Genomic DNA, 107,974 nt, shown 5'->3' with positions numbered 1-107,974 from the left:
GGGCGGCATCCGCCGGCCGCTGAGGCGGCTAGCCGACGACAGTCGGGATCGCCTGCAGCGTGCGCTGCAGGTACTCGACGATCGTGGTGAGCATCCAGGGCCCGGCGATCGCGAGGACCGCGACCGCGGCGATCAGCTTGGGCACGAAGCTCAGCGTCGATTCGTTGATCTGCGTGGCCGCCTGGAAGATGCTGATCAGCAGGCCGACCACCAGGATGGTCAGCAGCATCGGCGCACTGACCATCAGCAGCAGGACCAGGCCCTGCTGGCCGAAGGTGAAGACTTGTTGGGAATCCATGGCGGGCGATCAGGTGGCAAAGGAGGCGGCGAGCGAGCCGAGCAACAGGTTCCAGCCGTCGGCCAGAACGAACAGCATCAGCTTGAAGGGCAGCGCCACCAGCACAGGGCTGAGCATCATCATGCCCAGGCTCATCAGCACGCTGGCGACGATCATGTCGATGATCAGGAAGGGAATGAAGATCAGGAAGCCGATCTGGAACGCGCTCTTGAGCTCGCTGGTCACGAAGGCCGGCACCAGCACGCGGAACGGCGCGTCCTCGCCCTTCACCGCGGGGTCGAGCTTGGCGAGCCGGGCGAACAGCATCAGGTCGCTCTGGCGCGTCTGCTTGAGCATGAAGGAACGCATCGGCGCCTCGCCGCGGGCCAGTGCCTCGTCGAAGGCGATCTGGTTGGCCGCGAAGGGCTTGTAGGCGTCGCTGTAGACCTTGTCGATCGTCGGGCCCATGACGAACAGGGTGAGGAACAGCGACAGGCCGATCAGCACCTGGTTGGGCGGCACCGACTGCGTGCCCAGCGCCTGGCGCAGCAGGCTCAGCACGATGACGATGCGGGTGAAGCCCGTCATCATCAGCAGCACGGCTGGCAGGAAGCTGAGCGCGGTGAAGAACAGCAGCGTCTGCACCGGCACCGAGTAGCTGGTGCCGCCGGCGCCCTGGCCGATGATCAAGGGCAAGTTCGCGTTGCCGCCGGCCGCCTGCGCTAAAGCCGCTGCAGGAAGCGCCGACAACACCGATACGGCGGCGATCAGTACGGCGCGCTTGTGGCGCGTCAAGAAAGAAGCCGCACCGATGCCCGCGAGCAGACGCCGCGGATCCGGCTCCGCCGGTCCGCCAGCGTCGCCCCCTCGAGGGGGAGCGGCGACGCCGCAACGGGGGTGGCCGTCATTTCCTCGCATCGCGAACCTTCTTCAGCAAAGCGGCGAACGGCGCCTCGGGGGCAGCAGCATTCGCGGCCATGTCAGCCTGCGGCGACAAGGTGTGCAGCGCGGTGATGGACTGCGGCGTGACGCCCAGCACCAGCCAGCGGCGTTCCTCGCCCTGTCCGACCTCGACGGTCACGATGCGCTGGTGCGGCCCGAGCGCCATGCTGCCGACAGTGCGCGTCAGCGCGTTCGCGTTGCTCATCGCCGCGCCGTAGGGCGTGCGCTTGAGCAGCCACAGCGCCAGCGGGATGGCCGCCACGATGACGACGAACCACAACAGGCCGAAGCCCAGGGAACCGGACATGATGTCTCGTGCTTCCGGACTGCGCGATCAGCCGCCGCGGCTCAGGCGGCGCATGCGCTCGCTGGGCGTCACGATATCGGTGAGGCGGATGCCGAACTTGTCGTTCACCACCACCACCTCGCCCTGGGCGATCAGGTAGCCGTTGACCAGCACGTCCATCGGCTCGCCGGCCAGCGCGTCGAGCTCGACCACCGAGCCCTGCGCCAGTTGCAGGATGTGCTTGATCGGAATGCGGGTGCGGCCCAGCTCCACGGTGAGCTGCACCGGGATGTCCAGGATCATGTTGATGTCGTTGCCCGCACCGCCGCCGGGGGTCGGCGCGAAGTTGGCGAACGACGCCGGCGCCACCTGCTCGGCCGCCGTGACGACCTCGTGGCCGGGCGACTGCTGCTCGAGCGCGGCCGCCCATTCGGCGGCCATCGCGTCTTGTTCGTCGTTCGGTGCGGCGTCAGCCATGGTGTTCTCCCAGCCAGGACGGGCCCTGGTTCGTCAGCAGTTGATCGATCTTGATGGCGTACTTGCCGTTGCTCGTGCCGTAGTGGCAGTCGAACACGGGCACGCCGTCCACCTTGGCCTGCACCACCTGGTCCAGGTCGAGCTCGATGAAATCACCCGGTTTCAGCGCGAGCAGCTGCTCGACCGTGGCCGGCGCCTGCGCCAGCTCGGCCACCAGGTCGACCTCGGCGGCCTGGATCTGCTGTGTCAGCAGCTTGACCCAGCGGCGGTCGGGTTCGTTGGCGTCGCCCTGCACGGTGGAGTACAGCGTGTCGCGGATCGGCTCCAGCGTGGCGTACGGAATGCAGAAATGAATGGTGCCGCTGGTGTCGCCGATCTCGACGGTGAACGAAGTGGTCACGACGATCTCGCTCGGCGCGGCGATGGTCGCGAACTGCGGCTGCATCTCCGAGCGCTGGTACTCCAGCTCGACCGGGTAGACGCCGGCCCAGGCCTTCTTGTACTCGGATGAGATCACCTCGACCAGGCGCGAGATCACGCGCAGCTCGGTGGGAGAGAAATCACGCCCCTCGATGCGCGTGTGGAACTTGCCGGCTCCGCCGAACAGCGCGTCGATCACCGCGAACACCAGCGTCGGATCGCAGACGATCAGCCCGCTGCCGCGCAGCGGCCGCACCGACATGATGTTGAAGTTGGTCGGCACCACGATCTCGCGCAGGAAGGCGCTGTACTTCTGGACCTTGATCGTGCCGACCGCCACCTCCGGCGTGCGCCGGATGAAGTTGAACAGGCCGATGCGGATGTTGCGGGAGAAGCGCTCGTTGATGATCTCCATCGTGGGCATGCGCCCACGCACGATGCGCTCCTGGCTCGCCAGGTTGTAGTCGCGCACGCCACCCTGCTCGACCTCCTCGGTCTCGAGCTTCTGGCTCTCGCCGGTGATGCCCTGCAACAGCGCATCGACCTCGTCCTGCGACAGGATCTGCTGATTCATGGTGCCCCTCGTCCGACGAGTACGTCGGTCGGTCCCCCGAGGGGACGCGGGCCGGCTTGGGAGCGGCCCGGCGCGCGGCCCGCAGGCGCGGCGCCACGCAAGCGGACGCCGCGGATCCGGCTTGGCCGGTCCGCCAGCGTCGCCCCCCCGGGGGGGAGCGGCGAAGCCGCAACGGGGGGGTGCGTCATTGGATGATGAAGCTGGAGAAGTGCACGTGCTCGACCGGGTTGTGCACGGCCGGGGCCTTCTTGCGCTTCTTCTTCGCGGGCTTCTCTTCGGCGTCGGCGGTCGCCTCGTCGTGCACCGGCGCATCGTCGACCTCGATCTCGATGCCCAGCGGCCGGACCGACTCGCGCATGATCTCGGTCGCCAGCTTTTCCTTGCCGGCACGTTCGAGCAGTTCGGCCGAGGTCTTGTGCGACAGGATCATCAGCACGCCGTTGCGGATGGCCGGCATGTAGAGCTTGAGTTCCTCGGCCACCTTGGGATCGTCGACCTGCAGGGTGACGCCGATCTGCGCGAAGCGCTCCTGGTCGCGATCGGCCAGGTTCACGACGAAGGCCTCGAGCGGCAGGAAGTTGGGCGGTGCCTTGTGGTCCTTCTTGCCGGTGTCGTGCGCCACGTCCTCGGCATCGTCGCCTTCCTCGGCGGCAGCGGCGGCCTCGGCGGCCCTCTTCTTCAAAAGGTAGACCGCGGCGCCACCACCGGCCGCCACGAGCAGCACGACGACCGCCAGGATCATGACGAGCTTCTTCGGCAGGCCTTTCTTGGCCTTCTTCGGCACTTCGACGGCATCGGCCGCGGCTGCAGACATCGGGAACTCCTTGCCATGAACGCGCACGGAGCAGACGCCACCGCACGCAGGGTATGGAAAGGATTATTCGAGCCGGCCCACGCGGCGAAGCCGCGATAAGGGGGGCGAAACAGGCGCTTACCGGTGCCGCCAACCAGCGGCGCAGCAGGCGCCGGCCGGACTAGGCGTAGAGGTCGAGCAGGCCGCGGGCCGCTCGCGGGCTCGCGCTCGCCGCGCCGTCGGCAGCGCCGATGGCGATCGTTTCGCTCCGTCCGCCGGCACGGCGCTCGCCGTCGGCCGCACCCTCGCGACCTCCGGAGCGCTGCTCGAACACCCCGCCGCCGCTGAGGGTCAGGCCCGCACCGTTCAGGGCCGCCGCCAACGCCGGCAGGCTGGTCTCCAGCGCCTGGCGCGTGCCGGCGTTGGAGGCGGTGAAATCGATCTGCGCCTGGGCGCCGTCGATCACGATCTGCACCGCGATCGGTCCCATGTCGGCCGGATTGAGTTGCAGCTCCGCTTCGTGAACGCCGTCACGCGCCAGCGTCGTGAGCTGGGTGGCCAGAGCCTGCGAAAAATCGGGCGAATTCACCGGTGTCGCCACGCTCAGAGGCAGTGAACCGCCGGGCAGGCTCGAAGTGGTTGCGGCCGGCGACGCCAGGCCGCCGAGGGGCGATGTCGGCAGCAGTTCGCCGACGCGCCCCCGGTCGGATGCCTCTGCGCCGCGGCGGAGTTCGGCTGCCATCGGCGCCGCCGGCAAAGGCTCCCGCGACGCGGCGAGGGCCGGGTCGCCATTGGCCGGTTGCAGAAGCGCGTCGGCCGCCACGGCCTTCGCGCTGGCACGCGCTTCGGCCTGTGCTTCGGCATGTGCGGTGTGCAGCGCCCGCGTGACGGCGGGCTCGGCAGTGCTGGCAGCCGACTCTCCCGCGACGGCGGTGGATGGGTCGGTGCCAGCGCGCTGGCGGGCGGCGCCGGCTGCGCCCGCGCCGCCCGTGGCGGATTCGCGCGGATCGACCGTGACGCGGCTCGCGCCGGTCGTTTTCACAGTCTCGGTCGCAGCTTCGGCATCGGTCGGCAAGGACGTCGAGCTGCCCGTTTCACGCGGTGGCGGTGCGGCGCCCCAGCGGGCCAGCCAGTCGAGCATCGCCTTCGGATCAGGGGCCGCTGGCGCCTGTGCGGTGACCGCTGCGTCGGCCGCGCCGGCGACGGGCTCATCTTTGGCCATCTCCGTGGTCGGATCGGTCACGGTGACTTCGGCCTCAACGGCGGTCGTCACCGCGTCCGGCGCATCGTCGGCGGGCTTGCCCGGAGCCTTGGACGCGGGCGGCGCCACGCCGTCCTTGGCCGCCGCGCGCTTTGCGGCGGACGTGTCCTTCTCGATCGGCTTCGCCTCGTCGGCGGCGGCGCGGCCCCGTGGCTCCGGCCGGCGTGCGGCCTCGGCGCGAGGCGCGGGCGGGTTCGCCTTCGAAGGAGCGGGGGCCGGAGGCGCGGCGAAGGCGTTGTTGCCGTTCTGCCCATGGCTCGCGGCGAGACGCTGCTGCTCCCCGAGCAGGCCGGCGAACGGTGAGGTCGCGTTGCTGCTGCGGTCGGCCCCCGATTCGGCGCCGAACGGGGTCGCAGGGCCGGTGGCGGCGCGTTGCTGGACGGACAGGTTCATGCTCATGTCGGGAAGGTGCTGCGGCGCGTGTGCGCGATCAGACGGCGCCCAGCGTGGCGCCGGGGGCGGTGCCCGCCAGCCGCAGCCACGCGGCGCGCGAGGCCAGCTCGTCGGTCGCCTTCTGGTCGCTGCGGTCCTGGGTGCGCACGGCCTCGGCGATGCGCCGCTCGATCAGCTTGCGCACCGAAGCCACACGCAGTTCGGCGTTCAGCAGAGCGGCCTTGGCCGTGTCGCCGCGCTCGACGGCCTGCGCGAGCAGCCGCTGCTGCTGTGACACCGCCTCGTCCAGCCGGACCATGAAGCCCTGGTAGCACTGCAGCAGCTCGATCGCGCCGGCGCGCTGGAACTGCGTGCCGAAGCGTTGCGCGTACTCCTGACGGTACTCGGCCAGCTGCGTGGCCTGGGCCTGGGCCGCCGCCACGGCGTTCAGCGCATTGCGGTGGACGCCCAGCGCGGCATCGCGCGCGACCGTGGTCTGTTCGAGCAGGGTGTTCAGGGGCTGGAGGGCGCTCATGGATTCTTTCCGGGGAGAACGGTCGGTCGGGTCGCTCGGTAATCAGATGCCGGTCAGCTGGCGCAACTGGCGCACGCTGTCGGTCAGCCGGGAGGCGTCGTGCATGTCCTGCTGCAGCAGCGCGCGCATCGCGTCGTGCTGCTTGACCGCGAGGTCGAGTTCGGCGTCGTGGCCGGGTGCGTAGGCGCCCAGCGCGATCAGGTCGCGCGCCTTCTGGTATCGCGACCACAGCTGGCGCAGGCGGCGCGCCGCCTGCAGGTGCTCGGGCCGGGCCACGTTGTGCATTACGCGCGAGGCCGAGCGTTCGATGTCGATCGCCGGGTAGTGGCCGCTCTCGGCCAGGTCGCGCGACAGCACGATGTGGCCGTCGAGGATGGCGCGCGCCGCATCGGCGATCGGGTCCTGCTGGTCGTCGCCTTCGCTGAGCACCGTGTAGAAGGCGGTGATCGAGCCGCAGCCGTTGAGGCCGTTGCCGCTGCGTTCGACGAGCTGCGGCAGCTTCGCGAAGCAGCTCGGCGGATAGCCCTTGGTGGCCGGCGGTTCGCCGATCGCCAGCGCGATCTCGCGTTGCGCCATCGCATAGCGGGTCAGGCTGTCCATCAGCAGCAGCACGTGCTGGCCGCGATCGCGGAAGTGTTCGGCGATCGCGGTGGCGTAGGCGGCCCCCTGCATGCGCGTCAGCGGCGGCGAGTCGGCCGGGGCCGCCACGACGATCGAGCGCTTCAGGCCCTCCTCGCCGAGGATGTCCTCGATGAATTCCTTGACCTCGCGACCGCGCTCGCCGATCAGGCCGACGACGATGACATCGGCCGCGGTGTACTTGGCCATCATGCCCAGCAGCACCGACTTGCCGACGCCGGAGCCGGCGAACAGCCCGATGCGCTGGCCGCGGCCGACGGTGAGCATGGCATTGATCGCGCGCACGCCGGTGTCCAGGGGCTCGCGCACCGGATCGCGCTCCATCGCGTTGATCGGGCGGCGCACCAGTGGTTCGTTGCGCACGGCGCTGATCGGGCCGAGCCGGTCGAGCGGCATGCCCAGCGGGTCGATCACGCGGCCCAGCAGGCCGTCGCCGATCGGCAGGTGCCGGGTGCGGTCTTCGCTGCGACGCCACGGGTGATGCGCCTCGCCGAGCACCGGCGCCAGGCTCGGCGTCGAGCGCGGCACCACCCGCGCGCCGCTGGCCAGGCCATGCAACTCGCCGGTGGGCATCAGGTAGGCGCGGTCGGCCGCGAAGCCGACCACCTCGGCCAGCACCGGCGGCTGGCCTTCCATGCGCACCTCGCAGACCGACCCGACCGGCACGCGGATGCCGGCGGCCTCGAGCACCAGCCCGGCCACGCGCACCAGCGTGCCCTGCGCCTCCAGCGGCACCGGGCCGATGGCATGCGCCTTCAGATCGTCCATGTAGCGTTGCCAGGACGCCGGCAGCGCGGCGAGCGGCGCCGCGGGGCGCTCGGTCGCCGGCGTGGCGGCGGGCAGCCAGCCTTCGGTCGGCGCGTTCATGCGCCCGCTCCGTTCTCGTCGGCCACCGGGGCGGCGGCTTCTTCGGCCGACGGCGCCACCTCGTAGGCGGCGCGCTGTCCCATGCCGTCCATCGCGCGGCGCCAGCGCGCCTCGACGCTGGCGTCGATGATGCCGACCTCGCTGTCGACCACGCAGCCGCCGCGTGCCAGCGCCGGATCGGGCACCAGCCGGGCGCCACGCGCGGCCAGCGCCTCGCCGGCGTGCAGGCTCAACAACGCGAGGTCCTCGGGATGCACGTGCACCGCCACCTGCCTCGCCGAGGCCAGCGTCGCGACCAGCGCCTCCTGGGCCACGGCTGCCACCAGCTCGGGCCGCGTCGCCAGTTCGCTGCGCAGCACCTGGCGCGCCAGCGCGACCGCCACGTCCGCGAGCTGCGCGGCCAGGCCCTGTTCGAGCTGCTGGAGCTGGCCGCGGAAGGCCTGCGCCACGGCGGTGACCTGGCCGGTCACCTGCTGGGCGTAGCTCTGCTTGAAGCCTTCGAGTGCCGTCAGGCCATCGCGGTAGCCGTCCTGGTAGCCGCTCTGGCGGGCGGCCTGCAATTGCACCGCCACCAGCTCGGGCGTCAGCGGCGCGGCGGGCGCCGGAGCCGCCGGGTTCTGCGGCGTGGTGCCGAAGCTGCTGGGCCGCCAGGCGGCGAAGCTGCGCACTTCCTCGCGCGGGATGAAGCGCGCATAGGCGTTCGGCGAGCCATCGGCCGCCGGACCGTCGGTCGCACGGCTGCGGCTGCCGGGATCGCGCGGCGCCGGGCTGGCGCCGAGCTTGCGTTCAAAGGAACTGGTCATCGCCACCGCCACCCAGCACGATCTGGCCTTCGTCGGCCAAGCGGCGCACGATCTTCAGCATTTCCTTCTGCTCGGCCTCGACCTCGGAGACGCGCACCGGACCGCGCGATTCGAGGTCCTCGCGCAGCGTCTCGGCCGCACGCGTCGACATGTTCGCGAGGATGCGATCGCGCAGCTCGGGCGGCGCGCCCTTGAGCGCCACCACCAGCGATTCGGTCTGCACTTCCTTCAGCAGCGCCTGGATGCCGCGGTCGTCGATCTTCTGCAGATCGTCGAACGTGAACATGTTGTCCATGATCTTCTGCGCGAGGTCGCTGTCGGCCTCGCGGATGTAGTCGAGCACAGAGGTCTCGATGGCCGAACCCATCATGTTGATGATCTCGGCTGCCGGCTTGACGCCGCCCATCATCGACTTCTTCATGCGCTCGCCGCCGGCGAGCACCTTGCCCATCACCTCGTTCAGGTCCTTCAGCGCGCTGGGCTGGATGCCGTCGAGCGTGGCCACGCGCACCATCACCTCGTTGCGCTGGCGCTCGGTGAACTCCTTCAGCACCTCGGCCGCCTGGTCGAACTCCAGGTGCACCAGGATCGCCGCGACGATCTGCGGGTGCTCGTTGCGCAGCAGTTCGGCCACCGAGTTCGGGTCCATCCACTTCAGGCTCTCGATGCCGGAGACATCACCGCCCTGCAGGATGCGGTCGATCAGCAGGTTGGCCTTGTCGTCGCCCAGCGCCTTGCGCAGAACGGCCTTCACGTACTCGTCGGTGTCGCTCACCAGCATGCTGGTGTCGGCCGCGTCGCCGGTGAAGCGCTCGAGGACCTGCTCGAAGCGCTCGCGCGGCACGCTCTTCATCTTGGCGATGGTCTCGCCGAGGCGCTGCACTTCCTTCGGAGCGAGGTGCTTGAAGACCTCGGCGGCCTCCTCCTCGCCGATCGACATCAGCAGGATGGCCGCATCTTCCAGTCCTTGGGCATCCATGGTCATGACCTCCACCACGTCGCGTCAGGCGCGCCTGCCCCGCGAGGGAGCTCTCGCCGGCTCATGCCGCCTCCTTGGCGGACCAGCCGCGCACGATGTTGGCCATGGCCGCCGGGTTTTCCTTGGCGAGCGCACGGGCCTGGTTCAGCCGCATGTCCACCACCGGCGCCTCGAGCGCGGGCAGTGCCGCGGCGGTCGTCGGCGACGGCAGCGCCTGCACGTCGTCGACCACGGCGTCGAGCTGGCGCTGCGGCTTGGCCGGCTGGGCCGCCTTCAGCGCCGGCCGCACCGCACCGAACACGATGATCATCGCCAGCAGCGTCAGCGCGGCCGGCACGGCCAGCGTGCGCAGCAGATCCTGGGTGTCGGGCTGCTTCCACAGAGGCAGCGCTTCCTCGACCGGCGGCTTCTCGACCTTGAAGGGGGCGTTGATCAGCTTCACCGAGTCGCCGCGGTCGGCGTTGAAGCCGATGGTCTCCTTGACCAGCGCGGTGAGCTTCTCCATCTCCTCGGCCGAGATCGGCGTGGTGCTGGTCTTGCCCTTGGCGTCGGTGACCGAGCGGTGGTTCAGCACCACCGCCGCGTTCAGCCGCTTGATGGTGCCGGTGGCATTGCGCGTGACGCGCACGGTCTTGTCGACCTCGTAGTTGGTGGTGGCCTCGCGCCGGCTGTTGCCGCCGCCGCTGGCGCCGCCCGCCTGCGCGGTCTGCAGCGGCTGTGCGCTGCCGTTGACCGGCGCGGTGGCCGGCACCGGCGGCTGGTTGCTGGTGGCGCCGGGCACGCCGGACGGTTGGGCGCTGCCGCCGCCGCTGGCCTCGCTGACCTGGTGGCTGCGCAGCGTGGCCGCGGCCGGCTTGCCGTCGGCACCCAGGCCCTGGTTCGGCGCATAGGCCTCGGAGGTGGATTCAGTCTGCGAGAAGTCGACCTCGGCGGTCACCTGGGCGCGCAGGTTGTCGCGGCCGAGCACCGGCTCGAGGATGTCGAACACGCGCTTGGTGTAGTTGCCTTCGATCTGGCCCACATACTGAAGTTGCTGGGCATCGAGGCCGCCGGCCGAGTGGGCATCGCCGGCGCCGGAGATCAGCGCGCCGGTGGCGTCGAGCACGGTCACGGCCTTCGGGTCCATCTCCGGGACGCTGGAGGACACGAGGTGAACGATGCCGGCGATCTGCGTGCGGTCGAGCGTGCGGCCGGGGTGCAGCGTCAGCAGCACCGAGGCGCTGGGCTTCTGCTGCTCGCGGAAGAAGCCGTTCTGGTTGGGCAGCGCGAGGTGCACGCGGGCGCTCTGCACTGCAGCCAGCGCACCGATCGAGCGGGTCAGCTCGCCTTCGAGGCCGCGCTGGAAGGTCAGGCGCTCCTGGAACTGCGTCTGGCCGAACTTGGCGTTGTCCATCAGCTCGAAGCCGACGATCGAACCCTTGGGCAGGCCGGCCGAGGCCAGCTTCAGGCGCACGTCGTGCACCTTGTCGGCCGGCACCAGGATCGCGGCGCCGCCGTCGGCGTGCTTGTAGGGCACGTTCATCGTCGACAGCTGGGCCAGGATCGCGCCACCGTCCTTGTCGGACAGGCCGGCGTACAGCACCTTGTAGTTGCCCTGCGACGACCACATCGACATCGCGAAAGCGATGCCCACCAGCGCGGCCAGGCCGATGCCGAGCGTCAACTTGCGGCCGGCGGGCAGCGCAGCGAGGCGCGAGCCGAAGCCGTCGGCGTTGGCCGGCGTGAGCGGCAGGGAATTCACGGGGGCAAGTGCGGTGTCCATCGGCAGGGGTCGGGCGTCGCGGCGTGTCCGTGTCGGATCGTGGGTCGAAGCGCGACGGGACCATTCCCATCGGCGCCTCGGCATTGTTTCGTTACCCTTGAGCCGGAAAAGCGGCGAACAGGCCGGCCAAATCCCGCCAGTTCCCACCATTGCGCCGCGGGCCCTTGGCTACGATCCTTCCCCATGGACGTGAAGCTCAAGCCCTTCGACTTTGCCCAAGCCGCTGCCCGCGCCGGGATGCCGCAGGTGGCCGAGCGCGTGCGCCTGGCGACGCAGTCGCAGGGCGTGGAGCCGGCGAGCTTCCAGACCAGCTTCAGCGCCGCGCTGAAGTCGGTGAGTTCCGCGCAGAACCAGGCCACCGAGCTGCAGAAGCAGGTTCAGCTGGGCAACTCGTCGGTCTCGCTGGAGGAAACGATGGTCGCGATGCAGAAGGCCCAGATCGGATTCCAGGCGACGCTGCAGGTGCGCAACAAGCTGGTGCAGGCCTACACCGACATCATGAACATGGCCATGTGAGGCCCGTGACGGGCCGCCCGACGTGGTCGGTCAGCCGCCGGCACGCTTGACGGTGTGACCGCGGGCCTGGAACCACTCGATCACGCGTTCGCAGTGATCGCCCTGAATCTCGATCACACCGTCCTTCACGGTGCCGCCGGACCCGCAGGCGGCCTTCAGCTGCTTGCCGAGCTGGGCCAGCGCGGCCGGCTCCGACCCCAGCCCCCTGATCACCGTGACGCCCTTGCCGTTGCGGCCCTTCGTTTCGCGCGAGACGCGCACGATGCCGTCGCTTGCCGGCACGGCGCCGGCGCTACGACACGCGCACTGCGTGACCGCCTGGCGGCAGGCCGGGCAGGTCCGGCCGAGCTCGGTCGAGTAGACCAGGCCACCGTCGGCCGGTCGGCTCTTCATGCCGATCGTTCCGGCATGACGCTGGATCGATCCATCGGCTAGAGGATGCGGTTCAGCGCGTCATCGAGCTGACGGACCGTGCGCTCGATGTGGTGCAGCTTGTCGAGACCGAACAGGCCGATGCGGAAGGTTCGGAAGTCGGCCCCCTCGTCGCACTGCAAGGGCACGCCGGCGGCCACCTGCAGGCCCAACCCTAGGAACTTCTGCCCCGACTGGATGGCTGGATCCTCGGTGTAGCTGACCACCACGCAAGGCGCCTGGAAGCCTTCGGCCGCCACGCTGCGCAGGCCCTTGCGCACCAGCAGTGCGCGAACCTGCTCGCCCAGTTGCTGCTGTTCCGCGCGCACGTTGTCGAAGCCATAGGCCTCTGTCTCGCGCATCACGTCGCGCAGGCGGGCCAGGGAGTCGGTCGGCATCGTGGCGTGGTAGGCGTAGCCACCGGCCTCATAGGCCTCCATGATCTGCAGCCACTTGCGCAGGTCGCAGGCGAAGCTGGTGCTCTGCGTGCCATCGATGCGCTCGCGAGCCAGATCGCTCATCGCGATCAGCGCACAGCAGGGCGAACCGCTCCAGCCCTTCTGCGGCGCGCTGACCAGCACGTCGACGCCGGTGGCCTGCATGTCGATCCACAAGGTGCCGGACGCGATGCAGTCCAGCACGAACAGACCACCGACCTCGTGCACCGCATCGGCCACGGCGCGCAGGTAGGCATCGGGCAGGATCATTCCGGCCGAGGTCTCGACGTGCGGCGCGAACACGACCGCGGGACGTTCCGCACGGATCGTGGCCACCACCTCGTCGATGGGCGCGGGCGCCAAGGGCGCCTGCGCGCCCGGCCCGGTGCGGCGCGCCTTCAACACCGTCGAGTCGGAAGCGATGCGGCCCATGTCGAGAATCTGCGTCCACCGGTAGCTGAACCAGCCATTGCGGATGACCAGAACCTTGCGGTCGGTGGCGAACTGCCGAGCCACCGCCTCCATGCCGAAGGTGCCGCTACCGGGCACGATGACGGCCGACTTCGCGTTGTAGACGCGCTTGAGCGTGGCCGAGATGTCGCGCATGACCCCCTGGAAACTCTGGGACATGTGGTTGAGGGCACGGTCGGTGTAGACCACCGAATACTCGAGCAGACCGTCCGGGTCCACGTTCGGCAACAAGCCAGGCATCGATCACTCCACTGAGAAAACTGTCTCTGTTGTAGGGGCTGCGGCTGTCATGCGGGCCACGGGCGCCACACGAAAACCTGCCGTCGGCGCTGAGCGCTGCCGAGGGCCATGCCGGGAGAGGCATGCCGCCCACTGTGTACCAGAACATCGCCGCAGCACGCTGAGGTCAACCCGAATGAGCCGACCCCCGTTTCAAACCGCCGCGCTGCGTTGACTGGCCCGCCAACCTCCGCATTGTCTCCTCGGCCGAGAAACCGCGCACGGCGCGGCCCAACCGATCGGGCCTCGCATCAGGTGCGGCCGGCGCCCGGAAAGTACTTGCGGATCAGCACGGGCGTGAACTCGAAGGGCTCCGCGGTGAAGGTGGCCGTGAAGCACGACCGCTGCGTGCCGCCGTCGACCGGCAGCACGCTCACGTACACCCACTCTCCCGGCCCTTTGTCCCACAGCATGATCTGCACCGATGCGAACGCACGGCGGTCGAGTACCTTGTAGAGCGACAAGGCGGCGCCCTCAAATCGCTCGCGGTCCGCCGAATCCAGCAACGCACGCTGATCGGCCCGGGCAAAAACCAGCGGCGGACTGCCCTCGACGCAACTGGCCATGACGAGGGCCCCTCCGTCGCGGGCCTCTCCCGCGCTAGGTTCAGCCGCTGCGATATGCAGCGCCGGTTGCCCGGCCAGCGCCGTCGCCGCCAGCAGGCCGCCCAGCGTCGAAACGCAGACCTTCTTGCCCATCGCGCATCCTCCACCAGCGGGTCGCCCCATCGATCGATCTTCTGCCGCAGCAGCGGAGAAGGCAATGAGGGGTCGCGCTAGCAGCGCCGCGAGACAGGGCCGTTCGACGTGATGTGCGCGGTCGAGGCCGATGGACGCATCAGGCGATGGCGCCTTGTTACCTCACTCCACCGTCACGCTCTTCGCGAGGTTGCGTGGCTTGTCGACATCGGTGCCACGCGCGCAGGCCGTGTGATAGGCCAGCAGCTGCAGCGGCACCACGTGCAGCAGCGGCGACAAGGCGCCATAGTGCTCGGGCATGCGGATCACGTGCACGCCTTCGCTGCTTTCGATCCGCGTGTCGGCATCGGCGAACACGAACAGTTCGCCGCCGCGTGCGCGCACTTCCTGCAGGTTGCTCTTGAGCTTCTCGAGCAGCGCGTCGTGCGGCGCCACGGTGACGACCGGCATCGCACTGGTCACCAGCGCCAGCGGCCCGTGCTTCAACTCGCCGGCCGGGTAGGCCTCGGCGTGGATGTAGCTGATCTCCTTGAGCTTGAGCGCGCCTTCCAGCGCCACCGGGTAATGCAACCCGCGGCCCAGGAAGAGCGCGTTCTCCTTGCGGGCGAACTCCTCGGCCCAGGCCATGACCTGGGGCTCGAGCGCCAGCACGGCCTGCAGCGCCACCGGCAGGTGGCGCAGCGCCTTCAGGTGCCCGGCCTCGGCGTCCTCGTCCAGCCGCCCACGGGTCTTGGCCAGCATCAGCGTGAGCAGGAACAGGCCCGCCAGCTGCGTGGTGAAGGCCTTGGTGGAGGCCACGCCGATCTCGACACCCGCCCGGGTGATGTAGGCCAGCGAGCACTCGCGCACCATCGCGCTGGTGGCGACATTGCACACGGTGAGCGTGTGCTTCATTCCCAGCGAGCGGGCATGCTTCAGCGCGGCCAGCGTGTCGGCGGTCTCGCCGCTCTGCGTGATGGTGACGACGAGTGTCTTGGGGTTCGGCACGCTGTCGCGATAGCGGTACTCGCTGGCCACTTCCACCTGCGTGGGAATCTGCGCGATCGATTCCAGCCAGTACTTGGCGGTGCAGCCGGCGTAGTAGCTGGTGCCGCAGGCCAGGATCAGCACCGAGTCGATCTCCTTGAACACGCGGTGCGCGCCGTCGCCGAACAGCTCCGGCACGATGCCCTGCACGCCTTCGAGCGTGTCGGCGATGGCGCGCGGCTGCTCGAAGATCTCCTTCTGCATGTAGTGGCGGTAGGGCCCGAGCTCGGCCGCACCGGTGTGCGCATGCACGGTGCGCACCTCGCGCTGCACGCGCTCGTGGCGGCCGGTCGCCGGGTTGCGCGCCACGATCCAGTGCTTGCCGAGCTGGAGGTCGACCACGTCGCCCTCATCCAAGTAGACGATCTGGTCGGTCACGCCGGCGAGCGCCATCGCGTCCGATGCGAGGAAGCTCTCACCCTGCCCCACGCCCAGGATCAGCGGCGAACCTTCTCGCGCACCCACCACGCGGTGCGGTTCGTCGCGGCAGAACACAGCGATCGCGTAGGCGCCCTTGAGTCGCTGCGTGGCCTGCTGCACGGCCTCGAACAGATCGCCTTCGTACAGCGAATCGATCAGGTGAGCGATGACCTCGGTGTCGGTCTGGCTCGCGAAGACATAGCCGCGCCCCTGCAGTTCGGCGCGCAGGTCATCGTGGTTCTCGATGATGCCGTTGTGCACGAGCGCGATGCGCGCCGGACGCGCGGCATCGGCGCCCGGGCCGCTGGAGAAATGCGGGTGCGCGTTGTGCACCGCCGGCGCGCCGTGCGTGGCCCATCGCGTGTGGGCGATGCCGGTCGTTCCCTGCACCGCGTCGGCGCCTACCTGCACGTCGAGTTCCGCAACGCGCGACGTGCTGCGGCTGCGGCGCAGCGCGCCGTCCTGATGCACCGCGACCCCGCAGGAGTCGTAACCCCGGTACTCGAGCCTCTTCAAACCCTCGACGAGGATGGGGACGATGTTGCGAGCGCTGACCGCGCCGACGATGCCGCACATGAGATGGCCTTGTTGAGCTATGGATGGAGCATCCTAGGGACCGTAGCAACAAATATGCTTTCTAAATTAAGAATAAAACGGCATAAAAATCTCAAAACTTTCTACAATGAAAAATTCATTCTGATTTTAGTTTTTTATGAACTATTTATTTCGTGAATAAGATCACGCTGGATCCCCTCGACCTCAAGTTGCTCGCGCAATTGCAGCGCGATGCCTCGCTGTCGAATCAAGCCTTGGCGGCCGAAGTCCACGTGGCCACGGCCACCACGCACCGCCGCGTCCGGCGCTTCCATGCGCTGGGCTTGATCGAGCGCGTGGCCGCCCAGCTATCGCCGCAACGCCTGGCCGATTCCGGCCTGCCGCAACTGCATGCGTTGCTCGAGGTCACGCTCGACGTGCAGACCAGCGAAAGCCTGGACGCGTTCGAGGCCCGCGCCGTGGCCGATGCCAGTGTCCAGCAGTGCTGGCGGGTCTCGCCGGGGCCTGACTTCATGCTGGTGGTGGGCATGCGCGACATGGAGGCCTACCAGGCCTTCACCGCGCGGCTGCTGACGGCCGACGCCAACGTGCGCAACGTGCGCGCCTTCTTCAGCATCAAGCGCGCGAAGTTCAGCAGCGAACTGCCGCTGCCGGCACGGTGAACTGCGCAGGCCGGCGAGAGCTGCCACAGCCGCTCGTCAATTCGGCGCGGAAGCCGACCCTTGCGCCGCGGACAGCGACTTGTGCAGCGCGGCCGGCGAGGTCAACCCGCTCAGCACGTCGTCGTGCGGCAACAGCATTACCACCAAGCCGCCGAGCCCGAGCCCCAAGGCCACCACGCCGACAGCACCGACCACCAGTCGCTGGGCGCCGGTGAGGTAGGTGAGCCAGGCCTCGCCGAACGACAAGCCGCCCTCACGCATGCCGGATGCCAGCAACTGCAACCGCACCCGCAGCCCGGGGGCGGGCTGGTCCTCGGGATCCCGGTAGCCCAGGCGGGTCTCCTCGCGCCGGATCCACTGGTCGTGGGCGGCACGCCTTTCGGGGTCGAGCAACACGTCCTGGGCCTTGTTCAAGGCCGTCAGTACGAGCTCGTGGCGGACGCTGCCGTGGTGGCGATCGGGGTGGTACTTCTGCACCAGCGCCTTGTAGGCGGCACGGATCACTTCGGGTGGCGCGTCCGGCGCCACCTTCAGGCGGCCGTAGTAATGGGGGATCTTGGGACGTCGCATCGGTTTCCGATGCTACCGGCGCGGTGTCACGTCAGGTCGTGCAGAGTTGGCGCGTCTGCAACCGGAACGCTCTCTTCCGCCGCGTTGTTGCAACTGTGCCGCGGGCCCGTGCCCCGGGCCCACGCAAGGCGGCCCGCCCGCTCGGCCCGCCGTTACCGGCGTAACAACTGCTAGCGTTTTTTCGTCGGCCGTCGCCAGCCCGCGATCACGGTCTGCCGCGCCCTCGCCACGCCCAGTTGCCCGGCCGGCACGTCCTTGTTGATCGTGCTGCCGCCACCGATGGTGGCACCTGCACCCAGCGTGACCGGTGCGACGAGCACGCAGTTGCTGCCCACATGCACGTCGTCGCCGATCACGGTGCGATGCTTGTTCGCGCCGTCGTAGTTGGCGGTGATGCTGCCGGCACCGTAGTTCACACGCTCGCCGACCGTCGCATCGCCCAGGTAGGCCAGGTGGTTGGCCTTGGCACCGCGCGCGAGCGTGGAGTTCTTGACCTCGACGAAGTTCCCGATATGCACCTCGGCCCCCAGTTCGGCGCCGGGACGCAGGCGCGCGAACGGCCCGACCAGCGCGCCGGCGCCGACCTCGGCGCCGTCGATATGCGTGAACGGGTGGATCACCGCGCCTGCGGCGATGCGTGCGTCGCGGATCACGCAGTTCGCCCCGACGTGCACCCTGTCGCCGAGTTCGACACGGCCTTCGAAGACGCAGTTGACGTCGATCTCGACCTCGCCGCCGCAGACCAACGTGCCGCGCAGGTCGAAGCGTGCCGGGTCGGTCAGGCGCACACCGGCCTCGAGCAGCGCCTCGGCCTGCTTGCGCTGCAGACGGCGCTCGAGCTCGGCCAGTTGGAGCGGGCTGTTGACGCCCAGGACCTCGGTCTCGCTGGCGGGCTGCGCGGCGACCACCGCCACGCCGTCGGCAACGGCCATCGCGACCACGTCGGTGAGGTAGTACTCGCGCTGGGCGTTGTCGTTGGACAGACGCGCCAGCCAGAGCTTCAGCAGCGCGGTGGGCGCCGCCATCATGCCGGTGTAGACCTCGCGGATGGCGCGCTGCGCCGCGCTGGCGTCCTTGTGCTCGACGATGCCGAGCAGCTTCTCGCCCCGCCCGTCGCCGTCACGAAGGATGCGGCCGTAACCGGTCGGATCGGCCAGATCGATGGTCAGTAGCGCGAGCTGCGTGCCGCCGCAGGCATCGACCAGCGCGCGCGCCGTCGACGCGTCGATCAGTGGCGTGTCACCGTTGAGGATCAAGGTCGTGCCGGCATCGTCGAGCAGCGGTACCGCCTGTTGCACGGCATGCCCGGTGCCAAGCTGCGGCTCCTGCCGCACGAAGGCGAGCGGCGCCTCGGGAAAGGCCGAGCGCATGGCCGCCTCCACCTCCTCGGCGCCATGACCCGTGATCGTGATGAGTCTTTGCGCTCCCAGACCGGCGGCCGTGGCCAGCACGTGCTGCAATAGGGCTCGCCCGGCCAGGGTGTGCAGCACCTTGGGCCGACTCGACTTCATGCGGGTGCCCTTGCCGGCGGCCATGATCACGATGTCCAGCATGCTGATGGTCAGGTGGTTGAGGAGTTGGAGAATTATCGCGGCCTGCCTGCTGTTGGCACTGGCCGGCTGCAGCGCGCTGCGGTTGGCTTACACGCAGGCGGGGGAATTCGCGTACTGGTGGCTCGACGGCTACGTGGATTTCGACGGCGACCAGACCTTGCGCACCCGCGAGGCGATCACCCGGTGGTTTGCCTGGCATCGCAGGGCCGAGCTGCCGGACTACGTGTCGCTGCTCGATCGCGCGGCGGCCGAAGCCGGCCAGGATGCCACGCCGGCCCAGGCCTGCCGCTGGTTCGAGGAGGTGCGCCAGCGCATCGACCGCGCGGTCGACCACGCCCTGCCCGACGCCGCAGCGATTGCCGCGAGCTTCAGCCGCGAACAGTTGAACCGCCTCGAGCGCAAGCAGGCGAAGAACAACGCCGAGTTCCGCGACGACTTCCTGCAGCCCGACCCGGCCGAGCGACGTGAAGAAGCGGCGGACCGCGTGGTCGAGCGGGCCGAACAGCTGTATGGCCAGCTCGACCGCTCGCAACGCGAGCGCATCGCGCAGGCCATGAGCGCGTCGCCGTTCGAGCCTGAGCGCTGGCTGGCCGAGCGCCAGCGGCGGCAACGCCACCTGCTGCTGACCTTGCGGCAAGTGCAGGCCGGCGTGCTGTCGCGCCCCTCGGCCACCGAGGCGCTACGGAATCACTGGCAGGAGGTCAAGCGCTCGCCCGACGAGGCCTATCGGCGCTACCAGCAGCGCCTCGAGACGGCGAACTGCGAACTGCTTTCGAAGATCCACAACGACACCACTCCCGAGCAGCGCCAGGAGGCCCAGCGCAAGCTCAGGGGCTGGGCCGCCGATCTGCGGCGTCTCGCGACGCCCGCCTGACCGACGCGACCGCTCCTCAGCGCGGCGACGTGGGCAGTGCCACCGTCACCGTCCGCGGCGTCAACGCCGGCAGCGGGAAGTCCTTCATCGCCGCCTCGAACATGGCCGGCAGCAGCGCCTCCGACGTCCAGCGGCTCGAATAGGCGGCGCGCGTTTCGTAGACGATCTGCTGGCTGCGCCGGTCACGGATCAGGATGCCGACCTCGCGCTGGTAATCCGGGAAGTCGTAGTAGTCATAGCCGAAACCCGGCGCATAGCCGAAGCCGGGCCCATAGAAGAACGGCCGGCGCCCGCCGTAGAACCACCAGTCGCTGCGCCAGGCCCAATGGCTCATGTAGGGGTCGCGGCGTGACACCTCGAACACCCGGGCTCCGACCTGGATGAGTACGTCGGCCTGCTCGAGCGGGACGCGGGTGAAGCCGGCCGCCTCGAGTGCAGGCAGGGCGCCTGCCTCGATGCGGTCCTGCTCGGCGGCGTTGGCCTGCTGCGACGGCAGGCGCTCGATCGCGTAACTGCCCGGCTTGCGATCGGCCGGCCAACTGCCCTGGCTGGACACGTCGACGGCCACGCTGTTGAGGCTGGCGCATCCCGCGACGAGCAGGGCCGCAGCGCATACGAGCAGCGACGCCATGGCGGATCGGGTTCGATGCATGCGGCCTCCTTGCTCGGTTTCAGTTCTGCCCATGCCAGCGGATCGGGACTTCCGCCTCGATGACCGACGCAGCGCCGAGCGGCGCACAGACTTCGTCGTCATCGAAGGCCTTGTCGCCCCGATCGTCGGCCCTTCCGGTAGCTTGGAGCGAGGTGAAGGGGTAGAGGTTCCGGTCCTGCAGGTGAGAAGGCACCACGTTGGCCAGCGCGCTGGCCATGTTGTCGAGCCGGCCGGGGTGCTGGCGCTCCCAGTCGCGCAGCATCTGCGCGATCTGCTTGCGCTGCAGGTTCTCCTGGCTGCCGCACAGCGTGCAGGGAATGATGGGGAACTGGCGGTGCGCGGCCCAGGCCTCCAGGTCATGCTCGGGCACATAGGCCAGCGGGCGGATCACGACGTGCCGGCCGTCGTCGCTGACCAGCTTGGGTGGCATGCCCTTGAGCTTGGCGCCGAAGAACATGTTGAGAAACAGCGTCTGCAGCATGTCGTCACGGTGGTGGCCCAACGCGATCTTGGTCGCGCCCAGCTCGCCGGCCACGCGGTACAGGATGCCGCGCCGCAGGCGCGAGCACAGGCTGCACATTGTCTTGCCCTCGGGCACGACCCGCTTGACGATGGAGTAGGTGTCCTGGTTCTCGATGTGGAAAGGCACGCCGCGGCTCGCCAGATACTCGGGCAGCACGTGCTCGGGAAAGCCGGGCTGCTTCTGGTCGAGGTTGACCGCGACGAGCGAGAAGTCGATCGGCGCGCGCTGCTGCAGGTTCAGCAGGATGTCGAGCAGCGTGTAGCTGTCCTTGCCGCCCGACACGCAGACCATGAGCTTGTCGCCCGGCTCGATCATGTTGAAGTCGCCGATGGCCTGGCCGACCAGCCGGTGCAGGCGCTTGCTGAGTTTGTTGGCCTCGAAAGCGGGCTTGCCGGCCTGGCGTTGCGTGACGCCGGGCTCGATGACGACGGCACTCATGCGTCGCTCTCCTTGATGTGGAACACCTCCACGCCGACCGCGGCGCAGTCATCGTAGACGTCGGGTTTCTCGGTCGACACGCGCACCGCGCGCACCTGGGGATGGGCCAGCATGCGCGCGGCGATCTCGTCGCACAGCGTTTCCTGCAGCCCGATGTGGCCCTGAGCCACGCGCTCGGCGATGGCGTGGCGGATGAAGTCGTAGTCGACCACCTCGTCGAGCCGATCCGCGCGCGGCGTGCTGGCCGCCAGCGGCACGTACAGATCGACGTCGATCAGCAGCCGCTGCGGGCCCAGGCGCTCGAAGTCGTGCACGCCGATGCGCACCGGCAGCGCGTAGGACTTCAGGAACACGCGCCGGCACGCAGCCAACCGGGGATGCAGGGGCCAGTGTGGCACCTCAAGCCCCCTCGCGCGCCAGGAACAGCACGTCGCGCGGCTGCGCGGCCAGATGCTGCCCGCCGTCCACCAGCAGCGTGGTACCGGTGATGGCCGGCGACTCGATCAGGAAACGCACCGCACGCGCCACGTCCTCGGGCGTCGACGAGCGGCGCAGCGGCGTCATCGCGTGCGCGCGCACGAACTCCGCGCTGTCCATCGGGCCCGACGGCAGCGTGACACCGGGCGCGACACCGACCACGCGCAGCGTGGGCGCGAAGGCCTGCGCCTGCAGCGTCGTCGCCGCCTCCAGTGCGGCCTTCGACAGCGTGTACGAAAAATGGTCCGGGTTCGGGTTCCACAGCTTCTGGTCGAGCAGGTTGACAACGCAGCCACGCCGCGCACCCCCGCTCAGCCGCTGGTACAGCGCGGCCGCCAACAGCACCGGAGCGGCGGTGTTGACCTGCCAGTGCTCGGCCATCGACGCGTAGCTGCAGTCGCTCGCGCCGTCGTATTCGAAGCGCGAGGCGTTGTTCACCACCGCGTCGATGCGCCCCATGCGCTCGGCCACGGCAGGCAGCAGCGCGCGGCAGGCCGCCTCGTCCGCCAGGTCGGCCACGAACGCATCGGCGCGCGCCCCCGCTGCGCGGGCCGCCTGCAGCGTGTCGATCGACTCGTCGCTGGCCCGGTGGCTGTGCACCGCCACGTCGAAGCCGTGCGCGGCCAGTTCGAGCGCGATGGCGCGGCCGACGCGCCGCGCGGCACCGGTGACGAGCACCACGGGACGGGAATCGACGCTCATGTCGTGCGAGACAATGGGAAGGTGGAATCGAGCCCTGTCAGTGTAGCCAGCCCCCCTTCGCCGAGCCTGCAAGAGGCCTTGAAGGCGCGGATCGCGGCGGAGATCGGGCGCGCCGGCGGCTGGCTCGGCTTCGAGCGCTACATGGAGCTCGCGCTGTATGCGCCCGGCCTGGGCTATTACGTGCGCGGCGATCGCCAGTTCGGTCTGATGCCGGACTCCGGCAGTGATTTCGTCACCGCACCCGAGCTGAGCCCCTTGTTCGGCCGTGCCCTGGCGCGCCAGCTGGGCCAGGCGCTGGACGCCACCGGAACGAGCGAAGTGTGGGAGTTCGGCGCCGGCTCGGGAGCACTGGCCGTGCAACTGCTGGAGGCTCTGGGCGACCGGATCGACCGCTACGTCATCGTCGACCTGTCGGGAGCGCTGCGCGATCGTCAGCGGACCACGATCGCCGCGCGCGTGCCGCCGCAGCACGCCGCGAAAGCGGTGTGGCTGGATCGTCTGCCGGAGCGGATCGACGGCGTGCTGGTCGGCAACGAGGTGCTCGACGCGATGCCGGTGGCCCTGCTGCACTTCGATGGCAGCCGATGGCTGGAGCGCGGTGTGGCGCTCTCCGATGGACGCTTCGTCTATGCCGACCGGCCGACCCCGCTGCGGCCACCGCTGGCGACCGACCGCGTGCCGGGCACCACCACCGAACTGCAGCGCCAGGGAGAGGCCTTCATCCGCACGCTGGCGGCCACCCTCGGGCGCGGCGCGGCGTTTTTCATCGACTACGGCTTCCCCGAGGCCGAGTTCCATCATCCGCAGCGCATCGGCGGCACGCTGATGTGCCACCGCGCGCACCTAGCCGACGGCGACCCGCTGAGCGACGTGGGCGACAAGGACATCACCGCCCACGTCGATTTCACCGGCATCGCGCTGGCAGGGCAGGACGCCGGGCTCGCCGTGCTGGGCTACACCACCCAGGCGCGCTTCCTGATGAACTGCGGCCTGCTCGACGACCTGCGGAGTGCCGACCTGCGCGCCATCGCCGCGGCGCAGAAGCTGCTGACCGAGCACGAGATGGGCGAGCTGTTCAAGGTGATCGGCTTCGCGGCCGGGGAGCCCTTCGACGCGATCGGCTTCGCCCAGGGCGATCGCAGCCACATGCTCTGAGACCCGGACCCCACCATGCTGCGCTGGCTGCTCGTCGTCGTCATCACATTGGTCGTCTTCAACGGCCTGCGGCCCTGGCTCGAGAAGTTCGGTCTCGGCCGGCTGCCCGGTGATCTGAACTTCCGTCTCGGCGGCCGCGACTGGTCTCTGCCGATCGCAACCACGCTGCTGCTGAGCTTCCTGGCTATGGCCATCGGGCAGTTGATCTGACCGGTGCTCTGCACTTCAGCGCGTGATCGTCCACACCTGCGCGCAGCCGCGACATCGCACCGCGACCGCATCGGCCTCGGGCTGTTGTGGCCCGGCGACCACGTCGAAGCGAGCATAGGCGCCGCATTGCGGGCAGACGGCCTGGTTCGCGGTGGTTTCCGCGTGCAGCAACAAGAACAGATAGCGGCGCAAGGCCCACAGTCCGATCGCCGCCGACAGCAACACCGCGATGCCGGTCACCACCTGGTCGCCCAGCGGCGCACGGCGGTCATAGACCTCGAAGCCCCCCAGCAGGCCGACCATGCACAGGAATGTCAGCACCAGGTGCGCGTGGCTGGAGATCAGCTCCCGCTCGTACCACCTGCGGAAGCCGTGCTTGCGGATCCCGTCCGCCAGGTCCGATCGCCACCATCCCATGGGTCACCTCGGTCGATGCAGCCTTGGCACCGTGAACCGATGCTGGCACAAGCACCGTGCTGCCCCCAAGAACCGCGTGGCATTCGCAAGCCCCTTGAAGGCTCGCTATAATGCGCGGCTTTGGCGCTTTAGCTCAGTCGGTTAGAGCGACGGAATCATAATCCGCAGGTCCGGGGTTCGAATCCCTGAAGCGCCACCAAGACTCCCGAGCCCCGCCCCGTGCGGGGCTTCTCGTTTCCGGCGTGGCCTTGGCCGCACCCGCATCTGCGGGGCCCGCGAGCGCGGGATACAGCGTGGCTGGGTGCGGGCAGACACTGCGTGCATGCGCCACGACACACAAGCCTTCAATTGGGACCGCGAGCGGGCCGACGATCGGCCGAGCGAATTCAAGACTTCCACGTCCTATTCGCTGCTGCATGGCGACGATGACGATACGCGTCGCCAACACCGTGCCCCGCCATCGCGTCACCACAGGCGCGGATCGTTCAACGCTTGGCGTGTTCTGACCGTGGTGCTGTTCGCCGGCGCGGTCACCGTCTACCTGTTTGCCACTCATGTCCGCGGCTGAGCAGCTCGACCTCCCCCCTTCGGGGCGGACGCCAGTGGGGGATGGTTCGTTGCCGGCGAATCACCGATGCTTCGATTCAACATTGGCGAACATCGCCGAGAAGGAGCTCTGGATGAACCTGCAAGAACGTGAGGTCGGCGATTTCCGCATCTACGCCGGCGCCCTGGACGCAGCCCGCGGCGGCTACACGGCCGCAGTCGAGGTGCATCGAGTGCGCGGTGCCGACCAGCCGCCCGAGGTGGTGTTCAGCAGCGACCGGGTCTCCGGGGGCCACCGCTTCGAGGCGCCGGCCGCGGCGCTGCGGCACGCGCTCGACATCGGTCACCAGGCGATCCGGCTGCGCGAGGCCGTGGCCTCCTGAGCATCCGCCGTCAAGGCCCCAGAGCAAACGCTCCGGGTCACAAAGAGCCCGAAGCCCTGACCAGGTAGCTGGTTGCCGCGGCCTTGGCGCGCTTGTCGGCCGCCACCATGGCGCGCTCGGTCTGCTCGACGATTTCCTTTGCCGTGGCGGCATCGTGGACGAACAGGTTGCGCTTCGCCGAAGCGCGCATCTGCGTGGTGGACTTGCTCATCGCCTCGAGTTCGATCTCGATGCTGCGGTCCGCAGAGTTACCCTTGATCAGTTCGCCGCTATCGGTCTTGGCGATGCCTTCGACGGTGACGCCCATCTTGTTCAGGGCCGCCAGCGATGCCGCCTTCACCTGCGCGGCGCTGGCCGTGAACGTGCGGTAGCTCGTGCCGCTCGCCGTGTGCGAGACGCCGGCCGAGGCCCCGACGCCGAGCGCGGTGATGGCCAGCGCGCCGCAGCCGGACAGTGACGCCCCGATCGCCGCCAAGGCCAGCGAGCGCGCCCAAGACGCCAGGATCTGACCAGGGTTCGATGACATTCCGCGCTCCGGCACTTGAGAACCGAAGGGGCAAGGCAACTTCCGCGCCATGGAGCGGCGTGCGGTCGAGGCCGTTCGCCCACCCCGGCAACGGCTGGCGTTCGTGACGGATCTGGCAACCGCGGCGACGCGTGGCAGTACGTTTTCAAACAAGTCCGACAGGCTCCGCGGGTCACTACAATTTCAAGCTTCCCTCCTTCTGCAGCCACTGGATCCACACCATGTACCGCTGTGCCCTGCTCGTGTTCGCCCTGAGTGCCCCGTTCGCCGCGTCTGCGCAGGTGCAGCGCAACTTCCCGTACAACGCGCTGCGCGGCGAGATCACGATGGTGAATCCCCCCGACGTGCTGCTCAACGGCAAGGCAGCTCGGCTCGCGCCCGGTGCCAGGCTGCGCGACACCAACAATCTCGTGCAGGTGTCCGGGGCGCTGATCGGCCAGCGCTTCATGGCGCACTACACCGTCGACACGCTGGGCCTGGTCAAGGACGTGTGGGTGCTGCGCGCCGAAGAGAAAACCGGCCTCTGGCCGAAGACCGCCGACGAGGCCGCGCGCTGGTCCTTCGACCCGGCCGCGCAGGCCTGGGCCAAGCCATGAGCGCCGCCGGCACCGGCAAGAAGGTCTTCATCAAGACCTTCGGTTGCCAGATGAACGAGTACGACTCCGACAAGATGGCCGACGTGCTGCGCGCGGCCGAAGGCTACGAACCAACGACCGACGTGGAGCAGGCCGACCTGATCCTGTTCAACACCTGCTCGGTGCGCGAGAAGGCGCAGGAGAAGGTGTTCAGCGACCTGGGCCGCGTGAAGCACCTGAAGGCCAAGGGCGTGAAGATCGGCGTGGGCGGCTGCGTCGCCAGCCAGGAAGGCGCGGCACTGATCGAGCGCGCGCCCTACGTCGACGTGGTGTTCGGTCCGCAGACGCTGCATCGCCTGCCGGAGATGCTGGCGCGTCGCGATGCGCTGCAGCGCCCGCAGGTCGACATCAGCTTCCCCGAGATCGAGAAGTTCGACCACCTGCCGCCGGCGCGCGTCGACGGCCCGACCGCCTTCGTCTCGATCATGGAAGGTTGCTCCAAGTACTGCAGCTATTGCGTCGTGCCCTACACGCGCGGCGAGGAAGTGTCGCGCCCGTTCGACGACGTGCTCACCGAAGTGGCCGGCCTGGCCGACCAGGGCGTGAAGGAAGTGACGCTGTTGGGCCAGAACGTCAACGGCTACCGCGGCCGCATGGGCGACACGGCCGAGATCGCCGATTTCGCGCTGCTGCTGGAGTACGTGGCCGATATCCCCGGCATCGCCCGCATCCGCTACACCACCAGCCACCCGAACGAATTCTCGCAGCGGCTGATCGACGTGTACGCCCGCGTGCCGCAGCTCGTGAACCACCTGCACCTGCCGGTGCAGCATGGCAGCGACCGCATCCTGAGCGCGATGAAGCGCGGCTACACGACACTGGAATACAAGTCTTCGATCCGCAAGCTGCGCGCGATCCGGCCCGACATCAGCCTGTCGACCGACTTCATCGTCGGCTTCCCCGGCGAGACCGATGATGACCACGCGCGCACGATGAAGCTGATCGAGGACGTGAGGTTCGATCACAGCTTCAGCTTCATCTACAGCGCCCGCCCAGGCACGCCGGCCTCGGCGCTGCACGACGACACGCCGCGCGAACTCAAGCTGGCCCGCTTGCAGCAGGTGCAGGAAGCGATCGAGGCCAACGGCCGGCGCATCGGAGCGAGCCGCGTCGGCACCGTGCAGCGCATCCTGGTCGAGGGGCCGTCGCGGCGGCCGGAGCTCAATGCCGGCCACGAGCTGATGGGCCGCACCGAGTGCAATCGCATCGTCAATTTCGCCGGTCCGGCCCGCCTGACCGGCCAGTTGATCGACGTGACGATCACCGAGGCCTATCCGCATTCGCTGCGCGGCGAGGTACTGCTGCGGGAGCACAGCCCGCAGCCGGCTTGACGGCCGCCTCGCAACTGCTCAGGCGGCCGGCCCCAGCACCGCAAAGAAATGGCAGGCGCTGCCGGCCAGCACGAACAGGTGCCAGACGAAGTGCCCGAAGCGCAGGCGCGAGTCGAGCATAAAGAAGACGACGCCCACCAGATAGGCCAGACCGCCGGCCAGCAGCCAGGCCAGCACGCCCAGCGGCATGTCGCGCAACACCGGGCCGGCGGCAAACACCGCGAGCCAGCCCATCGCCACGTAGAGCGCGGTCGAGAGCAGCGGATTCGCCAGCCGCCGGGTGATCTTGAGCAAAGCGCCGATGACGGCCAGCGCCCACACCAACCCCAGCAGCGCCCAACCCGGCCCATCGGGCAGCCGGCCCAGTGCGACCGGTGTGTAGCTGCCGGCGATGAAGAGGTAGATCGCCACGTGGTCCAGCGTGTTGCACCAGCGCTTGGCCCGCCCGGGCGGCAGCGCGTGGTACAGCGCGGACGCGAAGTACACCAGGATCATCGTCGCCGAGAACACGCTGACACCGACCAGCTTCACCAGGCTGCCGTGCCGCGCGGCGAACTCGACGACCACCGGCAAGGACGCCAGCGCGAGCAGCAGACCGAGGCCATGGCTGACCGCGTTGGCCAGCTCCTCGGTAGCAGTCTGTGGGCGCTCGGGCAGGACCATGGCGCACGCTCCGGCTTCTTCGCATCGCTACGGTGTGATGCGATGCCTCGATTGTGCGAAGCGCCGTGCGCAGCGGCGCGGCCCACCCCCGTGAAACGGGCAGCTCAGACAGGGGGCCGGGCGCTGGCCGCGAGCAGCGCGGCGCACAGTTGGTCCACGTCGTCCGACGTGTGCGCGGCCGACAGCGAGATGCGCAGGCGGGCGGTGCCATCGGGCACCGTCGGCGGGCGGATCGCCGGCACCCAGATGCCCTGGGCATCGAGCGCTGCCATCACCTGCAACGCCGTGCCGTTGTCGCCCAGCAGCAGCGGCTGGATGGCGCTTTGCGAGGCGGGCGCCGGCCACGGCAACGCGGCCAGTCCGGACACGAGACGCGTGTGCAGCTGCAGCAACCGTTCGCGCCGCCAGCCTTCCGCTTCGATGACCTGCAGGCTGGCCCGCAGCGCCTCGGCGATCATCGGCGGTGCCCCGGTGGCGAAGAAGAAGGTGCGTGCCTTCTGCACCAGCCACTCGATCACGGCGGGCGCGCCGGCGATGAAGGCCCCCGCAACGCCGGCGGCCTTGCCCAGCGTGGCCATGTAGATCAGCCGCGACGACATCGCGTCGGTCGGCACACCCCAGTGCGACAAGCTTCCGCGCCCGCCGTCGCCAAGCACGCCGAAACCGTGCGCGTCGTCGACGTAGAGCCAGGCGTCATGGCGTTCGCACAGGGCCAGCATCTCGGGCAGCGGCGCCAGGTCGCCGTCCATGCTGAACACCGCGTCGGCCACGACGAGCCGCCGCCGCGCTCCGCGCGCCGCGATCAGCGCCCGCTCCAGCGCCGCCAGGTCGTTGTGCGGGTAGACCGTGAGGTCGGCCCGCGACAGGCGAGCCCCGTCGATCAGGCAGGCGTGGTTCAGGGCGTCGGAGATCAGCGCATCGCCGCGCTCCACCAGCGCCGGGATCGCACCGGCATTGGCCGCGTAGCCCGCATAGAAATACAGCGCCCGCGGCAGACCGACGAAACGCGCCAGCTCCTGCTCCAGCGCCTCGTGCGACGGGCTGTGCCCGCAGATCAGCGGTGAAGCCGTCGCACCGACGCCGTAGCGCGCCGCGCCCTGCCGTGCGGCCTCGATCAGTGCCGGGTGCTGCGACAGCCCGAGGTAGTCGTTGCCGGCGAAGGCGAGGCGTGGCTGCCCGTCGGCCTGCACCATCGCACCGTCGAGCGCCGAGACCACGCGGCGGTGGCGGCGCAGTTGCTGGGCGTCGAGTGCAGCGACCGCCGGCCCGAAAACGTCGTGGATGTCAGGCGGCATCGAGAACAGGCTCAGGGGGAAGTTGCAGCACCAGCGTGCCCGGGTCGGCATCGGGCTGCCAGGGCCAGTCGGCCAACAGGGGCGCATCGAGCTGACGGCGCAGGTAGTCGACGTTGGCGTCCTGCTCCGGCATGGCCGGGTCGAGCCGGCTGACGATCCAGCCGGCCAGCGGCAGGCCGCGCTGCCGGATCGCATCGCGCGTCAGCAGCGCGTGGTTCAGGCAGCCCAGGCGCAAGCCGACGACGAGGATCACCGGCAGGCCGAGCGCGGTAGCGAGGTCGGCACCGGTGAGCGTATCGGACAAGGGCACGAGAAACCCCCCCGCGCCTTCGACGACCACCGCATCCGCCTGCAGGGCCAAGGCGCGGTAGGCCGCGGCCAGCGGCTCGATCTCGATCGTCCGGCCAGCGCGCCGCGCAGCGAGGTGCGGCGACATCGCGTCGTGGAGACGCACCGGGTTGTCCAGCGCGGCCGGCACGCGCGCTGTGCTGGCCGCACGCAACGCCCGCACATCCTCGTTCTCGCGCTCGCCGCCGTCGGGCGCCGGCTCGGTGCCTGCCGCGACCGGCTTCATGCCGACGCAGCGCGCATGCCGCGTGCGCAATGCCAGCAGCAGTGCGACGCTCGCGCGGGTCTTGCCGACGCCCGTGTCGGTACCAGTCACGAACCAGCCGCGCGCAGCGAACGTCGTCGGCGCCGTCATGCCAGCGAGACCTCGAGCGCGCGCAACGCACCGCCTGCCAGTTGCTCCAGCGCCTCGTCGTCCAGCACGTAGGGCGGCATGAAGTACAGCGTGTTGCCGATCGGCCGCAGCAGCAGGCCCTGTTCACGCGCTGCGAGGTGGTAGGCGCTGGAGAAGCCCGCCACGCCGCCATCGTCGATGTCCCAGGCCCACAGCATGCCGAGCTGGCGCACCGCGCGAACGCGCGGGTGGGCGCTCAGCGGCTCGCACAGCGCGGTCAGCCGCGCGACGGTGCGGCGGTTGTGGGCCAGCACTGGCTCGCCGTCGATCGGCTGCTCGAACAGATCGAGCACGGTCAGCGCCGCGCGGCAGGCCAAAGGATTGCCGGTGTAGGAGTGCGAATGCAGGAAACCGCGCGAGGCCAGGTCATCGTAGAAAGCCTCGTAGACCGCGTCGGTGGTCAGCACCGCCGACAGCGGCAGCGTGCCGCCGGTCAAGCCCTTGGAAAGGCAGATGAAATCGGGCCGGACGTCTGCCTGCTGGTGCGCGAACAGCGTACCGGTGCGGCCGAAGCCGACCGCGATCTCGTCGCAGATCAGGTGGACCTGGTAACGGTCGCACAGCGCGCGCGCCAGCCGCAGGTATTCGGGGTCGTGCATGCCGAAGCCGGCGGCGCACTGCACCAGCGGCTCGACGATCAGCGCCGCGGTGCGGTCGTGGTGTCGATCGAAGTAGTCCTCGAGCGCAGCCGCGCAACGCCTGGCGTGGGCTACGGCGTCCTCGCCCGGTGCCGCATGGCGCGTATCGGGCGACGGCACGGTGGCGCTCAGGCGCACCAGCGGCGCATAGGCCTCGCGGAACAGCGCAATGTCGGTCACCGACAGCGCACCCACCGTCTCACCGTGATAGCCGCCGGCCAGTCCGACGAACTCGCACTTCTGCGGCCGACCGCGGTTGCGCCAGCTGTGGGCGCTCATCTTCAGCGCGATCTCGGTCGCCGAGGCGCCGTCGCTGGCGTAGAAGGCATGGCCCAGGCCGGTCAGCACAGCGAGGCGCTCCGAGAGCTCGACCACGGGCTCGTGCGTCAGGCCGGCGAGCATCACATGGTCGAGCGTCGCCAGTTGCTCGGCCAGCGCGGCCCGCAGCTGCGGATGGCCATGGCCGAACAGGTTGACCCACCATGAACTGACCGCGTCGAGGTAGCGCCGCCCATCGGTGTCGAACAGCCATGGTCCCTGGGCGCGCGCGATCGCCAGCAGCGGCTCGCGCTCGTGGCGCTTCATCTGCGTGCAAGGGTGCCAGACCGCGCGCCGGCTGCGCTCGGCCAGGGTGTCGGGTCTGCGCGTCATCTCCGGCAGTCCGCAGGCACCGGCCGGAAGACACAGCGGTCCCCGCTGCTCTGCCGCCCGACGCTGACGCTGGCAATCGCCGGCACCGTGGGCAGGAGCCGCTCGTGGATGAAGCGGCACAGGTTCTCCAGGGTCGGCAACCCCAGGCCCGGCACCTCGTCGAGAAAGTGGTGGTCGAGTTGCTCGCGCACCGCGGCGATGGCGGAACGCAGCAGCGCCAGATCGACCACCATACCGGTGGCCGGATCGGCCTCGCCACGCACGGTGACCTCCGCCGTGTAGGTGTGGCCGTGGACACGCCGGCTGCCGTCGGCCTCGTTGCGTTCGACCTGGCGACGCAGCGTGTGCGCCGACTCGAAATAGAAGGACTGGCTGAGTTCGAACATGAGGTCATCCGTTCAGCGGATGCCGAGAAGTTTGTGGGTTTGCAGGCTGAGCTGCCAGCGCGGATGCGCGAGACACCAGCGCACGGCCCAATCGGTGTTGACGGCCAGATCGGGGCCGTCCATCGGCTGAACGCGGCGCTGCGCGAAGTCGAGCCCGTCGAGTTCACCGAGATCAATGCCGTCCTGCGGCACCACCACCTTCAGTTCCTGGCCCGAGCGCTGCAGCAGCGGCGCGCCGGCCTTCGGGCTGACGCAGAGCCAGTCGATTCCCGGCGGCGCCGGCACGCTGCCGTTGGTCTCGACGGCGATCTCGAAGCCCTGCGCGTGCAGCGCATCGATCAAGGACGCATCGACCTGCAGCAGCGGTTCGCCGCCCGTCAGCACGACGAAGCGACGGCCCGCGTCGTCCGAAGGCCAGTGAGCCGCCACGTGTGTTGCCAGCGATTCGGCGATGGTGAACTTGCCGCCGCCGGTGCCGTCGGTACCGACGAACTCGGTATCGCAGAAGCGGCAGACGGCATCGGCCCGATCCGCCTCGCGCCCGCTCCACAGGTTGCAGCCGGCGAAGCGGCAGAACACCGCCGGGCGACCGGCATGGCTGCCTTCGCCCTGCAGGGTGTAGAAGACTTCCTTGACCGCGTAAGTCATCGGGTGCGCCTCAATGCCGGCCCCAGCCGGCCCAGCCCAGCGCGGCGGCGCAGGCCAGCACCATGGCGCCGTAGGTCAGCATCGCGCCGTCGCGGCCCGTCAGCAGCAATCCGCCGACCAGGGCCACCGTGGCGGCTGCGCTGGCCCAGCCGGCCAGGCGCCGCAACGGCACGGCTTTCAGGGCGTGGAACCAGACCAGCTTCGCCAGGCCCGCGGCCAAGCCCCCCAGGAGCACGGCCGGCAGAATGAAGTTGAGCAGATGGGTCAGGGCGTCGAGCGCGGTCATGGGGTGAGCGGGCGGCGTCAGAGCCGGGGCCGCGGGCCGTTGCAGCCGGCGCCGACGGGCGCCTGGACTGCTGGTAAGTACGGCAGTTGAAGTCCACATCAATTTTATAATCACGCCATGTCAGTGTTTGCCCTGGGCTTAAACCACACGACCGCGCCTGTGGATTTGCGCGGTCGTTTTGCGTTCACGCTCGAACAACTGGCCCCCACGTTGCAAGGTTTTCGCGAGCGCCTGACCTCGGCGCAACGCCCCGGAACGCCCGAAGCCGCCATCCTCTCGACCTGCAACCGCACCGAGCTGTATTGCGCCGCCGAGCCGCAACTGGTACGGCCAGCGCTCGAATGGCTGGCCGGGGTGGGCGGTGTCGGCGCCGACACGCTGAGCCACCACGCCTACATGCTGGAGGGGGGCGAGGCTGCTCGCCACGCCTTCCGTGTGGCCAGCGGGCTGGACTCGATGGTGCTGGGCGAACCTCAGATCCTGGGCCAGATGAAGCAGGCCGTGCGCGAGGCCGATGCCGCCGGCACGCTGGGCAGCACGCTGCACCAGCTGTTCCAGCGCAGCTTCGCGGTGGCCAAGGAAGTGCGCACGGCAACCGAGATCGGCGCCCATTCCATCAGCATGGCGGCAGCGGCCGTGCGACTGGCGGCGCAGTTGTTCGAGGACCTGCGCGAGATCCGCGTGCTGTTCGTCGGCGCCGGTGAGATGATCGAGCTGGCCGCCACCCATTTCTCCGCCCGGGCCCCGGCCCGAATGGCGGTGGCCAATCGCACATTGGAACGCGGCGAGCGGCTGGCGGCGCGCTTCGGGGCCGAGTCGATCCGGCTGTCGGATCTGCCGCAGCGCCTCCACGAGTTCGACGCCGTGGTCTCCTGCACCGCCAGTTCGCTGCCGCTGATCGGCCTGGGCGCCGTCGAGCGGGCGCTGAAGGCGCGGCGACACCGTCCGATCTTCATGGTCGACCTGGCGGTGCCGCGCGACATCGAGCCCGAGGTGGCACGGCTCGACGATGTCTATCTCTATACCGTCGACGACCTGTCGGCCATCGTCCAGAGCGGCGGCGAGAAGCGCCTGGCCGCGGTGGCGCAGGCCGAGGCCATCATCGAGACCGGCGTGCAGAGCTTCGTGCACTGGCTGGGTCAGCGGGGCACGGTGCCGCTGATCCAGGCGCTGAACGCGCAGGCCGACAGCTGGCGCGAGAACGAGCTGGTGCGCGCGCGCAAGCTGCTGGCGCGCGGCGAAAGCGTCGACGCCGTGCTCGAAGCGCTGTCACGCGGGCTCACCCAGAAGATGCTGCACGGCACGCTGGCCGAACTGCACGCCTCGGACCCGACCCAGCGTGCCCAGCTCGCCACGACGGTCTCGCGCCTGTTCCTGCGCGGCGCGATCCCGCCCGACGCGGTGCGGCCCGGCGGGCCCCGCGAAGACGATCATCTCGACGGGGTGCTCTAGCCCGCCGGCTCCTGCCGGCCTCCGGTAGCCGCATCGGCTGCCGGCCTGGCGTTCCCTTGCCCACCGATGAAACCCGCCCTGCGCCAGCAACTCGACCGTTACGTCCGACGTCTCGCCGAGCTCGATTCGCTGCTCGCCGATCCCGCGGTGATGCGTGACGCGGGCGGATTCCGGACGCTGAGCCGCGAGCACGTCGAGGTGTCGGGCATCGTCGAGCGACAGCGGCGCCACGCCCAGCGCGAGCGCGACCTCTCCGCCGCTGCCGAGATGGCCTCCGACCCGGAGCTGGCCGACATGGCCGCGGAAGAAGCCGCGAGCGCGCAGGCCGAGCTCGATCGCCTGGCAGCCGAGCTGCAGCGCCTGCTGCTGCCGCGCGACCCGGACGATGCGCGCCCCGCGTTCCTGGAGATCCGCGCCGGCACCGGCGGCGATGAATCGGCCTTGTTCGCCGGCGACCTGCTGCGCATGTACACCCGTTACGCCGAGCGCCAGGGCTGGCGTGTCGAGGTGATGTCGGCGAGCGACAGCGAGCTGGGCGGCTACAAGGAAGTCGTCGCGCGCATCGAGGGCGACGGGGTGTTCGGTCACCTGAAGTACGAATCCGGCGGCCACCGCGTGCAGCGCGTACCGGCCACCGAGACGCAGGGCCGCATCCACACCAGCGCCTGCACCGTCGCCGTGCTGGCCGAGCCCGACGAAGCGCAGGAGGTGACACTGAATCCGGCCGACCTGCGCATCGACACCTACCGCGCCAGCGGGGCCGGCGGGCAGCACGTCAACAAGACCGACTCGGCCGTGCGCATCACCCACCTACCGACCGGGCTGGTGGCCGAATGCCAGGACGACCGTTCCCAGCACCGCAACAAAGCCAAGGCCATGGCGGTACTGGCCGCCCGCCTGCGCGACAAGGACCGGCTGGAGCGGCAAGCCAGGGAAGCAGCCACCCGCAAGAGCCTGATCGGCAGCGGCGACCGCAGCGACCGCATCCGCACCTACAACTTCCCGCAAGGGCGGCTCACCGACCACCGCATCAACCTGACGCTTTACCAGCTCGGCGCGATCATGGACGGCGACCTCGAACCGGTCGTGAAGGCGCTGGTGGCGGCGCGCGAGGCCGAGTTGCTGGCCGAGCTGGAGATCGGCTGACGATGAGCCGCCCGGCTCCGCCCCCAGGCAGCGTCGCCGCCGCGCTGCAGTCGGCCCGCGAGAGCGGCATCGACCGCCTCGACGCGCAGTGCCTGCTCGGTGCCGTGCTCGCCCGCCCGCGCAGCTGGCTGCTCGCGCACGAGGACGAGACCCTCGATCCCGCTGCAGGCCGACGTTACGGCGCCCTGCTCGCACGCTGCGCTGCCGGCGAGCCCTTGGCCTATGTGCTGGGCGAGAAGGAGTTCTTCGGCCTGAGGCTGGAGGTGACGCCCGATGTCCTGATCCCCCGCGCCGACACCGAGACCCTGGTGGAATGGGCGCTCGAGCTGCTGCCCGGCGACGTCGAGACCGCCGTGGCCGACCTCGGCACGGGCAGCGGCGCGATCGCGCTGGCACTGGCCGCCCAGCGCCCCGCGGCCCGGGTGACCGCCGTGGATGCGAGCCCGGCCGCCCTGGCCGTTGCGAAGCGAAACGCTCGCCAGCTCGGCCTGGCGGTCGAATGGCGGCTCAGCGACTGGTTCTCGGCCCTCGAAGGACGACGGTTCCCGCTGATCGTCAGCAATCCGCCCTATGTGGCCGAAGGCGATGCGCATCTCTCTGCGCTGAGCCATGAACCGCAGCGTGCGCTCACATCCGGCCAAGACGGCCTCGCAGCGATCCGTCACATCGTCGCATGCGCCACGGACTTCCTGACGGCGGGCGCCTGGCTGCTGATCGAGCACGGCTTCGATCAGGCCGGCGAGGTCCAGCGCTTGATGGAAGCGGCGGGGTACGAGCGCATCGCCACCCGCCGCGATCTCGGCGGCCAGCCACGCTGCACGGGCGGACGCCTCAGCTGACGCTCCCGAGGCCAGCCCGGGGCTCCTGTTCAGCGGTTCGTGCGAAACATCGCACCGTCGCAACGCGCCCTGTTGCGATCCGGCGACCGCTGTCCCACAAAGCGTCGCTGCGGCGTAGGATCGATTTCCGGAAGGCCCGAACGCAACGCGCGAGGCCCTCCCGGTCTGCCCGAGGAGCTCGCCATGAATGTGTGCCGCACCTTGTTCCGCCCGACGCTGCCGCTGGTCTTCGCGATGGCTGCCAGCCTCGCGCCCGCCTCGGGCAGCGCCCAAACCGCCTCATCTTCCACGTCCAACGCCAACGGCCTGGGTCTGCGCAGCAGCGACACCGCATGGCCCCGCTGGCAGGGCCGGCTGGGCCTGACCCGCGGCAGCCCGGCGGCACTCGCCGGTGGGCGCTACGACCCCGGTCTGGACACCATCAACGCCTATGGTGCGGATCGTCCGCAGCAGAGTCTGAGCCTGTTCGGCGACTATTACTTTCTTCAGCAGGGCATCGCCGGCGCCGGCTACAGCGGCGGACTGCGGGCGACCGGTGGGCTGATCTACGGGCCGCGCGGGGCCGCCTGGTCCGCGCTACCGGCGGGTCTGTCGGCACTGGGCGGCAGCTTCAGCACGCTGCAGCGCAATTTCAGCCTGGCCAACCCGGCGCTGGGCGCGGACGACGGCAACAGCTCGGTGCCTTATGTAGGCGTGGGTTACACCGGGCTGCAGTCCCTGCGTGCCACTGGCGGTGGTTGGGGCTTCAGCGCCGACGTCGGCCTGGTGGCGCTGCAACCGCGCTCGGCCGTGCGTTTCGGTCAGCAGGGCCTGAGCGACAGCCTGCGCGACCTGCAACTGAGTCCGTTGCTGCAGTTGGGTGTCTCGTACTCGTTCTGACCTCGGGTGGGGATTTGCCACCGCGGCGGCCGACGCTGGCCGGCTTTGCCGTATAACCGCGGCTGTTCCCGAATTCTTGCCGCGAGCCACCATGACCCAGATTACCACCTCCGACGTTCAGCAGCGCATCGACCAACTGGTCAAGTCCCACCGCGTGGTGCTGTTCATGAAGGGCAGCGCGCAGTTCCCGATGTGCGGCTTCTCGGGTCGCGCCGTGCAGATCCTCAAGGCCTGCGGCGTGACCGATCTGGCCACGGTGAACGTGCTCGAGGACGACGGCATCCGCCAGGGCATCAAGGACTACGCCAACTGGCCCACGATCCCGCAGCTGTATGTGAACGGCGAGTTCGTCGGCGGCTCGGACATCATGGCCGAGATGTTTCAGTCCGGTGAACTGCAGCCGCTGTTGAGCACTCCGGCCTGAGGCCTCGCTCCGCACGGCTGCCGTCCTGGCCGCCGTCGTCCTGCCTCGCGGGGCGACCCTTCACTTGAAGGCACAGCACATGACCCGACGCCTCGTGGTCGGCATCACCGGAGCGACCGGCGCGGTCTACGGCACGCGCTTGTTGGCACGCGCTCGCGCGCTGGGCGCCGAAACGCACCTCGTCGTGACGCCGGCCGGCGTGCTGAACGTTCATCACGAACTCGGCCTGGACCGGCAAGCGCTGGAAGCGCTGGCCGATCACGCTCACGCACCCGGCGACATCGGCGCCTGCATCGCCAGCGGCAGCTTCGCGACCGCGGCCATGGTCATCGCGCCGTGTTCGATGAAGTCCCTGGCCGCCATTGCGCATGGCTTCGGCGACAACCTGCTGACGCGCGCCGCCGATGTGACGCTGAAGGAGCGCCGCCGTCTGCTGTTGCTGGTGCGCGAGACGCCGTTCAACCTGGCGCACCTGCGCAACATGACTGCGGTGACCGAGATGGGTGGCATCGTGTTTCCACCGTTGCCGGCCTTCTATCACCGGCCGGCGAGCATCGACGAGATGGTCGACGACACGGTGGAGCGCGTTCTCGGTCTGCTGGGATTGGACGCCGCAGCACCCAAGGCCTGGTCGGGTCTCTGAGGTTCGGAGCCGCTCAGCCGAGCTTGTATTCCCAGCGCCTGCGCGCAGCGAACACCGCGTTCGGATACTCGGGTCGGCCGCGACTGCCGTTGTAGCGGCCCAGGGCGAGGTACAGGTCACCGCGCTCGCGGTCGAGGTAGTGCCGCAGGATCACGCAGCCGAAGCGCAGGTTGGTCTGCAGATGGAACAGACGGCCGACGTCGCCGTCGCCGATAGTCCGCATCCAGAACGGCATCACCTGCATGTAGCCGCGCGCGCCGGCCACCGACACCGCGTACTTGCGAAAACCGCTCTCCACTTCCACCAGCCCCATCACCAGCCCGGGGTCCAGGCCGGCTCGCCGGCTCTCGTACCAAAGGGTTTCAAGGAACTCGACGCGTGTCAGGTGCTCGGCCTTGCGCTTCTGCAGGCGCTGGCTCATCGCTCCGAGCCAACGCAGGTAGGCGAGGCGTTCTTCGGTGCTGGCGAAGCTCGGGCGCGGTGGTGCACCCCGCGAAACCGCCGCGGACAGCGCGGTCCGCACCGCGTCGGCCAGCGGCTCCTCGATCTGCGATCCGGCAAGGGCCGGCGCAGGCGGCAGGCCTGCGGCCAGGCCCAGGCCGGCGAACAGGACGAGCCGGCGGTTGCCCTGCATCAGTCGCGCAAGCGCGCACGCAACTGCGCGACCACCTCGGCCAGTGCCAGCTTGCCGGCCTCGGCCTCCTGCCGGCCCTGCAACTCGACCTGCCCTTCCTTCAGCCCGCGGTCCGAGATCACCACGCGTTGCGGAATACCGATCAGTTCCCAGTCGGCGAACATCGCACCTGGGCGCTCGCCCCGGTCGTCGAGCATCACGTCCAGGCCGAGCGCCTGCAGTTCGTCGTGCAGTGCATCGGCGGCCTGCCGGACCTCGGCCGAGCGGTCGTAGCCGATCGGACAGATGACCACCTCGAACGGCGCGATCGCATCGGGCCACACGATGCCGCGCGCGTCGTGGCGCTGCTCGATTGCCGCGCCGAGGATGCGCGTGACGCCGATGCCGTAGCAGCCCATCTCCATCAGCCGCGGCTTGCCGGTCTCGTCGAGGTAGGTGGCGTTCATCGCGGCGCTGTACTTGGTGCCGAGGTAGAACACGTGGCCGACCTCGATGCCGCGCTGGATCGCCAACACGCCCTTGCCGTCCGGCGAGGGATCACCCTCGACGGCATTGCGGATGTCGGCCACGAGGTTGGGCTCGGGCAGGTCGCGGCCCCAGTTGACGCCGGTGTAGTGGAAGTCGGCGTCGTTGGCGCCGCAGACGAAGTCGCCCATGTGCGCCACCGTCCGGTCGGCGATCACGCGCACCGGCTGCTTCAGGCCGATCGGCCCCAGGTAGCCCGGCTTGCAGCCGAAGTGCGCGTCGATCTCGCCGACGGTCGCGAAGCGGAAGCCCGCGCTCAGACCCGGCAGCTTGCCGGCCTTGACCTCGTTGAGCTCATGATCGCCCCGCACCAGCAGCAGCCAGACGGTGGTCTTCACGATGTCGCCGCCGTCGTTGCGATCGTCGGTCGCCAGCACCAGCGACTTCACGGTCTGCGTCAGCGGCAAGCCCAGCAAGGTGGCCACGTCGGCACAGGTGGCCTTGCCGGGCGTCGGCGTCTTGGCGAGCGGCTGGGTCGGTGCCGGCCGCTGCGCGGCGAGCGGCAGGCACTCGGCCAACTCGATGTTGGCTGCGTAGTCGCTGGTCGGACAGTAGACGATCGCGTCCTCGCCGGTTTCGGCGATGACCTGGAACTCGTGCGAGCGGTCGCCGCCGATCGCGCCAGTGTCGGCCGACACCGCGCGGTAACTGAGGCCGAAGCGGTCGAAGATGCGGCCATAGGCGGCGTACATCGCGTCGTAGCTCCTGCCGGCCGCGGCCTCGTCGCGGTCGAAGGAGTAGGCGTCCTTCATGGTGAACTCGCGCCCCCGCATCACACCGAAGCGCGGCCGGCGTTCGTCGCGGAACTTGGTCTGAATGTGATAGAAATTCTTCGGTAGCTGGCGGTAGCTGCGCAGTTCCTGCCGCGCGATGTCGGTGACGACCTCCTCGCTGGTCGGCTGGATGATGAAGTCGCGGTCGTGGCGGTCCTTCACGCGCATGAGCTCCGGACCCATCTTCTCGAAGCGCCCGGTCTCCTGCCACAGCTCGGCCGGTTGCACCACGGGCATCAGCAGCTCGACGGCGCCGGCCCGGTTCATCTCCTCGCGGATGATCGCCTCGACCTTGCGGATCACCCGCAACCCCATCGGCATGTAGCTGTAGATGCCGGCGCCGAGCCGCTTGATCATGCCGGCGCGCATCATCAGCTTGTGGCTCGTGACCTCGGCGTCGGCGGGCGCTTCTTTCAGGGTGGAGACGAAGAACTGGGAGGCTTTCATGGCGTCGGCCGGGGCATGCGAAAGAGAGGCTGCGGGAGCGATGCGGCCGGACCGGCCCCGCACCCTGGGGCGGGGCGGGCTTGCATCGCGGAGGCCCGGTGCAATAATGAATTCAAGACTGAATTCGAGGTTTCATTATGCTCGACCGTGAAGGCTTCAGGCCCAACGTCGGCATCGTTCTGCTCAACCAGCGGAACCAGGTGTTCTGGGGCAAGCGCATACGCACCCACTCCTGGCAGTTTCCGCAAGGCGGCATCAAGTACGGTGAGACGCCCGAGCAGGCGATGTACCGTGAGCTGCACGAAGAAGTGGGCTTGCAGCCCGAGCATGTGCGCATCCTGGCGCGCACGCGCGATTGGCTGCGCTATGAGGTGCCCGACCATTACATCCGCCGCGAGGCCCGCGGCCATTACCGCGGCCAGAAGCAGATCTGGTTCCTGTTGCAGCTGACCGGCCGCGACAACGACATGAACCTGCGCGCCTGCGACCACCCGGAGTTCGACGCCTGGCGCTGGAACGAGTACTGGGTGCCACTCGAGGTGGTGATCGACTTCAAGCGCGACGTCTACCAGATGGCGCTGACCGAACTGGCTCGTTTCCTGCCGCGCGCCAACCACCACAACCGCTATCTGCGCTCGGGCATGCGGGCGCACCGGCGTGAGGACGAGGAGCGCCCCAACGGCGAAGCGCGGGTGGAGACAACCGACGACGGAACGACGCCCGAAGGGCCGCGCTGAGGCTCCGCGCGGCGTCAGCGGTGTCGGCGGTTGAGCAGGCTCAGCCCCACAGCCACCGCCACGAGCGCCACCAGCAATTCGACGCCCACCGGCTCCTCCAGCAGGCCAGCGGCAAAGGCCGCGCCGAACACCGGCGTGAGGAACACGAAGGCCTGCACCTTGGTCGCCGGATAACGAGTGAGCAACCCGAACCACAGCAGGTAACTGGCGAAGGTGACGATCACCGCTTGATAGAACAGCGAGCCGATGGCCAGCGCGCTCCAGGCGGCCGGCCAGGGCGTGCCGCTCACCCAGGCAGCCGCAGGCGACAGCAGCGCCGAAACAAGCAGTTGGTAAGCCAGCGTCTTCTCGGGCGCAGCATGCCGCAGCGAACTGAAGCGGATGATCACCGTGGTCAGGCCCCACAAGGCCGCGGCTACGAGGATCAGCGCATCACCCAGCCAGGGCCAGCCGCTCGCCCGAGGCGCAGGTTCGGCAAACGCGAAGGCCACCCCACCGAAGGCAATGGCCAGGCCGAGCGCCTGCACGGGCCGCAGCCGCTCGGCCGGCACCAGCCACGCGAGCACCAGGGCAACAACGAACGGCGAGGTGTTGATGAACACGACCGACCGGGCGGCGGTCGTGTACTGCAAGCCGACGAAGATGCACCCGAATTCGATGGCGAACAGCAGGCCTGCGAGCAGGCCGGGCCACAGCGTGCCGTCACGCCAGTGCCAGGGAATGCCGCGCCAGCGCATCCAGGCGAGGACCAGCACCAGGGCGACCACGCTGCGAACGGACAGCTGGATCAGCGACCCGACCTCGGGCAGCGCCGCCTTGATGGCGACTTGGTTCAATCCCCAAAGCGCGCAGCAGCAGACCAGCGCCAGGGCCGCCGGCGCATCGATGCGCGCGGCGCGGGGTTCGCGCTCCGTCGTCACGCGGAGCGGCCCGCACCGCGTCGGGAACACCGAATGCGGGGTTTGCGAGGACAGCCTGAGTGCAGAAGCAAGAGATCTCGTCAGGCCAGCACGAGATTCGTGCGGTGGATCATCTCGGCCTCGTTGCTGTAGCCCAGCAAGCCCTCGATCTGCGACGACGGCTTGCGCGCGATCAGCCGCGCCTCGCTGCTCGCGTAGTTGGCCAGGCCCCGCGCGATTTCGGCACCGGCCTGGCTGCGCACCGCGATCACGTCGCCCCGCACGAACTCGCCCTGCACTTCGACCATGCCGATCGGCAGCAGGCTCTTGCCCTCGTCGCGCAGCTTGGCAACGGCGCCGTCGTCGATGACGACCGCGCCGCGCAACTGCAGGTGGTCGGCCATCCACTGCTTGCGCGCCGCCAGCTTGGCGGTGCGCGCGACGAGCAGCGTGCCGATCGCCTCGCCGTCAGCGAGTCGCAGCAGCACGTCGGGCTCACGGCCCCAGGCGATGACGGTCGAGGCCCCGCTGCTGGCGGCACGCTTGGCGGCCAGCACCTTGGTGATCATGCCGCCACGCCCCAGGCTGGAGCCTGCACCACCCGCCATCTGCTCGAGTTCCGGCGTTCCGGCGACAGCCTCACCGATGAACCGGGCCTGCGGGTCCTTGCGCGGATCGGCGGAATACAGGCCGGGCTGATCGGTCAGGATCACCAGCGCATCGGCGTCGACGAGGTTGGCGACCAGGGCTCCAAGCGTGTCGTTGTCGCCGAACTTGATCTCGTCGTTGACGACCGTGTCGTTCTCGTTGATGACCGGGATCACTTTCAGCGACAACAGGGTCAGCAGGGTCGAGCGCGCGTTCAGGTAGCGCTCGCGGTCCGCGAGGTCGGCGTGCGTCAGCAGCACCTGCGCGCTGCCGATGCCATGCTCCGAGAGCTTGCTCTCGTACATCTGAGCCAGCCCCATCTGCCCGACGGCGGCAGCGGCCTGCAACTCATGAATCTCTTTCGGTCGCGCGCTCCAGCCCAGTCGCTTCATGCCTTCGGCGATCGCGCCGCTGGACACCATCAGCACCTCGCGGCCCTGCCCGGCCAGCGACGCGAGCTGGCGGCACCAGTTACCGATCGCGGCGGCATCGACACCCCTCCCCTCGTTGGTCACGAGGCTGGAGCCGACCTTGACGACGATGCGCCTGGCACTACGCAGCACTTCAGGCATGCGGCCTCTTGTCTCTAAGTCAGGTGAGCGCGCGCCTCAGCGGAAGCGCGGGTCATCCGCCTGCGGGGCAAAGCGGGGCCCGTCGTCATTGTCGTCGGGCTCAGGCTCGGCGAAGCGCACGTCGGGATCGACATAGTGGGTCTGGTAGCTGGCCACGTGCTGGTAGATCGCCTGCACCAGCGTCTCGCAGCCCTCGCGCGTCAGCGCCGAGATCTCGAAGACCGGACCTTTCCATTTGAAGCGCTTGACGAAATCCTTCACGCGCGCGGCACGCTCCTCGGCCGGCACGACGTCGAGCTTGTTGAGCACCAGCCAGCGCGGCTTGTCGTACAGCGCCGGGTCGTACTTCTTCAACTCGGCGACGATCGCCTTCGCCTGTGCGACCGGATCGGTGTCGTCGAACGGCGCCATGTCGATCATGTGCAGCAGCAGCCGGGTGCGCTGCAGGTGTCGCAGGAAGCGGTGGCCCAGCCCGGCGCCCTCGGCCGCGCCCTCGATCAGCCCAGGCACGTCGGCGACGACGAAGCTCTGCTCCGGTCCGACGCGCACGACGCCGAGATTGGGGTGCAGCGTCGTGAAGGGATAGTCGGCGATCTTCGGCCGAGCGTTCGAGATCGCGCTGATCAGCGTGGACTTGCCAGCGTTCGGCATGCCCAGCAGGCCCACGTCGGCCAGCACGCGCAGCTCGAGCTTGAGCTTCTTCTGCTCGCCCGGCCAGCCCGGCGTCTTCTGGCGGGGAGCACGGTTGGTGCTGGTCTTGTAGTGCAGGTTGCCGAAGCCACCGTCACCGCCCTTGGCGATCAGGATCCGCTCGCCCGGCTCCAGGAGCTCGGCGACCGGCGCGCCGGTTTCGGCGTCGCTGATGATGGTGCCCACCGGCATGCGCATCACGATGTCTTCGGCCGCGGCGCCGAACTGATCGGAACCGCGGCCGTGCTCGCCGTGGCGGGCCTCGTGTCGCCGCGCGAAACGGAAATCGATCAGCGTGTTGAGGTTCCTGTCGGCCACCGCGTAGACGCTGCCGCCACGCCCGCCGTCGCCACCGTTCGGACCGCCGAAGGGGATGAACTTCTCGCGCCGAAAGCTCACGCAGCCGTTCCCGCCGTTGCCGGCGATCACGTCGATGTAGGCCTCGTCAACGAATTTCATGGGGAATGCCTGTTGCTCGAACGAGCGCCGGTGGGATGTTATCTGGAGCTCTGCAACGAAAAAGCCCCGGCGGGCCGGGGCTTCGTCGCGGCGCCAAACACGCCGTCAAACGGGATCGATCGCCACCGTGCGGCGATTGCGTTCGCCCTTGACGGCGAAGCTCACCTTGCCGTCGACGAGAGCGAACAAGGTGTGATCCTTGCCGATGCCCACGTTGCTGCCCGCGTGGAATTGCGTGCCACGCTGACGAACAATGATCGAGCCGGCCTGCACGGCCTGGCCGCCGAAAGCCTTGACGCCGAGCATCTTCGGCTGCGAATCGCGGCCGTTCCGGGTGGAACCGCCGCCTTTTTTCTGTGCCATTTCCTAGCTCCTTCTCGGTTGCCGTGTCAGCCATTCACCGTGCTGATTTCCAGCTCGGTGAAATTCTGGCGGTGACCCTGCCGCTTTTGATAATGCTTGCGGCGGCGCATCTTGAAGATGCGCACCTTGTCGTGCCTGCCGTGCGCCACGACTGTGGCCTTGACAGTCGCGCCGGCAACCAAGGGAGTGCCAACTTTGAGGTCCGCGCCGCTTCCGACGGCGAGCACCTGGTCGATCACGATCTCTTGGCCAACGTCCGCAGCAATCTGTTCTACTTTGATCTTTTCGCCGGCAGCAACCTTGTATTGCTTGCCACCGGTTTTTATGAGCGCGTACATATCAGCCCTTTCACTCGAATGACCCGTCTGGATGCCTGCCGGCCCCCAAGCGGCCCCTGCAAAATGCGCAGAGCCTTGAATTGTAGCATCGCCGCGGCGGTCGGCATGCGCCGCGCACCGTGGGCGCTCTGAGCCGCGGATCGCACGCGATCCCCCTCCCTATAATCGAAATGCTCGAAATTCCTCGAGCTCCTCCTCCTTCAGCGTGACTGCCGTCTCGAACGTCTCCGGGTCGACCCTTTCCTTCGCAGACCTGGTCGCCGCCGACATGGGCGAGGTCGATGCGTTGATCCGGCGCCGACTGGCTTCGGATGTGGCGCTGATCAATCAGATCTCGCACTACATCATCAGCGCCGGCGGCAAGCGGTTGAGGCCGATGCTGGTGCTGTTGTTTGCGCAGGCACTCGGCTTCCGGGGGCCGGAGCGCTTCGAACTGGCAGCAACGGTCGAGTTCATCCACACCGCGACCTTGCTGCACGACGACGTCGTCGATGAATCCGCGCTGCGGCGCGGCCGCGACACGGCCAATGCGCGTTTCGGTAACGCAGCCAGCGTGTTGGTCGGGGACTTCCTTTATTCGCGAGCCTTCCAGATGATGGTCTCGGTGAATCGCATGAAGGTTCTGGAAGTGCTGGCCGACGCCACGAACGTGATCGCCGAAGGCGAGGTCCTGCAGTTGATGAACATGCACGACCCCGACCTGGCCATCGATGACTATCTCCGGGTGATCCGGTTCAAGACGGCCAAGTTGTTCGAGGCCAGCGCCCGACTCGGCGCCTTGCTGGCCGACGCTTCCCCCGATGTCGAAACGGCTTGTGCCGACTACGGACGGGCGTTGGGCACCGCGTTCCAACTGGTCGACGATCTGCTGGACTATGAAGGCGCAACGTCGGCCCTTGGCAAGAACATCGGTGACGATCTGCGGGAAGGCAAACCGACGCTGCCCTTGCTGGTGGCCATGACGCGAGGGACACCAGCGCAGCGTGACGTGGTGCGCGCCGCTATCGTGCAGGGGGAAGTGCAGCGGCTCCCGGAGATCATCGAGATTGTCCGATCCACCGGCGCGCTGGAAGCCACCAGGGAAGTAGCGCGCGCCGAAGTCGCACGGGCCTGCGCGGCCTTGTCGGTCTTGCCGGCCTCGCAGTACCGCGAAGCTCTGCTACACTTATGTGCTCAGTCCACGGAGCGATCCTCGTGATCCGTTGACTGTAGTCGTCAGCATCGGTCTGACCCAATCGGGGTGTAGCTTAGCCTGGTAGAGCGCTACGTTCGGGACGTAGAGGCCGGAGGTTCGAATCCTCTCACCCCGACCACCATCGTCTCCACGATTTGCGGACTTTGTCGTGGCGTCTGCACGGCATCGCGTGGTGGATGCTCACATCCGCGGACTTCGATCGTTTACAGGGCCGCGCGAATCGGCGATCATGATCTGGTTGCAGCCCAGACTTCGCCGATTGCCCTGTGGATACCCTTGCCGATGCCCCGCAGAGTTCGCTGTCCGGCGTCGCTCGCGTGCTCGTGCACGCGGGCAAACTCAACGTTAAGACCGCCGAAGATCTCGTCCGTAGCGCCAAGGAGCAGAAGCGCAGCTTCATCTCGGCGGTTCTGAGCGCCGGCGCCGTCAACCCTTCGGATCTTGCCCACACGCTGTCCAGCGTGCTGGCGATGCCCTTGCTCGATCTCGCAGCGGTCGATCCGCAGCGCCTGCCGCGCAATGTCATCGATGCCAAGCTGGCCACCCAGTATCAAGTGCTCGTGCTGGGCAAGCGCGGCAACCGCCTCTTCATCGCCGGGGCCGACCCCACCGACCAGGAAGCCGCCGAGCGCATCAAGTTCGCCACGCAGCTGACGCCCGAGTGGGTGATCGTCGAGCACGACAAGCTGTCTCGGCTCGTCGACGCCGCTACAACGACGGCCAGCGAGTCCCTCGAGTCGCTGGTCGCCGGTGATTTCGAGTTCGATGTCACCGAAGAAGATGCCAGCGCGGCCGAAACCGCCGACGTCACCACCGACGTCGAGGACGCTCCGGTCGTTCGCTTCCTGCAGAAAATGCTGATCGATGCGATCAACGCGCGAGCCTCCGATCTGCACTTCGAGCCGTTCGAATACAACTACCGGGTCCGCTTCCGCGTCGATGGCGAGCTGCGCGAGATCACGCAACCGCCGATCGCCATCAAGGACAAGCTCGCCTCGCGCATCAAGGTGATCTCCCGGCTCGACATTGCCGAGAAGCGCGTGCCGCAGGACGGCCGCATGAAGCTCAAGTTCGGCAGCAAGGCGATCGACTTCCGGGTCAGCACCCTGCCCACGCTGTTCGGCGAAAAGATCGTGATCCGTATCCTCGACCCGTCGAGCGCCAAGCTAGGTATCGAGGCGCTCGGCTACGAGAAGATCGAGAAGGACCGCTTGCTGGAAGCCATCAAGCGGCCCTATGGCATGGTGCTGGTCACCGGCCCGACCGGCTCCGGCAAGACGGTGTCGCTGTACACCTGCCTGAACATCCTGAACCAGCCCGGCGTCAATATCTCCACCGTCGAGGATCCGGCCGAAATCAACCTGCCGGGCGTCAACCAGGTCAATGTCAACGACAAGGCGGGGCTGAACTTCTCGGTCGCCCTGAAGGCGTTCCTGCGGCAGGATCCAGACGTCATCATGGTCGGCGAAATTCGTGACCTCGACACGGCGGACATCGCTATCAAGGCTGCGCAGACCGGCCACATGGTGATGAGCACGCTGCACACCAATGACGCGCCGACGACGCTGACCCGCCTGATGAACATGGGCGTCGCACCGTTCAACATCGCCTCCAGCGTGATCCTGATCACGGCGCAACGGCTGGCGCGCAAACTCTGCGAGAACTGCAAGGCGCAGGCCGATTACCCTCGCGAAGCGTTGCTTCGTGCCGGCTTCGCTGAAGCGGATCTGGACGGCAGTTGGAAGCCCTATCGTGCCGTCGGCTGCTCCAGTTGCAGCAACGGTTATCGGGGACGCGTCGGCATCTACCAGGTCATGCCGATCAGTGAAGAAATCCAGCGCATCATCCTCACACAGGGCAATGCGGTCGACATCGCGAAGCAGGCGCAACGCGAGGGCGTGCGCGACTTGCGTCAGTCGGGCCTGATCAAGGTGCGAGTGGGCGTGACCACCCTGGAAGAAGTCATCTCGGTCACCAACGAGTAAGCCCAACGGGCGGCAGGGAGAGTCGGAGACACCATGGCCACAGCAGCAACGGCTTCGGCGAGAGACATCAAGGAATTCGTCTTCGAGTGGGAAGGCAAGGACAAGAACGGCAAGGTCGTGCGCGGCGAGATGCGCGCCGGCGGTGAGTCGGTTGTCAGCGCGTCCCTGCGTCGCCAGGGCATCCTCGTCAACAAGGTGAAGAAGCGCCGCATGAGCGGCGGCAAGTCCATCAAGCCGAAGGACATTGCGATCTTTACCCGCCAGATCGCCACGATGATGCGCGCCGGCGTCCCGTTGTTGCAATCCTTCGACATCGTAGCGCGCGGCAGCACGAACGCACGCGTGACCAAGCTGCTGACCGACATCCGCTCCGACATCGAGACGGGCACCAGTCTGTCGTCGGCCTTCCGCAAGCACCCGCTGCATTTCGACGCGCTCTACTGCAACCTGGTCGAGGCGGGTGAAGCCGCTGGCATCCTGGAAACGCTGCTCGAGCGGCTGGCGATGTACCAGGAGAAGACCCTCGAGATCAAGCGCAAGATCAAGTCGGCGCTGATCTATCCGGTCGCGGTGCTGGTGGTGGCCTTCGTGGTGGTCGCGGTCATCATGATCTTCGTGATCCCGGCCTTCAAGGAGGTCTTCACCTCCTTCGGAGCCGACCTCCCAGCCCCGACGCTGTTCGTGATGGCCGTATCGGAGATCTTCGTCAGTTACTGGTGGCTGATCTTCGGCGTCATCATTGGCGGCACCTATTTCTTCTTCGAGTCGTGGAAGCGATCCGAGAAGATGCAGAAGACCATGGACCGGCTGCTACTGAAAGTGCCGGTGTTCGGCGACTTGGTCTACAAGTCGGCCGTCGCGCGCTGGACGCGCACGCTCGCCACGATGTTCGCAGCCGGCGTGCCGCTGGTCGAGGCGCTCGACTCGGTCGGCGGTGCGGCAGGCAATGCCGTGTTCGCCGAAGCGACAGAGCAGATCCAGAAGGACGTTTCCACGGGTACCGCACTGACAACGTCCATGCAGACCACCGGCATCTTCCCCGTGATGGTGCTGCAGATGGCCGCCATCGGCGAGGAATCCGGTGCGCTCGATCACATGCTCTCCAAGGCCGCCGAGTTCTACGAGGCCGAGGTCGACGAGGCTGTCAAGGGCCTGTCGAGCCTGCTCGAGCCGATCATCATCGTCGTGTTGGGTACGATCATCGGCGGCATCGTGGTGTCGATGTACCTGCCCATCTTCAAGCTCGGCCAAGTGGTCTGAGCACGCCCGGAGGCATGTCGTCCGACCTGCAGGGCGCGTTGCTGTCGCCCTGGACGCTGGGACTGCTCGGGCTGTGCATCGGTAGCTTTCTCAACGTCGTCATTCACCGCCTGCCCCAGATGATGGAGCGGGCCTGGCGGCTCGAAAGCGCCGACCTGCTCGGAGTCGCTGCACCGGAGTCGCCCGCGCTCACACTGGCGAAGCCTGCCTCGCGCTGCCCGCACTGCGGCCACCGCATCCGCTGGTTCGAGAATGTCCCGGTGCTGAGCTGGCTGCTGTTGCGCGGACGCTGTTCGGCCTGCAAGACGCCGATCTCTCCGCGCTATCCGTTCGTCGAGATCGCGACTGGGCTGTTGTTCGCGTTGCTGGCCTGGCGCTTCGGTGCGCAGCCGACGGTGCTGGCCTGGTGCACCTTCGTCGCCGTCCTGCTGGCACTGTCCGGCATCGACTGGGACACGACCCTCCTGCCCGACAGCCTCACTTTGCCGCTGCTCTGGGCCGGGCTGGTGGTTGCCGGACTCGGCTGGACGCTGCCACTCTCGACGGCCCTCTGGGGCGCGGTGTTCGGCTACCTGTCGCTGTGGTCGGTGTACTGGCTGTTCAAGCTCACCACGGGCAAGGAGGGCATGGGCGCGGGCGACTTCAAGCTGCTGGCGGCTCTCGGCGCATGGCTCGGGTGGCAGATGCTGCTCCCCATCGTGCTCGGGGCGTCCTTGATCGGTGCCGTCGTCGGCATCGCCATGAAGTTGGGCGGCGCTCTGCACGAAGGGCGCTACGTGCCCTTCGGCCCCTTCCTGGCCGGTGCCGGACTGGTCGTTCTGTACGCAGGCTCCGAGCGTGTGATGGGCTGGCTCGGCTGGGCCTGAGGCTCGATGGGAAGCGACCGCACCGGCTTGCGCATCGGCCTCACCGGGGGCATCGGCAGCGGCAAGAGCACGGTGGCCGCGCTGCTCGTCGGACGAGGAGCCGTGCTGGTCGATACCGATGCGATCGCACGCGCACTCACCGCGCCGGGCGGAGCCGCAGTTTCGGCACTGCTCGCGCAGTTCGGTCCTGACTGTATCGACAGCGAGGATGGCGGTCTCGCCCGTGCCTGGATGAGAAACAAGGCGTTCTCCGATCCTGCCGTGCGCCTTCAGCTCGAAGCCATCCTCCACCCCTTGATCCGCGACGAGACGGAGAAGCTCGCGTCCGCCGCATCCGCTGCGGCCTGCGTCGTGTTCGACGTTCCGCTGTTGGTCGAGTCGGGTCGCTGGCGAGATCGCGTCGATCGGGTGCTGGCGGTCGATTGCCCCGAGGAGATCCAGATCGACCGTGTCGTACGACGCTCCCAATGGACCCCTGACGAAGTGCGGCGCGTGATGGCGCACCAGGCTCCGCGGCGCCTCCGTCGCGCCGCCGCCGACGCCGTGATCGACAACCGGCGAGACACGGTCGATGCGCTGCAGGCGGCCGTCGATGCGCTGTGGAGGCACTGGATCGACGAACGCTGAGACCTGGCGCCCGCTCGGCGCGAACCCTGTGGAACAATCAACCGCGTTGCAGCGCGCAGGTGGCCCGCCTTGATCCTCTACGAGTACCCTTTGAACGAGAGCATCCGCACGATGCTTCGCCTCGAACACCTGTTCGAGCGGCTCACGGTGCTGGCCGACCGCGACGCGGCGATCGACCATCACTTCGCCATCGCGACGATCTTCGAGATCATGGACGTCGCGTCCCGGGCCGACCTGAAGAGCGATCTGCTCAAGGACCTGGAGCGCCACAAGACGCAGCTTGCCCAGTACCGCGGCAATCCGTCCATCTCCGAGGCCGCACTCGACCAGGTCATCCTGCGCATCGACGAGGCCTTTGCGTCGCTGAACCATCTGCCTGGCAAGGCCGGTCATGCGCTGACCACGAACGAGTGGTTGATGGGGATCCGCAGCCGCATCAGCATCCCTGGAGGCACCTGCGAGTTCGATCTGCCGGGCTATTACGCATGGCAGCACGAGAGCGTGGCCCACCGCAAGGCCGACCTGCAGCGCTGGATGGCGACGCTGCTGCCGCTCGCCGACGCCTTGAAGGTGCTGATGGCCCTGCTTCGCGAATCGGGCAGCCCGCACATGGTGGTCGCCGCCACCGGCCAGTTCCAGCAGAGCCTGCCGCCCGGGCGCAGCTTCAGCCTGATGCGGGTGCGTCTGGAAGAATCGGCCGGTCTGGTGCCGGAGATCAGCGGCCACCGGCTGATGGCGTCGATCCGGCTCATGCGGCAAGATGGAGAAGGCCGCTTGCGGCCCAGCGGCGATGACGTGAGCTTCGAGCTCACGCTGTGCTGACGAGCGCACTCCTGCGTCGATGACCGGCAGCGACATCCCGCCACGCACCGTGCGCTGCCCGGGCTGCGGCCAGTTCAGCGCCTATGCGTCGACCAATCCCTACCGGCCGTTCTGCAGCGAGCGCTGCAAGAACGGCGATCTGGGCGCCTGGGCCAACGAACGCTACCGCGTCGAGGCCTCGCCGCCCGTGGAAGGCGACGATGCCGAGCACTGACACGCCAAACCGTAGGGCTGTGCGTTAGGCCGTGTGGGTGCTGCCCAAGAAATCCCGCTCCTGGGCCAGCCAGTTCAGCACCGGCACTGTCCCTGGCAGAACCGGGCGCACCTCGACCGGCAGTTCTTGCCACCGCGCTGACTGCCGCTCGCGCATCTCCAGTTCGCCACTCCACGCATGCACCTTGCAGAAGTGCAGCCGGACGCGGGCATGCGGGTAGTCGATCAGTTCCGTCTTCCAGGGTTGCGCGTCGGCGATGCAGATGCCCAGTTCTTCCTGCAACTCGCGGCGCAGCGCCTGCACGACCGTTTCACCGGCCTCCAGCTTGCCCCCCGGAAATTCCCAGTAGCCGGCATACACCTTGCCATCGGGCCGGGATGTCATCAGGAAACGCCCGTGCGCATCGAACAGGACTCCGACCGCCACATCGACCGGCGTGCGCTCGCTCACTCCGGCACCCCGTCGCGCTGACGGCCACGCCCTGCATAGTCGCGCGCGAACTGCCAGGCGACCCGACCCGAACGCGAGCCCCGCTCGAGCGCCCAGACCAGCGCTTCCGGCCGCGCCGCAGCGATGTGGGCCTTGTCGGCGCCGAAGGCGCTCAGCCACTGCGCGACGATCGCCAGGTATTCGTCCTGGCTGAACGGATAGAAACTGATCCACAGCCCGAAGCGCTCGGACAGCGAAATCTTCTCCTCCACCACCTCGCCGGGATGCACCTCGCCATCCTCGGTGTGCTGGTAACTGAGGTTCTCCTTCATGTACTCCGGCAGCAGGTGGCGGCGGTTGGATGTCGCCACGATCAGCACGTTGTCGCTCGACTGCGCCACCGAGCCATCGAGGATGGACTTCAGCGCCTTGTAGCCCGGCTCGCCCTCGTCGAAGCTGAGATCGTCGCAGAACACCAGGAAGCGCTCGCTGCGTTCGGCCACTAGGTCGACGATGTCGGGCAGGTCGATCAGATCGGCCTTGTCGATCTCGATCAACCGCAGTCCGCGCGGCGCGAACTCGTTCAGGCAGGCCTTCACCAGCGAGGACTTGCCGGTCCCGCGCGCGCCGGTCAGCAGCACGTTATTGGCCGGTCGGCCGTCGACGAACTGCTCGCTGTTGCGCACCAACCGTTCTTTCTGGGGTTCGACCTCCTTCAGGTCGGCCAGCCGGATCGGCGCCACGTGACGCACCGGCCCCAGCCAACCGCCACCCAGCAAGGAAGCGCCACGCCGGCGGTAACGGAAAGCGATCGAAGCCGACCAATCCGGCGCCAGCACCGGCCGGGCGCCGGGACCCGGCAACAGGGCGTCGAGCCGCGATAGCAGGCGCTCGGCCTGCTGCATCAAGGAGAGAAACTCGGGATTCATGGCCGCCGAGTGTAGGGGCGCCAAAGCCCCTCGCAGGGGCGGCCGGATCAAGCGGCGAGTTGCCGCAGTGCCGCGTCGAGGTGTTCGGTCGGCAGGCGCTTGAAGCCCGAGCGCGCATAGCGCTGCAGGCGGCCCAGCACGAAGCTGACGAGGACCGACGCCTGCGCCTGCGCATCGACGGTCGGCGTCTGCGAACCGCCGGCCTCGGCCAGCGTGCGCAGGCTCTGCCGCACCTGCGACTCGAAGCGATCGAAGAACTGGTTCATGCGCGCCGTCAGGCGCTCGTTCTCGAACACCAGGGCGTCGCCGGCCATCACGCGCGACATGCCGGGGTTCTTCTCACCGAACTGCAACAGCACGGTGAGCATCTTGTGCACCTGATCGCGCGGCTCGGTGTCGCGCTCGACGATCTGGTTGACCAGCGTGAACACGCTGCTCTCGATGAAATCGATCAGGCCCTCGAACATCTGCGCCTTGCTGGCGAAGTGCCGATACAAGGCCGCTTCGCTGACGTCGAGCTTGGCCGCCAGCGCCGCCGTCGTGATGCGCTCGGCACCGGGCTGTTCCAGCATGGACGCCAGCGTCTGGAGGATCTGGATGCGGCGCTCGCCCGGCTTGGGCCGCTTGCGCACGGGCGCTGCGGCGGCGACCCCCTCGGTGGGCGTGTCGTCGGCGGCATCCAGCGGCTCAGGGATCGGCGTATCGGACATGCGCGCAGGCGGAGAGGAAGTGGGTGGCTAGCGTCGAGAGCGAGCGAATTCTTGCATACACGTAAGCGGGCTTTCGACGCAAGCGCGCACCTACTTCGGGTCCATGAGCATTGCGCCACACATATCGCTGCATCCAGACGGTCCGCAGGCCGACGGCGCGCGCCGCGCGCTGGTGGGCCAGCGTGTCCTCGACCAGCACGCACTGCGCCGGCCGCAATTTCAGCCGCGCCAGTACCACGCGGAACATGCGGGCATCGGGCTTGGGCCGCAGATGGCCGAACAGGCGCATGCCCTCGATGCTGACGATGCCTTCGAAGCAATCCGCCAGATCAAGCGCCGTCAGCACGCGCTTGGCGTAGCTGGCCGGCGCATTGGTCAGCACGAACTTGCGGCCCGGCAAGGCCCGCAGCGCTGCGCGGTCACGGGCGTTGCCGCGCAGCCGTTGCTCCAGGCCCGGCAGGCGGTGGGTGTGTTCAAGAAAGTGCGCGGCGCGAATGCCGTGATGCCGTTCCAGCCCCAGCAGCGTGGCGCCGTAGCGGCGCCAGTAGTCGAGCCTCAGGAAATCGGCCTGCGCCACATCGACCCGCAGCGCCTGCGCGATGTAGTCATTCATCGCCTCGTCGAGCAGGCCGAAGGCCGCGTGCGAGGCGTCGTGCAGCGTGTTGTCGAGGTCGAACAGCCAGACGACCGGACGGCCGGCGGCAGCCACCGCTCAGTGCGACCGGATCATCGTGCCGTAGGCCTGGTCGCTCAGGATCTCGAGCAGCATCGCGTGCGGCACCCGGCCGTCGATGATGTGCACCGCGTTGACGCCGCTCTTCGCCGCATCCAGTGCGCCGGCGATCTTCGGCAGCATGCCGCCGCTGATCGTGCCGTCGGCGAACAGTTCGTCGATCTCGCGCGCCGACAGGTTGGTGAGCAGCTTGCCGGCCTTGTCGAGCACCCCCGGCGTGTTGGTCAGCAGCATCAGCTTCTCGGCTTGCAGCACGGTGGCGAGCTTGCTCGCCACCATGTCGGCGTTGATGTTGTAGCTCTCGTTGTGCTCGCCGAAGCCGATGGGGCTGACGACCGGAATGAACTGGTCGTCCTGCAGCGCCTTGACGACCGCCGGGTCGATGGCGGTGATCTCGCCGACCTGGCCGACGTCGTGCTCGATGCTGGGGTCGTCCTTGTCGATCATCTTCAGCTTGCGCGCCCGGATCATGCCGCCGTCGCGGCCGGTGAGCCCGACCGCCTTGCCGCCCACCGCGTTGATCAGGCCGACGATGTCCTGCTGCACCTCGCCGCCGAGCACCCACTCGACGACCTCCATCGTCTCCTCGTCGGTCACGCGCATGCCCTGGATGAAGGTGCCCTTCTTGCCCAGGCGCGACAAGGCCTCGTCGATCTGCGGCCCGCCGCCGTGCACGACCACCGGGTTCATGCCCACCAGCTTGAGCAGCACGATGTCCTCGGCGAAGTCTTGCTGCAGCGCCGGATCGGTCATCGCGTTGCCGCCGTACTTGATGACCAGCGTCTTGCCATGGAACTTGCGGATGTAGGGCAACGCCTGCGCGAGGATCTCCGCCTTGTCGCGCGGCGCGATGTTCAGCAGGTCGGACGAGGGGGCGGGAACGGGTTGGGCCATGACGGGGTCTCCAAACTCAGGGTCTGTCGCAGGGCATTCTAGGGTTCGCCCTAGTCTGGCGCCTGCACCGGACCGTGCGCCGCGGAACTTTTCGCGGCGGCCCCGGCTCAGTCTGGCGCATACTTTTGTCCTCATGCGCCGCGCCACCTGGATCCTCTGCCTGATGCTGGCCCTGCTGCCCTTACGCAGTTGGGCGGTGGCGTCCATGGGCCTGCCGCAGATCCCCGAGGCGCCCGCCGTCGCCCTCTCCGCAGACCACGCCACCGCGTCCGAAGCGGCGCTGCCGCCCTGCCATCAGAGCGATGCGGACGGCGGCGCGCCGTCGAGCTGCCAGTCCTGCGACTGGTGCCACGCAGCGATCGGCATCGTGCCGCGCTGCGAATCGGTCGCGGTCGCCCTGCCGGCCGAAGCGCCGATCCCCGCACTCGCACGCGACACCGGCCAGCCCGCGATCGGCGGGCTCGACCGTCCCCCCCGAAACGTCCTCGCCTGACGCGGCCCGACGGGCGCGTGCCTCGGCACGCACTCGCGAGCGCCGCCGTCTCGATCCCGGCCGGGCCCGCCCGCCGGGCCCTCGAACGTGGTCCTGCGAGGACGCTCCATGCTTCTGCTTCGATCGCACTGCTGGCTGCCGCTTGCCCTGCTGTCCTGTTCCCTGGCCGCCGTGGCCGACGAACGCCCCGACCCGCTGAACGCCAGCGCGGCCGTCCCGACCTTCGCCCCTCCATCGGCCTTCACCGACTACCGCCGCCACGGCGACACGACGCTGCGGCCCTGGAAGGACGCGAACGACGCGGTCGGCCGCATCGGGGGCTGGCGCGCCTATGCGCGCGAGGCGCAGCAGGCCTCGCGGCCGGCAAACGCCGCGCCGGCCACCCCTGCAGCGAGTGAAACGACCGGGGCCCCGTCGGCGCCGCACGGTGCTCCTCATCACCGTCACTGAGGAGCGTGCGATGACGACACCCCGACACGCTCGCGCTGCGGCGGCCCGCCGCCTGCCGCTCGTGCTGGCGAGCCTCACGCTGGCCGGCTGCGCCTCGTTCAGCCCGGATGGCGGCTTCGGCGCCGTCGAGCAGGTGGCCCAGGAACGCCTCGGCAAGGATGCCCTCTGGGCTCGGACCACCGAGGACCAGAACCGCATCGATGCCCGCGTGGCCGAATTGCTCGCGCGGCCGCTGACAGTCGACGACGCGGTGCAGGTCGCGCTGCTCAACAACAAGGGGCTCCAGGCCCGGTTCTTCGAACTGGGCATCGGCGAGGCCGAGCTGGTGCAGGCCAGCCGGCTGCCGAACCCGGGCTTCAGCTTCGGCCGCCTCAAGCGCGGCGACGAGATCGAACTCGAGCGCGGCTACCACCTCAACCTCGCGCGGCTGCTGGCGATGCCGCTCGTGCGCCAGATCGAGGAACGGCGCTTCGCGCAGACCCGCGGCGCCGTCGCGGTGCAGCTGCTGTCGCTGGCGTCCGAAGCCCGCAAGGCCTACTTCACCGCGGTGGCCGCCGAGGACACGGTGCGCTACCGGCGCCAGGTGCAGCAGGCGACCGAGGCCGGCGCCGAGCTGGCCCGGCGCATGGCCGAAGTCGGCAACTTCAACAAGCTGCAGCGCATGCGCGAGCAGGGCTTCTACGCCGACGCGACGCTGAGCCTGGCCCGGGCCGAGCACGCCGCGCTGGCCTCGCGCGAGAGGCTGACGCGGCTGATGGGCCTGTGGGGGATGCAGACGCGCTTCCAGTTGCCCGAGCGGCTGCCCGACCTGCCCGAGGCACCGCAGGATCAGCCCGACATCGAGCGCGCCGCGCTGGCTCAGCGCCTCGACGTCCAGGGTGCGAAGCTGGCGGCGGAGCAGACCGCGAAGAACCTCGGGCTCACGAAGACGACGCGCTTCGTCAACGTGCTGGAGCTGGGCTGGGTCCACAACAGTTCGAACGAGGAACCGACGCAGACGGGTTGGGAGCTGGGGCTGGAGCTGCCGCTGTTCGACTGGGGCGGAGCGCGCGTCGCGCGCGCCGAGGCGGTCTACATGCAGGCGCTGAACCGCGCCGCCGAGACGGCGGTCAACGCCCGCTCGGAAGTGCGCGAGGCCTATGGAGCTTATCGCTCGGCCTGGGACATCGCGCGTCACCACCGCGACGAGATCGTGCCGCTGCGCCGGCGCATCGCCGAAGAGAACGTGCTGCGCTACAACGGCATGCTGATCGGCGTGTTCGAGCTGCTCGCGGATGCGCGCTCGCAGATCGCCGGCGTCAACGGCTACATCGAGTCGCTGCGCGACTTCTGGCTGGCCCAGGCCGATCTCGAGATGGCACTGATCGGCAAGCCCGGACTCTCGAGCGGCGGCATGGCGCTCGGCACCGGCACGGCGGCCGGCAGTGCCGACGCCGGCGTCGGTGGCCACTGAAGCCCAACAAGGACACACCCATGGTTTCCCGACGCAACTTCCTCGGCCGTGCCGGCGCGGTCACCGCGGCCGTCAGCGCCGCCGCCGTCAGCAAGGTCGCGATGGCCGCGCTGCCCGAACCGGTGATGCAGGCCTCGCCCGACACGATGCCGCCGCTGGTGCCCGGGAGCGGCCATCCCTACAACCCGGTCGTCACCTTGAATGGCTGGACGCTGCCCTGGCGCATGAACAACGGCGTCAAGGAGTTCCACCTGGTCGCCGAACCGGTGGTGCGCGAGATGGCCCCCGGCTTCACGGCCCACCTCTGGGGCTACAACGGCCAGAGCCCGGGGCCGACGATCGAGGTGGTGGAAGACGACCGCGTGCGCATCTTCGTCACCAACAAGCTGCCCGAGCACACCACCGTCCACTGGCACGGTCAGCGGCTGCCCAACGGCATGGACGGCATCGGCGGCCTGACGCAGCCCGCCATCCAGCCCGGCAAGACCTTCGTCTACGAGTTCGTCGCGCGCCGGCCCGGCACCTTCATGTACCACCCGCATGCCGACGAGATGGTGCAGATGGCGATGGGCATGATGGGCTTCTGGATCACGCACCCGAAACAGAAGCACCCACTGATCGACGCGGTCGACCGCGACTTCGTGTTCCTGCTCAATGCCTACGACATCGATCCCGGCGCCTACACGCCGAAGATCATGACCATGCTCGACTTCAACCTGTGGAGCTGGAACAGCCGCATCTTCCCGGGCATCGATACGCTGAACGTCCGGAAGAACGACAAGGTGCGCATCCGCATCGGCAACCTGACGATGACCAACCACCCGATCCACCTGCACGGCCACGAGTTCATGGTCACCGGCACCGACGGCGGGCCGACGCCGAAGGGCACGCGCTGGCCCGAGGTCACCACCGACGTCGCGGTGGGCCAGATGCGCCAGATCGAGTTCCTGGCCGACGAGGAGGGCGACTGGGCCTTCCACTGCCACAAGAGCCACCACACGATGAATGCCATGGGCCATGGCGTGCCGACCATGATCGGTGTCGACCACCGAGACGTGGTCTCGAAGATCACGCAGCTCGTGCCCGACTACATGGTGATGGGCGAACGCGGCATGGCCGACATGGCCGAGATGCCGATGCCGCTGCCCGACAACACCGCGCCGATGATGAGCGGCGCCGGCCCGTTCGGCTCGGTCGAGATGGGCGGCATGTTCACCGTGCTGAAGGTGCGCCGGGATCAGAAGCCGGGCGACTACAAGGACCCGGGCTGGTTCAAGCACCCGGCCGGGACGATGGCCTACGAGTGGACCGGCGCACTGGCCGAGCCGGCGCGCTTCAAGGCCGAGGGCACCAGTGCGATGCCCGCGAAGAACATGCCGGCGGCCGACATCGAGGTCCAAGTGCGCAAGCCGGCGCTTGGCGGTGGCGGCCACGCCGGCCATTGAGTGCGACATCCGGCCCGATCGCAACCCCTGACGAGGACCTCCATGCTGAACATCGAGACCCTGCTGTTGGCGGCGCTGGTCGCCACCTCCGGCATCGCCCGGGCCCATGGCGATGCCGAGCCTGCGAAGAAGCCCACCGTCGCCAAGAAGGAACAGAAGGACTGGGGCATCGCCGGTGACGCCAAGGCCGCCAGGCGGACGGTCGAAGTGACGATGCTGGACAGCATGCGCTTCAGCCCCGAGCGGCTCGACGTGAAGCAGGGCGAGACGGTCCGTTTCGTCGTCCGCAACGACGGCAAGGTGATGCACGAGTTCGTGATCGGCACCCGGGCCGAGAACGACGCGCACGCCGCGCTGATGATGAAGTTCCCGGGCATGGAGCACGACGAGCCCTACATGGCGCACGTCGGTCCGGGGCAGACGGGCGAGATCGTCTGGACCTTCAACCGCCGCGGCGAGTTCGACTTCGCCTGCTTGATCGCCGGGCACTACCAGGCCGGCATGGTCGGCAGGATCGTCGTGGCCGCCGCACGCAGAACCAAGGAGTGATGAGCATGAAGCACCGACACCAAGCCGATCGCCGCCGGGCCTTGACGGCCCTCGCCTCGCTCTTCGCGATCCCCGCGCTGACCGCTGCGGCCGCCGCCGGCAAGCCGCTCGTCGACGTCTGGAAAAGCCCCACCTGCGGCTGTTGCAAGGACTGGATCCGGCATCTCGAAGCCCACGGCTTCATGGTGCGTTCCCACGACGACGGCAACACGGATGCGAGGGCCCGGCTGGGCATGCCGCTGCGCTACGGCTCCTGCCACACGGCGAGCGTGGGCGGCTATGCGATCGAGGGCCATGTGCCGGCGCGCGAGGTGTGGCGGCTGCTGAAGGAGCGACCGCAGGCCATCGGGCTGGCCGTGCCGGCGATGCCGATCGGCTCGCCCGGCATGGACGGGCCGGAGTACGGTGGCCGCCAAGACCCCTACGAGGTGCTGCTGGTACAGCGCGACGGCCGCTCGACCGTCTACCAGGCCTACCCCTGAACGAAAACATCGACACGGAGCTGCCCGATGAAAAACCATTTGAGCGCCTTGCTGCTCGCCGCCACCACGACGCTGGCGAGCGCCCAGCCCCTGATCGACGGCGAGGTGCGCAAGGTCGATGCCGCGCAGAAGAAGATCACGCTCAAGCACGGCGAGATCAGGCACCTCGACATGCCGCCGATGAGCATGGCGTTCCAGATCAAGGACCCGGCGTTGCTGGCCAAGGTGAAGGCAGGCGACAAGGTGCGATTCAGCGCCGACAAGATCGACGGCGTCTACACCGTCACGGCGATCGAGATCGCGAAATGAGATCGACAACGACCCGGGTCTGCCTCGCCACCGTCGCGCTGCTGGTGTTCGGCGGCAGCGCGCGGGCGGGTCCGATGGGCTTCGACGGCAGCCAGATGGCGATGGGCGACTTCGGCCCGAACTGGCGCGAGGCCTGGGTCAACCATGCCTATGCGCCGCGCGACGCGGTCGGCGTCGGCGGCCTGTCGATGCGCTCGGACGACGGGCGCAAGACGCGCGATGTCGCCGAGATCACCTACACGCGCCTGATGTCCCGGTGGAACCTGCCGCACGCCCAGGCCAACGCCTGGCTCGTGGTCGGCGCCGGCGGCATCCGCGGCAACGACTACGCGGGCACGCGCACGCTGCTGGCGCCGGGGATCCAGCTCGACTACGAGACCACGCGCATCTATGTCGCCGCCTTCGGGCGCCTGTACCGCGCCGACGGCCTCCGCCACGACTACGCCGCTGTGCGCGCCGGCTTCTCCTTCTACGAGGCCGCGTACGAGGAGACCCAGCCCTGGCTCATCGTCGAGGCGCGGCACATGCGCGGGCTGTCCGAGCGCGTCGAGATCACGCCGATGCTCCGGTTGATCGACAAGGGCTATTTCGTCGAGGCGGGCCTGAACACCGAGAAGCAGGCCCGCTTCAATTTCATGTACATCTTCTGACCCGAAGGGACCCCCTGATGAGAACCCCGCTGATCCTGGCCACCGCAGGCCTCCTGTTCATGGCCTCCGCGCAGGCCGTCACCACCACCAAGATCACCGTCAACGGCATGGTCTGCGCCTTCTGTGCGCAGGGCATCGAGAAGAAACTGAGCGCCCTGCCGCAGACCCGCGCGGTCTATGTCGATCTCGGCGAGAAGATCGTCGCGGTCGAAGCCCGGGAAGGGCAGACGATCGACGTCGACAAGGTGCGCGCCGAGATCAAGGACGCCGGCTACGACGTGGTCAAGGTCGAGGCGATCGAGCAGTCGGTCGAGTCGCTGCGCGCCGCCGCAGCGAAGGCGAAGAAGAAGTGACGCCCCCCGCCGCGGCGCCCGCCGGCCCCGACGGGCGCACGGACCTGCGCGTGGGCGCCTGGGGCGCTCTCGCCGCGCTGCTGGCCAGCAGCGGCACGCTCGTGTGCTGCGCTCTGCCGGCCCTGCTGGTGACTCTGGGCGCCGGCGCGGTGCTGTCGTCGCTGGTCGCCGCAGTACCGCAGTTGGTCTGGCTGAGCGAGCACAAGGCGCTGGTGTTCAGCTTCGCCGCGCTGATGCTGGGCGTTGCCGGCGCGCTGCAATGGCGGCAGCGCCACGCGCCCTGCCCCATCGATCCATCGCTGCGCGATGCCTGCCTGCGCACCCGCCGCGCCTCCCGCCGCGTGTATGCCGTATCGGTCGCGCTGTTTGCCGTGGGGGCGTGGTTCGCCTTCGTGCAACCGCTGCTGTCGGCCGGCTAAGCTAGCGTCCATGCACGCGCACGACCTCAGCCCCTGGCAGCACCGTCACGACTTCGCCGCCGACCGCGGGGCCGCCGAGCGGCGCACCCACTGGGTGATCGGCATCACGCTCGTCATGATGGTCGCCGAGATCGCGGCCGGCTGGTGGTGGCACTCGATGGCGCTGCTGGCCGACGGCTGGCACATGGGCACGCACGCCGCCGCCATCGGCGTGGCGGCGCTGAGCTATGCGCTGGCGCGTCGCTGGGCCGGCGATGCCCGCTTCTCGCTCGGGCCGTGGAAGGTGGAGGTGCTGGGGGCCTACACCAGCGCGGTGCTGCTGGGCGTGGTGGCGATCGGCATCGCGGTCGAGTCCGGCCTGCGCCTGTGGGCGCCGGAACCGGTGTCCTACGACGAATCGCTGGTCGTCGCCGCCATCGGGCTGGCCGTCAATGCCGTGTGCGCGAAGCTGCTGCATGGTGGCCACGACCACGCGCACGGCCCGGGGCACGCCGGTCACGACCATGGCCACCACGAACACCACGCACATCACGCACACGCCGCCGAACACACCGGACACGACCATGCCCAAACCGCCGCCGACGGCAAGGACCTGAACCTGCGCGCCGCCTACCTGCACGTGCTGGCCGATGCCGCCACCTCGGTGCTGGCGATCGGTGCGTTGCTGGCCGGCAAGTTCGCCGGCTGGGTGTGGGTCGACCCGGCAGTCGGCCTGCTGGGCGCGGCGCTGATCGCGGTCTGGTCGTTCGGCCTGCTGCGGCAGACGTCGACCATCCTGCTCGACCGCGAGATGGACCATCCGCTCGCGCAGCAGGTGCGCGAACGGCTCGAATCCGACGGCGACGCGCGCGTGGCCGACCTGCACCTGTGGCGCGTCGGCGATGCGCAGTTCGCCTGCCAGGCCACGCTGGTGGCCGACGCGCCGCTCGCCGCCGACCACTACCGCGACCGGCTGGACGGGCTGGCCGGCCTGGCGCATGTGTCGATCGAGATCAATCGCTGCCGCGGTGCATCGCCTCCTGTCGCGCACGGCCACAGCCACGGTCCCGGCAACCACGCCCACTGAAGTCCGCGCCGGCCGCTGCAGGCCGAGCGGCAGGTTCGTCGCGCGTCAGAAATGGATGCCGCGCATCATCTGCTGCAGCGCCACCGCCTCGGCCGACAGCTGCGGCTTCGCGCCCTTCTCGCCCTTGGCCGCCTCGCTGTCGGGGAACATGCGGAAGCTGGTGTTCATGACGATCTGCGCCACGCGCGGCGCCAGCGCGTGCAGCACCTGACCGGCGGTGCCCAGGCGGGTGGCGATGCGCACCGGCTTGTAGACGCAGGCCTGCGCGATCATGTCGGCCGCCTCCTCGGGCGCCAGCGTCGGGACGTTGTTGTAGATCTTGGTCGGCGCGATCATCGGCGTGCGCACCAGCGGCATGTTGATGGTCGTGAAGCTGATGCCGGTGTCGGCGTACTCGCTGGACGCGCAGCGCGTCCACGCGTCCAGCGCGGCCTTGCTCGCCACATAGGCCGAGAAGCGCGGGGCGTTGGTCAGCACGCCGATCGAGCTGATGTTCACGATGTGGCCCTTCTTCTTGGCCACCATGGCCGGCAGCACGCCCATCGTCACCCGCAGGCAGCCGAAGTAGTTGAGCTGCATCGTGCGCTCGAAGTCGTGGAAGCGCTCGTAGCTGTTCTCGATCGCCCGGCGGATCGAACGGCCGGCGTTGTTGATCAGGAAGTCGACGCCGCCGTGCTCGGCGTGCAGCGCCTCCAAGAAGGCTTTGCACCCGGCCTCGTCGGCGATGTCGACCGAGTAGCTGTGCACCCTGGCCTCCTTGCCGGCGAAGGCCTTGATCTCCTTCACCGCCTCGTCGAGCTTGTCGGCGTCGCGGGCGCAGATCACCGTCACCGCGCCGGCCTCGGCGAACTTGCAGGCCGCGGCCAGGCCGATGCCCGAGCTGCCGCCGGTGACCAGCACGACCTTGCCGCCGACGGCGCCCTTGAGCGAGCGGTCGATGAACAGGTCGGGATCGAGATGGCGTTCCCAGTAGTCCCACAGCCGCCAGGCGTAGTCCTTCAGGTTCGGGCAGGCGATGCCGCTGCCCTTCAGCGCCGCCTGCGTGTCGCGGCAGTCGAAGCGGGTCGGGTAGTTGACGAAGGTCAGCATGTCCTCGGGCAGGCCCAGATCCTTCATCACGGCGTTGCGGATGCGGCGCACCGGTGCCAGCGCCATCAGCCCCTTCTTCACGCTCTTGGGAATGAAGCCCAGCAGCGCCGCGTTGACGAACAGGTTCATCTTCGGCGCATGGGCGGCCTTGCCGAAGATGTCGAGCACGTCGCCGACGCGGTAGCCGACCGGGTCGACCAGGTGGAAGCACTGGCGGTCGAGTTCGAGCTTCGCGTGGCTGATGTGGTCGAGCGCCGCGACGACGAAGTCCACCGGCACGATGTTCACGCGCCCGCCTTCCAACCCCACCGCCGGCATCCAGGGCGGCAGCAGCTGGCGCATGCGCTGGATCAGCTTGAAGAAATAGTAGGGGCCGTCGATCTTGTCCATCTCACCGGTGGTGGAGTCGCCGACCACCATCGCCGGGCGGAACACGGTCCACGGCAGCTTGCATTCCTTGCGCACGATCTTCTCGGACTCGTGCTTGGTCATGAAGTACGGATGGTCCAGGCCCTCGGCCTCGTCGAACATGTCCTCGCGGAACACGCCCTCGTACAACCCGGCCGCCGCGATCGACGAGACGTGGTGGAAGTGCCCGGCCTGGATCGCCTGCGCGAACTCCACCGCGCTGCGCGTGCCCTCGATATTGACCTGCACCTGCGAGGCCTCGTCGGCTCCCAGGTCGTAGACGGCGGCGAGGTGGTAGACGGCATCGATGCGGCCCTTCAGCGCCTTCAGTGCATCGGCGGCGACGCCCAGCTTCTTCACCGTCAGGTCGCCGTAGACCGGCACCGCGCGAGCCTTGCCGGCGCCGCTGAGGCCCCAGTAGGCCAGCAGCTCGGGCAGCTTCCCCTCGCTCTCGGGCCGCAGCAGGAAGTGCACGGTCGAGCCGCGCCGATCGAGCAGCTTCCTGACCAGCCGCTTGCCGATGAAGCCGGTGGCCCCAGTGACGAAATACTGCATGCCATCCTCCTTGACGTTGCTGCCGCGGGTGCCCGCACATTCTTGTCCACGGGGGCCGGCGCGCAGCGGCTCCGCGGCGTGCGTTGCGCTCGGGACTTTCCCGGGGCACTCACGTGCCCCGGGGCGCCATCTCATTGCGGCGAGTCGCTCGCCTTTAGGCTGCGACTTCTAGCTTGCGCTTCTATAGTGGTCCGAGCGGCAGCTTCGCGGTGGAGCGCCGCGCCGGATCCACAAGGAAGACAAGCATGGTCAAGAAGCTGCAGAAACTCGCCGACAAGCAGGGTGCCGCCACGGGCACGCCGTCGGTGGCGCAACTGTTCGACAACCAGTTCGCGAGCTCGGTCAAGGACTCGGCCCAGCAGATCTGGCAGGCCGGCCTCGGCGCATTCGCGAAGGCGCAGGGCGAAGGCGGCAAGGTGTTCGAGTCGCTCGTGAAGGAGGGCGTCTCGATCCAGCGCAAGACCCAGGCGGCCGCGGAAGAGAAACTGGGTGAAGTGAGCAGCAAGATGACGAAGCTGTCCGACGACGTGCAGGCGCGCGCCGGCCAGCAATGGGACAAGCTCGAATCGATCTTCGAGGAACGCGTCGCGAAGGCCCTGGGCAAGCTCGGCGTGCCGTCGAGCAAGGACATCGACGCGCTGATCCACCGCATCGACGCCCTGAGCGCCAACGTGGCCCGCCTGTCCAAGGCCCCGGCAGCCCGAAAGACAGCCCCGGCCAAGACGGCCGCGGCCCCGCGCAAGACCACCGCCAAGACCGCGTCAGCTAAGCGCGCCGTGGCAGCACCGCGCAAGCGCAAGGCCTGAGCGCAACCCGCCAATCCGCGTGACGCCGCCGCCGATGCGATTCACCACCGCCCTCGGTGTTCCGGTCCTGGCGGTCAGCGCGCTGCTCGCACCGGCCGCAAGCTCGGCCGCACCGCTTCCCGACAGCGACGAGGCAGCGGTCTATGCGGCCGCCGGCCTGCAGGCCCGTGGCAGCGACTACTACCGCGAGGCCTGTGCCACGGCGCTGAAGCCGCAGACCGAGCGGCTGGACATCAACCGGGACGGCCGCGACGAAATGCTGCTGTTCGTGGCGTCCTCGACCTGCTTCGGCCCCGCACGCGGCGGCAACGTCGCGCTGTTCATGCGGGACGCCCGCGGCGCGTGGATCGATCTCTTCGGCTTCCTGCCCGGCGTCGAGGTGCTGCCGACCGGCGGTGAGCACCTCGGCTACGCCGACCTGGGCGTCGCCAACCCGGGTGGCTGCATGGCGGTCTATCACTGGAACGGCAGCACCTACACCCACGCCGCCAACCGTGCCATCGAGCCCGGCGGCTGCCAGTTCCGATGAAAACGCGCATCGGTCTCGCGCTGGCCGGCGGCGGACCGCTGGGTGCGATCTACGAGATCGGCGCGCTGTGCGCGCTTGAGGAGTCGATCGACGGCCTGCGCTTCACGCAGTGCCACGGTTACGTCGGCGTCTCGGCCGGCGGCTTCGTGGCGGCCGGCCTGGCCAACGGCATCGGTCCGCGCGAGCTGTGCCGCTCCTTCATCGAGAACGAGGGGCCGCCCGAGGACGTTTTCGACCCCACGCTGCTGATGCGGCCGGCCTGGGGCGAGTTCGCAAGACGCCTCGCGCGGGCACCGGGCCTCGCGACCGGCGCCGCGCTGGACTACGCGCTGGGTTTCGCCACCCGCAGCCAGGTGCTCGACCAGCTCGGCCGCGCCGTGCCGACCGGCCTGTTCTCCAACCGCACGGTCCACGAGCACCTGAGCCGCGTCTTCGCCGTTCCGGGCCGCAGCAACGACTTCCGCACGCTGGCGCGCCGACTGGTGCTGGTGGCCGTCGATCTCGACAGCGGCGACGCCCGGCCCTTCGGCCTGCCGGGCCACGACCACGTGCCGATCTCGCTCGCGGTGCAGGCCAGTGCCGCCCTGCCCGGCCTGTTCCCGCCGGTCGAGATCGACGGACGCTGCTACGTCGACGGCGCACTGCGCAAGACGCTGCATGCCTCGGTGCTGCTCGACGAGGGGCTGGACCTGCTGATCTGCCTGAACCCGCTGGTGCCTTACGACAGCCACGACGACGCCCGCGGACCGACGGGCGACGGCGCGGCGCCGGTGTCGCGGCTGGTCGACGGCGGCTTGCCGCAGGTGCTGAGCCAGACCTTCCGCACCCTGATCCGCTCGCGCATGGAGCTCGGCCTGCGCCAGTACGACCAGAGCCACCCCGACACCGACGTCCTGCTGTTCGAGCCCGACGCGCGGGACGCCAAGGTGTTCTTCACCAACCCGTTCAGCTACTCGCAGCGCCGCCGCATGGCCGAGCACGCCTACCAGGCCACGCGGGCGCAGCTGCGAGCGCGCCGCGCCGCGCTCGGCCCGCGGCTGGCGCGTCACGGGCTGGGCTGGACCGCCGCGCTCGACGACCCGCGGCGCACGCTGCTCGACACTCGCCCGGCGCCGACGGGCCGCGCCAACACGGCGCTGCGCCGGCTCGAGACGACGCTGGACGCACTGGACGCCGCCCTCGCGGCCTGACACGCGGCACGGCGTTCAGCGCGTGCCGTGCAGGCTCTGGCGCAGCGCACCGAAGCGGCGCCGGTACTGCGCTGGCGTCAGGCCGACCTTGCGACGGAACAGTCGGCCGAAGAAGCTGGCGTCCTGGTAGCCCACCTCCACGGCGATCGCCTCGACCGGCGCGTTGCCGGCCTCGAGCATCTGCTTGGCCTCCTCGAGACGCAGCGTGTGCACGTACTCCAGCGGGCTCATGCCGGTGGCGCGCGTGAAGCGGCGCTTGAAGCTGCGCTCGGGCAGCCCCGACTGCTCGACCATCTGGCTCACCGGCGACTCGCGCGCATAGTGCTCGGCGGCCCACTGCTGGCAGCGCGCGATCGCCCGATCCTCGTTGGCCAGGCCGCCCCGCGTCAGCGAGGCGTAGGCCAGTGGCGAGGTGGTGTTCATGTCGAGCAGGTTGATGCGCGCCACCTGCATGGCCTCCTCGGGCGAGGCGAAGCGCGCGATCAGCGCCAGCACAAGCATGTGCCAGGCCACGCCGCTGCCGGCCATCAGGATGCGCTGACTCTCGCCGGCCATCACCAGGCCGCGCTCCGGATGCCAGCGCGTGCGCGGGTGCCGCGCGCTGAGGGCGTCGCAGTAGGCCCAGTGGGAGGTGGCGTCCAAGCCGTCGAGCAAGCCGGTGTGTGCCAGCAGCACGGCCCCGGAGCAGGCCGAGGCGATGGTCGCGCCCGCGCCGTAGGCGTCACGCACCCAGGCCGCCTCGGCGTCGAAGCGGTCGCCGAGCGGTTCGTCGGGCGCCACCATCACGTCGGTGATGCAGACCACGTCGGGCCGCGGACAGCCGGCGAAGCTCGCGTCCGGCGTGATCGTCACGCCGTTGGCGCCCCGCAGCGGGCCGCCGTCACGGCTGACCACCAGCGGACGGAAGGGCGACGCCACCTCCGCACCGCCGTGCAGCATCTGCCAGTCGCGCCGCGTTCCCGACAGCGCGTCGAAGAAGCCATAGACGGTTGCCGCGCTGGTGCAGCCTGGAAGGGCCAGCAGGGCGACTGAAGTTAGGGGGGTGGCTGCATCCATGGCACGAATGGCAGTGAGCTTGCACGAATGACTTTAGTGCCGGCAGGGCTCCGGCCACAAGATGCGGGCTCCATGCGGCGAGTCCGACGCGACGCCGCTGTTCCCAGACGGAGACCCTCATGACCCTCACCGACCTCCATGGCCATGCGCTGACCGGCGCCACGGCCGACAGCCTGGACGCCTACGAACATGCCCAGCGCGAACTGCGCTGCTACATCGGCGATCCGGTCGCCAGCGTCGACCGCGCCCTCGCCGCCAGTCCCGGCATGACGATGGCCCACCTGCTGAAGGCCTGGCTGCACCTGCTCGGCACCGAGCCCGGCGGGCTGGACGTGGCACGCGCCTGTTGCGAAGCCGCCGCCGCGCTGCCGGCCACCGAACGCGAGCGCGCCCACCGGCATGCGGCCTCGCTGCTGAGCGCCGGGCGCTGGCGCGACGCCGGCCACGCCCTCGAAGACCTGAGCCTGCGCTTCCCGCGCGACGTGCTGGCCCTGCAGGCAGGCCACCAGATCGACTTCTTCACCGGCGACTCGCGGATGCTGCGCGATCGCATCGCCCGCGCGCTGCCGGCCTGGCAGCGCGGCATGCCGGGACACCATGCGGTGCTGGGCATGCACGCCTTCGGACTGGAGGAAACCGGCGATTACGTCCAGGCGGAGCGCCAGGGACGGCTCGCCGTGGAACAGGAGCCGCGCGACGGCTGGGCCTGGCATGCCGTGACCCACGTGCTGGAGATGCGCAACCAGCCGCGCGAGGGCATCGCCTGGTTGGCGCCGCACGAGGCCACCTGGTCCGACGAGAGTTTCCTCGCGGTGCACAACCGCTGGCACCTGGCGCTGTTCCATCTGGAGCTCGACGAGGTGGACGAGGTGCTGGCGCTCTACGACCGCGGCATCGGCGGTCCCGGCTCGTCGGTGTTGCTGGACCTGGTGGATGCCAGCGCGATGCTGTGGCGGCTCCATCTGCGCGGTGCGGCCCTCGGCGAGCGCTGGCAGGCGCTGGCCGACCGCTGGGCCGCCGCCGGCGTGCCGGGCCAGTACGCCTTCAACGACCTGCACGCGATGGTCGCCTTCGTCGCCGCCGATCGGCCGCGCGAGCAGGCCGCCGTGATCGAGGCGCAACGTGCCGCGATGGCATTGGAGGAGAGCGACAACGCCGGCTTCACGCGCGAGGTCGGCCATCCGGCCGCGCTGGCGGTGCAGGCGTTCGGTCAGGGCGATTTCGCGCGCTGCTGCGAGCTGCTGCGCCCGATCCGCAGCCGGGCTCACCGCTTCGGCGGCAGCCATGCCCAGCGCGACCTGATCGACCTGAGCCTGCTGGAGGCGGCGCTGCGTGGCGGCGACCCGGTGCTCGCCGAGGCCCTGGCGGCCGAGCGCGTGGCGCTGCGGCCGCACAGTGCGCCGGCGCAGCGCTTCCTGGCCCGCAGCCGGCCGCTCGGCCGCGCGGTCTGATGCGGCCGTCGGACCGCGGGTGTCGTCAGGGGTGGAACTGCCCCGGCATCACCCACAGCAGCAGCGCCGTCATCGTGAGGTAGCGCGCGAACTTGCCGATCGCCATGTAGAGCACGCAGGGCCAGAACGGCAGCCGCAGCCAGCCGGCCACCGCACACAGAGGGTCTCCGATCACCGGCAGCCAGCTCAGCAGGCAGGCCGGGGGGCCGAAGCGCTCGAGCCACTTCAGCACGCGTGCCTCGGCCGGCTTGTGCTTCACGCGCTCGTAGGCGCGCTCGGCGCCGTAGCCCATCCACCAGGTCACCGCACCGCCCAGCGTGTTGCCGGCGGTGGCCACCAGCACGGCCGGCCAGAACAGCTGCGGGTCGAGCTTCACCAGGCCGAACACCGCCGGCTCCGAGCCGAACGGCAGCAGCGTGGCCGAAATGAAGGCGACGACGAACACCGTGCTCAGGCCGAACTTCGGCAGGGCGAGCACGGCGAGCAGCGATTCGAGCCAAGTCTCCATCGGCGTGGATTGTCGATGCAGCGCAACAAGCAACGCCGTCGATCGGTGGAAAACCAGCGCGGATCGCGCCGCTATACTCTGCCCTCTTTTTAAGCACACCGCCTTCCGTGTCCCCCCTGCGCATCGGCTCGATCGAGCTCCCGAACCGGCTGTTCGTGGCGCCGATGGCGGGCGTCACCGACCGACCATTCCGGCAGCTGTGCAAGCGGCTCGGAGCGGGCTACGCGGTGAGCGAGATGGTCACCTCGCGCAAGGATCTCTGGCACAGCCTGAAGACCTCGCGGCGCGCCAACCACGAGGGCGAGGTCGCGCCGATCGCGGTGCAGATCGCCGGCACCGAACCCTTGATGATGGCCGAGGCCGCCGCCTACAACATCGAGCGTGGCGCACAGGTGATCGACATCAACATGGGCTGCCCGGCCAAGAAGGTGTGCAACGTCTGGGCCGGCTCGGCGCTGATGCGCGACGAGCCGCTGGCGCTGCGCATCGTCGAGGCGGTGGTCACGGCCTGCGCGCCGCACGGCGTGCCGGTGACGCTGAAGATGCGCACCGGCTGGAACGTGCAGCACCGCAATGCCGTGGCGCTGGCGCGCGGTGCCGAAGCGCTGGGTGTCGCGATGCTCACGGTGCATGGCCGCACCCGCGAGCAGGGCTACCGCGGCGAGGCCGAGTACGACACGGTGACGGCGGTGAAGGCGGCGGTGCGCGTGCCGGTCGTCGCCAACGGCGACATCGACAGCCCGGAGAAGGCCCGTGCCGTGCTTGCCCGGACCGGCGCCGACGCCGTGATGATCGGTCGCGCAGCGCAGGGGCGGCCATGGATCTTCCGCGAGATCGCGCATTTCCTCGCCACGGGCACGCTGCTGCCGGTGCCCCGCACAGCCCAGGCCAAGGCCTGGCTGATCGAACACCTGCACGACCACTACAGCCTGTACGGCGAATACGCCGGCGTTCGCACCGCGCGCAAGCACATCGGCTGGGCGGTGCACACGCTGCCGGGCGGGGCCTTGTTCCGCGCCCGCATGAACACCCTGGAGAGCTGCGAGGCGCAAGTCGCCGCCGTCGGCGATTTCTTCGATGCCCTCGGTGTCGAGCACGAGCTGCTGCCGCAAGCAGCGGCAGCGCTCGAACCGTCCTTCGAACAAGAGGCTGCATGACCAAGAAACATATCGACGCGTGCATCCGAGAAAGCCTCGATGCCTACTTCAAGGACCTGCGCGGCGCCGAGCCGCGCAACATCTACGACATGGTGCTGCAGGTGGTCGAGAAGCCGCTGCTCGACGTGGTGATGCAGCACGCCGAAGGCAACCAGTCGCGCGCCGCCGAGTGGCTGGGCATCAACCGCAACACCCTGCGGCGCAAGCTGCTCGAGCACAAGCTCATCAAGCCCTGAGCTCACCGCGCTCCGCCTTCCGTCCCTTCCCCGCATCCACGACCGACATGGCCACCGCCCTCCTCTCCGTTTCCGACAAGACCGGCATCGTCGAACTCGCCCGCTCGCTGCATGCGCTGGGCGTGAAGCTGCTCTCGACGGGCGGCACGGCCAAGCTGCTGGCCGACAGCGGCCTCCCGGTCACCGAGGTGGCCGACCACACCGGCTTCCCCGAGATGCTCGACGGTCGTGTGAAGACGCTGCACCCGGCCATCCACGGCGGCCTGCTGGCGCGCCGCGACCTGCCGGCGCACATGGCCTCGCTGGCCGCGCACGGCATCGAACCGATCGACCTGCTGGTGGTGAACCTCTACCCCTTCGAGGCCACCGTCGCGAAGCCCGGCTGCACGCTGGAGGACGCGATCGAGAACATCGACATCGGCGGGCCGGCGATGGTGCGTTCGGCCGCGAAGAACTGGAAGGACGTGGCGGTGCTGACCGACGCGTCGCAGTATGCGGGCGTGCTGGCCGAGTTGCGACAGGACCGCCGGGTGAGCGAGGCCACGCGCTTCGCGCTCGCGGTCGCGGCCTTCAACCGCATCAGCAACTACGACGCGGCCATCAGCGACCACCTGTCGGCGCTGCGACCCGACGGCACGCGCGCCGAGTTCCCGGCGCAGAGCAACGGCCGCTTCGTCAAACTGCAGGACCTGCGCTACGGCGAGAACCCGCACCAGAGCGCCGCGTTCTACCGCGACCTGTACCCGGCGCCGGGCTCGCTGGTGAGCGCCGTGCAGCTGCAGGGCAAGGAGCTGTCGTACAACAACATCGCGGACGCCGACGCCGCGTGGGAGTGCGTGAAGGGCTTCGACGCCGCCGTCGACGGGCCGGCCTGCGTGATCGTCAAGCACGCCAACCCCTGCGGCGTGGCGCTCGGCGGCAACGTGGCCGAAGCCTACGGCAAGGCCTTCCGCACCGACCCGACCTCCGCGTTCGGCGGCATCATCGCCTTCAACGTGCCGGTCGACGGCGTGGCGGCGCAGGCCATCGCGAAGCAGTTCGTCGAGGTGCTGATCGCCCCCGGCTACACCGCCGAGGCGCGCGCCGTGTTCGCCGCGAAGGCCAATACGCGCGTGCTGCAGATCTCGCTCGACGGCGTGCAGCGCGACGCGCCGGACGCCTGGTCGCGCGGCCTCAACTCGCACGACGTCAAGCGCGTCGGCTCGGGTCTGCTGATCCAGAGCGCCGACAACCACGTGCTCGGCCTGCAGGACCTGAAGGTCGTCACGAAGCTGGCGCCGACCGACGCTCAACTGGCCGACCTGCTGTTCGCCTGGAAGGTGGCCAAGTTCGTCAAGAGCAACGCCATCGTGTTCTGCGGCGACGGCATGACGCTCGGCGTCGGCGCCGGCCAGATGAGCCGGCTCGACAGCGCGCGCATCGCCAGCATCAAGGCCAGCCACGCCGACCTGAGCCTGGCCGGCTCGGCGGTCGCGAGCGACGCCTTCTTCCCGTTCCGCGACGGCCTTGACGTGCTGGCCGACGCCGGTGCGCGCAGCGTCATCCAGCCCGGCGGCAGCCTGCGCGACGACGAGGTGATCGCCGCCGCCAACGAGCGCGGCATCGCGATGGTGCTGACGGGCGTGCGGCACTTCCGACACTGAGAGCGCGAGGCCGCAGTGTGCCGCGGCCAGCGCTCCGAATAGCATAGGGTCATGTCCGTCGCTGCCGACTCGGTAGGCCTGCTGCTGTCCTTCCTGGCCCGGCTCATCACCGGAGCGCAGGGGCATTGGTACGGCTGCCCGCCGAAGGCCGAGCAGCGCATCTACTTCGCCAACCACCAGAGCCACCTCGACTGGGTGCTGATCTGGGCCGCGCTGCCGCGCGATCTGCGCGCCATGACGCGGCCGATCGCCGCGAAGGACTACTGGACCGCCAGCCCGCTGCGCCACTGGATCACGCGCGAGGTGTTCAACGCGGTCTACGTGGCGCGCCAGCGCACGGACGACCAGGATCCGCTCGAGCCGCTCGTCGAAGCGCTGCGCAGCGGCGACTCGCTGGTGATCTTCCCCGAGGGCACGCGCAGCAACCGGGGCGATCCCCAGGCCTTCAAGAGCGGCCTGTACCACCTGGCCGAGCAGTTCCCCGCGGTGCAGTTGATCCCCGCGTGGATCGACAACGTGCAGCGCGTGATGCCCAAGGGCGAGGTGGTGCCGGTGCCCATCCTGTGCTCGGTGACCTTCGGCGCGCCGCTGGCGCCGCTGCAGCCCGGCGAGGACAAGCGCGACTTCCTCGACCGCGCGCGCGACGCCGTGGTCGACCTGAAGGCCGTCGCGGCATGAGTGGTTTGAGGCAGCTCACGGTCTCGCAGCAGGTCGGCCTGCTGTTCCTGCTGCTGTTCGGCGCCCTGCTGCTGGTCAGCGCCATAGCGCTGCTGCGCTCGCTGCGCGAGCGCAGCGACGAGGGCCGCGACCAGCACGAACGCTTCAAGCGCGAACTGCGCGCGCTGTGGATCGGCGCCTCGGTGTTCTGGCTCGCCTGGGTGTCGGGCCCGGTGGGGGCGACGCTGCTGTTCGGCGTGCTGAGCTTCCTGGCGCTGCGCGAATACATCACGCTGATGCACACGCGGCGCAGCGATCACCGCAGCCTGATCCTGGCCTTCTTCATCGTGCTGCCGCTGCAGTACCTGCTGGTGGCCAACCGAAATTTCGACCTGTTCTCGGTCTTCATCCCGGTCTACATCTTCCTGGCGATCCCGGTGGTGAGTGCGCTGGCCGGCGACCCGGAGCGCTTTCTCGAGCGCAACGCGAAGATCCAGTGGGGCATCATGGTCTGCGTCTACGGCATGAGCCACACGCCGGCGCTGTTGCTGCTGCAGTTTCCGAATCACGAGGATCGCGGGGCCTTCCTGGTGTTCTTCCTGGTGCTGGTGGTCGCGGTGGCCCACATCGCGCAGGAGGCTGCGAGCCGGCGCCTGCGCCGCCGTCCGGTGGCGCGCCACATCAGTCGAAGCTTCAGCTACCGCGCCTGGCTGATCGGCGCGCTGGTGGCGGCGTTCGTCGGCGGCCTGCTGTACTGGATCACGCCCTTCAAGCCGGGGCAGGCGATGGTGATGGCGCTGATCGCCAGCGCCTGCGGCACGATGGGCGAGTTCGTGATGAAGGCGCTCAAGCGCGACGCCGGCGTGCACTACTGGGGCAACCGCGCCTCGGTCACCGGTGCGGTGGGCCTGCTCGATCGCGTGGCGCCGCTGTGCTTCGCCGCGCCGGTGTTCTTCCATTCCGTGCGCTGGTACTTCAACCTGAGCTTCTGATGGCGACCCGGATACTCGGCATCGATCCCGGTCTGCGCGCGACGGGTTTTGGCTCCGGCCGCCGCTTCGCGGCTTCACATCCGCCCGCGGATGTGAGCCTGCACCGAAACCCTTGCACCCTCGGCCACGTCCGGAGCGGCGCGGCATGAGGATCCTCGGCATCGACCCGGGTCTGCGCACGACGGGTTTTGGCGTGGTCGAGTGCGAGGGGGCGCGGTTGCACTACATCGCCAGCGGCACGATTCGGACCGATGCGCTGCCGAACGGCGACCTGCCGGGGCGGCTGAAGATCATCTTCGAGGGTGTGCGCGAGGTCGCGGCGCGCTACCAACCGGACTGCGCCGCAGTGGAGATCGTGTTCGTCAACGTCAATCCGCAATCCACGCTGCTGCTCGGGCAGGCGCGCGGCGCGGCGCTGGCCGCGCTGGTGTCGGGCGACCTCGCGGTGGCCGAGTACACGGCGCTGCAGATGAAGAAGGCCGTCGTCGGCCACGGCCACGCCCGCAAGGAGCAGGTGCAGGCCATGGTGGCGCGGCTGCTGTCGCTGCCCGGCGAGCCGAGCCGGGATGCAGCCGACGCGCTCGGCCTCGCGGTCTGCCATGCGCACGCCGGTGCCTCGCAGGCGGCGATCGCCGCCGTGAGCCCGCTGGCGCGGCGCGCCCATGCGCAATACCGCAAGGGCCGCAGCTATTGAAGAAGAAGGAAGGCGCCGGTGTCGGCGCAGAACGAGCGCGAGCGGCAGCGCCGCGGGAGTCAGCCGCGCCAGACCACGTTGTGGCGCTGGAAGAGTTCGCGCAGGCCCGGGCCGTTGTTGAGGTCGATCAGGCGGCGCTGCATCACCTGCGCCAGATCGGTCGCGCCGCGCTTCACCGCGCAGCCGACCACCCAGCCGTTGCGCGGCGCCCGCGGGATCGGCGGCAGCGGCACGATCTTGTAGCGCGGCTTGCCGGCGAGCGCCGCCTCCAACTCGGAGGCCAGCCCGGCCGCGGCCACGACGTCGCCGGCCAGCAGCGTCCTGGCCGCTGCCACGCCGTCGGCGTGCTGCGTGCTGAGCGTGTCGCGGAGGGCACCGGAGTCGGCACTGGCCAGCAGGTAGCCCGGCAGGGAGACACCCGCCACCGCGATCTTCTGCCCGCGCAGCGCCTCGATGGCCTCGGGTGCCGGACCGCGCTCGCTGTCCCAGGCCAGCATGACCGTCTCGCGGTAGTAGGCACCGAACACCTCGACCTGCGGATTGGCCTCGATCAGCGGCCGGTCCATCGGCACATGCAGCATCACGTCGGCCGGTCCCCAGCCGAGGTAGTGGCCGCGCCAGACGGCGTTGCGCAGGTCGTCGCCGACGCTCTCACCGGCCGGGATCGGCAACAGGCTGAGCGGCACGCCGACGCTGTCGGCCAGCACCGCGGCCAGATCGACGTCGACACCCTGGCCGTTCAGGTTGAACGGCGGCATGTCCTGGTAGACCGCCACCACCAGCCGCCCGCTGCGCCGCACGCGCTCCAGCGCGCTCTCCTCGGCACGGAGCGCAGAGGAAAGAGGCGCCAGCGCCGCGGCGGCGCCCAGCAGCCGACGACGGGAGATCACAGCGGCTTCTCGCGGCGGGTTTCGAGGTAGCTCTTGATGGCCCAGACGGCTTCCTGCTGCATCACACCCTCGAACGGCGGCATGTAGACGGCGCCGTTACGGGTGCGACCGTGCCGCACCGTGGTCGCGAAGTACTCGTCCATCTCCTTCACGCAGGCGACCTTCTTCTTGTCGTCCTTCAGCGTGGCGCATTCGCCGTCGAGCTTGCGCAGGTCGGGAGCGATCCCGCCGGAAATGGCTTCCAGGCCGTGGCAGCGGGCACAGTTCTGGTTGTAGGCCGAGGTGCCGATCTTGATGGCCTCGTCGTTCTTGCGATACGGATTCTCGGCGCGCCAGGTGTCGCCGAGCGCCGGAAGCGCCTTGGTATCGACCGCTTGCGGCGTGACGTCCCCGTGGGCGTAGGCGCCTGCGGCGCCGGCAATCAGGCTCAGCGCGATGACATGGCGCAGGCACTGGGTACGAAAGTTCATGGAAAGGTGCTCCAAATCTGAGGGACAGTTCGAGGGTGCAAGTGATGTGCCAGCGCCACAGATCTGTCTCGAACCCCTCCTCCTGGCGGGTTCACACCGTCCGTTTGCTCCACGCTGGAGCATACTGGCGCTCCCCACTGATGTGTCTCAGGGCAAGGCAGGCACGGTGACAGGGGACGTTCCAGGCCGCGATGACAGGCACTAACGCCGCTCGACGCCGACGGATAGACAGCAGGGGCGGCTGCCGGCCGCCCGAGAGGGCCGACAGCCCCGAGGAGACACGATGACCGCATCCACCACCGCCACGCGCGCTGCCCAGCGTGACAGTCGCCGTCCGTCCGGCTTCGGCCATTCCGCCACCAGCGTCTGGCTGCCGCCGGATCCGGGTCACGTCGACACCATCGCGCAGTCGCACGAACGCTGCGCCTCGCTGCGGTTGAGCCCGATCCGCCCGCCGGACCACACGCCGCTGATGCGCTCGGACCTCTCGGTGGCGCGGGAGCGCAACCGCTGCCTGTCGCTGCACGCCGTGCCGGTGATGGAGATGCTGCTGGAGCAGATCCTCGCGACCCAGAGCATGGTGTTGCTGACCGACGTGCAGGGCACGGTGCTGCATTCGATCGGCCACGACGACTTCCTGACGCGCGCCTCCAAGGTCGCGCTGGCGCCGGGCGTGAACTGGAGCGAATCGAGCAAGGGCACCAACGCCATCGGAACCGCGCTGATCACCGAGACGCCGACCATCGTGCACGCCGACGAGCACTTCGTCCACGCCAACCAGTTCCTGACCTGCTCGTCCTCGCCGATCTTCGATCCGCGCGGCAACCTGGTCGGCGTGCTCGACGTCAGCGGCGACCACCACTCCTTCCACGTCCACACGATGGGGCTGGTGAAGATGTCGGCGCGCATGATCCAGAACCACTGGCTGATCGAGGACAGCCACCAGACGCTGCGCCTGCACTTCCACCTGCGTCGCGACTATCTCGGCACGCTGATGGAAGGCATCGTCTCCGTCGGGCAGGACGGCAAGCTGCTGGCCGCCAACCGCGCCGCGCTGGACATGCTGCGTCTGTCGGGCGCGGCCTTGCGGATGAACACGGTCGCCGGTCTGTTCGGCGTGTCGCTCGGGGCGCTGGTCGACCATTTCGGCTCGACCCTGTCGACGCCGCTGGAGCTGAGCCTGCCCGATGGCCGCCAGATCCATGCGAGCGCCCGCTTCAACGGCACCGGCTGGCACCAACTGGGCCGTGCCCGTGACGACCAGCCGGAGGCGCTCGCCCACGAATCGGCCCGCGAGCCGACCGCCCGCGACGCGCTGCCCGACACGGCCCGCGAGACGATGGCTCATCCCAATGCCGTGCCGCCGTCGCCGAGCCTGCGCCAGTTGCAGACCGGAGATGCGCGCATGGACGACGTGGTCACGCGCGTCAAACGCGTTCTCGACCGCGACATCCCGGTGCTGATCCAGGGCGAGACCGGGACCGGCAAGGAAATGCTGGCCCGCGCGATCCACCAGGGCTCGCGCCGCGCCAGCGGCCCCTTCATCGCCGTCAACTGCGCATCGATTCCCGAGACCCTGATCGAGTCGGAGCTGTTCGGCTACGAGGAAGGCGCGTTCACCGGTGCGCGCCGCAAGGGCGCCGTCGGCAAGGTCCTGCAGGCGCACGGCGGCACGCTGTTCCTCGACGAGATCGGCGACATGCCGCTGAGCCTGCAGGCGCGGCTGCTGCGGGTGTTGCAGGAGCGTGAGGTCACGCCGCTCGGTGGCACGCGGGCGCTGCCGGTCGATGTGTCGGTCATCAGTGCGACCCATCAACCGCTGCGCGAACTGATCGACCGCAAGCAGTTTCGCGAGGACCTCTATTACCGTTTGAACGGCCTGGTGGTCCAACTGCCGGCGCTGCGCGAGCGCACCGACCTGCTGGCGCTGACCGAGAAGCTGCTGAAGCGCGAGTGCCGCGGTCGTCTGCTTCGCCTCGACGCCGAGGTGCTGCGGCTGATGCAGGCTTGCCGCTGGCCGGGCAACATCCGCCAGTTGGCCACCGTGCTGCGCACCGCGGTCGCGATGGCCGGTGACGATGCCGTGATCACCGTCGACCACCTGTCCGAAGACTTTCTACAGGACGCACGCCGCACGCTGGACGAGGAGCCCGCACCGGCCGCCGCCGCTCGGCCACCGCTGAGCATGGCCCATCACGCCAACCCGCAAACCTCGGCCGCGGCACCGCTCGACGGCGCCCAGGTCGGCGAGGCGCCGAGCGGACGCAGCACGCTTCATCAGCTCGAGCACGACACCGTGCGCCGCGCGCTGGCCGAAGCCGGTGGCAACATCTCGGTCGCCGCTCGGCGTCTGGGCATCAGCCGCAACACGATCTACCGCAAGCTCTACTGGCCGCCCGGCGCAGGACGCTGACCGCGGCCGGACTCACCTGCGGGCTCACGCGCGATCAGAGTTCCACGAGGCCGTTCTGCGCCGCCAGCCGAAGCAACTGCAGGTCGTTCGCCGCGCCCAGCTTCTGCCGGATCAGCGACATGTAGTTGAGCACCGTCTTGTCGCCTAGGTGCATGGCCTCGGCGATCGCACGCGTTGCCAGTCCCTGAGCGGCCAGCCGCAACACGTCGAACTCGCGCGGCGTGAGCTGCCGCAGCGGCCCGCCGCGCTCCACTTCCAGGGGATCGAGCATCGCCTCGATCAGGTCGCTGGAAAACACCCGACGGCCTTGAGCGACCTGGCGTACCGCATCCAGCATCGCCTGAGGGTCGGAGTCCTTGGTCAGATAGCCCAGCGCACCGGCGCGCAGGGCCTGCAGTGCATAGCTCTGCTGGGCATGCATCGTGAATACCAGGACCCGCAGCGAGGCCAGCCGGGCGCGCAACCGCTGGATAGCCTGCAGGCCACTGTCATCCTTCAGGCTCAGGTCGACGACGGCGACATCGACCTGCTGCAGGCGCAGTTGCTCGCAGGCCTGTGCCGAGGTGGCGCAGGCCGCGACCACGCACATGTCGGGCTCGGCATCGATGAGCTGCCGGTACCCTGCCCGCACCACCGCGTGATCGTCAAGCAGCAAGACGTGTATCAAGCATTTCTCCCTTGAGTGGCTCGGTGACGGGAGCGGCCGGCACCGGCACCCAGACTTCGACGCACAGGCCGGGACCGGCGTTGTCGACCAACCGCAATCCGCCACCCACCATGGCCAGGCGTTCGCGCATGCCGAGCAGGCCAAGGCCACCGCGCGGCAGCGCACCGGCGCGGCCGCAGCCATCGTCGATCACCCGCATCCGCACACGCTGCGCGGCCGGCACATCGATTCGGACCTGCACTTCGCTGGCGTCGCTGTGCCGATAGGCGTTCGTCAAGGCTTCCTGCAGGCTGCGGTACAGCGCCAGCGCCGCATCCTCGCTCAACGCCGGCAGCGGCACGGCGATATCGATCCGGATCGCCACCGCTGCGTGATGGGCCCGCGCTCGATCGACCAGGCCCGCCAGCTCCTGCGCCAGGCCCTCGGCCTCGAGCCCATGCGGCCGCAGCCGGCTCAGCAGCGTGCGCAATTGCAGTCGGATACAGCCCAGCGAAGCGGCCATCTGGCCGGCGCAGTGCGCAAGCTCCGCCGGATCGAGCCGCGCGGCATGGCGCTGCAGCAGCGAGGCCGTGGCCGACATCGCGGTCAGGTGCTGGCCGAACTCGTCGTGCAGGTCGCGCGCCAGCTCGCGACGCTCGCGCTCCTGCACTTCGATCAGTCGCTGGGCGAGCCGGCTCTGCTCGCCGCGCGCGTTCGCGAGTCCAGCAGCGAGTTGCTCGATGCCCCGCGCGATGGCCGCGTACTCGCGCAGCCTCAGGGTCGGGAAGCCGGGTGCCTGCTGGCCGGCCTGCAGGCGGGTCAGCCCGGCGCACAGCACGCTGGCCGGCGCCAGCGCCTGGCGCACGATCCACCAGACACCGATCAACATCGCGCCGCCCGCCACGACCAGCAGTAGCAGGAGCGGGAGCACGTCGCCCAGCACCTCGTCGATCTCGCTGTCGGGCGCCGGCTCGACGACCAGCGTGCGCGGGCCGATCGCGATGCGGTGCTGGGGCACGGGCTTTCCCGCGGGCACCAGTCGGCGCGCGTAGTCGTGGAGCAGTGACACCTGCTCCAGCGTGTCCCGACTCGGCTCATCGGCCCAGCGCATGCGCAGGTGCCGAGCATGGCCTTCGGCGAGCAGGGTCTGCAGCCGGAGCTGGCTGTGCGCGTCGCCGAGGTTCGCCTCCGCGGCGGTCGACAGCAGTTCCACCACCGCATGGGCGCCCTGCATCTCGTCCTGGATGCCCGAGCGCAGCGCCACCGCGGTGTAGACCAGCGTGACCCCCAGCCACAGCGCCGCAAGCAGGCTGAGCCAGACCACGAGGCGTTTGCTCAGGTCCATGGGTGTCTCCTTCGGTGTATTGATCGAGTGCACACCCGACTGGCTGCAATCGTCATTCCAGAACCGGCCGCGGCGAGCGGGAGGATCTCCCGATCTCGCGCGGGCGATCTCCCGATACAGCGCGCGGCCCGCTTCCTAGACTGCGGCTCGCTCGTACACCACAACATGAGGAGATACCGATGAGCAAGCATCCCGTCCGCCACGTTCTGTCCATCGCGGCGGCGCTGGCCGTTCTGGGTCTGTCCCAGGGCGCGCACGCCGTCAAGAACGTCACCTGGGAAGACATCTCGAACGACGACCGCACGAGCACCGACGTCCTGAGCTACGGCCTGGGTCTCAAGGCCCAGCGCTACAGCCCGCTGAAGCAGATCACCACCGTGAACGTGCAGAAGCTCGTGCCGGCATGGAGCCATTCCTTCGGCGGCGAGAAGCAGCGCGGGCAGGAAGGTCAGGTGCTGGTGCACGACGGCGTGATCTACGCCACCAGCTCCTACTCGCGCTTCACCGCGATCGACGCGAAGACCGGCCGCCAGCTCTGGACCTACGAACACCGGCTGCCCGACGACATCCGGCCCTGTTGCGACGTGGTCAACCGCGGCCCGGCGATCTACGGTGACAAGGTCTACTTCGGCACGCTCGACGCGCGCATCGTGGCGCTGGACCGCGCGACCGGCAAGGTGGTGTGGAACGAGAAGTTCGGCGACCACAAGGTCGGCTACACGATGACCGGCGCGCCCTTCATCGTGAAGGACAAGAAGTCCGGTCGCGTGCTGCTGATCCATGGCTCGTCGGGCGACGAATTCGGCGTCGTGGGCTGGCTGTTCGCACGTGACCCCGACACCGGCGCCGAGGTCTGGGCTCGCCCGATGGTCGAGGGCCACATGGGCCGCCTGAACGGCAAGGACAGCACGGTGACAGGCGACGCGAAGGCTCCCTCGTGGCCGCGCGACAAGGACGGCAAGCTGGTCGAGGCCTGGAACCAGGGCGGCGGCGCGCCCTGGCAGACCGCGTCGTTCGATGCCGAGAACAACACCATCGTGATCGGCACCGGCAATCCGGCGCCGTGGAACACCTGGAAGCGCACGAAGGAAGGCGACGATCCCCGCAACTGGGACAGCCTGTTCACCTCGGGTCAGGCCTATGTCGATGCGTCGACCGGCGAACTCAAGGGCTTCTTCCAGCACACACCGAACGATGCCTGGGACTTCTCGGGCAACAACTCGATCGTGCTGTTCGAGTACAAGGATCCGAAGTCCGGCAAGCTGGTGAAGGCAGGCGCGCATGCCGACCGCAACGGCTTCTTCTTCGTGACCGACCGCGAGAAGCTCGCGACCGGCGCAGGCTATCCGAACAAGCCGACTGCCTTGATCGGGGCGTGGCCGTTCGTCGACGGCATCACCTGGGCCAAGGGCTTCGACCTGAAGACCGGCAAGCCGATCGAGAACAACAACCGTCCGCCGGCCCCCAAGCCGGGCGCCGACAAGGGCGAGTCAATCTTCGTGTCGCCGCCGTTCCTGGGCGGCACCAACTGGATGCCGATGAGCTACAGCCCGGACACCGGCCTGTTCTACATCCCGGCGAACCACTGGGCGATGGACTACTGGACCGAGAACCTGACCTACAAGGCCGGCTCCGCCTACCTCGGCCAGGGATTCCGCATCAAACGGCTGTACGAGGACCACGTCGGCACGCTGCGCGCGATCGACCCGGTCACCGGCAAGATCGCGTGGGAGCACAAGGAGAAGCTGCCGCTGTGGGCCGGCACCATGACGACGGCCGGCGGCCTGCTGTTCACCGGCACGTCCGATGGCTACGTCAAGGCCTTCGACAGCAAGACCGGCAAGGAGCTGTGGAAGTTCCAGACAGGCTCCGGCGTGGTCTCGGTGCCCGTCACCTGGGAGCTGGACGGCGAGCAGTACGTCGGCATCCAGTCGGGCTATGGCGGCGCCGTGCCGCTATGGGGCGGTGACATGGCCGAGATGACCAAGAAGGTCACACAGGGCGGATCGATGTGGGTGTTCAGGCTGCCCAAGTAGGCAGACCCCGTTCGTGAGGGGCGGTCCGGCGACCCTGCCGGCCTGCCCCTTTGTCCTCACTCTCCTTCGGCCGCAGACACCATGACCTCCCCATCCCTGCGATCGCTGCACACGGCCGTCGCGCTGGTGACGCTGGCGGCCCTCGCCGACGTTCGACCGGCCCAGGCGACGGAAGACGACGGCAACGCCGCCGCGCCTGCCTACATCAACGGCTGCGGCATCTGGCCACACACGCGCTGCCCCGGCGCCGACCTGCGCGGCGCGGACCTGTCGGCCCGCAACCTGGCCGGTGCGGACTTGCGCGGAGCCAATCTGGCCGGCGCCGACCTGCGCGTCGCCAACCTGGCCGGCGCCAATCTCGATGGCGCCAACCTCGCGGGTGCCAAGCTCAACAAGATCAATGCACCCACCGCCACGTTCCGTGGCGCGAACTTCAGCGGCGCCGACCTCGAGTTCGCGCGCGTGATGCGCTGCGACTTCAGCGATGCCGACTTCACCGGCGCCAACCTTGAAATGGTCCGTGCCGCCTTCTCCTGGTTCGTGCGCGCGAAGATCGTCGATGCCAACCTGCAGGAGGGCAAGTTCAACACCGTCAACTTCACCGGCGCGACGATGAAGGGCAACGTGCTGCGCTTCACCATCTTCCCGGATTCGACCTTCGACCAATGCACCGGTTGCCCCACGGACTGGTAGACCATGCACTCACCCCTCACGAACATTCTTCGCGGCGTCGCGACGGCCCTGCGCATGACCGGACTGGCCATGGCGCTGCTCGGCGCGGCCGGTGTCGCGGCGCAGCAGGCTTCGACGGAGCCAATCACAACGCCGGTGACGGTCGATCTCTCGGCCTTGCCGGCGCTCGGCATGCCATGGCTCGAAGACAACCCGTACCGCGGTAATGCGAAGGTCGCGGAGATCGGGCGCACGCTGTTCAACCAGGCCTGCGCCCGCTGCCATGGCGACGACGGCAATGCGACGCACCACGTCGGCACCGACCTTCGCCGTCTCGACAGTTACTGCTTCGGCAAGCTCAAGGACGAGGCCGCGCGCCGTCACTGCGTGCGCGACAACGACCACTACTTCAAGGAATCGGTGCTGCACGGCAAGATCCGGGTCGGCGTGGCGCACATGCCACCCTGGGAAGGCGTGCTGACGCAGGAGGCCATCTGGTCACTACGGAGTTTCCTGGAGTCGCGGCGACCGTGACCACCGTGGCGGCTTGCGGTCCCGCCGCGGTCGCGGTGCGCGCCAACGAAAAACGGCACGAACGCTCACGCGTCCGTGCCGTGCAAAGCACCCGGTCATCCCGGGTGTCGTACTCGCTCAGTTCACTTCGGCAGCTTGAACACCCACACGGTGCCGCCCTGCTCGAGGAAGTTGACCTTCTTGGCCACGTCGCCACCCCACAGCGGCACGGCGCCACCCCAGCCGGACACGACCGAGACGTACTGCTCGCCGTCCTGTTGCCAGGTGACCGGCGGGGCCACGACGCCCGAACCCGTCTGGAACTCCCAGACCACCTTGCCGGTCTTCGCGTCGGCCGCCTTCAGGAAGCCTTCCGGCGTGCCCCAGAACACCAGGTTGCCGGCGGTCGTCAGCACACCACCCCACAGCGGCGCGTTGTTCTTGACTTCCCAGACGGTCTTGCCGGTCTTCGGGTCGATCGCACGCATCGCGCCGATGTACTCGTCGTTGATCGTCTTGATCGTGAAGCCGGCGCCCAGGTAGGCTGCGCCCTTCTTGTAGGTGACGGGCTCGTTCCAGATCTCCATGCCCCACTCGTTGGCCGGCACGTAGAACAGCTTGGTGTCCGGCGAGTAGGCCATCGGCATCTGGTTCTTGCCACCCAGGAAGCTGGGTGCCGAGAAGACCGAGTTGCCCTTCTTGCCATCGGCGCCGGCGGTCGGATCGCCCGGACGGTTCTCCGGCACGTAGTTCGGACGCCCGGTCTTCAGGTCGATGCCGGTGGCCCAAGTGATCTTCTTGACGAAGGGGAAGGCGTTCTCGAGCTTGCCGTTGGCGGCGTCGATGACGTAGAAGAAGCCGTTGCGGTCGGCCTTGCCGCCCACGCGCTTGCCGTCCAGGTCGAAGGTGACGAATTCGTTCACGCCGTCGAAGTCCCAGCCGTCGTGCGGCGTGGTCTGGTAGTGCCACTTGATCTGGCCGGTCTTGACATCGATCGCGACGGTCGCGCACGAGAACAGGTTGTCGCCGGGGCGCAGGTGGCTGTTCCACGGGCCGGGGTTGCCGGTGCCGAAATAGGCCAGACCGGTCTTGGCGTCGTAGGTGCCGCCCAGCCAGGTGGCCGCGCCGCCCGACTTCCACATGTCGCCCGGCCAGGTCTTGCCGGTGGTGCCCGAGATGCCGATCTCGGTCTTGTTGCCGTCCTTGTCGAACTTGTAGCCCATGTGGCCTTCGACGGTCGGGCGCACCCAGACCATCTTGCCGGTCTTGGGATCGCGCGCCTCGACGCGGCCGACGATGCCGAACTCACCGCCGGACACGCCGGTCAGCAGCAGGCCACCGGCGATCAGCGGCGCGGCGGTGTAGCTGTAGCCGGCTGCGTAGTCGTCGATCTTTTCCTTCCAGACCACATCGCCGGTCTTCTGGTCGAGCGCGACGAGCTGGGCGTCGAGCGTGCCGAAGATGACGAGGTTGTCGTACAGCGCGGCGCCGCGGTTGATCACGTCGCAGCAGGGCATGATGCCTTCGGGCAGGCGGTGCTCGTACTTCCAGAGCTTGGTGCCGGTCTTGACGTCCAGCGCGTAGATCCGCGAGTACGACGCCGTGACGAACATCTTGCCGTCATGGATCAGCGGCTGCGATTGCTGTCCACGCTGCTTTTCACCGCCGAACGAGAAGGCCCAGGCCGGCACCAGCTTCTGCACGGTCGAGGTGTTGACCTGCTTGAGCGGGGAATAGCGTTGCCCCTGCGAGCCGATGCCCCAGCTCAGAACGTCGTTCGGGGTCTTGGCATCGTTGTCGATCATCGCGTCGGTGACGCCGGCGGCCTGGGCGCCAACACTGGCGCAGGCGGCAGCCACCAACAAAGAAAGCAGGTGCAGACGCATAGTTTTGTCTCCTCGGGGGTGAGACGCGTGCGACACGACATGGCCGCTAAAGCGCGTTCTGACTCCCAGAGGGCAAGGCCCGTGCCACGGACCGATCGGGAGATTTTCCGGGTTTGACTGCGGGTTTCACCGCAATCCGGCGTCCGGGCTGTCTCCGCGTGGAGCACCGCCTGCTTCAGCGCGCCTGGAGCGATTTGAGTTCGTAGGCAGGGTAAAGATGTACCACGTTGCGCGGGTACTCGGTCGCGAACGCCGCCCAACTGCGGAATTCGGCCGGCACGGGCTGCGCGAGCACCTCGGTCATCTCCGAGCCTCGCTGGGCCGCGGCGTCGAAGCTGCTGTCCAGCCAGCGCAGGTAGCGCCGGGTCTGCTCGATCCCGCGCCCGTCGTCGATCACCGGCCCGTGACTCGGCACCAGAGTCTTGAACGGTTGCGCAGCCAGCGCGTCCAGGCTGAGCAGCCAGTCCGACAACCGGGCGTGGGGCGTGGTCGGCACCCGGTCGACGAACACCAGGCCGCCGGCGAACACCACGCCCGAGGTCCGGTCGATCAGGACCAGATCGGAGGCCGTATGCCCCTTCAGTTCGCGCAGCTCGAAGCGCGGCGTGCCCGGGAGCAACGGCCCCGGCGTCACCGTGCGATCGGGCAGCACCGCCTCGGTGGCCTTCATCCAGTCGCCGCAGAGACGGTAGAGGTTGTCCTCGTAAGACTTGACCTCGGCCCGCATGCCCTCGATCGTCGCGGCGGTGGCGAGTCTCGGCACGTCGGCGAAGGCCTGATTGCCGAGGAAATAGTCGGGATGAAGGTTCAGATGCAGCACCTGCCTCACCGGCTTGGCGGTGGTGCGCCCGATGAGTGCCCGCAGCTGTTCGCCGTAGCGCTTCGACGGCCCGGTGTTGATGACGATGACGCCATCTTCAGAGACGATGAAGCCGGTATTGATGATGTTGCAGCCGTTGGCTCGCGAAAAGTCGGCATTGGCGCCTTCGACCACATACACATCGGGAGCCAGTGCGCGCGCGCTCAGTCGGTAGTCGAGCGTGGCCGGATCGGCCTGCGCCACCGCACCCGCCGCCGCACCGCAAAGCAAAACGCCCAGCAAAGCTCTGCACCAGGCCAGCAGACGCCGCAGGTCCGGCTCCGCCGGCCCGCCAGCGTCGCCCCCTCGAGGGGGAGCGGCGAAGCCGCAACGGGGGTGATTCATATGACCTTCCCGTCGATTCGGTTGCCGTTGTTGTCGATCCCGGTCACACGGAACGGCCCCGGCGGCCGCCCCTTGAAGTCGAACGAGAACACAGGGTTTTCACTGATCGGCTCGTAGGTCGACAGGCGCAACAGCTCCACGCCGCCACCGTCGGTGACGGCCATGCGGCGCAGGTAGAACGCTGGAATGCCGCTCACCAGGCCGGTGTCCATCGGATGCATCACCCGCACGCGCAGCCGCGCGCCCGGCGCCTCGATGGCATCGCCGAAGAAGCGCCCGCTGACCTGGCCCAGCGTCTGCGACCAGCTGCCGTCCTGCCGGGTCACACCGGCCACCGTGCAGCCGCCGCCCGACGATTCGACCCAGGTGCCGCCGACGTGCCAGACGCCATCGCGGGTGCGCACCGCGGCCCGCACGGCGCTGGCCTGCTCCAGCTTGAAGCGGAAGGAGATGGCAGCCTTGGTGCCGTCCAGCGGTTCGAACTCCAGCACCTTGCGGATCGGGTTGCGGTCGACCAGCACGACGATCTGCTGGATGTCGGCCAGCTCCGGCGCCGAGACCGTGATCGGCACGACCATCGGGTTTTCCGCCAGGGCCGGCCCCTTGACCTGCACGCGCGGATCGAACTCGACCCGCGACTTCGCGCCCAGGAACTCCTTGACCATCTCGGGCCACTGCGCCGAACGATAGGGGTCGCCACCGTACTCGTCGGTGGCCGCACGGGCCGGCAGCACGCAGGCTGCGGCGCTCGCCAGCACCAGTTGTCGGCGCTGCAACTTCGCGTCTATTGGGAACATCTTTGCCTCCTGGAGCGATACAGAGGCAAATTGCAGGCCATCGTGACCGGCTGCAGCCGCCGTGGATCAGGACCGCCAGATGCTGATCAAGGTCAGGACGATGTGCTTGAAGATCGTGAGGTTGAAGGCACCGAGCGCGAAGACCACCGTCCAGCGCCACGCGGCGCGAGCCACGTCCATGTAGCGATCCTCGCCGCTGCTGACGTACAGCGCGAACGTGACCGCGGCGGTGCCCCCGGTCCCCAGCAGCAGCACGCCGACGATCCACCAGAAGACAGTCATCGCTCGAAATCTCCGTTCACACCATGAGCGCCAGGCGCTCGAGTATCAGCACCGCAAAGAAACCGAGGGCCGCGACCACCGTCCACTTGACGATGCGAAGGCCGAAGTCGCGCCAGCGCGCCTGGCCGGTGCCCGCATACATCGCGAAGCACAGCACGCCGGCGACGAGCAGCAACAGGACGATCCAGCGGAAGATCAGCATGGCCGGCAGTCTAAGCGGGACGGCGGTCGGGCCGCCGGGCGCCGCGCGCTACCAGGCCGGCGGCAGTTCGGCGAAGCCGCGCGGGGCATCGGCCTCACGCGCGAACGTGGCCATTTCGTAGGCCGCCGGGTCGGCGAACAGCGCGCGCAGCAGCGTGTTGTTCAACGCGTGCCCGCCCTTGAACGAGGTGTAGCTCGCCAGCAGCGCATGGCCGGCGATGTGCAGGTCGCCGATCGCGTCGAGCAGCTTGTGCTTCACGAACTCGTCGTCATAGCGCAGCCCGTCGGCGTTGAGCACGCGGTGGTCGTCGACGACGATGGCGTTGTCCATGCTGCCGCCGAGCGTCAGGCCACGCGCGCGCATCGCGTCCACGTCCTTGGCGAAGCCGAAGGTCCGCGCGCGCGCGATGTCGCGCTGGTACTGGCCCTCGCCGAACTCGAACTCCACGCGCTGGCCGGTCTGGCTGACCGCCGGATGGTCGAACACGATCTCGAACGCCAGCTTGTAGCCGTGATAGGGCTCCAGTCGGGCCCACTTGGCGCCCGGCCCTTCGCCGTCGCGCACTTCCACGGTCTTCAGCACGCGGATGAAGCGCTTGGGCGCCTTCTGCAGCTCGATGCCCGCGTTCTGGAGCAGGAACACGAAGCTGGAGGCGGAGCCGTCGAGGATGGGCATCTCGTCGGCCGTGATGTCGACCAGCAGATTGTCGATGCCCAGCCCGGCGCAGGCCGACATGAAGTGCTCGATCGTCTGCACCTTGGGGCCGCCCGGGTCGCCGCCGGGGGAGATGCTGGAAGCCATGCGCGTGTCGCACACCGCATCGAAGCGCGCCGGAATGTCCACCGGGCTCGGCAGATCGACCCGCCGGAACACGATGCCCGTGTCGGGCGCGGCCGGCCGCAGCGTGAGCTCGACCCGCTGGCCGCTGTGCACGCCCACGCCGACGGCGCGCGTGATCGACTTCAGGGTTCGTTGCTGCAGCATGCTGTCATTGTAAAAAGCGCAGCCCCGACCGGCTTGCAGGGCCGCGCTATCACCTCGTTAGCGAGATCCACTCACACCGCGCATCGATGGCCAACCGATCGGACGCCGCGGGTCCCGCTCCGCCCCAGCGAGCAGGCGCCGCGGGTCCGGCTCCACCGGCCCGCCAGCGCCGCCCCCTCGAGGGGGAGCGCCGAAGGCGCAACGGGGGTGGTCGTCATCAATCGGCTTGCTTGCGCAGGAACGCCGGGATCTCGATCTCGTCCATGCCGTTGCTCGCCAGGGCATCGACCTTGGCCGCGGCCTGCGTGCGCCCGCTGCGCCACACGCTGGGCACCTGCATGCCGGCGTAGTCGTGCTGGGTCGGAGCGGCAGACAGCCCGCCCTGTGCATGCAGCGGCTGGTTCAGCACCGGGATGTTGTCGGTGCCGGTCCGCTGCAGCGTGGCGTTGTGCACCACCGTCATCGGCGCCTGCACGCGGCGCGCCGGCGCGAGGCCGGTGGCGATGACAGTCACGCGCAGTTGGTCGCCCAGGCTCTCGTCGTAGGCAGCGCCGAAGATCACATGGGCGTCTTCCGCGGCGTAGCGGCGGATCGTGTTCATCGCGTTCTTGCTCTCGCTCAGCTTCAGGCTGGCGCGGCTCGCCGCGATCAGCACCAGCACGCCACGCGCGCCCGACAGGTCGATGCCTTCGAGCAGCGGGCAGGCCACGGCCGAATCGGCCGCCTTGTTGGCGCGGTCCGGGCCGGTCGCGATCGCGGTGCCCATCATCGCCTTGCCGGGTTCGCTCATCACCGTCTTCACGTCCTCGAAGTCGACGTTGATCGACGCATCGATGTGGATGATGTCGGCGATGCCGCCCACGGCGTTCTTCAGCACGTCGTTGGCCTGCTTGAAGGCCTGGTCCTGCGACACGTCGTCGCCCAGCACCTCGAGCAGCTTCTCGTTGAGCACGACGATCAGCGAATCGACGTTCGCCTCGAGCTCCTGCAGGCCGGCCTCGGCCTGCTTCATGCGCCGGCCGCCCTCGAAGTCGAAGGGCTTGGTGACCACGCCCACCGTCAGGATGCCCATCTCCTTGGCCACGCGCGCGATCACCGGTGCCGCACCGGTACCGGTGCCGCCGCCCATGCCGGCGGTCAGGAAGATCATGTTGGCGCCCGAGATCGCATCACGGATACGGCCCTCGGCCTCGTCGGCCGCGGCCTTGCCCGCAGCCGGCTTGGAGCCCGCGCCCAGGCCGGTGCTGCCGAGCTGGATGAGCTGGTCGGCCTTGGAGCGGTGCAGCGCCTGCGCGTCGGTGTTCGCGCAGATGAACTCCACGCCCTGCACGCCCTCGTTGATCATGTGCTCGACGGCGTTGCCGCCGCCGCCGCCCACGCCGATCACCTTGATCTTCGTGCCGAGCTCGAATTCCTCAATCATCTCGATGGCCATGGTGGACCTCCTTCGTCTGATGCAGTTGCCGGTTGAAAACGTGGGCTGGATGACGCCCTTAAAAATTCCCGATGAACCAATCCTTGACGCGGCCGAACAGGGTCTGGACCGACCCCGCCTGCTGCGCTGCCTTCATGCCGCGCGTGCGCGCGAGCCTCGCTTCTTCGAGCAAGCCCATCACGGTGGCCGAGCGCGGGCTCGCCACCATGTCTGACAGTGCGCCGGCGTAGGTGGGCAGTCCCTTCCTCACCGGCTTCAGAAAGATGTCCTCGCCCAGCTCGACCATGCCGGGCATCACCGCGGTGCCGCCGGTCAGCACGATGCCGCTGGACAGCAGCTCCTCGTAGCCGCTCTCGCGGATGACCTGGTGCACCAGCGAGAAGATCTCCTCGACGCGCGGCTCGATCACGCCGGCCAGCGCCTGCCGCGAGAGCATGCGCGGCGCGCGGTCGCCGAGCCCCGGCACCTCGACCTGCTCGTTCGGATCGGCCAGCAACTGCTTGGCCACGCCGTGCTCGACCTTGATCTCCTCGGCGTCCTTGGTCGGCGTGCGCAGCGCCATCGCGATGTCGCTCGTGATCAGATCGCCGGCGATCGGGATCACCGCGGTGTGGCGCACCGAGCCGTCGGTGAAGATCGAGACGTCGGTGGTGCCCGCGCCGATGTCGACCAGTGCGACGCCGAGGTCCTTCTCGTCGTCGGTCAGCACCGCGTGGCTGGAGGCACTGGGGTTGAGCACCAGCATGTCGACTTCCAGCCCGCAGCGGCGCACGCACTTGATGATGTTCTCGGCCGCGCTCTGCGCGCCGGTCACGATGTGCACCTTCACCTCGAGCCGGCCGCCGCTCATGCCGATCGGCTCCTTGACCTCGTGACCGTCGATCACGAACTCCTGCGCCTCCACGAGCAGCATCCGCTGGTCGTTCGGGATGTTGATCGCCTTGGCGGTCTCGATCACGCGCGCCACGTCGACCGGCGTGACCTCCTTGTCGCGCACGATCACCATGCCGGTGGAGTTCTGGCCGCGGATGTGGCTGCCGGTGATGCCGGTGTAGACGCGGGTGATCTTGCAGTCGGCCATCATCTCGGCCTCCTTCAGCGCCTGCTGGATCGACTGCACCGTCGCGTCGATGTTCACCACCACGCCACGCTTGAGCCCATGGGCCGGCGCGGTGCCGATGCCGGCGACGCGCAACTCGCCCTCGGGCAGCACCTCGGCCACCACCGCCATCACCTTGGCGGTGCCGATGTCGAGCCCGACGACGAGATCCTTGTATTCCTTGGCCATGTGCTTCCCGCCTTTTCCTTCTATTTCTTGCCTGCCGCTGCCGCCGGCGTCGCCGTGCCGATGCCCTTGAGCCGCAGCGCGTAGCCGTCCGCATGACGCAGGTCGGCGTAAGCCAGCGGACGCTCGTAGCGCGCCGTCAGCTGCGGCACGGTGCCCACGAAGGCCTGCACCCGCGCCATCACCTCGGCCTCGCCGCCGCGGCCCAGCTCGACCTGCGCGCCGCTGTCGAGCTCGGCCCGCCAGGAGCCGCGCGCGCTCATCGCCAGCGTCTCGATGCGGGCGTCGATCGCCTCGAACGCCGGCACCAGCCGGCGGTACATCGCGAGCATCGACGCGGAACTGCCCTCCGGCCCCTGCAGCACCGGCAGGCCCTCGTCCTCGACGTCGCCCGGGTTGGCCTCGAACACCTCGCCCTGCACGTTGACCAGCTTGTCGTCGCCGTCCTCCTGGTGCCACCACGCGGCGACGTGGTGCTCCTCGAGGCGCACCGCCAGGCGGTTCGGCCACACCCGCTGCACCGCGGCCCGCCGCACCCAGGGCACCGACTGGAAGGCCTCCTGGGCGCGAGCCAGGTCGAGGCTGAAGAAGTTGCCGCTCAGCTTGGGCATCGCGTTGGCGCGGATCGTCGTCACGCTGCTGCGCGCGACCTCGCCCTCGACGCGGATGCCGCGCAGCGTGAACAGCGGCGCCCGCAGCGCCCAGGTCAGCACCAGACCGACGAAGGCCAGCAGCGCGAACGCGAACAGCACGCTGGCGCCGGTGCGCATCAGGCGCACGTCGGCCGGCAGCGGCTGCGGCTTCGCGGGGAGGCGGGGTCGGCGGGCCATGAGGGGCTCAGGCGTCGAGCGCCGCTCCTTGCAGGAGGTGCAGGCACAGCTGCTCGTAGCCGAGGCCCGCGGCCTTGGCCGACATCGGCACCAGCGAATGGCCGGTCATGCCCGGCGAGGTGTTCATCTCCAGCAGGAAGGGCTTGCGGTCGCTGGCGCGGACCATCAGATCGGCCCGGCCCCAACCGCGGCAGCCCAGCGCGCGGTAGGCGGCCAGCACGATGCGCTGGATCTCGGCCTCCTCGTCCGCCGGCAGGCCGCTCGGACAGAGGTACTGCACCTCGTCGGTGAAGTATTTGTTCTGGTAGTCGTAGCCGGCCTCGGGCGGCACGATGCGGATCACCGGCAGCGCCCGCGCCATGGCGCCCTCGCCCAGCACCGGGCAGGTGACTTCGGCGCCGTCGATGAACTCCTCGCACAGCACGTCGGGGTCGTGGCTCGCCGACAGCTTCACGGCGTCCTGCATCTGCGAAATGCCGAGCACCTTGGTGACACCGATCGACGAGCCCTCGCGCGGCGGCTTCACGATCAGCGGCAGGCCCAGTTCGTCGGGTACCGCGATCACCCGCTCGGGCGTCTGCTGGTCGGGCGCGAGGCGCACGTAGCGCGGCGTCGGCAGCCCCTCGGCGAGCCACACGCGCTTGGTCATGATCTTGTCCATCGCGATCGCGCTCGCCATCACGCCCGAGCCGGTGTACGGGATGCGCAGCAGTTCCAGCGCGCCCTGCACCGTGCCGTCCTCGCCATGGCGGCCGTGCAGCGCGATGAAGCAGCGCTGGAAGCCCTGGCGCCTGAGCTCGATCAGGTCGTGGTCCTTCGGATCGAAGGCGTGGGCGTCGACGCCCTGGGCCTGCAGCGCCTTCAGGACGCCGCCGCCGGACATCAGCGAGATGTCGCGTTCGGCCGAGGTGCCGCCCATCAGGACGGCGACCTTGCCGAGGGACTTGGGATCGAGAGGGGTCATGCGCGGGCTCCCAACAGCTCGACCACCTGGCCGGGCACGGCACCGATCGAGCCCGCCCCCATGGTGATCACGACATCGCCGTCCTGCACGTTGTCGGCGATCGCTTGCGGCATCGCCGCGATCTCGTCGACGAACACCGGCTCGAGCTTGCCGCCCACGCGCAGGGCGCGCGTCAGCGCCCGGCCGTCGGCGGCGACGATCGGCGCTTCGCCAGCGGCGTAGACCTCGCTCAGCAGCACCGCGTCGGCACCGCCCATCACCTTGACGAAGTCCTCGAAGCAGTCGCGGGTGCGGGTGTAGCGGTGCGGCTGGAAGGCGATCACGAGACGGCGACCGGGAAAGGCACCGCGCGCCGCGTCGATCACCGCGGCCATCTCGACCGGGTGGTGACCGTAGTCGTCGATCAGCGTGAAGCTGCCGCCGGACGGCAGCGCGAGTTCGCCGTAGCGCTGGAAGCGCCGGCCCACGCCGTCGAAGGCGGCCAGCGCCTTCTGCACCGGCGCGTCGGGCAGCTCGAGCTCGGCCGCCACCGCGATCACCGCCAGCGCGTTGAGCACGTTGTGCCGGCCCGGCAGGTTCAGCGTGACCGGCAGGTCGGGCATCACCACGCCGTTGCGGCGCTGCGCGGTGAAGCGCATCTGTCCCCCCGGCAGCGCCAGCACGTCGACGGCGCGGATCTGCGCGTCCTCGCCGAAGCCGTAGCTCACCACCGGCCGCGAGATCATCGGGATGATCGAGCGCACGCCGGGGTCGTCGCCGCAGATGATGGCCGCGCCGTAGAACGGCATGCGGTGGAGGAACTCCAGGAAGGCGTGCTTCAGGCGTCCGAGGTCGTGGCCGTAGGTGTCCATGTGGTCGGCGTCGATGTTCGTGACGACCGACAGGATGGGCATCAGGTTCAGGAAGGATGCGTCCGACTCGTCCGCCTCGACGACGATGTAGTCGCCCGCGCCGAGCCGTGAGTTCGCGCCGGCGCTGTTGAGCCGCCCGCCGATCACGAAGGTCGGGTCGAGCCCGGCCTCGGCCAGCACACTGGCAACCAGCGAGGTGGTGGTGGTCTTGCCGTGCGTGCCGGCGATCGCGATGCCCTGCTTCAGCCGCATCAGCTCGGCCAGCATCACCGCGCGCGGCACCACTGGCACGCGCTTCGCGCGCGCCGCGATCACCTCGGGGTTGTCGCCCTTCACCGCCGTGGACGTGACCACCGCCTCGGCGCCGGCGATGTGCGCGGCGTCGTGGCCGATCGCCACGCGGATGCCCAGCGACGCCAGCCGGCGCGTCGTCACGCCATCGCTCTGGTCGGAGCCCGACACCACGTAGCCGAGGTTGTGCAGGATCTCGGCGATGCCGCTCATGCCGGCGCCGCCGATGCCCACAAAATGGATGTGCTTGACTGCGTGCTTCATGACAGCCCCTCGTCCGACGAATACGTCGGCCGATCCCCCGAGGGGATACGGGCCGGCTTGGGGCGGCCCGGCGCTCGGCCCGCGTGCGCAAGTGTCTGCAGGTTCATCACAGCACCTCCTTTCGCACGAGACGCTCGATCTCGTCGGCCACGCGCGCCGCGGCGCGCGGACGCGACAGCGCACGCGCCTTATCGGCCATGCCCAGCAGTTGCGGCCGGTCCAGCGTGCGCAGCCGCTCGGCCAGTGCCTGCGGTGTCAGTTCGCTCTGCGGCAGGTGGATCGCCGCGCCGTGCTGCGCCATGTAGAGCGCGTTGTCGCGCTGGTGCGAAGTGGTGCTCACGATCAGCGGCACCAGCACGCTCGCCACGCCGGCAGCGCACAGCTCGCTGACCGTCACCGCACCGGCACGGCAGATCACCACGTCGCAGTGCGCCAGCCGCGCGGCCATGTCGTCGATGAAGGCCAGCACCTCGACGCCGTCGTCGATGCCGGCGGCGGCATAGGCCTCCTTCACGCCGTCGCGGTTGAGCTGGCCGGTCTGGTGCAGCACCCGCGGCCGCTCCGCGGGCGTCAGCAGGGCCAGCGCCTGCGGCAGTGTCTCGTTCAGCACGCGCGCGCCCAGGCTGCCGCCGACCACCAGCACGCGCAGCGGGCCCTCGCGTCCGGCGTAGCGCACGGTCGGCTCGGGCAATGCCTCGATCTCGGCACGCACCGGGTTGCCGGTGACGACCGCCTGCTTCGTGGTGGCGGCCGCCGCGCCGTCGAAGCCGAAGGCGATGCGGTCTGCCACCGGCTTGAGCGCGCGGTTGCTCATCAGCAGCGCCGCGTCGGCGTTGACCAGGATCAGCGGCTTGCCGAGCAGCGAGGCCATCAGCCCGCCGGGAAAGCACACATAGCCACCCATGCCCAGCACCGCGGTGGTGGCACGCCGGCGCAGGATCTTCACGCAGGCCGCGAACGCGCCCAGCAGGCGCAGTCCACCGGTCAGCGTGTGCAGCAGGCCCTTGCCGCGCAGCCCGCTGAAGGCGATGGTGTCCATCTCGATGCCCGATTCGGCGACCGGCGGCACGAGGCGGTTCTCCATGCCCTGCTCGGTGCCGAGCCAGCTGACGGTCCAGCCGCGGTGCTGCATCTCCTGAGCGACGGCCAGACCCGGAATGATGTGGCCGCCGGTGCCGGCGGCCATGACGACGAGGTGGCGCTGGCTCATGCGCGCCCTCCCCGCATGAGCTGCCGATTCTCGATATCCACGCGCAACACGATCGCCAACGCCACGCAGTTCATCAGGATCGCCGAGCCGCCATAGCTCATCAGCGGCAGGGTCAGCCCCTTGGTCGGCAGCACGCCGAGGTTCACACCCATGTTGATGAAGGCCTGGCCGCCCATCCAGATGCCGATGCCCTGCGCCAGCAGGCCGGAGAACACGCGGTCGAGCGCGATCGCCTGGCGGCCGATGTGGAAGATGCGGCGCGTGAGCCAGAAGAAGGCCGCGATCACCAGCGCCACGCCGACGAAACCCAGCTCCTCGCCGATCACCGCCAGCAGGAAGTCGGTGTGCGCTTCGGGCAGGTAGTGCAGTTTCTCCACGCTCGACCCCAGGCCCTGGCCGAAGATCTCGCCGCGGCCCAGCGCGATCAGCGAGTGCGTGAGCTGATAGCCCTTGCCCTGCGCGTAGAGCGGGTCCCAGGGGCTGAGGAAGGCCAGGATGCGCTCGGCCCGCCAGGGGCTGACGGCGATCATCGACACGAAGGCGCCCAGCAGCACCGCGATGCTGAGCAGGAACATGCGGCCGTTGACGCCGCCGAGGAACAGGATGCCCATCGCGATGGCCGCGATGACGATGAAGGCGCCCATGTCGGGCTCGGCCAGCAGCAGCACGCCGATCACCGCGAGCGCCACCGCCATCGGCGCCACCGCACGCGTGAAGTGCTCCTTGATCTCCATCTTGCGCACCATGTAGCTGGCGGCGTACATCGCGATGCCCAGCTTGGCCAGCTCGCTGGGCTGGAAGCTCATGAAGCCCAGCGGGATCCAGCGCCGCGCGCCCTTGCTGGCCCGCCCGATGTGCGGAATGAGCACCAGCACCAGCAGCACCAGCGCGGCCACGAACAGCCACGGCGCCCAGCGCTCCCACAGCCGCAGCGGCACCTGCACGACCGCCAGCGAAGCCCCGAGCGCGATCAGCAGGCCGAAGGCATGGCGCACCATCAGGTAGTGCGGCGTCGGCGCGAAGCGGGCCGTGCGCGGATCGTCCGGCAGCGCGATCGACGTCGAATAGACCATCACCAGGCCGAGCGCGAGCAGCGCGATCACCACGCAGACCATCATCTGGTCGAAGCCCAGCAGGCGTGCCGGCTGGCCGCTCGATACGCTGACCCAGTCGCGGATCGGCAGCGCCTCGCTGCGCGGGCCGCGGCCCAGCAGCGCGGTCACGCGCTCCTTCAGCGCGGCCAGCGCAGTCCGGGCGCCGACGGCGGCCGACGCGGCGCGGCTCATGCGGTCTCCCCGTGCTCGCACGCCAGCTCGCGCACGGTGTCGCAGAACACCTGGGCGCGCTGCGCGTAGTTGCGGAACATGTCCAGGCTGGCGCAGGCCGGGCTCAGCAGCACGGCATCGCCGGCGCGGGCCTGCTCGAAGCACCAGCGGGTGGCGGCCTGCAGCGTGTCGTGCCGCGCCAGCGGCACGCTGCCGGCGCCGAGCACCGCCTCGATCGCCGGCGCATCGCGACCGATCAGCGCGACCGCACGCGCATGGCGCGCGACCGGCGCGACCAGCGGCGTGAAGTCCTGGCCCTTACCGTCGCCGCCGAGGATCACCACCAGCTTGGCCGGCGCCTTGTCGGCACCCAGGCCGTCGAGCGCGGCCACCGTCGCGCCGACATTGGTGCCCTTACTGTCGTCGTAGGCCTCGACGCCGCCGACCGTCGCGATGAACTCCACACGGTGCGGCTCGCCGCCGTACTCGCGCAGGCCGTGCAGCATCGGCGCCAGCGGCCGGCCGATCGCGGTGGCCAGCGCCAGCGCGGCCAGCGCGTTGGCGGCGTTGTGGCGGCCACGGATGCGCAGCGCGTCGGCCGGCATCAGGCGCTGCAGGTGGATCTCTTCCTCGGCGTCGCCCTTGCGGCGCTTGATCGTCTCGTCGGCCTCCAGCGCGCGCACCAGCCAGGCCATGCCGTTCTCGACCACCAGCCCGTAGTCACCGGGGCGCTGCGGCGCATCGAGCCCGAAACGGACCACCTTGCGCGCCAGCGGCTTCGCGAAACGGCCCTTCTGCGGCAGCGGCGCCGGGATCATGGCCTCGACCTGCGTGTCGTCGCGGTTGATCACCATCGTGCTGCCCCAGGCGTCGGACGGGCCGTAGATGCGCGACTTGGCCGCGGCGTAGGCCGGCATCGAACCGTGCCAGTCGAGGTGATCCTGCGTGACGTTCAGCACCACCGCGGCATCCGGCACGAAGCCGCGCACGCCGTCGAGCTGGAAGCTCGACAGCTCCAGCACCCAGGCCTCGGGCAGGTGCTCGAACACCGGCGCCGCGGGCGGCGGCGGGGCGAGCTGCAGCGGGGCTTCGTCGTCGTCATCGGCGGGTTCGGACAGGGGAGGACCCTCACCCCCGCCCTCTCCCACTGGCGTGGGAGAGGGAGCAGGAGCTTCGTCGCCCTCACCCGCCCCGGCGGGAGCGCGAGGTTCGTCTCCCTCTCCCGCCGGGGCGGGAGAGGGCTGGGGTGAGGGGCATTCCGGCTCACCCTCCTTCTCCAGCGCCGCCGCCAGCGTGCCCAGCATCGTCGGCCCCACGTTGCCGGCCACCGCCACGCGCAGCCCGCTGCGCTCGATCAGCTGCCCGCACATCACCGTGGTGGTGGTCTTGCCGTTGGTGCCGGTGATGGCGATCACCTTGGGTGCGTAGCCGCGCTCGGTCTTCAGCTCGGCCAGCGCCTGCGCGAACAGGTCGAGCTCGCCCTCGACCGGCACGCCGAGCTCGGCCGCGCGCGCCAGCAGCGGGGCCAGCGCAGGATCCAGCGGCGACAGGCCCGGACTCTTCAGCACGCGCTGCACGCCGTCCAGCAGACTGGGGTCGAAGCCGTGATGCATCGTCGCACCCGGCACCGCCTGCTCCAGCGCCGCGGCCTGCGGCGGCGTCTCGCGGCTGTCGGCCGCGCGCACCGCGGCGCCCTGGCGGGCGCACCACCGCGCCATCGCGAGGCCCGAGTCGCCGAGGCCCAGCACGAGCACGGTCTGGTGGTCCAGGGATTTCATCGGCATCGGTTCAGCGCAGCTTCAGGCTGGACAGCCCGACCAGGCACAACAGCATCGTGATGATCCAGAAGCGCACGACGACCTGCGTCTCCTTCCAGCCGGACTTCTCGAAGTGGTGGTGCAGCGGCGCCATCAGCAGGATGCGCCGCCCGGCGCCGTAGCGCCGCTTCGTGTACTTGAACCAGGTGACCTGCGCCATCACCGACAGCGCTTCGAGCACGAAGATGCCGCCCATGATCGCCAGCACCACCTCCTGGCGCACGATGACCGCGATGGTGCCGAGCGCGCCACCCAGCGCCAGCGCACCCACGTCGCCCATGAACACCTGCGCCGGATAGGCGTTGAACCACAGGAAGGCCAGGCCCGAGCCGGCCATCGCGGCGCAGAAGATCATCAGCTCGCCGGCGCCGGGAATGTGCGGCAGCAGCAGGTAGTTCGCGTACACCGAGCTGCCGGTCGCGTAGGCGAAGATGCCCAGCGCCGAGCCCACCATCACCACCGGCATGATCGCCAGGCCGTCGAGACCGTCGGTCAGGTTGACGGCGTTGCTGCTGCCGACGATCACCACGTAGGTCAGGAAGATGAAGCCGAACACGCCCAGCGGATAGCTGATGCTCTTGAAGAAGGGCACGATCAGGTCGGCCTTGGGCGGCAGGTCGTTCGAGAAACCGCTCTGCACCCAGCGGATGAACAGCTCCAGCACACGCAGGTTCGAGGTCTCGGACACGCTGAACGCGAGGTAGAGCGCAGCCACCAGCCCGATCAGCGACTGCCAGAAGTACTTCTCGCGCGAGCGCATGCCCTCGGGGTTCTTGTCGACCACCTTGCGCCAGTCGTCGACCCAGCCGATCGCCCCGAAGCCGAAGGTCACGATCATCACGATCCAGACGAAGCGGTTGCTCCAGTCGAACCACAGCAGCGTGCTGATCGCGATGGCCAGCAGGATCAGCGCGCCGCCCATCGTCGGCGTGCCCTGCTTCACCATGTGCTCGGCGACGCCGTACTCGCGGATCGGCTGGCCGATCTTCAGCTCGGTCAGCCGCCTGATGACGATCGGGCCGAGCGCCAGCCCGATCAGCAGCGCCGTCATCGCCGCCATCACGGCGCGGAAGGTGAGGTACTGGAACACGCGCAGGAAGCCGAGCTGCTCGGGGTAGAGCAGCTGCAGCCATTGCGACAGGGAGATCAGCATGAAGGTCCGGTCTTTCGATTCAGTGCGTGGAGGAAGACGGGGCGGCGGCGCTCTCCGGCCGGATCGCGTCGCCCGCGGCCTGCAGCGCGGCGATCACCTGCTCCATCCTCATGAAGCGCGAGCCCTTGACGACGATGGAGGCGACCTCCGGCGCATCGCGCGTGCCCGGCCCCAGCGCCGCGATCAGCTCGGCCACGCTTGCATGGGCCTGCGCGGTCGGCCCGTAGGCGGCCACCGCGGCAGCGCTGGCCGAACCCGCGGTCCACAGCACGTCGATGCCGCGCTCGGCTGCATAGCGGCCGACCTCGGCGTGGAAGGCCGGGCCCTGGTCGCCGACCTCGCCCATGTCGCCCAGCACCAGCCAGCGCGGGCTGGGCAGCGTGGCCAGCACGTCGATCGCCGCACGCACCGAGTCGGGGTTGGCGTTGTAGCTGTCGTCGATCAGCGTCACCGCGCGGCCGCCGCGCTGCAGCGCCTTGACCTGCGAGCGGCCCTTCACCGGCTCGAAGGCTTCGAGCCCGCGCGCCACGGCCTCCAGCGGGCAGCCCGCCGCCAGCGCGCAGGCGGTTGCGGCGAGCGCGTTCTTCACGTTGTGCCAGCCAGCCACACGCAGGCGGATCGCGGTGGCGCCGGCCGGCGTGTGCAGCACCGTCGCCCAGTGGTCGCCGCTCCACACCGCCTCGGCCAGCAGGTCGGACGGACCTTCGAGCGAGAACGTCAAGGTCGGACGCGTGCCGGCCAGCACCTGCCACACCGCGGCATGGGCGTCGTCGGACGGGAAGACCGCCGTGCCGCTGGCGCCCAGCGCCTCGATCACGGCGCCGTTCTCACGCGCCACCGCCTCGACGCCGGCCATGAACTCCTGGTGCTCTCGCTGGGCGTTGTTGACCAGTGCGACCGTCGGCGCGGCCATGCGCGCGAGCTGGGCGATCTCGCCGACGTGGTTCATGCCCAGCTCGACGACCGCGGCGCGGTGCCAGGTGTCGGGGTCCTGGCGCAGCCGCAGCAGCGTGAGCGGCACGCCGATTTCGTTGTTGAAGTTGCCCTCGGTCGAGAACGCCGCGTCGCCGACCCAGGCGCGCAGGATGCTCGCGATCATCTGCGTGACCGTGGTCTTGCCGTTGCTGCCGGTCACGGCGATCAGCGGCAGGCTCATGCGGGCGCGCCAGTTCGCGCCCAGCGTGCCGAGCGCGGCGCGGCTGTCGGCCACCTGCAGCCCGGCCAGCCCGGCCTCGGCGAGACCGCGCTCGGCGATCGCCGCCACCGCGCCGGCGGCCCGCGCCTGCGGCAGGAAGTCGTGCGCGTCGAAGCGCTCGCCCTTGAGCGCGACGAACAGGTCGCCGGCACGCAGCGTGCGGGTGTCGCTGTGCACGCGCAGCAGCGGCGTGGCCGGATCGCCGACGAGCGTCGAGCCCGGCAGCAGCCGGTGCGCGAGAGCCAGATCCATCATGACACTCATGACGACCCCTCGTCCGCCGGGTACGTCGGCCGATCCCCAGGGGCCGCGAGAGTCCCCTTCGTGGGCCCTGGGATGCGGGCCGGCTTGGGAGCGGCCCGGCGCTCGGCCCGCCACATCGAGTGCACGTTCTTCGTCCTCATGTCACCGCCCCCCGCGCCGCCAGCGCCTGCCGCGCCTCGGTCACGTCGGAGAACGGCTGCTTGACGCCGGCGATCTCCTGGTAGTCCTCGTGGCCCTTGCCGGCGATCAGCAGCACGTCGCGGGCCGCGGCGCTGCCGATCGCGCGGGCGATCGCCGCGCGGCGGTCTTCGATCACCTCGACGGCGGCCGGCGACGCGAAGCCGGCAACGACATCGGCCAGGATCGCCGCCGGCGCCTCGTCGCGCGGGTTGTCGCTGGTCGCGATCACACGGTCGGCCAGGCGCTCGGCCACCGCGGCCATCAGCGGGCGCTTGCTGGCGTCGCGGTTGCCACCGCAGCCGAACACGCACAGCAGCCGGCCGCCGCGCGCCGCGGCCAGCGGGCGCAGCGCACCGAGCGCCTTCTCCAGCGCGTCGGGCGTGTGCGCGTAGTCGACCACCACCTCCGGCTGCGGAGCGACGCCCGTGTCGCCGTCCACCTTCTGCATGCGGCCCGGCACCGGCGTGAGCTGGGGCACCACGCGAACCGCGTCGACCAGCGGCACGCCCAGCGCGCGCAGGCCGCCGATGACGGCCAACAGGTTGGCGGCGTTGTAGTCGCCGATCAGGCGGCTGCGCACCGGCAGCACCACGCCACCTTCGTAGAGCGTGAACGCAAGCCCGCCGTCGACGTAGCCGAGATCGCGCGCACGCAACCGCACGTCGTCGCGCTCCAGCGAGTAAGTCCAGAGCTCCGGCACGTGGCCGGCCAGGCTGCGCGCCAGCTCGGCGCCCTGGGCATCGTCGAGGTTCACCGCTGCGGCCTTCAGCCCGGGCCAGCCGAACAGCACGCGCTTGGCGGCCCAATAGGCGTCCATGCTGCCGTGGTAGTCGAGGTGGTCGCGGGTGAAGTTGGTGAACAGCGCCACCTCGATGCGCAGCGCCGCGAGCCGGTGCTCGACGATGCCGATCGACGAGGCCTCGATCGCGCAGGCCGCAAAGCCGGTGTCGGCCATGCGGCGCAGGCCGCCGTGCAGCGTGACCGGGTCGGGCGTGGTGAGGCCGGTGAAGTCGATGTGCGTCTCGCGGCCGGGCAGTGGCGGCTCGCCGATGCCGAGCGTGCCGACCACGCCGCAGCGCCGGCCCAGCAGGCTCAGCGCCTGCGCGGTCCACCACGCGGTGGAGGTCTTGCCGTTGGTGCCGGTGGTCGCCACCACGCGCAACTGCTGCGACGGATGGCCGAAGTAGGCGTCGGCGATCTCGCCGGTGGCGGCCTTGAGCCCGGGCAGCGCGCCGATGCGCGCGTCGTCGAAACCGTGGGCGTCGACCCCCTCGGCCTCGACCAGGCAGGTCGCCGCGCCGGCCGCCAGCGCGGCCTTCACGAAGCGGCGGCCGTCGGTCGCGTGGCCGGGCCAGGCGATGAAGGCGTCGCCGCGCTGCACCAGGCGGCTGTCGGTGCGCAGCGTGCCCGTGGTCCATTCCCGGAGCCAGCGGGCGGCGGCGGCGGGCGAGCGCAGGGCGGTGAGCATCAGAAGCTCTCCTCCACGGCGTCCTCGTGGCGCGCCACGATCTGCGGCTTGACGTCGAGATCGGGCGAGACGCCCATCGCCTGCAACGTCTTCTGCACCACCTCGCTGAACACCGGTGCGGCGACCTCGCCGCCGAAGTACTTGCCGGCGTTCGGCTCGTCGACCATCACCGCGACCACGATGCGCGGATTGGCGATCGGCGCCAGGCCGACGAACCAGGCGCGGTACTTCTTGTCGGCGTAGCCCTTGCCTTCCTGCTTGTGCGCGGTACCGGACTTGCCGCCGACCGAGTAGCCGATGGTCTGCGCCTTCGGGCCGGTGCCACCGGGGCCCGCCGCCATCTGCAGCATGTGGCGCACCTCGCGCGACACCTCGGGCGAGAACACGCGCACGCCGGCGCCGGGCTGCTGCGAGCGGGTGATGCTGACCGGAATGAGCTCACCGTCGCGCGCGAACACCGTGTAGGCCCGCGCGAGCTGGAACAGGCTGGCCGACAGGCCGTAGCCGTAACTCATGGTCGCCTTCTCGATCGGCCGCCAGGTCTTGTAGGGCCGCAGCCGTCCGGTGACGGCGCCGGGGAAGTCGATCTGCGGCTTCTGGCCCAGGCCGATGGCGCTGAAGGTCTCCCACATCTCGCGCTCGGAGAGCTGCTGAGAGATCTTCACGGTGCCGACGTTGCTCGATTTCTGGATCACCTGCTCGACGGTGAGCGCGCCGTGCGGATGGGCGTCGCTGATGGTGCTGCCGGTGATGCTCATGCGGCCGGGCGCGGTGTCGATCACCGTCGAAGGCGAGACACGGCCGGTCTGCAGCGCCAGGCCGATGATGAAGGGCTTCATCGTCGAGCCGGGCTCGAAGGTGTCGGTCAGCGCGCGGTTGCGCAGCTGCGCACCGCTGAGTTTGCGGCGGTCGCCCGGCGTGTAGCTCGGGTAGTTGGCCAGCGCCAGCACCTCGCCGCTCTGCACGTCGAGAACCACCACGCTGCCGGCCTTGGCCTTGTGCTCGGCCACCGCGTCGCGGATGCGCTGGTAGGCGAAGAACTGCACCTTGGTGTCGATCGCGAGTTCGATGTCGCGGCCATCGACCGGCGGCACGCTCTCGCCGATGTCCTCGACCACGCGGCCGCGCCGGTCCTTGATGACGCGGCGCGTGCCGTCACGGCCGGCCAGGTCGGACTGGAAGGCAAGCTCGATGCCCTCCTGCCCGCGGTCCTCGACGTTGGTGAAGCCCACCACGTGCGCCGCCGCCTCGCCGGCCGGGTAGCGGCGCTTGTACTCGGTGAGCTGGTGCACGCCCTTGAGGTTGAGCGCACGCACCTGCAGCGCCACCGACTCGTCGACCTGGCGGCGCAGGTAGACGAAGTTCGGGTTGTCCGACAGACGCTTCTCGAGCTCGCCAGCCGGCATGCCGAGCAGCTTGGCGAGCTGGCGCTTCTCGGCGGCGGTCGCGGTGATGTCACGCGGTATGGCCCACAGGGTCGGCGCCTCCACGCTGGAGGCGAGCAGCTCGCCGCTGCGGTCGGTGATGCGGCCACGGTTGGCCGGCAGCTCGAGCTTGTGCGCGTAGCGGTTCGCGCCCTGCTTCTGGTAGAACTCGGTGCCGATCACCTGCACGTAGACGGCGCGGCCGAGCAACAGCAGGAAGCCGGCCCCGACCAGGCCGACCAGGAACTTGGAGCGCCACGGCGGCGTCTTCGACGCCAGCAGCGGGCTGCTCGCGTAGCGCACGCTGCGCACGCTCACGGCGCCGCTGGCGGCGCGCGCACCGGGACGGCGCGCACCGCCCTGGCCGAATCGACCCAGCCATTGGCGCCACCGGCTCATCGGCGCAGCTCCGCGACATCGGGCGCCGGCGCGGCGGCCACCGGCACCACCACGTATTCGGTGACGGCCGGCGTGGCGCTGCGCATGCCGAGACGCTCGCGTGCGACCTTCTCGACGCGCAGCGGCGTCGACTGCGCCCGCGCATCGACCAGCAGCCGGTCGTGGTCGCTCTCGAGCTTGAGCGCCTGGGCCTGCGCGCGATCGAGCTCGGCGAACAGGCGACGCGATTCGTAGGACACCTTGACGAGGTAGAGCGAGCTGCACACCAGCGCGATCAGCACCATGATGTTGAGGCGCGTCATGCAGCCACCCCCACGTCGGTGCGTTCGGCCACGCGCAGGATGGCCGAGCGCGCACGCGGATTGGCGGCCACCTCGTCAGCGCCGGGCTTCACGCGCGCCACCGCGCGCAGCCGCATCGGTGCCGGCGGCGCGAACGGCGCCCGGCGGTCGACCACTGCCTTGCTGTGGCTCGCGATGAAGGTCTTGACGATGCGATCCTCGAGCGAATGGAAGCTGATCACGACCAGCCGGCCCCCGGGCTTCAGGCATTGGAGTGCCGCCGCCAGGCCTTGTTCGAGCTGCGTCAGCTCGGCGTTGACGAAGATGCGCAGCGCCTGGAAGGTGCGCGTGGCCGGGTTCTGGCCCGGCTCGCGCGTCTTCACCGCCTGCGCGACCAGTTCCGAGAGCTCCTCGGTCGTGCGCACCGGGCGGCCGGCGAGGCGGCGCGCCACCAGCGCACGGGCGATCGCGGTGGCGAAGCGCTCCTCGCCGTAGTCGCGGATCACCGACGCGATCTCGCGTT

Annotated in this window: 118 protein-coding genes and 2 tRNA genes (1 of these 120 running past the window's edge); 50 read left to right on the top strand and 70 right to left on the bottom strand. The window is 69.1% G+C overall.

Annotated elements, in window-relative coordinates:
- Positions 1 to 28: 28 nt before the first annotated feature.
- From fliQ to fliF, 12 genes are all read right to left on the bottom strand, one after another.
- A complete protein-coding gene (gene fliQ, locus ASC67_RS17835; protein ID WP_056324875.1) occupies positions 29 to 298 on the bottom strand; it encodes a flagellar biosynthesis protein FliQ in 270 nt (89 codons plus the stop codon).
- Positions 299 to 307: 9 nt separating this feature from the next.
- Complete coding sequence (gene fliP / locus ASC67_RS17830) at positions 308 to 1,195, bottom strand: flagellar type III secretion system pore protein FliP (RefSeq protein ID WP_404932892.1); 888 nt, start codon at positions 1,193 to 1,195, stop codon at positions 308 to 310.
- On the bottom strand, positions 1,182 to 1,526 hold the full coding sequence (locus ASC67_RS17825) for a flagellar biosynthetic protein FliO (RefSeq protein WP_056324867.1): 345 nt from the start codon (positions 1,524 to 1,526) through the stop codon (positions 1,182 to 1,184). Before ASC67_RS17825 ends, fliP begins: the two co-directional genes overlap by 14 nt.
- Before the next feature lie 27 nt (positions 1,527 to 1,553).
- Positions 1,554 to 1,982, bottom strand: coding sequence for a flagellar motor switch protein FliN (gene fliN, locus ASC67_RS17820; protein ID WP_056324864.1), 429 nt, complete (start codon positions 1,980 to 1,982; stop codon positions 1,554 to 1,556).
- Positions 1,975 to 2,976 carry a flagellar motor switch protein FliM gene (fliM, locus tag ASC67_RS17815; RefSeq protein ID WP_056324860.1) on the bottom strand — a complete coding sequence of 334 codons (1,002 nt, stop codon included), beginning with the start codon at positions 2,974 to 2,976 and terminating at the stop codon, positions 1,975 to 1,977. The genes fliN and fliM overlap by 8 nt, the downstream gene beginning before the upstream one ends.
- Before the next feature lie 184 nt (positions 2,977 to 3,160).
- Complete coding sequence (gene fliL / locus ASC67_RS17810; protein WP_056324854.1) at positions 3,161 to 3,790, bottom strand: flagellar basal body-associated protein FliL; 630 nt, start codon at positions 3,788 to 3,790, stop codon at positions 3,161 to 3,163.
- Positions 3,791 to 3,950: 160 nt separating this feature from the next.
- A complete protein-coding gene (locus ASC67_RS17805) occupies positions 3,951 to 5,429 on the bottom strand; it encodes a flagellar hook-length control protein FliK (RefSeq protein ID WP_056324849.1) in 1,479 nt (492 codons plus the stop codon).
- A 31-nt stretch (positions 5,430 to 5,460) separates the two neighbouring features.
- Positions 5,461 to 5,937, bottom strand: coding sequence for a flagellar export protein FliJ (gene fliJ / locus ASC67_RS17800; RefSeq protein WP_056324843.1), 477 nt, complete (start codon positions 5,935 to 5,937; stop codon positions 5,461 to 5,463).
- A gap of 42 nt (positions 5,938 to 5,979) precedes the next feature.
- A complete protein-coding gene (gene fliI / locus ASC67_RS17795) occupies positions 5,980 to 7,443 on the bottom strand; it encodes a flagellar protein export ATPase FliI (RefSeq protein WP_082536105.1) in 1,464 nt (487 codons plus the stop codon).
- The gene (locus ASC67_RS17790; protein ID WP_082536104.1) at positions 7,440 to 8,246 is read right to left on the bottom strand and encodes a flagellar assembly protein FliH; all 807 of its coding nucleotides are present in this window, start codon (positions 8,244 to 8,246) and stop codon (positions 7,440 to 7,442) included. Before ASC67_RS17790 ends, fliI begins: the two co-directional genes overlap by 4 nt.
- Entirely contained in the window at positions 8,230 to 9,225 is a 996-nt protein-coding gene (gene fliG, locus ASC67_RS17785) for a flagellar motor switch protein FliG (protein WP_011828166.1), read from the bottom strand. Before fliG ends, ASC67_RS17790 begins: the two co-directional genes overlap by 17 nt.
- Before the next feature lie 61 nt (positions 9,226 to 9,286).
- Positions 9,287 to 10,987: a flagellar basal-body MS-ring/collar protein FliF gene (gene fliF / locus ASC67_RS17780; RefSeq protein WP_056324837.1), complete on the bottom strand. Its 1,701-nt coding sequence runs from the start codon at positions 10,985 to 10,987 to the stop codon at positions 9,287 to 9,289.
- 183 nt (positions 10,988 to 11,170) lie between these two features.
- Between fliF and fliE the strand changes: the two genes are divergently transcribed.
- A complete protein-coding gene (gene fliE, locus ASC67_RS17775; RefSeq protein ID WP_011828164.1) occupies positions 11,171 to 11,503 on the top strand; it encodes a flagellar hook-basal body complex protein FliE in 333 nt (110 codons plus the stop codon).
- A 30-nt stretch (positions 11,504 to 11,533) separates the two neighbouring features.
- Here fliE and ASC67_RS17770 read toward each other — a convergent pair whose 3' ends face one another.
- The 4 genes from ASC67_RS17770 to glmS form a co-directional block, all read right to left on the bottom strand.
- Positions 11,534 to 11,896: a translation initiation factor Sui1 gene (locus tag ASC67_RS17770; protein ID WP_056324834.1), complete on the bottom strand. Its 363-nt coding sequence runs from the start codon at positions 11,894 to 11,896 to the stop codon at positions 11,534 to 11,536.
- Positions 11,897 to 11,934: 38 nt separating this feature from the next.
- On the bottom strand, positions 11,935 to 13,062 hold the full coding sequence (locus ASC67_RS17765) for an aminotransferase class V-fold PLP-dependent enzyme (RefSeq protein ID WP_056324830.1): 1,128 nt from the start codon (positions 13,060 to 13,062) through the stop codon (positions 11,935 to 11,937).
- A 290-nt stretch (positions 13,063 to 13,352) separates the two neighbouring features.
- Positions 13,353 to 13,799: a hypothetical protein gene (locus ASC67_RS17760; protein ID WP_056324826.1), complete on the bottom strand. Its 447-nt coding sequence runs from the start codon at positions 13,797 to 13,799 to the stop codon at positions 13,353 to 13,355.
- A gap of 162 nt (positions 13,800 to 13,961) precedes the next feature.
- The gene (glmS, locus tag ASC67_RS17755; protein ID WP_056324821.1) at positions 13,962 to 15,821 is read right to left on the bottom strand and encodes a glutamine--fructose-6-phosphate transaminase (isomerizing); all 1,860 of its coding nucleotides are present in this window, start codon (positions 15,819 to 15,821) and stop codon (positions 13,962 to 13,964) included.
- A 152-nt stretch (positions 15,822 to 15,973) separates the two neighbouring features.
- On the opposite strand from glmS, the gene ASC67_RS17750 reads away from it, so the two are divergent.
- On the top strand, positions 15,974 to 16,462 hold the full coding sequence (locus tag ASC67_RS17750) for an Lrp/AsnC family transcriptional regulator (RefSeq protein WP_056324818.1): 489 nt from the start codon (positions 15,974 to 15,976) through the stop codon (positions 16,460 to 16,462).
- Between the two features lie 36 nt (positions 16,463 to 16,498).
- Here the strand turns inward: ASC67_RS17750 and ASC67_RS17745 are convergent, their stop codons facing one another.
- Positions 16,499 to 17,032: a J domain-containing protein gene (locus ASC67_RS17745; RefSeq protein ID WP_056324813.1), complete on the bottom strand. Its 534-nt coding sequence runs from the start codon at positions 17,030 to 17,032 to the stop codon at positions 16,499 to 16,501.
- Positions 17,033 to 17,202: 170 nt separating this feature from the next.
- Positions 17,203 to 18,585 (bottom strand): bifunctional UDP-N-acetylglucosamine diphosphorylase/glucosamine-1-phosphate N-acetyltransferase GlmU, encoded by a 1,383-nt coding sequence (gene glmU, locus ASC67_RS17740; RefSeq protein WP_056324809.1) that lies wholly within the window; start codon positions 18,583 to 18,585, stop codon positions 17,203 to 17,205.
- Between glmU and ASC67_RS17735 the strand changes: the two genes are divergently transcribed.
- Positions 18,584 to 19,459, top strand: coding sequence for a DUF6279 family lipoprotein (locus tag ASC67_RS17735; protein ID WP_156466812.1), 876 nt, complete (start codon positions 18,584 to 18,586; stop codon positions 19,457 to 19,459). The genes glmU and ASC67_RS17735 overlap by 2 nt on opposite strands.
- 16 nt (positions 19,460 to 19,475) lie before the next feature.
- Here ASC67_RS17735 and ASC67_RS17730 read toward each other — a convergent pair whose 3' ends face one another.
- The 4 genes from ASC67_RS17730 to ASC67_RS17715 are packed head-to-tail and all read right to left on the bottom strand — an operon-like array spanning position 19,476 to position 22,251.
- Entirely contained in the window at positions 19,476 to 20,111 is a 636-nt protein-coding gene (locus ASC67_RS17730) for a DUF4136 domain-containing protein (protein ID WP_082536103.1), read from the bottom strand.
- 19 nt (positions 20,112 to 20,130) lie between these two features.
- Entirely contained in the window at positions 20,131 to 21,072 is a 942-nt protein-coding gene (gene ttcA, locus ASC67_RS17725) for a tRNA 2-thiocytidine(32) synthetase TtcA (RefSeq protein ID WP_056324796.1), read from the bottom strand.
- Positions 21,069 to 21,470: a dihydroneopterin aldolase gene (locus ASC67_RS17720; protein WP_056324792.1), complete on the bottom strand. Its 402-nt coding sequence runs from the start codon at positions 21,468 to 21,470 to the stop codon at positions 21,069 to 21,071. Before ASC67_RS17720 ends, ttcA begins: the two co-directional genes overlap by 4 nt.
- Before the next feature lies 1 nt (position 21,471).
- Positions 21,472 to 22,251, bottom strand: coding sequence for an SDR family oxidoreductase (locus ASC67_RS17715; protein ID WP_056324788.1), 780 nt, complete (start codon positions 22,249 to 22,251; stop codon positions 21,472 to 21,474).
- Between the two features lie 21 nt (positions 22,252 to 22,272).
- Here ASC67_RS17715 and ASC67_RS17710 point away from each other — a divergent pair, with 21 nt between their 5' ends.
- Complete coding sequence (locus ASC67_RS17710; protein WP_404932891.1) at positions 22,273 to 23,406, top strand: class I SAM-dependent methyltransferase; 1,134 nt, start codon at positions 22,273 to 22,275, stop codon at positions 23,404 to 23,406.
- 15 nt (positions 23,407 to 23,421) lie between these two features.
- Positions 23,422 to 23,616, top strand: coding sequence for a DUF2905 domain-containing protein (locus tag ASC67_RS17705; protein WP_056324783.1), 195 nt, complete (start codon positions 23,422 to 23,424; stop codon positions 23,614 to 23,616).
- Positions 23,617 to 23,631: 15 nt separating this feature from the next.
- On the opposite strand, the gene ASC67_RS17700 is transcribed toward ASC67_RS17705, so the two are convergent.
- Complete coding sequence (locus ASC67_RS17700) at positions 23,632 to 24,033, bottom strand: hypothetical protein (RefSeq protein WP_056324780.1); 402 nt, start codon at positions 24,031 to 24,033, stop codon at positions 23,632 to 23,634.
- A gap of 122 nt (positions 24,034 to 24,155) precedes the next feature.
- Between ASC67_RS17700 and ASC67_RS17695 the strand changes: the two genes are divergently transcribed.
- The 3 genes from ASC67_RS17695 (at position 24,156) to ASC67_RS17685 (ending at position 24,962) form a co-directional block, all read left to right on the top strand.
- A tRNA-Met gene (locus tag ASC67_RS17695) sits at positions 24,156 to 24,232 on the top strand.
- A 123-nt stretch (positions 24,233 to 24,355) separates the two neighbouring features.
- Complete coding sequence (locus tag ASC67_RS17690; RefSeq protein WP_056324776.1) at positions 24,356 to 24,601, top strand: hypothetical protein; 246 nt, start codon at positions 24,356 to 24,358, stop codon at positions 24,599 to 24,601.
- 112 nt (positions 24,602 to 24,713) lie between these two features.
- Positions 24,714 to 24,962, top strand: a complete 249-nt coding sequence (locus ASC67_RS17685) for a hypothetical protein (protein ID WP_041929503.1) — start codon at positions 24,714 to 24,716, stop codon at positions 24,960 to 24,962.
- 37 nt (positions 24,963 to 24,999) lie between these two features.
- Here the strand turns inward: ASC67_RS17685 and ASC67_RS17680 are convergent, their stop codons facing one another.
- Positions 25,000 to 25,539, bottom strand: a complete 540-nt coding sequence (locus tag ASC67_RS17680; RefSeq protein ID WP_082536101.1) for a DUF3568 family protein — start codon at positions 25,537 to 25,539, stop codon at positions 25,000 to 25,002.
- A 170-nt stretch (positions 25,540 to 25,709) separates the two neighbouring features.
- Between ASC67_RS17680 and ASC67_RS17675 the strand changes: the two genes are divergently transcribed.
- Both ASC67_RS17675 and miaB read left to right on the top strand, forming a co-directional pair.
- Entirely contained in the window at positions 25,710 to 26,084 is a 375-nt protein-coding gene (locus ASC67_RS17675; protein WP_056324757.1) for a hypothetical protein, read from the top strand.
- Positions 26,081 to 27,454 (top strand): tRNA (N6-isopentenyl adenosine(37)-C2)-methylthiotransferase MiaB, encoded by a 1,374-nt coding sequence (gene miaB, locus ASC67_RS17670; protein ID WP_056324753.1) that lies wholly within the window; start codon positions 26,081 to 26,083, stop codon positions 27,452 to 27,454. Before ASC67_RS17675 ends, miaB begins: the two co-directional genes overlap by 4 nt.
- Before the next feature lie 18 nt (positions 27,455 to 27,472).
- Here the strand turns inward: miaB and ASC67_RS17665 are convergent, their stop codons facing one another.
- From ASC67_RS17665 to ASC67_RS17635, 7 genes are all read right to left on the bottom strand, one after another.
- A complete protein-coding gene (locus tag ASC67_RS17665) occupies positions 27,473 to 28,117 on the bottom strand; it encodes a hemolysin III family protein (RefSeq protein ID WP_056324747.1) in 645 nt (214 codons plus the stop codon).
- A 104-nt stretch (positions 28,118 to 28,221) separates the two neighbouring features.
- Positions 28,222 to 29,412, bottom strand: a complete 1,191-nt coding sequence (bioF, locus tag ASC67_RS17660) for an 8-amino-7-oxononanoate synthase (protein WP_056324742.1) — start codon at positions 29,410 to 29,412, stop codon at positions 28,222 to 28,224.
- Positions 29,402 to 30,115, bottom strand: coding sequence for a dethiobiotin synthase (gene bioD, locus ASC67_RS17655; protein ID WP_056324738.1), 714 nt, complete (start codon positions 30,113 to 30,115; stop codon positions 29,402 to 29,404). The genes bioF and bioD overlap by 11 nt, the downstream gene beginning before the upstream one ends.
- Positions 30,112 to 31,443 (bottom strand): adenosylmethionine--8-amino-7-oxononanoate transaminase, encoded by a 1,332-nt coding sequence (bioA, locus tag ASC67_RS17650; RefSeq protein ID WP_056324733.1) that lies wholly within the window; start codon positions 31,441 to 31,443, stop codon positions 30,112 to 30,114. Before bioA ends, bioD begins: the two co-directional genes overlap by 4 nt.
- The gene (locus ASC67_RS17645) at positions 31,440 to 31,829 is read right to left on the bottom strand and encodes a 6-carboxytetrahydropterin synthase (protein ID WP_056324727.1); all 390 of its coding nucleotides are present in this window, start codon (positions 31,827 to 31,829) and stop codon (positions 31,440 to 31,442) included. The genes bioA and ASC67_RS17645 overlap by 4 nt, the downstream gene beginning before the upstream one ends.
- A 12-nt stretch (positions 31,830 to 31,841) precedes the next feature.
- Positions 31,842 to 32,477: a 7-carboxy-7-deazaguanine synthase gene (gene queE / locus ASC67_RS17640; protein WP_056324721.1), complete on the bottom strand. Its 636-nt coding sequence runs from the start codon at positions 32,475 to 32,477 to the stop codon at positions 31,842 to 31,844.
- Positions 32,478 to 32,487: 10 nt separating this feature from the next.
- Positions 32,488 to 32,763, bottom strand: a complete 276-nt coding sequence (locus ASC67_RS17635) for a hypothetical protein (RefSeq protein WP_056324718.1) — start codon at positions 32,761 to 32,763, stop codon at positions 32,488 to 32,490.
- Between the two features lie 117 nt (positions 32,764 to 32,880).
- On the opposite strand from ASC67_RS17635, the gene hemA reads away from it, so the two are divergent.
- The 6 genes from hemA to ASC67_RS17605 all read left to right on the top strand — a co-directional run bounded on the left by hemA (position 32,881) and on the right by ASC67_RS17605 (position 38,146).
- Positions 32,881 to 34,215: a glutamyl-tRNA reductase gene (gene hemA / locus ASC67_RS17630; protein ID WP_056324713.1), complete on the top strand. Its 1,335-nt coding sequence runs from the start codon at positions 32,881 to 32,883 to the stop codon at positions 34,213 to 34,215.
- 66 nt (positions 34,216 to 34,281) lie between these two features.
- On the top strand, positions 34,282 to 35,361 hold the full coding sequence (gene prfA / locus ASC67_RS17625; protein ID WP_056324709.1) for a peptide chain release factor 1: 1,080 nt from the start codon (positions 34,282 to 34,284) through the stop codon (positions 35,359 to 35,361).
- Between the two features lie 2 nt (positions 35,362 to 35,363).
- On the top strand, positions 35,364 to 36,200 hold the full coding sequence (prmC, locus tag ASC67_RS17620) for a peptide chain release factor N(5)-glutamine methyltransferase (RefSeq protein WP_056324704.1): 837 nt from the start codon (positions 35,364 to 35,366) through the stop codon (positions 36,198 to 36,200).
- A gap of 183 nt (positions 36,201 to 36,383) precedes the next feature.
- Complete coding sequence (locus ASC67_RS17615) at positions 36,384 to 37,079, top strand: hypothetical protein (protein WP_056324700.1); 696 nt, start codon at positions 36,384 to 36,386, stop codon at positions 37,077 to 37,079.
- A 91-nt stretch (positions 37,080 to 37,170) separates the two neighbouring features.
- The gene (grxD, locus tag ASC67_RS17610; protein ID WP_056324695.1) at positions 37,171 to 37,503 is read left to right on the top strand and encodes a Grx4 family monothiol glutaredoxin; all 333 of its coding nucleotides are present in this window, start codon (positions 37,171 to 37,173) and stop codon (positions 37,501 to 37,503) included.
- Positions 37,504 to 37,582: 79 nt separating this feature from the next.
- Positions 37,583 to 38,146, top strand: a complete 564-nt coding sequence (locus tag ASC67_RS17605) for a UbiX family flavin prenyltransferase (protein WP_056324692.1) — start codon at positions 37,583 to 37,585, stop codon at positions 38,144 to 38,146.
- 13 nt (positions 38,147 to 38,159) lie between these two features.
- Here the strand turns inward: ASC67_RS17605 and ASC67_RS17600 are convergent, their stop codons facing one another.
- Together ASC67_RS17600 and ASC67_RS17595 are read right to left on the bottom strand one after the other, a co-directional pair.
- Positions 38,160 to 38,780: a lytic transglycosylase domain-containing protein gene (locus ASC67_RS17600; protein ID WP_056324688.1), complete on the bottom strand. Its 621-nt coding sequence runs from the start codon at positions 38,778 to 38,780 to the stop codon at positions 38,160 to 38,162.
- Positions 38,780 to 40,525, bottom strand: a complete 1,746-nt coding sequence (locus tag ASC67_RS17595; RefSeq protein WP_056324683.1) for a proline--tRNA ligase — start codon at positions 40,523 to 40,525, stop codon at positions 38,780 to 38,782. The genes ASC67_RS17600 and ASC67_RS17595 overlap by 1 nt, the downstream gene beginning before the upstream one ends.
- A 137-nt stretch (positions 40,526 to 40,662) precedes the next feature.
- Here ASC67_RS17595 and ASC67_RS17590 point away from each other — a divergent pair, with 137 nt between their 5' ends.
- Positions 40,663 to 41,262, top strand: coding sequence for an RNA pyrophosphohydrolase (locus tag ASC67_RS17590; RefSeq protein ID WP_056324679.1), 600 nt, complete (start codon positions 40,663 to 40,665; stop codon positions 41,260 to 41,262).
- A gap of 14 nt (positions 41,263 to 41,276) precedes the next feature.
- Here ASC67_RS17590 and ASC67_RS17585 read toward each other — a convergent pair whose 3' ends face one another.
- The 5 genes from ASC67_RS17585 to rplU form a co-directional block, all read right to left on the bottom strand.
- Positions 41,277 to 42,182 carry a DMT family transporter gene (locus ASC67_RS17585; RefSeq protein WP_082536100.1) on the bottom strand — a complete coding sequence of 302 codons (906 nt, stop codon included), beginning with the start codon at positions 42,180 to 42,182 and terminating at the stop codon, positions 41,277 to 41,279.
- Between the two features lie 80 nt (positions 42,183 to 42,262).
- Entirely contained in the window at positions 42,263 to 43,381 is a 1,119-nt protein-coding gene (proB, locus tag ASC67_RS17580) for a glutamate 5-kinase (RefSeq protein ID WP_056324676.1), read from the bottom strand.
- 36 nt (positions 43,382 to 43,417) lie between these two features.
- Positions 43,418 to 44,530, bottom strand: a complete 1,113-nt coding sequence (gene cgtA, locus ASC67_RS17575) for an Obg family GTPase CgtA (protein ID WP_056324672.1) — start codon at positions 44,528 to 44,530, stop codon at positions 43,418 to 43,420.
- Between the two features lie 105 nt (positions 44,531 to 44,635).
- The gene (rpmA, locus tag ASC67_RS17570) at positions 44,636 to 44,893 is read right to left on the bottom strand and encodes a 50S ribosomal protein L27 (RefSeq protein ID WP_011828112.1); all 258 of its coding nucleotides are present in this window, start codon (positions 44,891 to 44,893) and stop codon (positions 44,636 to 44,638) included.
- A 26-nt stretch (positions 44,894 to 44,919) separates the two neighbouring features.
- A complete protein-coding gene (rplU, locus tag ASC67_RS17565; RefSeq protein WP_011828111.1) occupies positions 44,920 to 45,231 on the bottom strand; it encodes a 50S ribosomal protein L21 in 312 nt (103 codons plus the stop codon).
- 205 nt (positions 45,232 to 45,436) lie between these two features.
- Between rplU and ispB the strand changes: the two genes are divergently transcribed.
- The 8 genes from ispB (at position 45,437) to ASC67_RS17525 (ending at position 52,200) form a co-directional block, all read left to right on the top strand.
- A complete protein-coding gene (gene ispB / locus ASC67_RS17560; RefSeq protein WP_082536099.1) occupies positions 45,437 to 46,429 on the top strand; it encodes an octaprenyl diphosphate synthase in 993 nt (330 codons plus the stop codon).
- Positions 46,430 to 46,467: 38 nt separating this feature from the next.
- Positions 46,468 to 46,544: transfer RNA gene (locus ASC67_RS17555), tRNA-Pro, on the top strand.
- Between the two features lie 148 nt (positions 46,545 to 46,692).
- Positions 46,693 to 48,411, top strand: a complete 1,719-nt coding sequence (gene pilB / locus ASC67_RS17550) for a type IV-A pilus assembly ATPase PilB (RefSeq protein ID WP_056324661.1) — start codon at positions 46,693 to 46,695, stop codon at positions 48,409 to 48,411.
- A 33-nt stretch (positions 48,412 to 48,444) separates the two neighbouring features.
- Positions 48,445 to 49,671 carry a type II secretion system F family protein gene (locus ASC67_RS17545; RefSeq protein WP_056324656.1) on the top strand — a complete coding sequence of 409 codons (1,227 nt, stop codon included), beginning with the start codon at positions 48,445 to 48,447 and terminating at the stop codon, positions 49,669 to 49,671.
- Positions 49,672 to 49,685: 14 nt separating this feature from the next.
- Positions 49,686 to 50,537, top strand: a complete 852-nt coding sequence (locus tag ASC67_RS17540) for an A24 family peptidase (RefSeq protein ID WP_056324653.1) — start codon at positions 49,686 to 49,688, stop codon at positions 50,535 to 50,537.
- A 6-nt stretch (positions 50,538 to 50,543) separates the two neighbouring features.
- Positions 50,544 to 51,164 carry a dephospho-CoA kinase gene (gene coaE, locus ASC67_RS17535; protein WP_056324648.1) on the top strand — a complete coding sequence of 207 codons (621 nt, stop codon included), beginning with the start codon at positions 50,544 to 50,546 and terminating at the stop codon, positions 51,162 to 51,164.
- A 69-nt stretch (positions 51,165 to 51,233) separates the two neighbouring features.
- Positions 51,234 to 51,986: a cell division protein ZapD gene (zapD, locus tag ASC67_RS17530; RefSeq protein WP_056324643.1), complete on the top strand. Its 753-nt coding sequence runs from the start codon at positions 51,234 to 51,236 to the stop codon at positions 51,984 to 51,986.
- 19 nt (positions 51,987 to 52,005) lie between these two features.
- The gene (locus ASC67_RS17525; RefSeq protein WP_056324640.1) at positions 52,006 to 52,200 is read left to right on the top strand and encodes a DNA gyrase inhibitor YacG; all 195 of its coding nucleotides are present in this window, start codon (positions 52,006 to 52,008) and stop codon (positions 52,198 to 52,200) included.
- A gap of 24 nt (positions 52,201 to 52,224) precedes the next feature.
- Here ASC67_RS17525 and ASC67_RS17520 read toward each other — a convergent pair whose 3' ends face one another.
- From ASC67_RS17520 to argB, 5 genes are read right to left on the bottom strand one after another with little or no spacing between them, the layout of a single operon-like run.
- Positions 52,225 to 52,650, bottom strand: coding sequence for an NUDIX domain-containing protein (locus tag ASC67_RS17520; RefSeq protein ID WP_056324635.1), 426 nt, complete (start codon positions 52,648 to 52,650; stop codon positions 52,225 to 52,227).
- Entirely contained in the window at positions 52,647 to 53,558 is a 912-nt protein-coding gene (locus tag ASC67_RS17515) for an ATP-binding protein (protein ID WP_056324632.1), read from the bottom strand. The genes ASC67_RS17520 and ASC67_RS17515 overlap by 4 nt, the downstream gene beginning before the upstream one ends.
- 47 nt (positions 53,559 to 53,605) lie before the next feature.
- Positions 53,606 to 54,268: a nucleoid occlusion factor SlmA gene (gene slmA, locus ASC67_RS17510; RefSeq protein ID WP_056324627.1), complete on the bottom strand. Its 663-nt coding sequence runs from the start codon at positions 54,266 to 54,268 to the stop codon at positions 53,606 to 53,608.
- The gene (locus tag ASC67_RS17505; protein ID WP_056324623.1) at positions 54,246 to 54,977 is read right to left on the bottom strand and encodes a pyrimidine 5'-nucleotidase; all 732 of its coding nucleotides are present in this window, start codon (positions 54,975 to 54,977) and stop codon (positions 54,246 to 54,248) included. The genes slmA and ASC67_RS17505 overlap by 23 nt, the downstream gene beginning before the upstream one ends.
- A 3-nt stretch (positions 54,978 to 54,980) precedes the next feature.
- The gene (argB, locus tag ASC67_RS17500; RefSeq protein WP_056324618.1) at positions 54,981 to 55,895 is read right to left on the bottom strand and encodes an acetylglutamate kinase; all 915 of its coding nucleotides are present in this window, start codon (positions 55,893 to 55,895) and stop codon (positions 54,981 to 54,983) included.
- Between the two features lie 133 nt (positions 55,896 to 56,028).
- Here argB and ASC67_RS20700 point away from each other — a divergent pair, with 133 nt between their 5' ends.
- The 11 genes from ASC67_RS20700 (at position 56,029) to dmeF (ending at position 63,564) form a co-directional block, all read left to right on the top strand.
- Complete coding sequence (locus tag ASC67_RS20700; RefSeq protein WP_056324613.1) at positions 56,029 to 56,388, top strand: hypothetical protein; 360 nt, start codon at positions 56,029 to 56,031, stop codon at positions 56,386 to 56,388.
- Positions 56,389 to 56,496: 108 nt separating this feature from the next.
- Positions 56,497 to 56,838, top strand: coding sequence for a hypothetical protein (locus tag ASC67_RS20695; RefSeq protein ID WP_056324608.1), 342 nt, complete (start codon positions 56,497 to 56,499; stop codon positions 56,836 to 56,838).
- Between the two features lie 10 nt (positions 56,839 to 56,848).
- Complete coding sequence (locus ASC67_RS17485; RefSeq protein ID WP_056324605.1) at positions 56,849 to 58,291, top strand: TolC family protein; 1,443 nt, start codon at positions 56,849 to 56,851, stop codon at positions 58,289 to 58,291.
- Positions 58,292 to 58,311: 20 nt separating this feature from the next.
- Positions 58,312 to 59,736, top strand: coding sequence for a multicopper oxidase family protein (locus ASC67_RS17480; RefSeq protein WP_056324602.1), 1,425 nt, complete (start codon positions 58,312 to 58,314; stop codon positions 59,734 to 59,736).
- A gap of 42 nt (positions 59,737 to 59,778) precedes the next feature.
- On the top strand, positions 59,779 to 60,285 hold the full coding sequence (locus ASC67_RS17475) for a cupredoxin domain-containing protein (RefSeq protein ID WP_082536097.1): 507 nt from the start codon (positions 59,779 to 59,781) through the stop codon (positions 60,283 to 60,285).
- Between the two features lie 5 nt (positions 60,286 to 60,290).
- Positions 60,291 to 60,767, top strand: a complete 477-nt coding sequence (locus tag ASC67_RS17470) for a DUF411 domain-containing protein (RefSeq protein ID WP_056325324.1) — start codon at positions 60,291 to 60,293, stop codon at positions 60,765 to 60,767.
- Between the two features lie 27 nt (positions 60,768 to 60,794).
- Positions 60,795 to 61,076 (top strand): copper-binding protein, encoded by a 282-nt coding sequence (locus tag ASC67_RS17465; RefSeq protein ID WP_056324597.1) that lies wholly within the window; start codon positions 60,795 to 60,797, stop codon positions 61,074 to 61,076.
- Positions 61,073 to 61,726: a hypothetical protein gene (locus tag ASC67_RS17460; protein WP_056324594.1), complete on the top strand. Its 654-nt coding sequence runs from the start codon at positions 61,073 to 61,075 to the stop codon at positions 61,724 to 61,726. The genes ASC67_RS17465 and ASC67_RS17460 overlap by 4 nt, the downstream gene beginning before the upstream one ends.
- 17 nt (positions 61,727 to 61,743) lie before the next feature.
- Complete coding sequence (locus ASC67_RS17455) at positions 61,744 to 62,079, top strand: heavy-metal-associated domain-containing protein (protein WP_056324590.1); 336 nt, start codon at positions 61,744 to 61,746, stop codon at positions 62,077 to 62,079.
- Positions 62,076 to 62,498, top strand: coding sequence for a hypothetical protein (locus tag ASC67_RS17450; RefSeq protein ID WP_235566375.1), 423 nt, complete (start codon positions 62,076 to 62,078; stop codon positions 62,496 to 62,498). Before ASC67_RS17455 ends, ASC67_RS17450 begins: the two co-directional genes overlap by 4 nt.
- A gap of 10 nt (positions 62,499 to 62,508) precedes the next feature.
- Positions 62,509 to 63,564 (top strand): CDF family Co(II)/Ni(II) efflux transporter DmeF, encoded by a 1,056-nt coding sequence (gene dmeF, locus ASC67_RS17445; RefSeq protein ID WP_056324585.1) that lies wholly within the window; start codon positions 62,509 to 62,511, stop codon positions 63,562 to 63,564.
- Between the two features lie 45 nt (positions 63,565 to 63,609).
- Here dmeF and ASC67_RS17440 read toward each other — a convergent pair whose 3' ends face one another.
- A complete protein-coding gene (locus ASC67_RS17440) occupies positions 63,610 to 65,616 on the bottom strand; it encodes an SDR family oxidoreductase (protein WP_056324580.1) in 2,007 nt (668 codons plus the stop codon).
- A gap of 245 nt (positions 65,617 to 65,861) precedes the next feature.
- On the opposite strand from ASC67_RS17440, the gene ASC67_RS17435 reads away from it, so the two are divergent.
- From ASC67_RS17435 to ASC67_RS21140, 3 genes are read left to right on the top strand one after another with little or no spacing between them, the layout of a single operon-like run.
- Positions 65,862 to 66,422 (top strand): phasin family protein, encoded by a 561-nt coding sequence (locus ASC67_RS17435; RefSeq protein ID WP_056324576.1) that lies wholly within the window; start codon positions 65,862 to 65,864, stop codon positions 66,420 to 66,422.
- A gap of 34 nt (positions 66,423 to 66,456) precedes the next feature.
- Positions 66,457 to 66,951, top strand: coding sequence for a hypothetical protein (locus ASC67_RS17430; protein ID WP_056324572.1), 495 nt, complete (start codon positions 66,457 to 66,459; stop codon positions 66,949 to 66,951).
- Positions 66,948 to 68,141, top strand: a complete 1,194-nt coding sequence (locus ASC67_RS21140) for a patatin-like phospholipase family protein (protein WP_056324569.1) — start codon at positions 66,948 to 66,950, stop codon at positions 68,139 to 68,141. The genes ASC67_RS17430 and ASC67_RS21140 overlap by 4 nt, the downstream gene beginning before the upstream one ends.
- 15 nt (positions 68,142 to 68,156) lie before the next feature.
- On the opposite strand, the gene ASC67_RS17420 is transcribed toward ASC67_RS21140, so the two are convergent.
- The gene (locus ASC67_RS17420; RefSeq protein ID WP_056324565.1) at positions 68,157 to 69,197 is read right to left on the bottom strand and encodes a GlxA family transcriptional regulator; all 1,041 of its coding nucleotides are present in this window, start codon (positions 69,195 to 69,197) and stop codon (positions 68,157 to 68,159) included.
- Positions 69,198 to 69,316: 119 nt separating this feature from the next.
- Here ASC67_RS17420 and ASC67_RS17415 point away from each other — a divergent pair, with 119 nt between their 5' ends.
- On the top strand, positions 69,317 to 70,648 hold the full coding sequence (locus tag ASC67_RS17415; protein ID WP_056324562.1) for a tetratricopeptide repeat protein: 1,332 nt from the start codon (positions 69,317 to 69,319) through the stop codon (positions 70,646 to 70,648).
- Positions 70,649 to 70,673: 25 nt separating this feature from the next.
- On the opposite strand, the gene ASC67_RS17410 is transcribed toward ASC67_RS17415, so the two are convergent.
- Positions 70,674 to 71,156, bottom strand: coding sequence for a YqaA family protein (locus ASC67_RS17410; protein WP_056324558.1), 483 nt, complete (start codon positions 71,154 to 71,156; stop codon positions 70,674 to 70,676).
- Between the two features lie 116 nt (positions 71,157 to 71,272).
- On the opposite strand from ASC67_RS17410, the gene dusB reads away from it, so the two are divergent.
- The 6 genes from dusB (at position 71,273) to ruvC (ending at position 76,535) form a co-directional block, all read left to right on the top strand.
- On the top strand, positions 71,273 to 72,313 hold the full coding sequence (dusB, locus tag ASC67_RS17405) for a tRNA dihydrouridine synthase DusB (protein ID WP_056325317.1): 1,041 nt from the start codon (positions 71,273 to 71,275) through the stop codon (positions 72,311 to 72,313).
- Positions 72,310 to 72,549, top strand: a complete 240-nt coding sequence (locus ASC67_RS17400; RefSeq protein ID WP_056324555.1) for a Fis family transcriptional regulator — start codon at positions 72,310 to 72,312, stop codon at positions 72,547 to 72,549. Before dusB ends, ASC67_RS17400 begins: the two co-directional genes overlap by 4 nt.
- A gap of 47 nt (positions 72,550 to 72,596) precedes the next feature.
- On the top strand, positions 72,597 to 74,192 hold the full coding sequence (gene purH / locus ASC67_RS17395; protein ID WP_056324551.1) for a bifunctional phosphoribosylaminoimidazolecarboxamide formyltransferase/IMP cyclohydrolase: 1,596 nt from the start codon (positions 72,597 to 72,599) through the stop codon (positions 74,190 to 74,192).
- 51 nt (positions 74,193 to 74,243) lie between these two features.
- Positions 74,244 to 74,870 (top strand): 1-acyl-sn-glycerol-3-phosphate acyltransferase, encoded by a 627-nt coding sequence (locus ASC67_RS17390; RefSeq protein WP_056324549.1) that lies wholly within the window; start codon positions 74,244 to 74,246, stop codon positions 74,868 to 74,870.
- Positions 74,867 to 75,841, top strand: a complete 975-nt coding sequence (locus ASC67_RS17385; RefSeq protein WP_056324546.1) for a phosphatidate cytidylyltransferase — start codon at positions 74,867 to 74,869, stop codon at positions 75,839 to 75,841. The genes ASC67_RS17390 and ASC67_RS17385 overlap by 4 nt, the downstream gene beginning before the upstream one ends.
- Before the next feature lie 145 nt (positions 75,842 to 75,986).
- Positions 75,987 to 76,535 (top strand): crossover junction endodeoxyribonuclease RuvC, encoded by a 549-nt coding sequence (ruvC, locus tag ASC67_RS17380; protein ID WP_056324543.1) that lies wholly within the window; start codon positions 75,987 to 75,989, stop codon positions 76,533 to 76,535.
- Positions 76,536 to 76,594: 59 nt separating this feature from the next.
- Here ruvC and ASC67_RS17375 read toward each other — a convergent pair whose 3' ends face one another.
- Together ASC67_RS17375 and pedF are read right to left on the bottom strand one after the other, a co-directional pair.
- The gene (locus tag ASC67_RS17375) at positions 76,595 to 77,425 is read right to left on the bottom strand and encodes an ABC transporter substrate-binding protein (RefSeq protein WP_082536096.1); all 831 of its coding nucleotides are present in this window, start codon (positions 77,423 to 77,425) and stop codon (positions 76,595 to 76,597) included.
- Entirely contained in the window at positions 77,422 to 77,895 is a 474-nt protein-coding gene (gene pedF / locus ASC67_RS17370; protein WP_156466811.1) for a cytochrome c-550 PedF, read from the bottom strand. The genes ASC67_RS17375 and pedF overlap by 4 nt, the downstream gene beginning before the upstream one ends.
- A 283-nt stretch (positions 77,896 to 78,178) precedes the next feature.
- Here pedF and ASC67_RS17365 point away from each other — a divergent pair, with 283 nt between their 5' ends.
- A complete protein-coding gene (locus ASC67_RS17365) occupies positions 78,179 to 80,308 on the top strand; it encodes a sigma-54-dependent Fis family transcriptional regulator (RefSeq protein WP_056324537.1) in 2,130 nt (709 codons plus the stop codon).
- A 34-nt stretch (positions 80,309 to 80,342) separates the two neighbouring features.
- Here ASC67_RS17365 and ASC67_RS17360 read toward each other — a convergent pair whose 3' ends face one another.
- Together ASC67_RS17360 and ASC67_RS17355 are read right to left on the bottom strand one after the other, a co-directional pair.
- Entirely contained in the window at positions 80,343 to 80,975 is a 633-nt protein-coding gene (locus ASC67_RS17360; protein WP_200946973.1) for a response regulator transcription factor, read from the bottom strand.
- On the bottom strand, positions 80,953 to 82,299 hold the full coding sequence (locus tag ASC67_RS17355; RefSeq protein WP_056324531.1) for an ATP-binding protein: 1,347 nt from the start codon (positions 82,297 to 82,299) through the stop codon (positions 80,953 to 80,955). Before ASC67_RS17355 ends, ASC67_RS17360 begins: the two co-directional genes overlap by 23 nt.
- 179 nt (positions 82,300 to 82,478) lie before the next feature.
- On the opposite strand from ASC67_RS17355, the gene ASC67_RS17350 reads away from it, so the two are divergent.
- The 3 genes from ASC67_RS17350 to ASC67_RS17340 all read left to right on the top strand — a co-directional run bounded on the left by ASC67_RS17350 (position 82,479) and on the right by ASC67_RS17340 (position 85,541).
- Positions 82,479 to 84,335 (top strand): methanol/ethanol family PQQ-dependent dehydrogenase, encoded by a 1,857-nt coding sequence (locus ASC67_RS17350; protein ID WP_056324528.1) that lies wholly within the window; start codon positions 82,479 to 82,481, stop codon positions 84,333 to 84,335.
- A gap of 81 nt (positions 84,336 to 84,416) precedes the next feature.
- Positions 84,417 to 85,028 (top strand): pentapeptide repeat-containing protein, encoded by a 612-nt coding sequence (locus tag ASC67_RS17345; RefSeq protein WP_056324525.1) that lies wholly within the window; start codon positions 84,417 to 84,419, stop codon positions 85,026 to 85,028.
- A gap of 69 nt (positions 85,029 to 85,097) precedes the next feature.
- Entirely contained in the window at positions 85,098 to 85,541 is a 444-nt protein-coding gene (locus ASC67_RS17340) for a c-type cytochrome (protein WP_082536115.1), read from the top strand.
- Positions 85,542 to 85,663: 122 nt separating this feature from the next.
- On the opposite strand, the gene ASC67_RS17335 is transcribed toward ASC67_RS17340, so the two are convergent.
- The 20 genes from ASC67_RS17335 to rsmH form a co-directional block, all read right to left on the bottom strand.
- A complete protein-coding gene (locus ASC67_RS17335) occupies positions 85,664 to 87,406 on the bottom strand; it encodes a PQQ-dependent methanol/ethanol family dehydrogenase (protein WP_056324518.1) in 1,743 nt (580 codons plus the stop codon).
- Positions 87,407 to 87,581: 175 nt separating this feature from the next.
- Positions 87,582 to 88,526, bottom strand: a complete 945-nt coding sequence (locus ASC67_RS17330; protein WP_056325311.1) for a quinoprotein relay system zinc metallohydrolase 1 — start codon at positions 88,524 to 88,526, stop codon at positions 87,582 to 87,584.
- A gap of 80 nt (positions 88,527 to 88,606) precedes the next feature.
- A complete protein-coding gene (locus ASC67_RS17325; protein ID WP_056324517.1) occupies positions 88,607 to 89,407 on the bottom strand; it encodes a quinoprotein dehydrogenase-associated SoxYZ-like carrier in 801 nt (266 codons plus the stop codon).
- 66 nt (positions 89,408 to 89,473) lie between these two features.
- Entirely contained in the window at positions 89,474 to 89,689 is a 216-nt protein-coding gene (locus ASC67_RS17320) for a hypothetical protein (protein WP_056324514.1), read from the bottom strand.
- A 16-nt stretch (positions 89,690 to 89,705) separates the two neighbouring features.
- The gene (locus ASC67_RS17315) at positions 89,706 to 89,891 is read right to left on the bottom strand and encodes a hypothetical protein (protein ID WP_056324510.1); all 186 of its coding nucleotides are present in this window, start codon (positions 89,889 to 89,891) and stop codon (positions 89,706 to 89,708) included.
- Positions 89,892 to 89,939: 48 nt separating this feature from the next.
- Entirely contained in the window at positions 89,940 to 90,875 is a 936-nt protein-coding gene (gene lpxC / locus ASC67_RS17310; RefSeq protein WP_056324508.1) for a UDP-3-O-acyl-N-acetylglucosamine deacetylase, read from the bottom strand.
- A gap of 217 nt (positions 90,876 to 91,092) precedes the next feature.
- Complete coding sequence (gene ftsZ, locus ASC67_RS17305; RefSeq protein ID WP_056324505.1) at positions 91,093 to 92,310, bottom strand: cell division protein FtsZ; 1,218 nt, start codon at positions 92,308 to 92,310, stop codon at positions 91,093 to 91,095.
- A 58-nt stretch (positions 92,311 to 92,368) separates the two neighbouring features.
- A complete protein-coding gene (ftsA, locus tag ASC67_RS17300; protein ID WP_056324502.1) occupies positions 92,369 to 93,598 on the bottom strand; it encodes a cell division protein FtsA in 1,230 nt (409 codons plus the stop codon).
- A 20-nt stretch (positions 93,599 to 93,618) separates the two neighbouring features.
- A complete protein-coding gene (locus ASC67_RS17295; protein WP_056324500.1) occupies positions 93,619 to 94,425 on the bottom strand; it encodes a cell division protein FtsQ/DivIB in 807 nt (268 codons plus the stop codon).
- Positions 94,426 to 94,432: 7 nt separating this feature from the next.
- Positions 94,433 to 95,389, bottom strand: a complete 957-nt coding sequence (locus tag ASC67_RS17290; protein ID WP_056324497.1) for a D-alanine--D-alanine ligase — start codon at positions 95,387 to 95,389, stop codon at positions 94,433 to 94,435.
- Positions 95,386 to 96,795 carry a UDP-N-acetylmuramate--L-alanine ligase gene (gene murC / locus ASC67_RS17285; RefSeq protein ID WP_056324494.1) on the bottom strand — a complete coding sequence of 470 codons (1,410 nt, stop codon included), beginning with the start codon at positions 96,793 to 96,795 and terminating at the stop codon, positions 95,386 to 95,388. Before murC ends, ASC67_RS17290 begins: the two co-directional genes overlap by 4 nt.
- A 106-nt stretch (positions 96,796 to 96,901) precedes the next feature.
- The gene (gene murG / locus ASC67_RS17280) at positions 96,902 to 98,005 is read right to left on the bottom strand and encodes an undecaprenyldiphospho-muramoylpentapeptide beta-N-acetylglucosaminyltransferase (protein ID WP_056324491.1); all 1,104 of its coding nucleotides are present in this window, start codon (positions 98,003 to 98,005) and stop codon (positions 96,902 to 96,904) included.
- Complete coding sequence (gene ftsW / locus ASC67_RS17275) at positions 98,002 to 99,291, bottom strand: putative lipid II flippase FtsW (RefSeq protein WP_056324489.1); 1,290 nt, start codon at positions 99,289 to 99,291, stop codon at positions 98,002 to 98,004. The genes murG and ftsW overlap by 4 nt, the downstream gene beginning before the upstream one ends.
- A complete protein-coding gene (gene murD / locus ASC67_RS17270; RefSeq protein ID WP_056324487.1) occupies positions 99,288 to 101,048 on the bottom strand; it encodes a UDP-N-acetylmuramoyl-L-alanine--D-glutamate ligase in 1,761 nt (586 codons plus the stop codon). The genes ftsW and murD overlap by 4 nt, the downstream gene beginning before the upstream one ends.
- A 10-nt stretch (positions 101,049 to 101,058) precedes the next feature.
- The gene (gene mraY / locus ASC67_RS17265; protein ID WP_056324483.1) at positions 101,059 to 102,240 is read right to left on the bottom strand and encodes a phospho-N-acetylmuramoyl-pentapeptide-transferase; all 1,182 of its coding nucleotides are present in this window, start codon (positions 102,238 to 102,240) and stop codon (positions 101,059 to 101,061) included.
- A gap of 19 nt (positions 102,241 to 102,259) precedes the next feature.
- On the bottom strand, positions 102,260 to 103,699 hold the full coding sequence (gene murF, locus ASC67_RS17260) for a UDP-N-acetylmuramoyl-tripeptide--D-alanyl-D-alanine ligase (protein ID WP_082536095.1): 1,440 nt from the start codon (positions 103,697 to 103,699) through the stop codon (positions 102,260 to 102,262).
- Positions 103,700 to 103,835: 136 nt separating this feature from the next.
- On the bottom strand, positions 103,836 to 105,347 hold the full coding sequence (locus ASC67_RS17255) for a UDP-N-acetylmuramoyl-L-alanyl-D-glutamate--2,6-diaminopimelate ligase (RefSeq protein WP_056324480.1): 1,512 nt from the start codon (positions 105,345 to 105,347) through the stop codon (positions 103,836 to 103,838).
- Positions 105,347 to 107,170 (bottom strand): penicillin-binding protein 2, encoded by a 1,824-nt coding sequence (locus ASC67_RS17250; protein ID WP_235566373.1) that lies wholly within the window; start codon positions 107,168 to 107,170, stop codon positions 105,347 to 105,349. The genes ASC67_RS17255 and ASC67_RS17250 overlap by 1 nt, the downstream gene beginning before the upstream one ends.
- Entirely contained in the window at positions 107,167 to 107,472 is a 306-nt protein-coding gene (gene ftsL / locus ASC67_RS17245) for a cell division protein FtsL (protein WP_056324476.1), read from the bottom strand. The genes ASC67_RS17250 and ftsL overlap by 4 nt, the downstream gene beginning before the upstream one ends.
- Positions 107,469 to 107,974: the 3' portion of a 16S rRNA (cytosine(1402)-N(4))-methyltransferase RsmH gene (gene rsmH / locus ASC67_RS17240; protein ID WP_056324473.1), read on the bottom strand. It continues 451 nt past the right edge of the window; the window shows 506 of its 957 coding nt (coding positions 452–957); its start codon lies beyond the right edge, outside the window; the stop codon is at positions 107,469 to 107,471. The genes ftsL and rsmH overlap by 4 nt, the downstream gene beginning before the upstream one ends.

The sequence above is a fragment of the Methylibium sp. Root1272 genome, from assembly GCF_001425905.1.
Lineage (GTDB): Bacteria > Pseudomonadota > Gammaproteobacteria > Burkholderiales > Burkholderiaceae_C > Methylibium.
This window is presented reverse-complemented; position numbering and strand designations above follow the sequence as displayed.

What these genes read in the sequence shown, in the direction of transcription:
- fliJ (WP_056324843.1), bottom strand. Translation starts at nt 5,937, where the DNA reads ATGAGCGCCCTCCAGCCCCTGAACACCCTGCTCGAACAGACCACGGTC.
- ASC67_RS17600 (WP_056324688.1), bottom strand. Translation starts at nt 38,780, where the DNA reads ATGCAGGGCAACCGCCGGCTCGTCCTGTTCGCCGGCCTGGGCCTGGCC.
- grxD (WP_056324695.1), top strand. Translation starts at nt 37,171, where the DNA reads ATGACCCAGATTACCACCTCCGACGTTCAGCAGCGCATCGACCAACTG.
- ASC67_RS17390 (WP_056324549.1), top strand. Translation starts at nt 74,244, where the DNA reads ATGTCCGTCGCTGCCGACTCGGTAGGCCTGCTGCTGTCCTTCCTGGCC.
- argB (WP_056324618.1), bottom strand. Translation starts at nt 55,895, where the DNA reads ATGGCCCAACCCGTTCCCGCCCCCTCGTCCGACCTGCTGAACATCGCG.
- ASC67_RS17645 (WP_056324727.1), bottom strand. Translation starts at nt 31,829, where the DNA reads ATGTTCGAACTCAGCCAGTCCTTCTATTTCGAGTCGGCGCACACGCTG.
- ASC67_RS20695 (WP_056324608.1), top strand. Translation starts at nt 56,497, where the DNA reads ATGCTTCTGCTTCGATCGCACTGCTGGCTGCCGCTTGCCCTGCTGTCC.
- ASC67_RS17515 (WP_056324632.1), bottom strand. Translation starts at nt 53,558, where the DNA reads ATGAATCCCGAGTTTCTCTCCTTGATGCAGCAGGCCGAGCGCCTGCTA.
- ttcA (WP_056324796.1), bottom strand. Translation starts at nt 21,072, where the DNA reads ATGAGTGCCGTCGTCATCGAGCCCGGCGTCACGCAACGCCAGGCCGGC.
- bioD (WP_056324738.1), bottom strand. Translation starts at nt 30,115, where the DNA reads ATGACGGCGCCGACGACGTTCGCTGCGCGCGGCTGGTTCGTGACTGGT.
- ASC67_RS17290 (WP_056324497.1), bottom strand. Translation starts at nt 95,389, where the DNA reads ATGACCCCTCTCGATCCCAAGTCCCTCGGCAAGGTCGCCGTCCTGATG.
- fliE (WP_011828164.1), top strand. Translation starts at nt 11,171, where the DNA reads ATGGACGTGAAGCTCAAGCCCTTCGACTTTGCCCAAGCCGCTGCCCGC.
- ASC67_RS17440 (WP_056324580.1), bottom strand. Translation starts at nt 65,616, where the DNA reads ATGCAGTATTTCGTCACTGGGGCCACCGGCTTCATCGGCAAGCGGCTG.
- ASC67_RS20700 (WP_056324613.1), top strand. Translation starts at nt 56,029, where the DNA reads ATGCGCCGCGCCACCTGGATCCTCTGCCTGATGCTGGCCCTGCTGCCC.
- glmS (WP_056324821.1), bottom strand. Translation starts at nt 15,821, where the DNA reads ATGTGCGGCATCGTCGGCGCGGTCAGCGCTCGCAACATCGTCCCCATC.
- ASC67_RS17465 (WP_056324597.1), top strand. Translation starts at nt 60,795, where the DNA reads ATGAAAAACCATTTGAGCGCCTTGCTGCTCGCCGCCACCACGACGCTG.
- ASC67_RS17685 (WP_041929503.1), top strand. Translation starts at nt 24,714, where the DNA reads ATGAACCTGCAAGAACGTGAGGTCGGCGATTTCCGCATCTACGCCGGC.
- ASC67_RS17415 (WP_056324562.1), top strand. Translation starts at nt 69,317, where the DNA reads ATGACCCTCACCGACCTCCATGGCCATGCGCTGACCGGCGCCACGGCC.
- ASC67_RS17335 (WP_056324518.1), bottom strand. Translation starts at nt 87,406, where the DNA reads ATGCGTCTGCACCTGCTTTCTTTGTTGGTGGCTGCCGCCTGCGCCAGT.
- ASC67_RS17435 (WP_056324576.1), top strand. Translation starts at nt 65,862, where the DNA reads ATGGTCAAGAAGCTGCAGAAACTCGCCGACAAGCAGGGTGCCGCCACG.
- purH (WP_056324551.1), top strand. Translation starts at nt 72,597, where the DNA reads ATGGCCACCGCCCTCCTCTCCGTTTCCGACAAGACCGGCATCGTCGAA.
- queE (WP_056324721.1), bottom strand. Translation starts at nt 32,477, where the DNA reads ATGACTTACGCGGTCAAGGAAGTCTTCTACACCCTGCAGGGCGAAGGC.
- mraY (WP_056324483.1), bottom strand. Translation starts at nt 102,240, where the DNA reads ATGCTGATCTCCCTGTCGCAATGGCTGCAGCTGCTCTACCCCGAGCAG.
- rplU (WP_011828111.1), bottom strand. Translation starts at nt 45,231, where the DNA reads ATGTACGCGCTCATAAAAACCGGTGGCAAGCAATACAAGGTTGCTGCC.
- cgtA (WP_056324672.1), bottom strand. Translation starts at nt 44,530, where the DNA reads ATGAAATTCGTTGACGAGGCCTACATCGACGTGATCGCCGGCAACGGC.
- ASC67_RS17470 (WP_056325324.1), top strand. Translation starts at nt 60,291, where the DNA reads ATGAAGCACCGACACCAAGCCGATCGCCGCCGGGCCTTGACGGCCCTC.
- ASC67_RS17430 (WP_056324572.1), top strand. Translation starts at nt 66,457, where the DNA reads ATGCGATTCACCACCGCCCTCGGTGTTCCGGTCCTGGCGGTCAGCGCG.
- ASC67_RS17605 (WP_056324692.1), top strand. Translation starts at nt 37,583, where the DNA reads ATGACCCGACGCCTCGTGGTCGGCATCACCGGAGCGACCGGCGCGGTC.
- fliL (WP_056324854.1), bottom strand. Translation starts at nt 3,790, where the DNA reads ATGTCTGCAGCCGCGGCCGATGCCGTCGAAGTGCCGAAGAAGGCCAAG.
- fliM (WP_056324860.1), bottom strand. Translation starts at nt 2,976, where the DNA reads ATGAATCAGCAGATCCTGTCGCAGGACGAGGTCGATGCGCTGTTGCAG.
- lpxC (WP_056324508.1), bottom strand. Translation starts at nt 90,875, where the DNA reads ATGCTGCAGCAACGAACCCTGAAGTCGATCACGCGCGCCGTCGGCGTG.
- dmeF (WP_056324585.1), top strand. Translation starts at nt 62,509, where the DNA reads ATGCACGCGCACGACCTCAGCCCCTGGCAGCACCGTCACGACTTCGCC.
- ASC67_RS17480 (WP_056324602.1), top strand. Translation starts at nt 58,312, where the DNA reads ATGGTTTCCCGACGCAACTTCCTCGGCCGTGCCGGCGCGGTCACCGCG.
- ASC67_RS17540 (WP_056324653.1), top strand. Translation starts at nt 49,686, where the DNA reads ATGTCGTCCGACCTGCAGGGCGCGTTGCTGTCGCCCTGGACGCTGGGA.
- ASC67_RS17595 (WP_056324683.1), bottom strand. Translation starts at nt 40,525, where the DNA reads ATGAAAGCCTCCCAGTTCTTCGTCTCCACCCTGAAAGAAGCGCCCGCC.
- murG (WP_056324491.1), bottom strand. Translation starts at nt 98,005, where the DNA reads ATGAGCCAGCGCCACCTCGTCGTCATGGCCGCCGGCACCGGCGGCCAC.
- ASC67_RS17385 (WP_056324546.1), top strand. Translation starts at nt 74,867, where the DNA reads ATGAGTGGTTTGAGGCAGCTCACGGTCTCGCAGCAGGTCGGCCTGCTG.
- ASC67_RS17410 (WP_056324558.1), bottom strand. Translation starts at nt 71,156, where the DNA reads ATGGAGACTTGGCTCGAATCGCTGCTCGCCGTGCTCGCCCTGCCGAAG.
- ASC67_RS17705 (WP_056324783.1), top strand. Translation starts at nt 23,422, where the DNA reads ATGCTGCGCTGGCTGCTCGTCGTCGTCATCACATTGGTCGTCTTCAAC.
- murF (WP_082536095.1), bottom strand. Translation starts at nt 103,699, where the DNA reads ATGAGTGTCATGATGGATCTGGCTCTCGCGCACCGGCTGCTGCCGGGC.
- ASC67_RS17340 (WP_082536115.1), top strand. Translation starts at nt 85,098, where the DNA reads ATGGCGCTGCTCGGCGCGGCCGGTGTCGCGGCGCAGCAGGCTTCGACG.
- ASC67_RS17675 (WP_056324757.1), top strand. Translation starts at nt 25,710, where the DNA reads ATGTACCGCTGTGCCCTGCTCGTGTTCGCCCTGAGTGCCCCGTTCGCC.
- slmA (WP_056324627.1), bottom strand. Translation starts at nt 54,268, where the DNA reads ATGTCCGATACGCCGATCCCTGAGCCGCTGGATGCCGCCGACGACACG.
- rpmA (WP_011828112.1), bottom strand. Translation starts at nt 44,893, where the DNA reads ATGGCACAGAAAAAAGGCGGCGGTTCCACCCGGAACGGCCGCGATTCG.
- ASC67_RS17460 (WP_056324594.1), top strand. Translation starts at nt 61,073, where the DNA reads ATGAGATCGACAACGACCCGGGTCTGCCTCGCCACCGTCGCGCTGCTG.
- ASC67_RS17345 (WP_056324525.1), top strand. Translation starts at nt 84,417, where the DNA reads ATGACCTCCCCATCCCTGCGATCGCTGCACACGGCCGTCGCGCTGGTG.
- ASC67_RS17715 (WP_056324788.1), bottom strand. Translation starts at nt 22,251, where the DNA reads ATGAGCGTCGATTCCCGTCCCGTGGTGCTCGTCACCGGTGCCGCGCGG.
- ftsZ (WP_056324505.1), bottom strand. Translation starts at nt 92,310, where the DNA reads ATGGCCATCGAGATGATTGAGGAATTCGAGCTCGGCACGAAGATCAAG.
- ASC67_RS17690 (WP_056324776.1), top strand. Translation starts at nt 24,356, where the DNA reads ATGCGCCACGACACACAAGCCTTCAATTGGGACCGCGAGCGGGCCGAC.
- ASC67_RS17825 (WP_056324867.1), bottom strand. Translation starts at nt 1,526, where the DNA reads ATGTCCGGTTCCCTGGGCTTCGGCCTGTTGTGGTTCGTCGTCATCGTG.
- ASC67_RS17455 (WP_056324590.1), top strand. Translation starts at nt 61,744, where the DNA reads ATGAGAACCCCGCTGATCCTGGCCACCGCAGGCCTCCTGTTCATGGCC.
- ASC67_RS17545 (WP_056324656.1), top strand. Translation starts at nt 48,445, where the DNA reads ATGGCCACAGCAGCAACGGCTTCGGCGAGAGACATCAAGGAATTCGTC.
- ASC67_RS17635 (WP_056324718.1), bottom strand. Translation starts at nt 32,763, where the DNA reads ATGACCGCGCTCGACGCCCTGACCCATCTGCTCAACTTCATTCTGCCG.
- ASC67_RS17420 (WP_056324565.1), bottom strand. Translation starts at nt 69,197, where the DNA reads ATGGATGCAGCCACCCCCCTAACTTCAGTCGCCCTGCTGGCCCTTCCA.
- bioA (WP_056324733.1), bottom strand. Translation starts at nt 31,443, where the DNA reads ATGACGCGCAGACCCGACACCCTGGCCGAGCGCAGCCGGCGCGCGGTC.
- fliG (WP_011828166.1), bottom strand. Translation starts at nt 9,225, where the DNA reads ATGGATGCCCAAGGACTGGAAGATGCGGCCATCCTGCTGATGTCGATC.
- prmC (WP_056324704.1), top strand. Translation starts at nt 35,364, where the DNA reads ATGAGCCGCCCGGCTCCGCCCCCAGGCAGCGTCGCCGCCGCGCTGCAG.
- bioF (WP_056324742.1), bottom strand. Translation starts at nt 29,412, where the DNA reads ATGCCGCCTGACATCCACGACGTTTTCGGGCCGGCGGTCGCTGCACTC.
- ASC67_RS17730 (WP_082536103.1), bottom strand. Translation starts at nt 20,111, where the DNA reads ATGCATCGAACCCGATCCGCCATGGCGTCGCTGCTCGTATGCGCTGCG.
- ASC67_RS17735 (WP_156466812.1), top strand. Translation starts at nt 18,584, where the DNA reads ATGCTGATGGTCAGGTGGTTGAGGAGTTGGAGAATTATCGCGGCCTGC.
- ruvC (WP_056324543.1), top strand. Translation starts at nt 75,987, where the DNA reads ATGAGGATCCTCGGCATCGACCCGGGTCTGCGCACGACGGGTTTTGGC.
- ftsW (WP_056324489.1), bottom strand. Translation starts at nt 99,291, where the DNA reads ATGAGCCGCGCCGCGTCGGCCGCCGTCGGCGCCCGGACTGCGCTGGCC.
- ASC67_RS17250 (WP_235566373.1), bottom strand. Translation starts at nt 107,170, where the DNA reads ATGAGCCGGTGGCGCCAATGGCTGGGTCGATTCGGCCAGGGCGGTGCG.
- ASC67_RS17790 (WP_082536104.1), bottom strand. Translation starts at nt 8,246, where the DNA reads ATGACCAGTTCCTTTGAACGCAAGCTCGGCGCCAGCCCGGCGCCGCGC.
- ftsA (WP_056324502.1), bottom strand. Translation starts at nt 93,598, where the DNA reads ATGGCCAAGGAATACAAGGATCTCGTCGTCGGGCTCGACATCGGCACC.
- ASC67_RS17700 (WP_056324780.1), bottom strand. Translation starts at nt 24,033, where the DNA reads ATGGGATGGTGGCGATCGGACCTGGCGGACGGGATCCGCAAGCACGGC.
- proB (WP_056324676.1), bottom strand. Translation starts at nt 43,381, where the DNA reads ATGCCTGAAGTGCTGCGTAGTGCCAGGCGCATCGTCGTCAAGGTCGGC.
- glmU (WP_056324809.1), bottom strand. Translation starts at nt 18,585, where the DNA reads ATGCTGGACATCGTGATCATGGCCGCCGGCAAGGGCACCCGCATGAAG.
- ASC67_RS17475 (WP_082536097.1), top strand. Translation starts at nt 59,779, where the DNA reads ATGCTGAACATCGAGACCCTGCTGTTGGCGGCGCTGGTCGCCACCTCC.
- fliQ (WP_056324875.1), bottom strand. Translation starts at nt 298, where the DNA reads ATGGATTCCCAACAAGTCTTCACCTTCGGCCAGCAGGGCCTGGTCCTG.
- fliF (WP_056324837.1), bottom strand. Translation starts at nt 10,987, where the DNA reads ATGGACACCGCACTTGCCCCCGTGAATTCCCTGCCGCTCACGCCGGCC.
- ASC67_RS17745 (WP_056324813.1), bottom strand. Translation starts at nt 17,032, where the DNA reads ATGCGACGTCCCAAGATCCCCCATTACTACGGCCGCCTGAAGGTGGCG.
- ASC67_RS17770 (WP_056324834.1), bottom strand. Translation starts at nt 11,896, where the DNA reads ATGAAGAGCCGACCGGCCGACGGTGGCCTGGTCTACTCGACCGAGCTC.
- ASC67_RS21140 (WP_056324569.1), top strand. Translation starts at nt 66,948, where the DNA reads ATGAAAACGCGCATCGGTCTCGCGCTGGCCGGCGGCGGACCGCTGGGT.
- prfA (WP_056324709.1), top strand. Translation starts at nt 34,282, where the DNA reads ATGAAACCCGCCCTGCGCCAGCAACTCGACCGTTACGTCCGACGTCTC.
- ASC67_RS17350 (WP_056324528.1), top strand. Translation starts at nt 82,479, where the DNA reads ATGAGCAAGCATCCCGTCCGCCACGTTCTGTCCATCGCGGCGGCGCTG.
- murD (WP_056324487.1), bottom strand. Translation starts at nt 101,048, where the DNA reads ATGAAATCCCTGGACCACCAGACCGTGCTCGTGCTGGGCCTCGGCGAC.
- ASC67_RS17615 (WP_056324700.1), top strand. Translation starts at nt 36,384, where the DNA reads ATGAATGTGTGCCGCACCTTGTTCCGCCCGACGCTGCCGCTGGTCTTC.
- coaE (WP_056324648.1), top strand. Translation starts at nt 50,544, where the DNA reads ATGGGAAGCGACCGCACCGGCTTGCGCATCGGCCTCACCGGGGGCATC.
- ASC67_RS17355 (WP_056324531.1), bottom strand. Translation starts at nt 82,299, where the DNA reads ATGGACCTGAGCAAACGCCTCGTGGTCTGGCTCAGCCTGCTTGCGGCG.
- ASC67_RS17400 (WP_056324555.1), top strand. Translation starts at nt 72,310, where the DNA reads ATGACCAAGAAACATATCGACGCGTGCATCCGAGAAAGCCTCGATGCC.
- ASC67_RS17315 (WP_056324510.1), bottom strand. Translation starts at nt 89,891, where the DNA reads ATGCTGATCTTCCGCTGGATCGTCCTGTTGCTGCTCGTCGCCGGCGTG.
- fliN (WP_056324864.1), bottom strand. Translation starts at nt 1,982, where the DNA reads ATGGCTGACGCCGCACCGAACGACGAACAAGACGCGATGGCCGCCGAA.
- ASC67_RS17325 (WP_056324517.1), bottom strand. Translation starts at nt 89,407, where the DNA reads ATGTTCCCAATAGACGCGAAGTTGCAGCGCCGACAACTGGTGCTGGCG.
- ASC67_RS17680 (WP_082536101.1), bottom strand. Translation starts at nt 25,539, where the DNA reads ATGGCGCGGAAGTTGCCTTGCCCCTTCGGTTCTCAAGTGCCGGAGCGC.
- ASC67_RS17590 (WP_056324679.1), top strand. Translation starts at nt 40,663, where the DNA reads ATGCTCGACCGTGAAGGCTTCAGGCCCAACGTCGGCATCGTTCTGCTC.
- ASC67_RS17255 (WP_056324480.1), bottom strand. Translation starts at nt 105,347, where the DNA reads ATGCTCACCGCCCTGCGCTCGCCCGCCGCCGCCGCCCGCTGGCTCCGG.
- murC (WP_056324494.1), bottom strand. Translation starts at nt 96,795, where the DNA reads ATGAAGCACGCAGTCAAGCACATCCATTTTGTGGGCATCGGCGGCGCC.
- ASC67_RS17760 (WP_056324826.1), bottom strand. Translation starts at nt 13,799, where the DNA reads ATGGGCAAGAAGGTCTGCGTTTCGACGCTGGGCGGCCTGCTGGCGGCG.
- ASC67_RS17765 (WP_056324830.1), bottom strand. Translation starts at nt 13,062, where the DNA reads ATGCCTGGCTTGTTGCCGAACGTGGACCCGGACGGTCTGCTCGAGTAT.
- ASC67_RS17525 (WP_056324640.1), top strand. Translation starts at nt 52,006, where the DNA reads ATGACCGGCAGCGACATCCCGCCACGCACCGTGCGCTGCCCGGGCTGC.
- ASC67_RS17365 (WP_056324537.1), top strand. Translation starts at nt 78,179, where the DNA reads ATGACCGCATCCACCACCGCCACGCGCGCTGCCCAGCGTGACAGTCGC.
- ASC67_RS17295 (WP_056324500.1), bottom strand. Translation starts at nt 94,425, where the DNA reads ATGGCCCGCCGACCCCGCCTCCCCGCGAAGCCGCAGCCGCTGCCGGCC.
- ftsL (WP_056324476.1), bottom strand. Translation starts at nt 107,472, where the DNA reads ATGACGCGCCTCAACATCATGGTGCTGATCGCGCTGGTGTGCAGCTCG.
- fliI (WP_082536105.1), bottom strand. Translation starts at nt 7,443, where the DNA reads ATGAACGCGCCGACCGAAGGCTGGCTGCCCGCCGCCACGCCGGCGACC.
- ASC67_RS17485 (WP_056324605.1), top strand. Translation starts at nt 56,849, where the DNA reads ATGACGACACCCCGACACGCTCGCGCTGCGGCGGCCCGCCGCCTGCCG.
- ASC67_RS17320 (WP_056324514.1), bottom strand. Translation starts at nt 89,689, where the DNA reads ATGACTGTCTTCTGGTGGATCGTCGGCGTGCTGCTGCTGGGGACCGGG.
- ASC67_RS17665 (WP_056324747.1), bottom strand. Translation starts at nt 28,117, where the DNA reads ATGGTCCTGCCCGAGCGCCCACAGACTGCTACCGAGGAGCTGGCCAAC.
- fliP (WP_404932892.1), bottom strand. Translation starts at nt 1,195, where the DNA reads ATGCGAGGAAATGACGGCCACCCCCGTTGCGGCGTCGCCGCTCCCCCT.
- ASC67_RS17805 (WP_056324849.1), bottom strand. Translation starts at nt 5,429, where the DNA reads ATGAGCATGAACCTGTCCGTCCAGCAACGCGCCGCCACCGGCCCTGCG.
- miaB (WP_056324753.1), top strand. Translation starts at nt 26,081, where the DNA reads ATGAGCGCCGCCGGCACCGGCAAGAAGGTCTTCATCAAGACCTTCGGT.
- pedF (WP_156466811.1), bottom strand. Translation starts at nt 77,895, where the DNA reads ATGAACTTTCGTACCCAGTGCCTGCGCCATGTCATCGCGCTGAGCCTG.
- hemA (WP_056324713.1), top strand. Translation starts at nt 32,881, where the DNA reads ATGTCAGTGTTTGCCCTGGGCTTAAACCACACGACCGCGCCTGTGGAT.